Raw genomic sequence first — 85,608 nt, 5'->3', positions numbered from 1 at the left:
GAACCCCTCGAACCCCTCGAACCCCTCGAACCCCTCGAACCCCTCTGCCCATCCAACCGATCGCTTTCTGAGCGAAGGGGATAGTGGAGATAAGGAAGCCAACATGCATAACCTTCCTCTCCCTAGCGCAAGATAACGAAATGAACGCCGATCGGCAGAAGGAGGATGTGGATGGCAGGCAAACAAGGAAAGAATCCGCAGGGTACGCAAACGAGCGGTTCTTTGCCCATGGCATCGGCTGAGGACGTCGAATTCTCGGAAGCGCTCGCCGACGAGGACGACCTGGAAGCCCGGCAACGGGCGGAGGAAGCGGACCGGAGAGCGGCCTCCTACGAGGGGGACTGAAACATGGAAATGCAGTCGATCCAAGCGAGATTTTCCAGCCAGGAGCAGGCGGAATCGGCCGTGCGCAAGCTGGCTTCCCTCCGCGGGGATTGCTTCCGGCTGGAGCGTGAGGGCGGATTTGCGCAAGCCGACGCTTCGGCTGGATCGTTCGACGCCGAAATGGCCGAGATGGACGCCCCCGTCGAGTCGTTCGGTTGGGCGAACGAGCCCGCCTCGGCCGGCGGGACCTCGTTCAGCCTGACGGCCCAAATCCCCGCCGAGGCCGCGGAGCAAGCCCGCAGCGTAATCTCCGCCGCCGGCGGAAAGATGCTGGGCTAGCCTCCGGAAGACAGGAGCGAAGCCGCGCGTCGCTCGGTTTTACCGGTCTGGAGGGTCAATGCGAGCGGGATGGGGCTTGAAAGGAACTCCGCCTGCGAAATCGGAATAGAAGGCCAAGGAAAGGCGTCAGCCCGCGGGGCTAACGCCTTTCTTCGTTTCGCCGCGAACGGCGACCCGAAAAATTGCAACCCGATACGAAATTTCGAACCTTACGGCCCGGCCTCCGGAAGGGATACAATCGCTTTAACGATTTGGAAGCACTTTCACCTTCACGCGCCAACCCGAAGAGGAGGTCCCGCCACCGTATGCCTGTATCCATGGACACCGACACCCGAGGACATCCGAATCCGGAATCGATCGCGTACGGCCGTCCGGACGCGGCGAAGCGCCGTCCGTTCCTTGCCAGGCTTTGGAATCAGCGCTACTTGCAAGCCATGGCGCTGCTCGGTCTCGTTTGGATGATCCTGTTCAATTACATCCCGATGTACGGATTGATCCTGGGGTTTAAGGATTACATCGGCATCGGCAGTCCGCTAGGCGCCCCTTGGGCAGGCTGGTCCCATTTTCGCGCGATCTTCGAAGACGACCAGATGAGCCAAGTGATCAAAAACACGCTGGGCATCAGTTTGATCAAACTGATCGTCGGCTTTCCGATTCCCATCCTATTCGCGTTGTTCCTGAACGAACTCCGTTCGATCCGGTTCAACCGGGTCGTCCAGACGATTTCCTATTTGCCGCACTTCCTCTCCTGGGTCATCCTCGGGGGGATCCTGACGGCCTGGCTGTCCGACGTCGGCATCGTGAACGACATCCTCATGGGCCTGCACTTGGTGAAGGAGCCGATTTTCTATCTGGGCGAGCCCCAATATTTTTGGACGATCGCCGTCGTCTCCGACGTCTGGAAGGAGTTCGGATGGGGCGCCATCATTTATATCGCCGCCATCGCCGGCATATCGCCGGAGCTGTACGAGGCCGCGACGATCGACGGTGCGGGCCGGTTCCAGAAAATGCGTTTCGTAACGCTGCCCGGCATCCGGGGCACCATTTCGATTCTGTTCATCCTGGCGGTCAGCGGGATCCTGAATTCGAACTTCGACCAGATCCTGGTCCTCAAAAACCAGGTGAACGAAAGCGCCAGCAACGTGATCGACGTCTACGTCTATCAAGTCGGCATTTCGCAAGGCCGGTTCTCGTATTCGACGGCGGTCGGCCTGGTCAAATCGGTCATCGCGCTGTTCCTGCTGCTCTTCGCGAATTCCGTGACGAAGCGCATCAACCAATCTTCCTTATTCTGAGCAAGGCGGTGATCCTTCTGTTAACCCGAAAACGCAGAACGCTGGGAGACGTCGCGTTCGACAACCTGAACGTGATCGGGATGCTCGTCATTTGCTTCGTTACGTTGTACCCGATTTGGTATGTCCTGGTCAACTCGTTCAACGACGGCCAGGACGCGATGAGCGGCGGCATCATTTACTGGGTTCCGAGAACGTTCAGCATCGAGAACTACACGACGGTGTTCCAAAACGCCGGGATCATGACCGCGATGGGCATCACGATCGCCAAAACCGTGCTCGGCACCGTCATCCACGTCTTTTTCACCGCCATGGTCGCCTACGCCTTTTCCCGCCGGGAACTGATCGGCCGCAACTTTTACATGATCGTCGGCACGGTCACCATGTTCTTCAACGGCGGCCTGATTCCCAATTTTCTGTGGATTCGGGATCTGGGCTTGCTCGACAGCTTCGGGGTCTATATTTATCCGGCCATGTTCAGCTTCTTCGATCTCGTCATCTTCCTGGCTTTCTTCCGGGAAATCCCGGATGGACTGGAGGAGGCGGCCAAAATCGACGGGGCCAACGATTTCTCGATTTTCGCGCGGATCGTCCTGCCGGTGTCCATGCCCGTCGTCGCGACCATCGCGCTGTTTCACGGCGTCTGGCAATGGAACGACTACTTCACCGGGCTTCTCTATACCAACAAAGAGGTGCTGCAGCCGATCCAGACGTTCTTATACCGCGTGATCGCCCAGTCCAGCTCGAACCAGATGGTGCAAGCCGTCGGAGGGGCGATCAACCGCCGGGTGACCGGGCAATCGCTCAAAATGGCTACGATGGTCATCACGACGTTCCCGATCGTCATCGCTTATCCCTTCTTGCAGAAATATTTCGTCAAAGGCCTCATGATCGGGTCGCTGAAGGGTTGATCCGCGAAAAAGGAAACGGTTTCACTTTTCCCGAGAGGGAGAATCTTATACAATTCTTGTCAAAGGGGTATGACCATGAGAAAATGGCTTTCCATCGCACTCGTCTTATCTCTCATGCTGGCCATCGCGGCTTGCTCCGGTTCCAAGAAGGAGCCCGCGGCCTCGGGCGGCAGCCCGGCGTCCAGCGAGCCTCCCGCATCCAGCGCCGGCGCCGACGCCAGCCTAAGCGCGTCGCCGGCGGCGGATGAGCCCGGTTGGAAATCGGACACGTCGCCGATCACGTTCGACTGGTACCTGAACTTCGCCTGGTTCCCGAACAAATGGGGCGTCGATCCGACCTCGCAATACGTCACCAAGAAAACCGGCGTCAACATCAACTTCATCGTCCCGGCCGGCAACGAGAACGAGAAGCTGAACGCCATGATCGCGGCGAACGACCTGCCGGACTTCATCACCCTCGGCTGGTGGGAAGAAGGCGTGAAGAAAATGGTCGAGGGCGGATTGGTGGAGTCGCTCACCGATCTCGCCAAAGAATACGACCCGTACTTCTTCAAAGTGGCCGACCCGGCCAAGCTGTCCTGGTACGCCGAGCCGGACGGCAAGACGTACATGTATCCGAACTCTTCCTCGTCGCCGAAAGATTACGAGAAATACGGTTCCAAGTTCCTCTCCAACCAGACGTTCGAAGTGCGCAAGGATATGTACGAAGCGCTGGGCAAACCGGACATGCGCACGCCGGAAGGGTTCCTGAACGCGCTGCGGATGGCCAAGGAGAAGTTCCCGCAGGTGAACGGCCAGCCGCTCATCCCGATCGGATTCCATGAATTCGGCGACGTCGGCAACTATTCCTTCATCGATATGTCGCAGGATTCCTCCTACCTGTCGAGTTTTCTCGCGCTTCCCCGCGAGAAGGACGGCAAGCTGTACGACCGCCTGACGGATCCCGAATTCGTCAGATGGCTGAAGGTGTTCCGCCAAGCGAACCAGGAAGGCTTGATCTCCAAAGACGTCTTCGTCGACAAGCGGGCCCAGATGGAGGAGAAAATCGCGCAAGGCCGCTACTTCGCGATGCTGTACCAGCGCACCGATTTCGCGGCGCAGCAGAACGTATTGTACGCCAACGATCCGAACTCGGTCTACATCGCGGTAGACGGCCCGGCGAACGCCAATTTGGATCCGCCGACGCTGACGGGACCGGCGATCTCCGGCTGGACGGTCACGCTGATCTCCAAGAAAGTCAAAGACAAGGAGCGGGCGATCAAGTTCCTGTCTTACCTGATCAGCGAAGAAGGCCAGAAAGACCTGTACTTGGGCGAGAAGGGCGTGTCCTACGACACGATCGACGGCAAGGATCAATTCCTGCCGGAAGTGCTGAAGCTGCGGGACACGGACCGTTCCGCGTTCGACAAGAAATACGGCTCCTCCCTGACGTTCTGGATGCAGCAGGATACGAACATGATCCTGCAATGGCAGCCGCCTTCGGTCGAACCGTTCAAGCAATTGGAGGACTGGACCCTCGGCAAGACGAAGAGCTATTCCGAATTCGACTTGATCAATCCGCCGGCGAACTCCAAGGAAGGCATCGCCTTGACGAAGATCGCGAACGAGTGGGGCAAGGCGCTGCCGAAGCTGCTGCTCGCCAAGTCGGACGCGGACTTCGACCAGATCATGGCCGATTTCATCGCCAAACGCGACAAGCTCGGCTACGCCGACGTCCAGGCGTTCCGCCAGAAGAAGTACGAGGAAAACATCAAAAAGCTGGCCGAATTCATGAAATAACCGCCGCCCGCGCGGCATTCGCGAAAAAACCCAGGTCAACTGGGTTTTTTCGGGCGTTTTCGGGGACCTGTTCCGGCGGCCTGCGGCAGGATGCATTCACAGTTTACTCGGAGAAACGGATGTGACGAAACATGCGGAGATTCCGGATCGGCGCCTTCGAACGATGGGGTTACCGGCTCGAGCAGCTGACGCTGCAGCAAAGGCTGGTCACGGCCTACATCTTGATCCTGCTCATTCCGAGCGTTCTGATCTCCCTGTACATTTTCCGCGGGCTCACCGGCAACACGATCGAGGAGCTGAAGAAGAACAGCCTGAATTCGCTCGAGATCGAACAGATCCATATCAAAAACAACATGGAAACGATGAAACGGGCCGCCCAGTTGGCCACGATCCAGGAGATCAAGGACTATCTGTCCCAGCCCGACGAACCGACGGTGCCGGAGTTGATCGACATCGATACGATCCGGATGCAGGACATCCTGCGCCTGCAGTATAACAATCCGAGCCTCGAGCTGATCCGGCTGTACATGAGCAACCCGAACACGTACGAGATATGGCCGGTGTTCCTTTATGAGAGGCGGATCCGGCAAGATCCTTGGTATGGGCCCGTCATGGAGGCGGCGGGCATGGACGTCTGGGCGTTCAGCCGCGAAAAACGGGACGTGATGCAGAACCGGCTCAGCGTGGAAGAGGACCGAAGGCCCCGGATTTCGTTGTACCGGGAAGTACAGAATCCGCAGAGCACCCACGTCGGGGTGCTTGAAGTCGACATGCTGCTGGACCAGTTTTTCCCGAATACGTTTAACCCCCTGGAGGAAGAACAAGCCCAGATGGTCGTGCTGGACCGGGAGGGGAATTTATTCCGCCACCCCGGCAGCGGATTTCTCGATCGCGCCGGGCTGACCGACGAGGTGCTGCAGCAGCAATTTACCGCGATTTCGGCTTCGGCGGAGGGCACGGGCAGCTTCGATTTCCGGCTGGGGGGCAGCCAGTTTCTGGCCGTGTACGAATCGATCGATCCGCTGCAAGCTTACATGGTCAAAGTGGTATCGCTCGACCATGTATACTCCGACATCAACCGGACCCGCAACCGGATTCTGCTGGCCTTCGTCATCCTGCTCGCCATCTTGACGCTGGCGACGTATTTCATCAACGCGATCATCCTGAAAAAGCTGCATGCGCTGACCGATTCCGTGAAGAAAGTGCGGCAGGGGGATTTCGATATCGACCTGGACATCCGCGGAGGAGGCGAGGTCGGGGAGCTGGCCCACCATTTCCGCAAAATGCTGCGGAAAATGAACGAACTGATCGCCGAAGCGGTCGGCAAGCAGGCGGCGGCCAAGGAAACCGAGCTGGCGGCGCTGAAAAACCAGATCGACTCCCATTTTCTCTATAACACGCTGGAGAACATCAAAATGATGGCCGAAGTGCACGATCACAGGGACATTTCCGACGCTTTGACTTCCCTGGGAGGCATGCTGCGCTACAATATGCGCTGGAACGGCGATTACGTCCGCTTGTGCGACGAGCTCAGCCACATCGCTAATTACGTCAACATCGCGAACATCCGCTTCGACCGTCAGGTGACGCTCGTGACGGAGATCCCCGAAGCTTTGATGGAGCAGGAGCTGCTCAAGATGTCGCTGCAGCCGATCGTGGAAAATTCCGTGAAGCACGGGATGGGGAACCGGGACCTCACCATCGAGATCCGGGCCGAAGTGTCGGGAAGCGAACTGGTGCTGTCCATTACCGACGACGGAGTGGGCATGGCGGACGGGCAAACGGAAGCGCTGAACCGCCGTTTTCAGCCGGACGGCCGGCCGGAAGCGGGGGAGAGCGCGACTCCGAAAGGAAGCGGCATCGGGCTCGCGAACGTGCAGCACCGCGTCCGGATGCATTACGGCAAGGAATACGGCTTGTCGGTCAGCAGCGAGGAAGGCCTGTTTACCCGGGTAACGCTGCGGCTGCCGTATCTCACCATGGAAGGGAGGGCGATCGCGCATGCGAACGCTGCTCGTCGCGGATGACGAAAAGAATATCCGGCTGGGACTGAAAGCCATGATCGAACGGGAATTTCCCGGGCGATACCGCGTCCTGCTCGCGGGCGACGGCAAACAGGCGCTCTCGCTGTGCGGGGAGGAGCACCCGGAAGTCGTCATCACGGATATCCGCATGCCGGAAATGGACGGGATCGAGCTGATCCGGGAGCTGAGCGCGAAGCCGGACGTTCCTGCCTTGCTGATCTTGAGCGGGTACGACGATTTCGCGTACGCGAAGGAAGCGATCCGGCACAAGGTGCGGGAATACTTGCTCAAGCCGATCGTACGGGAGGATCTGTTCGCGGCGCTGAACCGGATCGAAGCCGACCTCGAGCGGGAAGAGGCCGTCCACAGCCGGCTGGAAGCGACCGAACGTTATCGCGAGGGCATGCAGCTCAGCACGCTCCGTTATGTGTGGACCAGTCCCGGCGTTTCCCCCGGGGAAGCCGAAGCCAAGTGCCGCGACGCCGGATTGGACCGGTTCGGCTCCTCTTATTACGTGGGCATTTTGGACGCGCCGGGGCATCAGCGGAATTTGATCCGGGGAAAGCAGTATTTGCGGGGGAAAAGGCGGGACGGCGACTGGCTCGCGTTCGAGAGCGAGGACGGCCGGCTGTGCGTGTTGACCGCCGACCCGGAGCTGTTCGAAGAAATGACGGCGGATTTGTCCTCAACGAACGGAGCGGCCGGCACGTACGCGGCCGGACTCAGCGGGGAAGGCCGCTCGCTGGCCGAGATAAGGGCCAAGTACGAGGAAGCGTGCCATGCGCTCAAATACCGCGTGCTGCTCGGCCCTCCGGAATCCGCGCTGATCCGGTACGATGCCGTGCGGGACCGCGGCCGCTCCCGCCGGGTGCCGGAAGAGACGGTCCGCAAGCTGGCCAACATGCTGGGAACCGGACGGGACAAAGAGATGAAGGCGCTGCTGCTGGAGCTGCTGGGGCCGGAGGCCGCGGCGGAGGCGGATATCGGATACTTGGAAGAAGCGTGCCGTCTGCTTAACGAATGGGTGTTCGACCAGGCTTTCCGCACCTATGGCGAGGCTTCGGTCGAAGTGCTCAAAACGTACCGTTTGGCCGGCAGCCTCTACCATTTTCCGCACGTCCGGGATTATCTCCATGCCGTGGAAGGGCTGCTGTACGCCTTGGACGAGTACGTCCGGGATTTGAAGTCGGTCCATGACGACCAGAACGAAATGGCCCGCGCGCTCGCCTACATCCACGCCAACTTCGACAAAGATCTGACCATGGCGGTGGTGTCGAACCACGTCTCCTTGAACTATTCCTATTTCAGCGAGCGGTTCAAGGAATACACCGGCGAGAGCTTCACGAACTATTTGAAGAAAGTCCGGATCGGCAAGGCGAAAGAGCTGCTGGCGCAGACGAACGACCGGGTATACGAGATCAGCCGCAAGGTCGGTTTCGACAATCCGAAGCAGTTCAACCGGGTGTTCCGGGAAAGCGAAGGCATCACGGCGATGGAATTCCGGCAGAAGCAGCCGGCCGCCCGTTTTTTGCCTAGCGGAAACGATAACGTGTATAATGGAGGCTGATGAACGGGCCGGAGAAGGCGCGGCCGGGCGGAAGGGGTTCGCAAACTTTGCGGTGGCATGAAATCACGGTAACGGCGCTGGAGCCGTCCCAGGAAATGGTCTCGCACTACTTATACGAATACGGCGCGGCCGGCGTGTCGGTGGAAGAATCGTGGACGGAGGACAAACCGAGGGATACGTCGCTCGGACAATGGTACGACAAGCCGCTCAACGATATCCGTCCCGGCTATGCGGAAATCAAAGGCTATTTCACCGAGGATACGGAAATCGAAGCGGTGCTGACGCTGCTGAAGAAGGCGGTCGCCGAGCTCCCGCAGTACGGATATGACGCGGGGGAAGCGACGTTCTCTATGGCGGAAGTCCAGGATGAGGATTGGGCGGACGCCTGGAAAAAATATTTCAAACCTCTTCGCGTGTCGGAGCGGCTGACGATCAAGCCGACGTGGGAGGAGTATACGCCCCGCGAAGGGGAAGTGATCATCGAGCTCGACCCGGGCATGGCGTTCGGCACCGGCACCCACCCGACGACGGCGCTCTGCCTGCGGACGCTGGAAGGCGCGATCCGCGGCGGCGAGACGGCGATCGACGTCGGCACGGGCTCCGGCATTCTCGCGATCGGCGCCGTGAAGCTCGGCGCGTCCCGCGTGCTGGCGCTCGACCTGGACCCGATCGCCGTGACGAGCGCGACGGAGAACATCAAGCTGAACGGCCTGTCGGACGCGATCGAAGTCCGCCGCAGCGACCTGCTCGGCGTGCTGAACGACGAAGCGGGAGCTCCCGCGACCGCGGTGAAGCCGCCCGTCGATCTCGTCGTGGCGAACATTTTGGCGGAGATCATCCTGCTCTTCATCGCGGACGTGATGGAAGTGCTCAAGCCGGGCGGCATCTATATCGCATCCGGCATTTACAAGAACAAGGAAGAGGATGTCGAGGCTGGCCTCCTGGCGGCCGGGTTCGAGATCATCGACCGCGTCCGCCAGGAAGATTGGGTCGCCTTCGTGGCGGGCAAGCCGAAGGAGGATGAAGAAGGCGCATGAGCCATCTGCTCGGAATCCCGCTGGAGGAACTGCCCTTCTTCGTCCTGGCGTTCGTCGCCGGCCTGACCGTTCACGAATTCGCTCACGCCTGGACGGCGTGGAAGCTCGGCGACGACACCGCGTACCGGGAAGGACGGGTGACGCTCAACCCGTTCGCCCATCTGAGCTGGCTGGGCATCCTCTTTTTCCTGATCGCCCACTTCGGATGGGCCAAACCGGTGCCCGTCCGGCGCAGCAATTTCCGCCGTCCGCGTCTCATGACGATGCTGGTGACGGCGGCGGGACCGGTGAGCAATTTGCTGCTGGCTTTCCTGGGCGTATTGACGGTTCATATCTTGATCGCGGCCGACGTTCACATGTCCCAGGCGGGCATCGATACCTTCAATACTTTCATGGAGTATTGGCTTCGATACAACATGGTCTTATTCTTATTCAATCTCATTCCTCTTCCGCCTCTGGACGGATACCGCATCGTGGAAGAGTTCATGCCGCTGCACGTCCGCATCAAGGCGATGCAGTACGAGCAGTGGAGCACGTTCATTTTCCTGCTCATCGTCTTCATCCCGCCGTTGTCGGCGGTGACGATCGGTCCGCTGTTTTCGCTCGCGAGCCCGATCGTGCACGGCATGGATACGCTGCTTTCGCACCTGTTCGGGGCACGGCCGTCGCCGACGCTGGCGTGACGCCGTTCGGTCCGCCGCCGGGAAACGCTGGCAAGCGGTGGCGAAACCGCGCGGAACGAGGTATGATGATGGTTGGACAACGTTCGGGAGGCTTGGCGCGTCATGCAGCGATATTTCATACCGGCGGAGCAGATGACGGAGACGGCCGTTACGCTGACGGGCGAGGATGCCCGGCATTTGGGCTCCGTCATGCGGGCGAAGCCCGGCGACACGTTCATCGCCTGCGACGGACGCGGGCGGGACGTGCTGGCGAAGGTCACGGCCGTCGGTCGGGATGCAATCGAGGCTGACGTCGTGCAAGTGCTGGATTCGTCTGCCGAGATGGCCTGGAAGGTCACGGTGGCCCAAAGCCTGCCGAAAGGCGACAAGCTGGAAACGGTGATCCAAAAAGGCACGGAAGCGGGGGCGTACGCGTTTCAACCGTACCTGTCCCGGCGCACCGTGGTGCAATACGACGAACGCAAGGAAGCGAAGCGGCTGGACCGTTGGCGCAAAATCGCCAAGGAAGCCGCCGAGCAGAGCCATCGCAGCGCCGTTCCGGACGTGCGTCCGGTCTGCGGATGGAAAGAGCTGATCCGGTCGATGGCCGGATACGATCTGGTCCTGCTGTGTTACGAAGAAGAAGGCCGGGCCGGAACCGGGCTGCGGGGAACGCTGTCCGGGTTCCGGAACGAATGGGATCCGGCGCGGGGACAGCCGAACGTGCTGCTCGCCGTCGGTCCCGAAGGCGGCTTCGCCCCGGAAGAGGCCGAGGAAGCCGCCGCCTCGGGCGCCGTGCCCGCGGGGCTCGGCAAGCGCATTTTCAGAACGGAAACGGCAGCGTTGTACGCGCTCGCGTGCCTCGCGTACGAATCCGGAGAGCTGGGAGGAGAAGCACGTGCCTAGCGTGGCATTTTACACTTTGGGCTGCAAAGTCAACTTCTACGATACGGAAGCGATGTGGCAGCTGTTCAAAAACGAAGGCTACGAGCAGGTCGATTTCGAAACGACGACCGCCGATGTGTATATTATCAATACTTGCACCGTGACCAACACGGGCGACAAGAAAAGCCGGCAGATCATCCGCCGCGCCGTCCGCCGCAACCCGGACGCGGTCATCGCCGTCACGGGCTGCTACGCCCAGACGTCGCCCGCCGAAATCATGGCGATTCCGGGCGTCGATCTGGTCGTGGGCACGCAGGACCGGGACAAGCTGATGTCGTTCGTCCGCCAAATCCAGGACGAGCGCAAGCCGGTGAACGCCGTGCGCAACATCATGAAAACCCGCGAGTTCGAGGAGCTGGACGTGCCGAATTTCGCGGACCATACGCGGGCGTTCCTGAAAATCCAGGAAGGCTGCAACAATTTCTGCACGTTCTGCATCATCCCCTGGTCGCGCGGACTGTCCCGCAGCCGCAAGCCGGAAAGCGTGCTGAACCAAGCCCGCCAGCTGGTCCGGTCCGGCTACAAGGAAATCGTGCTGACCGGCATCCATACGGGCGGTTACGGAGACGATCTCGAGAACTACCGGCTGGCGAACCTGCTGGAGGACTTGGACAAAATCGAAGGCCTGGAGCGCATCCGGATCAGCTCCATCGAAGCGAGCCAGATCGACGACGCGATGATCCGCGTGCTGAACTCGTCGCCGAAAATGTGCCGCCATCTGCACATTCCGCTGCAAGCCGGGGACGACGAGATTTTGAAGCGGATGCGCCGCAAGTACACGACGGCCGAATTCGCGGAGAAAATCGCGAAAATCCGCGAAGCGATGCCCGGCGTGGCGATCACGACGGATGTTATCGTCGGCTTTCCGGGCGAGACGGAAGCGCATTTCGAAAACGGCTTCCGGTTCATGCAGCGGGTCGGATTTTCGGAAATGCACGTGTTCCCGTATTCCAAGCGGACCGGCACGCCCGCCGCGCGCATGGAGGACCAGGTGGACGAGGAGGTCAAGCACGAGCGCGTGCATAAACTGATCGACTTGTCCGAGAAGATGCAGCTCTCCTATGCCAAGGAATGGGTCGGCCGCGAGCTCGTCGTCATTCCCGAGGGAGACCCGAAGGGCACGAAGGGAGCCGGATGGGTGTCGGGCCATGCCGACAACTACCTGAACGTCGTGTTCCGCGGCGACGAATCGCTGCGAGGCAAGCTGTGCCGCGTCCGGATCACCGAGCCCGGCGTGAACGATTGCCGGGGAGAACTGCTGGGCGTGGAGGAAGATAGCCCGGCCGTGGCGCTGCGGGCTTGAAGATTCATCGGTTCGAAAAAGATTTCATCCGCCGGACGGGTGGAATCTTTTTTTAGAAGCCCTACCATAAAAGGAGAGAGAAGCCATGAAGGAAGTCGCCGCGGGAGGCGTCGTGTACCGGAAGAAGGACGGCGCCGTCGAGATTCAGCTGATCGAGGACCGATTCGGCAAAATCACGCTGGCCAAAGGCAGGATGGAAGCCGGCGAAACGACGGAACAGACCGCGCTGCGGGAAATCGCCGAGGAAACGGGCATCGAGGGCCGGATCGTGGAGCCGCTGGCTTTGATCCGGTATACATACGAATCGGCGGACCGGGGCGCGATCGACAAAGAGGTGCACTATTACCTCGTGGAAGCGGACGGCGGCTCGCTGAAGGCGCAAGTCGAGGAAATATCCGGCGTGGCATGGCATCCGCCCTTGGAGGCGTGGAGGCTGCAGCTCGCCTCCGGCTACGACAATAACCGCGAGGTGCTGGCCAAAGCGCTCGCCGCGCTCGGGATCGCGACGGATCCCGCGCTTTGATGTCCGGCCGCCGAGGCGGCAGAGAACCCGAAAGGTGTGAACGACGCATGTCGAACCAACCCCGCGCGGTGCTGACCCGCACCCGCCGTCCCCGGCTGGAGCAGGGGCATCCTTGGGTATACGCCAACGAAATCGAGCGTTGGGAAGGCGAGCCCGAACCGGGCGGATTGGCCCAGCTCGTCGACGCCAAGGGGAAATTCCTGGCGGTCGGGTACGTGAACCCGTTCTCGCAAATCGCGGTCCGGGTCGTCTCCTATACGCCGCTGGAGGCGATGGACGCGGCTTTTTTCCGGAGCCGCTTCGAGCGTTGCGCGGCGTTCCGCAGCCGGTTCGTCGGGGACGCGGTGTCGTGCCGTCTCGTCTACGGGGAAGCGGATTTCTTGCCGGGCCTCATCGTGGACCGCTTCAGCGACGTGCTGGTCGTGCAGGTGCTGACGCTGGGCATGGAGAAAACCCGGGACGTCTGGCTTCCCGCGCTGATCGAGGTATTCCGCCCCGCAGGCGTCTATGAGCGGAGCGACGTCGGCGTCCGGACGCTGGAAGGGCTGGAGGAACGGAAGGGCGTCCTGTACGGGGAATGCCCGCGTTACGTCGAAATCGAAGAGAACGGGCTGAGCCTCGAGGTGGATATCGAAGGCGGGCAGAAAACCGGTTACTTCCATGATCAGAGGGAAAACCGCGCCTCGATCGCGCCTTTGATGAAAGGCTGGGGGGCGAGAAGCGGCATCCGCCTGGAGGAGCGGGAGACGGAGCGGGGACGGGAGACCGTGCCGGTGAACCCCAACGGGAAGGTCGTGACGTTCCCCTACTGGGACGGGGCGACCGTGCTGGAGTGCTTCGCGCATACCGGCAGCTTTACGCTGCATGCTTGCCGATACGGCGCCAAGAAAGTAACCTGCCTGGACGTATCGGCGCACGCCATCGAGACGGCGAGGCGGAACGTGGAGCGCAACGGGTTCTCGGACCGCGTCGAGTTCGTCGTCCAAGACGCGTTCGAGTACTTGCGGAGCCAGGTGGCGGGCCGGGAAGAGCGGGCCGCGCGGGCCGGGGGCAAAGAAGCGGCGGGCGCGCAGGGCAAGGGGAAGGTCGACACCTCGAAGCCGTTGACGTCGGAGGGACGGACCTGGGACGTCATCATCCTGGACCCGCCGGCGTTCGCCAAGACGAAGAAAGCGGTAGCCGGCGCCTGCCGGGGGTACAAGGACATCAACCTGCACGCCATGAAGCTGCTCAATGAAGGCGGCTATCTGGTGACCGCCAGCTGCTCGTTCCACGTCCGGCCGGACCTGTTCCTGGAGACGATCCAGGAAGCGGCCCGCGACGCGGGCAAGACGCTGCGCCTGATCGAGTGGCGGGGAGCCGGCCGCGACCATCCGCGCCTGGCGGGCGTGGAGGAAGGCCACTATTTGAAGTTCGGCGTTTTCGAGGTCCGCAGCCGGACGGAGTTGTGAGCTTTCGACCACCCCCTTATTTCGACCACCCCCTTATTTCGACCACCCCCTAAGTCCCCCTCCTCCAGGAGGGGGATTCCGAGGCGCTGCGCCCTCTGGACACCCGCATGACGTCAAAGGCGCGTTTCAGGCACGTTGGCGGGTATGCGGACGGGCGATAATCTAAACGGTGTCCGCTGTTGCGGCGGTGCAAAAAACCAGGCCTCCCGTAATGGCGGTCTGGTTTTTTCAATCGAGGTTGTTCCTCTTGTGCACCATTCCTTTGGCGTATGTTACGGTGCCAGGGTTTTTCGCTTTACCGCTTGTTCGATTCGTTTAAGTAGAATACACTCCGGGCCCCCGCTTGCTTCGCCACGGCCAATACGCGAGCGGCAGCGCCGCGATCGAGCACGCGGCGTTGAAGATCGTCTGGGCGTGGGCGATCTGGGCGGACGGGTCTCCGGGGGACAACATCGCCGCGGCGCCTTGCAGCAGCGGCATCAGCGGCAGGAAGAGGAGCGCGCCGGCCACGTTGAGCGCCAGCTGGGTGAGCGCCACGAACCGGCCGCCCGGACCGCCGCCGAGGGAGGCCACAAGGCCGGTGAAGCAAGTGCCGACGTTGGCGCCGAGCACGACGGCGATGCCGGCCTCCGGAGACATCGCGCCGGTGCCGGCGGCCGCCATGCCCATGCCGATGACGGCGGAGCTGGAGTGGACGATCGCGGTAAGCGCGGCGCCGCCCAGCAAGCCGACGAGCGGATGGTCCGCCGCCGTATCCATCAGCGACACGAAAAGGTCGCTTTGCTGCAGCACGCTCCCCATCCCGAGCAGGATTTCGAATCCGATCAGCAAAAAGCCGAATCCCGCGAGCGCGACGGATCCGTAGCGGAGCGGCACCAAGGATCCCCTCGGCGCCGCTCCGTTTGTCCCCATTTCCGCTTTCACCGCCGTCCATAGCCATCCGGTGAAGGCTGCCGCCAGCAAGGCCCAGCCGTATCGGTGCAGCTGCAGGCTCATGATCTCCGTCGTCAGGGTCGTCCCGACGTTCGTCCCCAGGATGATGCCGAAGCTGCGGGAAAAATCGATCCACCCCGCGTTGACGAAGCCGATGGTCAGCACGGTGACCGCGGTGCTGCTTTGCAGGGAAGCCGACGCGGCCGTGCCGAACAGAAAACCGCGGAGCGGCGTAGACGTCGCGGTCTGCAGCCACGAAGCCAGCCGGTTGCCCGCCCATCTCGTGAGCGCGGCTTCCGTCAGCTTCATGCCGCCGATCAGCAGGGCGAATCCGACGACCGAAAACAACACCAGTTTGAGCGCCATTCGGCATATCCCGCCTTTCCTTGTCCTATCCAAGCCTATGACCGGCATGGACAAGACATGAATGCCGACCGGGATTCCCGGTAACCGCGAACGTCTGTGCGCATGGACGCGGGTATGGTACAATGGCAGGGACGAGTTTAACGGGGAGGGACACGGATGTCGCTGAGGCTCGTAACCGGCCGCTCCGGCAGCGGCAAAACCCGGTTTTGCCTGGATGAGATCCGGGACCGGCTGCGCGGGGATCCGCTCGGTCCGCCGCTTTTGCTCATCGTGCCGGAGCAAGCCACGTTCCAGGCGGAGCGGGCGATGGCGGGGACGCCCGGCATTCCGGGATTCCTGCGCGCGCAGGTGCTCAGCTTCCGCCGGTTGGCGTTCCGGATTTTGCAGGAAACGGGCGGACTCGCCGTCGTTCCGATCCATGAGAACGGCAAAGCGATGCTGTTACATAAAATTTTGGAAAACCGCCGGGGCGAGCTTCGCCTATTCCGGGGAGGCCCCTCGGAAAACGGGCTGATCGCCCGGATCAACGAACTGTTGACGGAGTGGAAGCGCTACGCGCTCCCTCCGGGCCGGATGGCGGAAACCGCGGGAAGTCCGGATGTGCGCGGGCAGAAACAGCTGCCGCTTCTGGCCGACAAGCTGCACGATCTGGCTTTGGTGTATGGGGACATGGAGCAGGAGCTGGCCGGCCGATGGATGGACGGGGAAGACATGCTGGCCCGGCTCGCCGAAGGCGCCGCGGCTTCGGCGTGGCTGGCCGAGGCGGAAATATGGCTGGACGGGTTTCACGGCTTCACCCCGGGGGAGCTTGCCGTCGTGGAAGCGCTGATGCGGCGGTCCGTCCGGGTGACGGCGGCGCTTTGCGTCGACCGGCCTTACGGCGCCGGCGAGAAGCCGGACGAGCTGCTGACGTTCCATCCCGCGGCGGAAACCTCGGCCAAGCTCTGCGAATTGGCTCAATCGGCCGGCATTCCGATCGAGCCGGCGGTCGTATTGACCCCGGAAACGAACCCCCGTTTTTCCGGCAATCCCGTTTTGGCGTTTCTGGAGAGCCGGTGGGAATCGAGGTCCGCGGTTTGGCCGGGAGACCCGGCGGCATTGCGGCCGGATGCGCCCGGATGCGGCTTGTCCCTGCACGCCGCGTCGAATCGGCGGGCCGAAGCGGAAGCGGCCGCCCGCGACATGCTGCGGCAAGTGCGCGAAGAAGGACGGCGCTGGCGGGATCTCGCCGTGTTCGTCCGGGGCGTGGACGATTATGCCGATCTGCTGTCCGCGGTGTTGAACGATTACGGGATTCCCTTTTATTTGGACGGCAAAGCCGCCGTCTCCCATCATCCGCTCGTCGAACTCGTCCGTTCCGCGCTCGAGTGTGTAACGGGCGGCTGGAAAGCCGATGCCGTGTTCCGCTGCGCCAAGACGGATCTCTTGGGCGTACCCGGGCAGCGTCCGAGCCGCGACGACGTCGACCGCCTGGAAAATTACGCGCTGGCCGCGGGTATCGAGGGCTGGCGTTGGCATGACGACCGGATGTGGCGTCCGCTCTCCCGGGGAGACCTGGAGGACGAGGAACCGGCTCCGGAGGAGACCGAAACCCGGATGAACCGCCTGCTTTCGGTGCGGGACGCGCTGCTGGGCCCCCTCCGGGCGCTGGAAGAACGGCTCAAAAAGGCCGGTTCCGTCCGCGGCATGTGCGAAGCGGTATACCGGTTCCTGGAGGAGACGGGCGCCGCCGACCGGCTGGAGCGGTTCGCGGCGGCGGATGCCGCCGCGGGCCGGCCCGGACGGGCCGCCATGCATCGGCCGCTGTGGGACGGGGTCATGAATTTGCTCGATCAGCTGGTCGAATTGACGGGCAGCTTGACGATGGACGCCGCCCTGTTCGCCGGCATGATCGATGCCGGCCTGGAAGAGCTGAAGCTCGGAGCGGTGCCGCCTTCCTTGGACGCGGTTTTGGTCGGCAGTCCGGAACGGACGAGGTCGGACCGGCTCAAAATCGTCTATTTTCTCGGAGTCAACGACGGCGTGCTGCCGAAACGGATCCCGGAAAACGGTTTGTTATCGGAGCAGGAACGGGAATGGCTGGCGGACGCCGGTCTGGCGATGGCCCCCGGGGCAAGACGGAGGTTGTTGGACGAAAATTTCCTGGCCTATCTCGCGTTCACGACGCCGTCCGATCATTTATGGATTTCGTGGCCGCTCGCGGACGACGAAGGTTCGGGCTTGCTTCCATCCGAATGGATCGGGCGGTTGAAGCGCCGGTTTCCGGGTATCCCGGTGCGGTCCGAGGCGCTGGAACCGGCCGCGGGGGAATCCGAGGAAGCCCAGCTCGCATACGCGGTCCATCCGGGCCGGGCGCTGACGCATCTCCTCGGCCGGCTGCGGATGCTGCGTCTGGGGGAGCGCCCGGCGGCGGGCTGGTGGTCGGTCCATAACTGGCTGTCCGAACGGGCGGAGTGGCGGGACAAGCACCGCCGCTTGCTTGCTTCCTTGACCTATACGAACGAGGAAAGGCCGCTTTCCCCCGAAACGAGCCTCCTGCTGTACGGGGACCGGCTGCGGGCCAGCGTGTCGCGGATCGAACGTTTCGTGGCCTGCCCGTTCCGGCATTTCGCCTCGCACGGCCTGCGCTTGAGGGAACGGCAGCTGTACCGGGTCGACGCGCCGGACATCGGGCAGCTGTTCCACGCCGCGCTTCGCCAGACGACGGAGAAGCTGCTGGCGCCCGGCATTTTGGCGGCGGACTCGTCCGACTGGCAGCGGGAAGCCGCCGCCGCGGTCGAACGGCTGCTGCCCCGCGTCCAATCGCGGATTTTGCTGTCCTCCCGCCGCCACGAGGTGATGGCGCGCAAGCTCCGCGACATCGTGGCGCAAGCTTCCGCCATGCTCGGCGAACAAGCGCGGGTGTCGGATTTCCGGCCGGTCGGCCTCGAGCTCGGCTTCGGCCCGGACGCGCCGCTTCCGCCGCTGACCCTGGATCTCGGCGGCGGGCGGGCGATGGAAATCGCGGGCCGAATCGACCGCGTCGACGCGGCCGAGACGCCGGAGGGGCTGCTGCTGCGGATCATGGATTACAAATCCGGCGCCGTGAAGCTGAAGCTGGACGAAGTGGCGCACGGCTTGTCGCTCCAAATGCTCGCTTACCTGGACGTCGTCGTGACGAGCGCCCCGCATTGGCTGGGCAGGCCGGCCAAACCCGCCGGCGTGCTGTATTTCCATGTGCGCAACCCTTTGATTCCGACGACGAACGGCATGTCGAAGGAGGAGGCGCAAGCGGCCATGCTGCGGCAGTTCCGGATGCAGGGGCTGCTGCTCGCCGACGGCGACGCGGTGAAGCGGATGGACGTGACGCTGGAGCGGAATCCCAAATCCGCGGTCGTGCCCGTCGAATTCAAGAAAGACGGCACGTTCTCGGCGCGTTCGCAAGTGGCCGACAAGGACCAGTGGGACGTGCTCCGCTCGTCCGTGCGGGGCCAAATCCGCAAAATCGGCAAGCGGATCGTGTCCGGCGACGTGGCGATCGCCCCGTACCGGATGGAGCGGCGCAGTCCGTGCCAGTTTTGCGAATACCGGCCGGTCTGCCAATTCGATCCGCAGCTGGACGGCAACGCCTATCAAGTGCTGGCCAAGCCGGGCAGCCGCGAAGAAGTGTGGCATAAGCTCGCCCGCGCGGCGGAAGGGAGGGAGCCGGAATGACCCGGCAATCGGAACATTGGCCCGCGAAGCCGGCCGGCAGCCGGTGGACGGACGAGCAGTGGGCCGCGATCGCGGCGGACGGCTCCCATCTGCTCGTGGCCGCCGCGGCCGGCTCCGGCAAAACGGCGGTGCTCGTCGAGCGGATCATCCGGCGGATCGCCGATCCGGAGCGGCCTTTGAGCGTGGATTCGCTGCTTGTCGCCACTTTCACCAAGGCCGCCGCGGCCGAAATGAAGGAGCGGATCCGCCACGCGCTGGAAGAAGCGCTGGAGCGTTCGCCGGAGTCCCGCCATCTGGCGCGGCAGCTGGCGTTGCTGCCGAGGGCGGCGATCACGACGCTGCACTCCTTCTGCTTGGAGGTGGTGGAACGGTATGCGCCGCTTATCGGCCTGGACCCGGGCTTCCGCATCGCGAACGAAACGGAAGCCGAACTGCTCCGCATGGACACGTTGGACGAGCTTTTCGAAGAGACGTACGGACGGGAAGGCGAGAACGGGCCGCTCGCGCGGCTGGCCGACCGTTTCGGGGGAGAACGGAGCGACGAGCCGCTGCACCGTTTGGTGTTGGAACTGCACGAATTCGCGAGCAGCCATCCGTGGCCGGAATTTTGGCTGAAGGAGATGGCCGGCCGATTCCGGGTGTCGGACGCTTCGGAGTTGCTGCGCTCCCTCTGGGTCCGAAGCTTGCTCGGAGACGCCAGGCTGCAGCTGCAGGGCGCGTCGTATATGCTGCAAGCGGGCGTTCGCCTATGCGGGGATCCGGGCGGACCGTCGCCCTACGAAGAGACGCTCCGGGAAGACCTCCAGACGGTCGGCGGACTGCTGGCGGCGCTCGAATCCGACTCCTGGTCGGCCTGGAAGGAAGCGTTCGCTGCCTGTTCTTTCGGACGATTAAAGCCTTGCCGCGGCGAGGATTACGATCCTGACATGCAGGAGCGGGTCAAAGGATACCGCGACGCCGCCAAGAAAATCGTGGCCAAGCTGTCCGAAGAATGGCTGGTCCGATCGCCCGAGCGCTATGCCGAGGAGATGCGCGGGCTGGCGCCGGACATGGAGACGCTGGCGGACCTCGCGATCTCGTTCGGCGAACGGTACGAAACCGCCAAGCGGGCGAAAGGGCTGCTCGATTTCGGGGACCTGGAGCATTACGCGCTCCGTATCCTGAGGGCGCCGGAGTCGACGCCGGAACGCAGCGTTCCTTCCGCGGCGGCCGAAGATTTCCGCAACCGATTTTCCGAAATCTACTTGGACGAATACCAGGATACGAACGAAGTCCAGGAAGCGATCGTCTCGCTGATCGCCCGCGGCGATCCCGGCAACGTGTTCATGGTCGGCGACGTGAAACAGAGCATTTACCGGTTCCGTCTGGCGGAGCCCGGGCTTTTCATGCGGAAGTACCGAACCTACGACGTGTGGGGGGAAGGAACGTCCGGGGACGGCGGGCCCGCGGAGGGGCTCCGCATCGACCTGGCGCGCAATTTCCGCAGCCGCCGCGAAATTCTCCAGGCGGTCAACCACGTGTTTCGCCTGATCATGCACGAACCCGTCGGGGAAATGGATTACGACGCGCGGGCGGAACTGGTCTACGGAGAAGGTTATCCGGAAGGCGCGGATGTCCAGGGTTCCCCTGCGGCTTCGGCAAACGGACCGGGCTCGGCCGAAGGTCCGTTATCCGGCGGAGGCGGCGTGGAGTTGATCGTGCTGGAATCGACTCCTTCTCCGGAAATTGCCTCAGACGTGCCGAAGGAGGAGGAAGACGCCGGCGTCGAATCGGCCTCGGAGGAAACGGAGGAGCTGGAATCGGCTCAGCTTGAGGCGCGATGCGCGGCGGCGGAAATCCGCAGGCTGGTAGAGGGCGAAGAAGGCCGTCCGCCTTTCGCCGTGTACGACGGCAAAAGCGGCCTATACCGTCCGGTCCAGTACCGGGATATCGTCATCTTGCTTCGCGCGGCCGGGGCGCTTGCGCCCGCCTGGCTGGAAGAGCTGAAGGCGGCGGGCATTCCCGCCTACGCGGAACTCGCATCCGGCTATTTCGCCGCGACCGAGGTGGATGTCATGCTGTCCCTGCTCTCGGTCATCGACAATCCGCGGCAAGACATCCCGCTGGCCGGCGTCCTTCGCTCCCCGATCGTGGGCTTAAGCGCGGACGATCTGGCCGCGATCCGGCTGTGCGACCGCCGGGGCGAATTTTGGGACGCCGTCCGGGCGGCGGCGAAAAGCGAAGACGTGCCGGAGCGTCTGCGGAGCATCGCGGCCGCTTTCACGGCCAAGCTCGCGGAATGGCGGGAGTTCGCCAGGAGGGAGCCGCTCGGCGATCTGCTGTGGACGTTGTACCGCGATACGGGCTATTACGATTTCGTCGGCGGGATGCCTGGAGGCACGCAGCGCCAGGCGAATTTGCGGGCGCTGGTGGACCGGGCGCTGGCTTTCGAACGTTCGTCCCGGTTCCGGGGGCTGTTCCGTTTTCTGCGCTTTCTGGGCCGGATGCGGGACACCGGAGCCGATCTCGGCGCGGCTCGCGCGCTGGGCGAAGGGGAGAACGTCGTCCGGATCCTATCCATCCATAAGAGCAAGGGGCTGGAGTTCCCGGTCGTGTTCGTGGCCGGAATCGGCCGCGGCTTCAACATGCGGGATTTGAACGGCCCGTTTCTCAAGCACAAGACGCTCGGCTTCGGCCCCCGCATGGTGGAAACGGAAACCCGCGTGACGTATCCGACGCTTCCGCAGCTGGCTATCCGCAGGCGGCTGGCAGCCGAAATGCTGGCAGAGGAAATGCGGGTGCTATACGTCGCGCTGACGCGCCCCAAGGAAAGGCTGATTCTGATCGGCACCGTCAAGGATGCCGCCAAAGCATGGGACCGCTGGCGCGAAACGGCGTCGCTGTCGGACGGCCGGCTGCCCGATTTCGCCGCTGCATCGGCTTCCTGTTATTTGGACTGGCTCGGCCCCGCGGCCGTGCTGACCGGTACGAGAGGGAACGGATCGGCATCGGCGGATCCGATTCGACCGGGTGTGCCAAACGGGGACCCGGCGGCATGGCAGCTCCGCGTCGTTTCGGCCGCGGCATTCACCCGGCAAGCGGCGGCAGCCCGGGAGACGTTGGCGGAGGAAGACGCCGTCTGGAACGCGGTCGTGAGCGGGGAACGGGTCGATCTCCCGGAAAGTCCGGCAGGCGAATGGGTCCGTTCCGTGCTCTCCTGGCGGTATCCGCATGAACAAGCCGCGCGTTCGGCGGCCAAAACGTCGATCACCGCCTGGAAAACGCGACTGGCCGAAGCGGAATGGCTCGCTGCGGCGCCTTCCGCGCCGACGGGATGGGACGAAGAATCGGACGGCCGGGCGGATGCGGAAGGCTGGGAAGCCGATGCGGAGCGGGCTTCCGGGAACTCGGCGGATGCGGCGGCGCCGACTCCGCCGGCTGAAGCCGGAAGCGGCGCAGCGGGCGAAGCCGTCGCCGATTCGGCTTCTCCGGTGCTCACGTTCCGCCTGAGGCGGCCTCGTTTTCTGGCTGAACACCAGCTGACGCCGGCCGAGCGCGGCACCGCCTTCCATATGGTGATGCAACATCTTCCCCTGCGGATCGGTTTAGAAGCGGACGGCATAACGGAGCTCTTGGACGGAATGGTGGAAAAACGGCTCTTGACCCCGCAGCAGCGTGCCGCCGTCGATCCGGGGGAAATCGCCGCGTTTTGCCGGACCCCGCTTTTCGCGAGAATGTGCGGCGCGGACCGGGTATGGCGGGAGGTTCCTTTTACGTACGGCATTCCGGCGGGAGACGTGTACGGCGGGCTTGCGGGAGAGGACGCCGGGGACCTGGTGATCATCCAGGGCGTCGTGGACTGCCTTTTCTCCGAGAACGGGGGGCTGGTGCTGGTGGATTACAAGACGGACCGGCTGCGGGGCGGCCGTCCGGAGGAAGCGGCGGAGAAGCATCGCTTCCAAGTCGGGAAGTACGCGGAAGCCGTGGGAACCATCTTGGGACTGCCGGTGAGGGAAGCCTACGTGTTTTTCTTCGAAGGCGGTCATGCGGTAAAGCTGCTTTAGGCGGCGTTTCGGCAGCGCGGATGCGGAGGATTGCAGGTGCGCCCTGCGTTCGTACTCCTCTTGGTTGTCGAAGCCGTTTTTGCTTTGGTTTTGGGGGCGCCCCTTACGCATTCGCCGAAAAGTGAAGATGGCCTGCGAAGCGATTTCCGATTGCTTTTCGGGGACCCCGGATCATTCGGAATCGGCTGCTGAGGTTCGCGTCGCTTTTGGGGGATTTGTCAGAACGGGAGGATTTGTAATCGTGGAAAGCAAACGTTCCTATACGGTTCCGATCTTATTGCTGATCATCACCGGAATCGCGATTCTGTTCGTGTTGGTCTATTCCAAGCTTCTGCTCGCGCAACAAGCGGAAAAGGCCGAGGATGGAAGCCGGTTGGCTCGGCAGTACGGGCAGGCCGTTCTTTTCGCCGAGAAGCTGAACGCGGGGGCCGTGCTGATGCTCCAAAACGACGACATGCCGTCGCGGCTGCAGGCGAAAACCTTGTTCGGGCAAGCCGCGAATGCGGCGGGTGATACGGAGCAGCTATTAGCCGACGCCTCCAAACGGACTTCTCAAATGTCCGACGAAGCGGCTCTGCGACCGTTCGCGGACGCGGGGGACTTGATCGTCGGCGAGCCGAAGGGCCTCCTCTACACGATCGGAGAACACGAAGGCCCGCTTACGGCAGAGGAGAAGAAGGCGCTCGAGCGGGTCCGGACGGAGACGGACCGGATGCGCAAAGCGCTCGCGGACTTTCACGTGCCGAGCGGAGACGCCGGTTACCGCAGCATGGCGGCGGGCGACGGGTGGATCGACCCTGCCCTGAATGCCGCGGAAGCGTTGACGGACTTGGCGGCCGAGTTAAGGAAGTAAATCGGAAAGTGAATCGGAAAGTAAATTGTTACCCGGGAAATCGCAGGATTCCCGGGTTTTTGACATTCGTGGGGAAAAATCGCGAAAACGCACAATGCATGAAAGGATACGGAACTCGTTTTTTACAGGGTAATTGCGTAAGTTCGAGTTAAAAATAGGCACCATGTGCGCTATATCGGGGTAAACAATGGAGTTCAAGGAGAATTGATCACGAGGTGGCTAAATTTCGGGAAATGGACTTCGAGGGAAATAGAGCACCACGCGCGCTAAATCTCTACGTGTGCTCGATTGCAACATTACCAATGTATGTTAAGTGAATAGGTGTAGCGTCCGCGAGGGATTTAGCCTGCGAGACCGACTTAACGGTCCGACCATGCCCCGTCCGCGAGGAGTTAAGTCGGTGAGATCGACTTAATGGTCCCGCCATGCACTATTCACGAGAGATTAAGTCGGTGAGACCAACTTAATGGTCCCGCCATGCCCCGTCCGTGAGGCATTAAGTCGGTGAGACCGACTTAATGGTCTCGCCATACCCCGTCCGCTGGGGATTAAGCCGGTGTCACCGGCTTAATCCCCCAGCACCGCCAAATCCAGCTTGCGGACTCTGTCCGGATCCGAAATCAGCTCGACTTCGGCGATTTTTCCATGTTGGATCGTGAATTGGAGCACGTAGAGCAACCTTCCCATCGGAGCCGCAACGACGCCGACGGAGCCGTTCACGAGAACGGGCTGCGCCGCTTTCGCGCGGCCCGAAACCTGCAGGGCCAGCGATTTCGCGCCTCGCGTAACCAGGGGAACGCCGACTGCCTCGCGATCGTCCCGGAGCACGACGTCCGGATCGAGCACGGCCAGCAGCGCCTCGAAATCGCCGGCGTACGCCGCCGCCAGGAAGGCGTCCACGAGTTCGCGCTGGCGGGCGACATCGGCGTTTTCCGTCGTGCCTGCTCCCCGTACCCGGCGACGGGCCCGGCTCGCGAGCTGTCGGGCGGCAGCCTCCGATTTGCCCACGATCGGCGCGATGTCGGAGAAGGGAAGGTCGAAAATGTCGTGCAGCACATAGGCGACCCTCTCCACCGGGCTCAGACGGTTAAGCACGACCAGAAGCGCCAAGCCGACGGATTCCGCGAGCAGCGCTTCTTTTTCGGGATCGATGCTGTCGTCGCGGCTCTCCATCGAATCGTTCAAGCGCGTCTCCAACGATTCCTCCCGCCTGGACTTGCGCGATCGCAGCATGTCCAGACAGATCCGGGAGATCACCGTGGTCAGCCATCCTCCCAAGTTCTCGATGGCCTCCGCGTCCGAACGGCCGAGACGCAGCCATGTTTCCTGCACCGCGTCTTCCGCCTCGCATAAGGAGCCCAGCATACGGTACGCGACCGCCAAAAGGTGGTTCCGGTGCGCCTCGAACTGCTCCGCCAGTCTTTTTTGTCCGCTCATGTTCCCGTTTCCTTCTTCCGGTCTTATTGGAATCACTCCCTCTACTATCTGACGAATTCCGCGGGGCCGATGTGACAGCGGGGGGCGCCGCTCCTGCGTCGGATTCCGGATTCGTCACATTCCCGGCAAGCGATTCGTCATCCTCGTGAAGGGCCGAAAAACCCGGCTCCGAATTTCAACTTCCGAAGGAGTGGTTGCCCATGAAACCCAGAATGAACAGTCCCGTCATGATCGTACCCGAAGCGTCCCAAGCGCTGCAAGCGTTGGGAAAAGCGCTGTTCGCCTCGGCGGAGAGTTCCTCCGTTCCGAAACGGACGCTTTTCCTTTGTTACCTTCGTGCCAGCCAAATCAATGGGGACAGCGTGTGCGTCGACCTGCATTCGCGCAACGCCATGGCGGCAGGCGAAACGACGGAGCGGCTCCTGGCCGCGGCGGCTTGGCGCGAAACGCCGCACTTCACCGACGCCGAGCGGGCCGCTCTGGCGCTCAGCGAAGCGGTGACCCGCTTGAGCGACCGGACGGACCCCGTGCCGGACGAGATTTTCCGCGAAGCGGCCCGGCATTACGATGAGCAAGCGCTGGCGACGTTGGTCGCGGGAATCGCCACGGTCAACCTCTGGAATCGGCTGAACGTCGCCACGAAACAGACGGTCGCGCCAACCGCCGGCTGACGGTGATACGGAGGGCCTACGCCTGACGAACGCAGAGTAAGCCTGAATCAGAAGGCTAGCAGGCGAAGACGCTGCAAGGAGGCGCCGCTCCAAGCATCGACGATGCAAAAAAGGCCTTTGTCCTCGGCTGAACAGCCGGCCGACAAAGGCCTTTTCCTATTTCTTCTATTACCTGACCGAAGCCAGCGTTTCCTGCAGCACCAGCTGCGCGGCCGCGCGGGCGCTGGAGAAGGCGCGTTCGGCGAGTTCGCCTTTGCCCTGGCAGCCGTCGCCGCAGAAGTAGAAGGGCACGCTCTCCATGCGGTTCGGCAGCAGCAGGTTCCCCGCGACGTGCTTGACGCTTTGGACCATCGCCTTTTTGCTCATCCGCTTCACGACGACGGCGTCCCGCCAGCCCGGATAATGGCGGTCGAACAAAGCCTCCATCTGCGCCTGGCGCTCATCCAGATAGGTTTTGCGCTCGGTTTCCCCGCCGAACGAATCGTCGGACAGGTATGCGATCCCTTGAAGCAGTTGTCCGTCTTCCGGGGTCAACGTATGGTCGGTCGCGGAGACGTCGGTGATGAACATTTTGTTGTTCATGTCGCTGATGTAGGAGAACGGCCGGTTCACGACATGGCTGAGCCCGACGTCGTAGACCAGCACTTCGGTCGCCGTGTTCGACTCGTAAGGCGCGAGGAACGGCTCCCAAGGCGTGCCCGAAAGCAGCTTGACGACCTGCTGGACCGGCATGGCGAACACGACGCGGTCGAAAGCGAGCTCCCGGGTCTTCGTCGCGATGACGTATTTCCCGTTCTCGTAGCGGATCGAATCGGCGCCTTCCTTCAGCGCCAGCTCCCAACGGCCGGATCCCGCGATTTTCTCCTGAAGCTGTCCGGTAATGACCGCCCAGCTGCCGAGGATATAATTGACCGGCTTCTGGGACAGGAAAAGGTTATGGTAATACTCGGCGATGACCGGTCCGGGAACGCGACGCGCGTCCTCCGGGGAGATGAAGAAGTTGGAGCAGACGAGATGTTCCCAAAGCTCCTTCAAGTCTTCTCCCGCGTTCGATTCGGCCAAATAATCGCCAAGCGTCGCATAATGGCGAAGCTGGTGGATGCCGCCCATCATCGCCGCGATCTCCGCGACGAACCTTACTTTCTGGCCGGTCCGCAGCACGTCCGTTTTCATCAGGTTGACGAAATCGAGAGGCGCCGGCGTGACGTCGGTCCCTTTTTCGTACATGACTTTGCGCTTGTCGACCTGCCGGCTGGAAAACGTAAGCCCCAGCTCCTTCTCCAGCTGGCCGATCGTATGCCGGTCGATGCCGTAAATCGCGTGGGCGCCATAGTTCAGCGTGAATCCGCTCTTCTCATATGTAAACGCCCGTCCCCCCCATTGAGGACTCCGTTCGAAGAGCACGCCGCGGACTCCCGGCGACTGACTCAGATACGCGGCGGCCGTAAGCCCCGCCAAACCACCGCCGATGACGGCGACTTCCATGTTCGGTTCCTCCTCCAACATGGCCGAGCGTCCCGTTAACGGCCATTCTCCGCCGTCCGAGAGCCCGCGCCAAGCCCATGACAAATTTTCCCGTAGCGCCGATTCCAGATCGGACCGGCTTCCCGTCGCCCATGTCCACAGCGTTCCGGTGTAGAGATCGTAGAGCAGGTTCGCCTTCCGGCGATCCCCGAGCCAACCCGCGAGCAGGTCCGTCAGCTGACGGGCCAACTCATCCTGCGCCTTGGCGAGCAGCGGCTCTTCCCGGGTCAGGGAGTAGACGCTTCGCACCAACAAAGGGGTGTCCCGCACCTCTGCGGCCAATTCCAGCAGCAGGCTGCATACGCGTCCTTGCACGGACGGCCCCGGACCGTACCCGCGCTCTGCCCATAGCCGAACCCGCTCGCGCTGCCGGGAGGGCAGCTCGCAGAGCAGCTCTTCTTTGCTGCGGAAGTAGTGATAGAACGTCCCTTTGGACGTGCCGGTGGCCGCGATGATGTCGTCGACCGAGACGTGATCGTAACCCCGTTCGGCGAACAGCCTCAGGGCGGTTTCCGCCACGAGCGCCTTTTTCCGGTGGGTGGCCGGCCGAAAACCGGGAATTTTCATGCCGCACACGCTCCTTCGATTGCATTATACGACGCGGGCAACAGGAAAACCAGAGGAAAATAGACCGACAGTCTATTTTCGGAGCGGAATTTTCCGTTTCGCCGATTGGACGAGACCCTCGCGCATACGGTAAAATGGAAGGGAAAAGGGAAAGTAAAGGAGCCCGAAGCGCTATGGATTGCATCTTCTGCAAAATCGCCGAAGGGACGGTTCCGTCCCGCAAGGCATTCGAAGACGAGCACGTGGTGGTTTTCCATGACATCCAGCCTCAGGCACCGGTGCATTTGCTCGTCATTCCCCGCAAGCATGTCGCTTCGTTGGACGATGCTTCGGAGGAGGATGCGATGCTGCTCGGACGCGCCATGCTGGCGGCGCGGAAGGCGGCGCGGGAAGCGGGGCTCGAACATAACGGATACCGCGTGGTGACGAACGTCGGCCGCGATGCGGGACAAGTCGTGTTCCATTTGCATCTGCACGTGCTCGGCGGGGAAAAATTGGCGGGCCTGAATCCCCGAGAAGCCTCGGAACCTGGCGCGGCGTCAAGTTGACACCCCCTTTCCCCATCACCTATAATGAAGTTTGATAACCGTGTCTTGTGGTCTGTTGCGGAGGGAGGGAAAACAGGTGTCCGAAACGAAAGTACGCAAAAACGAAACAATCGACGCTGCACTCCGCCGCTTTAAGCGTTCCATCGCAAAAGACGGCGTTCTCGCTGAAGTCAAAAAGCGGAAACACTACGAGAAACCGAGCGTCAAGCGGAAAAAGAAATCCGAAGCCGCTCGTAAACGGAAGTACTAGGAGGCAGTTGCACCATGAACCTCGCGGATCGATTGAACGAAGACATGAAGCAAGCGATGAAGACCGGGGACAAATTCCGGCTTTCCACCATCCGCCTGGTTCGCGCTTCGATCAAGAACCAAGAGATCGAGCTGCGCCGTCCGCTTCAGGATGACGAGCTGGTTCAGGTCGTCAGTCGGGAGCTCAAGCAGCGCAGGGATTCCCTCCAGGATTTCCAGCAAGCGGGTCGCGACGACCTTGTTGCCCAAGTCTCCGCCGAGATCGAGATCATCAGCCAGTACCTTCCAAAGCAGCTAACCGAAGAAGAAATCAAAGAAATCGTGTTGCAGACCATACAGGAAACCGGTGCTTCTTCCAAAGCCGATATGGGAAAGTTGATGGGCGCCCTGATGCCTAAGGTCAAAGGACGTGCCGACGGCAAGCTTGTCAACCAGTTGGTTCAACAATATCTGTCATGATTCCGTCGAAAGCAGGCACTCTCCGCAAGGGGAGTGCTTTTTGCATAGGCGGGACTTTGCCGCGGCCGGAACCTTTCCGAAACCATGCCGGACGGCCTGCGTAATACAGGGTAATCAAGCGAACTCTTAAAGCGGGGGGAAAGTTTGGCTTCGTCAAACTCCTATAGCGAAGGAGAGTTTGGACTCCTTCAATCTCCCTATTAGAGGAGGAATCCAATGTCTAACGGCAGAAGAGTGAGAGGGATTCGGCTGCTTATTCTGCTGTTCTGGGGTTTGGTTTTCGCGGGATACGGTTCGGCAGGACCGGGCGCGGCCGCAGCCGCGGAAGCCGAAACGGAAGCCGCTTCGGGCGCCGTTTACGTCATCCCGGTGAACATGACCGTGCAAAGCGGACTGGCCTCCTTCTTGGACCGGGCGCTGTCCGAGGCCGAGGAAGCCGGCGCTTCGCTCGTCGTGCTGGACGTCGATACGCCGGGGGGAAGGCTGGACGCGGCCGAGGAGATCGGCGGCCGGATTCGGGGCGCCAAAGTGCCGACGGTCGCGTTCGTAAGCGGCAAAGCGGCTTCCGCCGGAGCGTACTTGGCGCTGAATGCCGGAGGGATCGCGATGTCGCCCGGCTCGACGATCGGCGCCGCGATGATCGTGGACGGCAGCGGGAACGCGGTGGACAACCCGAAACTCGTCGCCCACTGGACGTCAGAGATGGTGGCGGCGGCGGAACTGAACGGCCGGAATCCCGAGATCGCGGCGGCGATGGTGGACCCGTCGCGAACGGTCGAGATGAAAACGATCGGCCGGACGAAGGAACGGGGACAAATTTTGTCGCTTTCCGCGGAGGAAGCCTTCAAAGTCGGGTACGCCGATACGATGGCCAAATCGACGGATGAGGTGATCGCCTGGAAAGGGTTGGCCGACCGGGGCGTGGTGGAGCTTCAGCCTTCGTTCGCGGAGCGGGTGTCCCAGTGGTTGACGTCTCCCGGCGTATCCACGCTGCTGCTCATCATCGGGATCGCCGGCATCGCGATCGAGCTAATCGTGCCCGGCTTCGGCGTTCCCGGCATCGTCGGCTTGCTGGGATTCGGGTTGTATTTCTTCGGCCAATCGGTGGCGGGGTTCGCGGAGCTGAGTTCCATGGTCGTTTTCATTGCCGGCATCGTGCTGCTCGTGCTGGAAATGTTCGTGCCGAGCTTCGGGATCCTGGGCATACTCGGCGTGTCCGCTCTGATTTACGGCATCGCCAGCGCGGCTTACGATACCGGACATGCGCTCCGGTCGTTGGGCATGGCGGCCGCCGTCGCCGTCGTGATCGTGGCGGTATTCGCCTACGTCTTCCGACGCCGGGGCATTTGGAACCGGTTCATTTTGCGGGATCAACTGACCAAGGAGCAAGGTTATGTTCCGAACGAGTCGCGCGAGGAGCTGGTCGGTCTGGAAGGAGTCGCGAAATCGGCCCTTCGGCCGGCAGGCGTGGCGGAAATCGGCGGTCGGCGGGTGGATGTCGTGACTTCGGGCGATTTCATCGCTGCGGGGAGTCCGGTCCGGGTCACCGCCGTCGACGGAACCCGCGTGTTGGTCGAGAAAGTCGAGCAGCCGCTGTAACCGGATTTAGCTGATTTCGATTCGGAAAGAAAAAATTCGTTAATCGGAGGGTTTCCATGGACGCAGGCATTCAAATTTTGGTCATCGTGGCGATCGTCGTGATCGCGCTGTCGGTTTTCTTGAGCTTTTTCCCGTTCATGCTCTGGATTTCGGCGCTCGCTTCGGGGGTTCGCATCGGCATCATCACGCTGGTGGCCATGCGGCTGCGGCGGGTAACGCCCAGCCGGATCGTCAATCCGATGATCAAAGCGACCAAAGCGGGGCTGGGGCTGACGATCAATCAACTGGAAAGCCACTTCCTGGCAGGGGGCAACGTGGATCGCGTCGTGAACTCGTTGATCGCCGCCCAGCGCGCGAACATCCCGCTCGTGTTCGAACGGGCGGCCGCGATCGATCTGGCGGGCCGCGACGTGCTGCAAGCCGTTCAGATGAGCGTCAATCCGCGCGTCATCGAGACGCCGATCGTCTCCGCCGTCGCGAAGGACGGGATCGAAGTCAAAGTCAAGGCGCGCGTCACGGTCCGGGCCAACATCGACCGACTTGTCGGCGGCGCCGGGGAAGAGACGATCATCGCGCGCGTCGGCGAAGGCATCGTCACGACGGTAGGCTCGTCCAACTCGCATAAGGACGTGCTGGAGAATCCCGACATGATTTCGCGGACGGTGCTGAACAAAGGCCTGGACGCCGGCACGGCGTTCGAAATCCTGTCCATCGACATCGCGGACGTAGACATCGGCAAGAACATCGGCGCGCATCTGCAGACGGAGCAAGCGGAAGCCGACAAGCGGATCGCCCAGGCAAAAGCGGAGGAGCGCCGCGCGATGGCGGTCGCGCAGGAGCAGGAGATGAAAGCGCGCGTCGTCGAGATGAGGGCCAAAGTCGTCGAAGCCGAATCCGAGGTGCCGCTCGCCATGGCAGACGCGCTCAAGGGCGGGAAACTGGGCGTCATGGATTACATGAACCTCAAAAACATCGAAGCGGACACGCAAATGCGCGGGTCGATTGGCCGTTCGGGAGACATGCTGCGCGGTGAAGGCGAAGACAAGAAATGATTTGCCGCGTAATTGAGGCGCGAAGCCGGTGCCGGGCGGCATCGGGAGCGGGAGAGGAGGGGGACGCATGCAGGCGGTCATCGACTTCGTCATGGGCCATCTGTACTTGGTTATCGTCGTGATCGGTTTGATCTACACGATGTTCTTCCGCAAGTCCCCGCTGGAAAAGCCGCCGCAGAACCGTCCGCCGAATCGGCCGGCGAACCGGATGCCGGACTTCGGCGGCTCCCCGGTGTTTCCCGTGCCGAGGCAGCCTCGGCAAACGGCCGCTCCTCCGGCCGACAGGATTCCCGAGGGGAGCGCGGGGCAGCCGATGCCGCCGGTCGAGCGCAGGGAGCCGCAGCCGGAGTATGCGAGGCCGGTTCCGTCCAGTGAAAGAACACCTCGTCCGGCATGGGCGGAGTCGGCAGAGGAGAGAACGCCGCGCCCGGCGTGGGCGGAACCGTCGGAGGAAGGATCGTCCCGCCCGGCGTGGGCCTCTCCGACCCTGCCAAGCGCACCTGGTCCGGCATGGGCGAGCCATCCGTACGACCGTTCGGCGGAACCGGGGTCGGAGAACCCGTATCGATCCGGGACCGGCATTCAGCCGCACGCGGAGCCGGAAACCGTGCAGGTGACCGCGCCCGTTCGCCCTGTTTCGTCTGCCCGAGCGACACCGGTTCCGGCAACGGCCGTTCCTTCAGCCGAAGAGACGCACGGCGCGCTTACCCGTGACGACTTAACCCGGGCGATCGTCTGGACCGAAATTCTCGGCCCTCCTCGCGCCCGCAAGCCGTTTCGCAGGTGAATCCTGCCACAGTCGCAAAAGCCTGCCGCCTACCGCGGCAGGCTTTTTACGTTTAGACAGCCAATATTGCCCCCATCGTTGCAGGCTTGAACTTTGCAACTCAACTACCTTTGTCACCCCTCTCCTGAGATAAAATTAAGCAATTTTCTTACTCAACTGCCCCTCTATCCACGCAACAGAGACGGAGTTACGAAACTTTCTTTCTCAACTGCCCCCCAATCCTCGGAGCAGAGACGAAGTTGCGAAACTTTCTTTCTCAACTGCCCCCCAATCCTCGGAGCAGAGACGGAGTTGCGAAACTTTCTTTCTCAACTCCCCCTCTATCCCCGCAACAGAGACGGAGTTACGAAACTTTCTTTCTCAACTGCCCCCCAATCCTCGGAGCAGAGACGAAGTTGCGAAACTTTCTTTCTCAACTGCCCCCCAATCCACGCATCAGAGGCGAAGTCCATCCCCCTTAGGCGGTTCCGCGAAAAATGCGGAGCGTTTCGTGCTGCTGCAACTTCCGTCGGCTGCCGAAGAGAGCCGCACGCCGGCGAGCGGCCCAAACCGCCGTGCGCACGAGCGCCCAAACCTCGCGTGTCCGCGCTGCCGCTTCATAAACGCGGATTCCCGCGCATATGTTGTACCGTACGGGAGGAGGACCGCCTGATGCCGCGAGTCAGCCGCAAGCTGCGCAAATGGACAGCCGCCATCCTCGATCTGCCCCAGGATGTGGCGCTCGACCTTCCTCGCGTCACGATGATCGGCGGCATCCAGCTCACGGTGGAAAACCATCGAGGGGTGATCCATTTTTCCCCCGAGTCGCTTCGGCTCGCGATGGAGCGCGGGGAGATGGAAGTGTCCGGGGAAGGGTTGGTCATCCGCAATATCGGGGCGGAAGAAGTATTCGTGGAGGGCCGGATATTGGGCGTGACGCTGCACCCGAAGGGCAAGCCTGCCGGGTAAAGGCAAACGATGACGGGGCGTGCCCCCGGGCGGGGCGGCGGCTTGCTCCGGTCCGGCTTCGCGCTCCGGCGGCGGACAAGCCGCTCTTATCGGCTTGCGAAGCGGCATACGTGGCAGGCTCAGCCGCCGTAAGCGGTGTACGGAACGGAACCGGAGCCGCCTCGTAAGAAACCGGCACCCGAGTCGGGACGGGACATGCAGGCGATTGATCCCGACGGAGAGGGTCCGGAAGAAAGCGGGAAAGGGCGGTTGCGATGAAAGGAACATGGATGGCGACGGTTCGCGGGTACGTATGGGTCAAGCTGGTCGGCGGGGATCCGCAGGCTTTTCTGAACCTGGCGGTAGCCGAGCGGATCGCGTTATGGAATATCGCGTACGCGAAATCGGGCGAGCTGACGTTCGGGGTGACGATCCCGGACTTTTTCCGATTGCCTCCCCTGCTCAAAAAATGCGGCGCCAGAACGAGGATTCTCCAGAAGCGCGGACTCCCCTTCCAACTGGCGCGGCTGTCGAGGCGCAAGACGTTCGCGGCAGGCCTGCTGGCGTTCGCCGCGCTGCTGTTCGTGTTGTCCACGTTCGTCTGGCAGGTCAAGGTCGAAGGCGAATCTTTGATTCCGCCCGAAAGGATCCTGCAGGCGGCCCAAGAGGAAGGACTGCATCGCTACCAATGGTTTCCGCGGCTGCCGGATGCGGAGTCGCTGGCCCGGAAGCTGGCCGCGAAGCTGCCGGATGCGGCCTGGGTCGGCGTGGAAAAGAAGGGGACAAGCGTCATCATCACCGTCGTGGACGCGACCAAGCCCGACCCCAAATCCGCGGCGGGTCCGCGCGATCTGGTCGCGAAAGAAGACGCCGTCGTCACGCGCGTCGTGGCGGAGAACGGCAAGCCGCTCGTGGAGCGCAACGACCGCGTCCGCAAAGGACAGGTGCTCGTCTCGGGCTGGCTGGGCGACGGCGAGCTTCGCAAAGCCGTCGTCTCCGAAGGCAAAGTCATGGGCCTCGTCTGGCATGAAATGCGGATCGTTTCCCCGCAGACCCGTCAACAGAAAATGCTCACCGGAGAGTCGAAGGAGCGCACTTATCTGGTGATCGGAAGCCGTGCGGTGCAAATTTCCGGTTACGGCGGCGCTCCGTATGCGGAATCGCGGACGGGCACGACCGTGCACCCGTGGCGCATTTTTTCCTGGCAGCTGCCGTTCGGCATCTTGAAGGAGAAAGAAATGGAAGTGCTGACGGTGCGCGACTCGCTGACCTCCGGGGAGGCGAAAGAAGCCGGTCTGCGGCAGGCTCGGCAGGAATTGCTCTCCCGGTGCGGGCCCGATGCCCGGATCACGTCGGAAAACATTTTGCATGAACAAAAGGAGAATGGTAAAGTTGTGTTGACCGTACTTTTCGAGGTCGAGCAATCGATCGCCGTCGAACGGCCGATCGTCCAAGCACCCGCAGGGTAGGGGGAATGAGGCTTTTTGGCAGAACCGAAATCGACCGTGACGATCCCGCTGCAGAATGCGGCTGAAGGTCTGGCGTTGTTTGGGCCTCAGGATAAATATTTGCGTTTGATCCAGGGCGAGACGGAATCGGCGATCCATTCCCGCGAAGCGGAAATCGTCGTCGAAGGCCCGCCGGAGGAAGTCCGCTCCCTGGAACAGCTGTTCGATACGCTGCTGCAGCTCATCCGCGGGGGCCTCATGCCCGGCGAACGGGACGTGCGCTATGCATGGGAGCTGGCGCGCGAGATGAAAGCGGATCAATTGCTGTCGCTTTTCAAAGGGGAAATCACGACCACCTACCGCGGAAAACCGATCGTGCCCAAAACGCTCGGCCAGCGCCACTACGTGACGACGATCCGCAAAAAAGACATCGTGTTCGGCATCGGGCCGGCCGGAACCGGCAAAACTTACTTGGCGGTCGTCTGCGCGGTTACCGCCCTGAAAGAGGGCAAAATCAAGCGCATCCTGCTGACCCGTCCCGCCGTGGAAGCGGGCGAAAGCCTCGGCTTCCTGCCGGGCGACCTTCAGGAGAAGGTCGATCCGTACCTGCGTCCGCTTTATGACGCCCTGAACGACGTGATGGGCCCGGACGGCGTGAACAAAGCGATGGAGCGCGGCATGATCGAGATCGCTCCGCTCGCGTACATGCGGGGCCGGACGCTCGACGATTCGTTCATCATCCTGGACGAAGCCCAGAACACGACGCCCGAACAAATGAAAATGTTCCTGACCCGCCTTGGGTTCGGTTCCCATATGGTCATCACGGGAGACGTGACCCAGATCGACCTGCCGAAAGGAAAGAAGTCGGGTCTGATCGAAGCGGAGCGTATCCTGAGCCCGATCGATGAGATCGGTTTCGTCCATTTCTCGGAGCAGGACGTCGTCCGCCACGCGCTCGTTCAGAAAATCATCATGGCTTACGATCAGGATCTGGATCAGCGATCATAAGGAAGGAGATGTGCCGGATGCGTCCGAAGAACAACGGCTCGCCGGGCTCCCCTCTATCCCTGAAACGAGCAGGGTGGGAAGTCAGCTTGTGGATCCGCTGGCTTCTGCTCCTGCTTTTCGTGCTTCTATTCTATGCCAGCCTGTCCTCCCGTTTCGTGCCGGAGACCTACAACATCACGCTGGGGGAGAAGAGCGAGCGGGACATCAAGGCTCCGCACCAGTACACGGACGAGAACGCCACGCTGGAGGCTCAGGAGAAAGCGGCGGAGAGCGTGGGGCCGATTTATCCGATCGTGCCGCTGCGCAACGAGGCGCTGTTGGATCAAATTTTCAGCCGCATCGAGCAATTGAACCAGGACGATTCGATCACGGAAGCCGACAAGGTGGATATATACCGCCGCGACATTCCGGGCCTCGTGGACCGGTACATCGAGGGTTTCATTTCCTCGGCCTCGGGTTCGGAAACGTATTCGGACGAACTGCTTGCGGAAATGCGCAAAGTGACGGACGAGCAGATGTACAAGGTGCCGGAGGAAACGTATTACAAGCTGCCGCGCCTGACGTCCGACCAGATCGCCGACATGAAAACCGTCGGCCGCGACGTGGTGCGCCAATTGACCCGGGATCCGCTGATGGAAGCGGACTCGGCCCGGACCAAAGTGTCCGAGCTCGTCAACGCCAGCACCCTGTCCCTGAAAACCCAGCGGGAAATCGTGCAGGAACTCGCCCGTCTCGTCATCCTCCCGAACAAGTTCTACGACAAGAAGGCGACGGAGGACGCCAAGGTCGAAGCGAAGAAAAACACGCCTCCGGTGCTGATCAAGCAAGGCGACGTCATCGTCCGCAAAGGCGAGCTCATCACGCAGGACATTTATGATCTTCTCACCGATTTGGAGCTGTTGAAAGAGCACCGCAGCTATTGGCCTCAGCTCGGCGTCCTGCTGCTCTCCCTTCTCTTCATGCTGGCGATTTACGGTTATGGGGAACTGGCCGCTCCGGCCGGGGCGGCGCAGCAACGGACGAACGTCCAATGGCTCATGCTGTTTCTTATTTATACGCTGAACATCTTGATCATGCATTTGATCGCCTTCATGCATAACGATAAGTGGCCCGGGATCGGCTATTTGGCGCCCGTGGCGCTCGGCAGCATGATGGTGACGCTGCTCATCGACGTCAATTTCGGCCTGCTGAGCGCGTTCCTGTTCAGCTTGCTGGCCAGCGTGATTTTGAACGTGAACCAGGACAATCTGTTCGATTTCCATTACGGCGCGATCGCCGGGGTCGTTTCTTTCACGGCCGTAATGGCGATTCACCGGGCCAGCCGCCGATCGTCCATCTTGAAGGCGGGCATCATGGTCAGCTTGTTCGGTTCCATCGCCGTGCTGGCCTTGGGCTTGATCGAACCGGCGCCGGACCGGATGCAGCTCGTGCAGTCGGTCGCCTTCGTTTTCGCGGGGGGGCTGTTGACGGCGGTGCTGGTGATCGGGCTGATGCCGTTTTTCGAAGTGACGTTCGGCATTCTGTCCGATCTCAAGCTGGTGGAGCTGTCCAATCCGAACCATCCGCTGCTGCGCAAGCTGCTGACCGAGACGCCGGGCACCTACCATCACAGCTTGATGGTGGGCAACCTGTCGGAAGCCGCGGCGGAAGCGGTGGGGGCCAACGGCCTCCTGTGCCGGGTCGGCTCCTTCTACCACGACGTGGGCAAGACGAAGCGTCCGCTCTATTTCATCGAGAACCAGAACGGCGGGGACAATCCCCACGACAAGCTGGATCCGAAAGTCAGCGCCTCCATCATCATCGCCCACGCCCAGGACGGGGCCAACATGCTGAAGGCGTACAAGCTGCCCAAGCAAATCCGCGACATCGCGGAGCAGCATCACGGCACGACGTTCCTGAAATTTTTCTACTACAAAGCGGTCAAGCAGGCGAAGGATAATGGGGAGGAATGCCCGTATACGGAGGATGATTTCCGTTATCCCGGACCGAAGGCGCAGTCCAAAGAGGCGGCGATCATCGGCATCGCCGACGCGGTGGAGGCGGCCGTCCGTTCGCTGAACCATCCGACCGTGGAGCAGATCGAAGAGCTGATCGCGAAAATCATCAAAGGCCGCCTGGACGACGGCCAGTTGGGCGAATGCGACCTGACGATGCGGGAGCTGGACCGGGTCGCCGTATCGCTGAAAGAAACGGTCATCGGCACCTTCCATCAGCGCATCGAATATCCCGACGAGAAAGAGTTCAAGCCAAAGGAGAAGCTGTCATGACGCTGCATTTGGAATGGATCGACGAACGCGAAGGCGGCGCGGGCCCCCGGGAAGAAGCCTGGATGGCGCTGCTCGAAGAGCTGCTTCGGCTCGCCGGGGAAGCCGAGAACGTGGAGGACGGGGTCGTGACGCTGACCTTGACCGACGACGAAGGCATCCGCGAGATGAACCGCGAGTACCGCGGGCTGGACAAACCGACGGACGTGCTCAGCTTCCCCCTCCGCGAGACGGCCGGGGAGGAGCCGCCGGTGGTCTACTCGGACGAGTACGAAGTCATCGAGGACGAAGAAGGCGACGAAGAACCGGCCGCGGGCGAGGATTACGATCCGTTCGCCGAGATGCTGGGCGACATCGTCATCTCCGTTCCCCGCGCGGAGGCGCAAGCGGAGGAATACGGCCACAGCTTCGAGCGGGAGCTCGGCTTTCTGTTCGTGCACGGGTTCCTGCATTTGCTCGGTTACGATCACGGCGGGGAAGAAGAGGAGCGGATCATGTTCGGCAAGCAGGAGGCCATTCTCGCCAAGGCGGGGCTGACCCGTTGAACCGCCGTCGTTCCAGTTGGAGCGCGGCGTTCGGGCACGCGCTTAGGGGTATCCGGGAAGCGGTCCGCTCCGAACGCAACATGCGATTCCACTTGACGGCGGCCGCTGCGGCCGCCGTCCTCGGCATATGGCAGCGCGTCGGACCCGCGGACTGGCTGTGGCTCGGCGCGGCCGCGGCGATCGTGCTGACGGCCGAGATGATCAATACGGCGGTCGAGCGGGTCGTCGATCTGGCTTCGCCGCAGGATCACCCTTTGGCCAAGGCGGCCAAAGACGCGGCGGCGGGGGCCGTGCTGATCGCGGCGGTTTTCGCGGCTGCCGTCGGACTCATCGTATTGGGTCCGCCGATTTGGCGGACGATATTCGGATAGGGAATCGGGAGGAATCGGACATGGAAACGGGCAATCGGAACGAATGGGATGCCGAAGCGCTGTTGGAAGCAGCCAAAGCGGCTCGGGAGAAAGCGTACGTGCCGTATTCCGGCTTCGGCGTCGGAGCGGTGTTCATGGACGCCGACGGACATCTGCACGCGGGCTGCAACGTGGAGAACGCCGCGTACGGCCCGACCAACTGCGCGGAGCGCACGGCGCTGTTCCGGGCGATCGCCGACGGAAGGAAGCCGGGCGAATTTCAAGTGGCCGCCGTGATCGGCGATACGGATACGCCCATTACCCCCTGCGGGATTTGCCGCCAGGTAATGGTCGAGCTTTGCAAGCCGGACATGCCGGTCGTGCTCGGGAACCTTCGGGGCGACTATCGGTGGACGACGGTGGCGGAGCTGCTTCCCGGCGCTTTTACGGTGACGGATTTGCAGTCTCAAGGGAGTGTTTAGGATGAAAGAAGGATTCAAGTCGGGGTTCGTGGCCATCGTGGGCCGCCCGAACGTCGGCAAATCGACGCTGCTGAACCAGGTGGTCGGCCAGAAGGTGGCGATTATGTCCGACAAGCCGCAGACGACCCGGAACAAAATCCACGGGGTGTACACGACCGACGAGATGCAGATCGTGTTCCTCGATACGCCCGGCATCCACAAGCCGTTTTCCAAGCTGGGAGACTACATGGTCCAGGCGGCCGTCGGAGCGCTGGAAGAAGTCGACGCGGTGCTCTTCCTCATCGACGTGACGGAAGAACTCGGCGGCGGAGACCGCTTCATCATCGAGCGGCTCAAAACCGTCAGCACCCCGGTGTTCCTCGTCCTGAATAAAATCGACAAGGTGCATCCGGAGGCGTTGCTGCCGGTCATCGAAACCTATCGCAAGCTGCACGACTTCGCGGAGATCGTGCCGGTATCGGCGCTGCAGGGAAATAACGTGGGCGCGCTGCTGGAGCAGATCGCCAAATACCTCGACGAAGGCCCGATGTATTACCCCGCCGACCAGGTGACGGACCATCCGGAACAGTTCGTCTGCGCGGAATTGATCCGCGAGAAAATCCTCCAGCTGACCCGGGAAGAGATTCCGCATTCGGTCGCCGTCGAAATCGAAAGCATGGGGACGGGCGAGAACGGCGTCGTTCAGATCGGGGCCGTCATTTACGTGGAACGGGATTCCCAGAAAGGGATCGTCATCGGCAAGCAGGGCGCTATGCTGCGGGAAATCGGCAAGCTGGCCCGCCTCGACATGGAGAAGCTGCTGGGGTCCAAAATTTTTCTGGAGCTATGGGTCAAGGTGAAGAAAGATTGGCGCAATCGGGAATCCGTGCTGAAATCGCTCGGTTTCCGGCAGGAGTGAATCTCATTCGCCTCAAATGTTGTCAGGGATACCGGGGGCGTTGCCGGATATCCTAACCGGGTAGGAGCAACTCATTTCCGACCGGAGAGGATGAAGCGGCGTGCGGGATTTCTCATGGCACGTGTTTACGCAAACCGGTGACATTGAAGCCTATTTGCTTTATAAGGAAATGGATGCGCTGGGAATGGCCGGCCCGCCGGCCGAAGACGGTCCCGACGAAGAGGACGGTTCCGCCGCGGGAGAAGCGTTGCCGTCCTGACATGGCGGCCGCTCGGCGGATGTCCGGGCGGCCGCGAGAATCCGCGCCGGCGCGGATGGGGGGAGACGCCTTATGCTGTATCGGGTGGAAGGGATCGTCATCCGCAGTACGGATTACGGGGAAGGCAACAAAATCGTCAATCTCCTGACGGAATCCGCGGGCAAACAAGGCGTCGTCATCCGGGGAGCCCGCAAGCCCAAAAGCCGTTATGGCGCGCTTGCTCAGCTGTTTACATACGGGGAGTATTCGTACTACAAATCGGGATCGCTCGGCACGCTGAACAGCGGCGAAGTGATCGAGCCGTTCCGGGCTTTGCGGGAAGGCTTGGAGTTGCCGGCTTACGCTTCCTACGCGGCCGAATTGACGGATCGGGCCGTCGGCGAAGAAGAGGCCGGCGCTTTTCTGTTCCGTCAGCTGAAAGGCTGTCTCGCCGCGCTGGCGGAAGGCAAAGATCCGTCCGTCATTCTGCGAATCTATGAAATGAAAATCGTAGGCGCCGCCGGGTACTTGCCCGTGCTGGACGAATGCGCGAACTGCGGAAGGACGGAAGGCGAGTTCCGGTTCGGCGCTTTGGCCGGCGGAGCGCTTTGCCCGAATTGCCGCCATCGCGATCCGGCCGCGTTGGAGCTGGAAGAAGCGGTATGGAAGCTGCTTCGGCTGTTCGTGCGGCTGGATCTGTCCCGCTTGGGCAGCATTTCGGTGAAGGAGAGTTCCAAACGGCAGCTGCAGCTGGCGATGCGCCGATGGATCGACACCCATTTGGGGTTGCAGCTGAAGTCCCGGCATTTCCTCGATCAGCTCGAACGTTACGGGGAGCTGCTCGGCCGGCCGCAGGAATCCGGCGAACGGGAAGGCGGATCGTTTGACAATCCCGACCCGGTTGGATAGAATACATCACATAGGATTCCGTTGAAGGAGAAGAAGTAGCCGGATACCGTCGGCAGCGAAGCGAGCCGGGGAGGGTGCAAGCCCGGACGGACGGTCTGTGCGAAAGGCGCCTCCCGAGGGATCGGCCGAGAACGAAAGCGGGTTTCCTCCGCGTCCGAACGGGCGCCGGAAGCCAAGTAGGGTGGAACCGCGGGAATCGATCCCGTCCCTACGTCTGCGCATCGCCGCAGCCGTAAGGACGGGTTTTTTATTAGGTCCCCCAAAAGTGAAGAAGGCCTTCGAAGCGAATTCCGATTACTTTTGGGGGAGCCCCCTCTGAACATCCCCCAAAAGTGAAGAAGGCGTGCGAAGCGAATTCCGATTACTGTTGGGGGAGCCCCCTCTGAAATTCCCCCAAAAGTGAAGAAGGCCTTCGAAGCGAATTCCGATTACTTTTGGGGGAGCCCCCTCTGAAATTCCCCCAAAAGTGAAGAAGGCCTTCGAAGCGAATTCCGATTACTTTTGGGGGAGCCCCCGAGAACCATGCCCAAAAAAATGGAGAGTGAACGAGATGAACTTTCAGCAAATGACGCTGACGCTGCAGCAGTTCTGGGCGGAGCAGAACTGCATCGTCGTGCAGCCGTACGACGTGGAGAAGGGCGCGGGCACGATGAACCCGATGACGTTCCTGCGCACGATCGGGCCGGAGCCGTGGAACGTGGCCTATGTGGAGCCTTCCCGCCGCCCGGCCGACGGCCGCTACGGGGAAAACCCGAACCGGCTGTACCAGCACCACCAGTTCCAGGTGATCATGAAGCCGTCCCCGGACAACATCCAGGAGCTGTATCTGGAGAGCCTCAAACGGCTCGGCATCGATCCCCTGCACCATGACATCCGTTTCGTCGAAGACAACTGGGAATCGCCGACGCTCGGCGCCTGGGGCCTGGGCTGGGAAGTATGGCTGGACGGCATGGAAGTGACGCAGTTCACCTATTTCCAGCAGGTCGGCGGCATCGATTGCCATCCGGTCGCGGTGGAGATCACGTACGGCATGGAGCGCCTCGCATCCTACATCCAGGAAAAAGAGAACGTGTTCGAGCTGGAATGGGTGGACGGCGTCACGTACGGGGACGTCTTCAAGCAGCCGGAGTACGAGCATTCGAAATACACGTTCGAAGTGTCGGACGCCGCCATGCTGTTCCAACTGTTCTCGACTTATGAAGCCGAAGCGAAACGCGCGATGGAGCAAAATCTCGTGTTCCCCGCGTACGATTACGTGCTCAAATGCTCCCACACGTTCAACCTGCTGGACGCGCGGGGCGCGATCAGCGTCACCGAACGGACGGGTTATATCGCCCGGGTGCGCAACCTGGCCCGCCAGGTGGCGGCGACGTTCCTGCAGGAGCGGGAACGCCTCGGATTCCCTCTGCTGAAAGGAGCGGCCGAACATGCCTAAAGATCTGCTGCTGGAAATCGGGCTCGAAGAAGTGCCCGCCCGATTCGTCCGCGGAGCGATGGACCAGCTGAAAGACAAAACCGAGAAGTGGCTGCAAGCCAGCCGGCTTGATTATGAAGAAATCCGCGCCTTCGCCACCCCGCGCCGGCTCGCCGTGGCCGTCTACGGACTGGCCGACCGTCAGGAGGACGTGAACGAAGAGGTCAAAGGACCGTCCCGCAAAATCGCGCTGGACGAGAACGGCGGCTGGAGCAAGGCGGCGCTCGGATTCTCGAAAAGCAACGGGGTAACGCCGGAGGATCTGTATTTCAAAGAGCTCGGCGGCGTCGAATACGTCTACGCCAACAAGAGCAGCCAAGGCGCGGATACGGCGTCTTTGCTTCCCGAAGCGCTCGCGTCCCTCATCACGTCGCTCACGTTTCCGAAAAACATGCGCTGGGGAAGCCGCGAACTGCGGTATGTGCGCCCGATCCGCTGGCTGGTCGCCCTGCATGGCGCCGAGATCGTGCAGTTCGAGATTACGGGCGTCGCCTCGGGCCGCACGACCCGCGGCCACCGTTTCCTCGGGAGCGAAGCGGACATCCGGGAGCCGAAAGATTACGTGGAGACGCTTCGCGCGCAGAGCGTGATCGCGGACGCGGAAGAGCGCCAGGCCGCCATCGAAGCGGGCATCCGGGAATTGGCCGAACAGCGCGGCTGGCATATCGCCGTGAAAGAAGATTTGCTGGAGGAAGTGCTGTTCCTCGTCGAAACCCCGACCGTGCTGACCGGGTCGTTCGATCCGGCGTTCCTGGACATTCCGCAGGAGGTGCTGATTACCTCCATGCGCGAGCATCAGCGGTATTTCCCGGTGCTGGACGCGGCGGGCAAGCTGCTTCCGCATTTCGTCACCGTCCGCAACGGGGACCGGACGTCTCTCGACGTCGTCGCCAAAGGGAACGAGAAGGTGCTGCGCGCGCGTTTGTCCGACGCCAAGTTCTTCTATGAAGAAGACAAGAAGCTCGTGATTTCCGACGCGCTGGCGAAGCTGGAGAACATCGTGTACCACGAGGAGCTCGGCACCGTGGCCGACAAGGTGCGCCGGGTGCGCGCCGTGTCCGACCGCCTGGCGGATCGTCTCGGAGCGGATGCGGCCGTGAAAGCCGACGTCAGCCGGACCGCGGACATTTGCAAATTCGACCTCGTCTCCCAGATGGTGTACGAGTTTCCGGAACTGCAAGGCATCATGGGCGAGGATTACGCCCGGATGGCGGGGGAACGGGAAGCCGTGGCCCGTGCCGTCAACGAGCATTATTCCCCGCGCAACGCGGGCGACGTGCCTCCGGCCTCGCTCGTCGGCGCGATCGTCGGCATCGCCGACAAGCTGGACACGATCGTCGGCTGCTTCTCGATCGGCATCGTGCCGACGGGCTCGCAAGACCCTTACGCCCTTCGCCGCCAGGCGGCCGGCATCGTCTCCACGCTGCTCGCGCACGAAATGGACATCGAGCTCGGCGCGCTGTTCGGCATCGCGCTGGACGTCCATGCGGCACGCGGGCTGAAGCGCGACGCCGCTGAAATCCGCCGCGATTTGGAAGAGTTTTTCGGACTGCGGGTGCGTAACGTGCTGTCCGAGCAAGGCATCCGGTACGACGTCGCCGACGCCGTGCTCGGCGCCGGATTCGGCGATGTCCGCCGGACGGTGCGCCGCGCCGGGGCGCTGCAAAGCCGGGTGTCGGACGAGGCGAAGGAAGCGTTCCGGCCGGCGGTCGAAGCGTTCAACCGGGTGTGCAACCTAGCGGCCAAGGCGGAATCCCGCGAGGTGAATCCGGGCCTGTTCGCCGAGCCGGCGGAAGGGGCCTTGCACGAAGCTTGGCAAGGCGCGCACGGCCGATTCGCCGCCGCGATGGCGGAAGCGCGCGCGGACGAGGCGCTGGCGGCGTTGTCGTCGCTGAGCGAACCGGTGGCCGCCTTCTTCGAGGCCGTTATGGTCATGGCCGAAGACCCGGCCGTCCGCGCCAACCGCCTGGCGGTACTGGCCCGGATCGCGGACGACATCCTGTCGTTCGCTGACTTCTCGAAGCTGGCGGGCTGAAGCCTTGCCGGCGAGCGGGGAGGGATCCGGATGTCGCAATCGAGCGTAACGGTATACGTCGTATCCGATTCGGCCGGGGACACCGGCGAACTCGCGGTCCGGGCGGCCGCGGCGCAGTTTCATCCCTTGACGGTGCAGATCCGGCGGGCCGGCTTCATCCAGTCGCCGGAAGGCATTGACGCCGTTCTGACGGCGGCGGGAGCGGAGCGGGGGATCGTCCTCTATACGCTGGTCATCCCGGAGCTTCGCAACTATATCGTCCAGCGGGCGGCGCAGCTCCAGATCACCGCCATCGACCTGCTCGGTTCGCTGATCGGGAAGCTGGAGGAACGGTTCGGCACCGAGTCCCGCCATGAGCCCGGCCTGAACCACGTGCTGGACGCGGATTATTTCCGCAAGGTGGAGGCGGTGGAATTCGCGGTTCGTTACGACGACGCCCGCGACGTGACCGGCATCCACAAAGCGGACATCGTGCTGGTCGGCGTCTCCCGGACCTCCAAGACGCCTTTGTCCATGGTTCTCGCGCACAAAATGTACAAAGTGGCCAACGTGCCGCTGGTGCCGGAGCTCGTCCCCCCGAAGGAGCTGTTCACGGTTTCCCGGGACAAGGTGGTCGGCCTCACGATCCGGACGGACGCCTTGAACGTGATCCGCAAAGAACGGCTCAAGGCGCTCGGACTGCCGGATACCGCTCCTTATGCCACGGCGGAGAGGATCGAAAAAGAGCTGCGCCACGCGCGCGAAATCATGGACAAGATCGGATGCGTCGTCATCGATGTCTCCAACAAAGCGGTAGAGGAAACCGCAAGCCTGATCATGGAGCTTATTCAACGATAATACCGTTTCAATCCTGCAGAAGTCGCCGCGCTCCAGCGGCGATGTTTTTGCCCTTGGGACAACCTCCGCAACAAAGTTGTCACAAAATCGGCGAAATCGGCGAAGCCGCGGTACGATGGGCCGAACAGGCGATCGGCATTTGACGAACTCCCTTTCGCTTCGTGCCGGAATCAAAAACGCGAAACCGGGACGAGAAGGATTTTACGTCCGTTTGCCGTATATAATAGTACGGCAAACTTTGGGTCGGCAGGTGAAAACGCAAGTGGAACCGCTCCGAAACCGAGTCGTCGTGGACGGGGACGCGTGTCCGGTCAAGCCCGAAATCGCTCGTACGGTCCGGGCTTGCGGCGCGACGGCCCTTCTCGTTTCCAGCCACGACCACGTCCTGGCGCCGGAAGAAAGCGTGCGGGTCGTCACCGTCGACGCGGGCAGCCAATCGGCCGACCTCTATATCGCGAACGTGCTTTCGCCTCGGGATATCCTGGTGACCGGGGACTATGGGCTGGCCGCTCTGGGCTTGTCCCGGGGCGCGGCGGTTCTGACGTTCAGAGGCCGGGAAATCCGGGACTCGGACATCGGAGGTTTGCTCGAACAACGTCACGCGTCGGCGAAAATGAGGAGAGGCGGAGCCAGGACCAAAGGCCCTCCCGCATTCACGGACGAAGATCGGCGCCGGTTTCAACAAAAACTGACAACACTTTTGCGGGGGATGCAGGAGAATCTCAACCTTTAGCGAATTGTATTACGTGCGTTAAAGATAAGGTGGGTTTTTCATGAATTACGGCATGATCCCTCAGACGGTGATTGACGAAGTGCTGCGGCGCCATGACATCGCCGAGACGGTGGGCCGATACGTTCACCTGTCGAAGCACGGCAAGTACCTCAAGGGTTTGTGTCCTTTCCATTCGGAGAAGACGCCGTCATTCACCGTGACCCCCGAGAAGCAGATCTTTCATTGCTACGGCTGCGGCAAAGGCGGCAACGTGATCAAGTTCGTGATGGAGATGGAAGGGGAATCGTTCCCTGAAGCGGTGAAGCGGCTGGCGGAAGACGCCGGCATCCCGGTGAACTGGGAGACCGCCCGCCCGGACGAGCCCAGCCCGCGGACGAAAGAACGCCAGTCGCTCTACGAAGCGCATGCCTATACCGCCAAGCTGTACCATTATCTGCTCCGCAACACCGAAGCCGGAAAACCGGCCATGGACTACTTGAAGTCCCGGGGGTTTACCGACCGGTTGATCGAGGAGTTCGGCATCGGCTTCGCCCCGGCGCGTTGGGACACGCTCACGCAAGCGCTGCAGCGGCAAGGCTTCGAGCCGGCCGAAATGGAGCGCGGCGGATTGCTCTCGAAGCGGCAGGAGGGCGACGGGTTCGTGGACCGGTTCCGCGACCGGGTCATGTTCCCGATCCACGACGGGGACGGCAAAGTCGCCGCGTTCGCGGGCAGGCTGATGGGCGAGGGGCAGCCGAAGTACTTGAACTCCCCGGAGTCCCCGCTGTTCAACAAAAGCCGGACGTTGTACCGCCTGCACGAGGCTCGCCCGGCGATCCGCCGGTCGCGGCAGGTGGTGCTGTTCGAAGGGTACGTCGATTGCATCAAGGCGTGGGCGGCCGGCGTGCACAACGGCGTCGCCACGATGGGAACGGCGCTGACGGCCGAACACGCCGCGCTGCTGCGAAGGTTCGCCGAGGAAGCGATCGTCTGCTACGACGGGGACGACGCGGGGCAGGCCGCTTCGCACAAAAGCATCCCGATTCTCGAATCCGCGGGCTTCCGGGTCCGGATCGGCCTCTTGCCGGGACGGATGGATCCGGACGAGTACATCTCGGCCTACGGTCCCGAGACTTTCGTTCGGGAATGCGTCGACGGAGCCGTTTCCGCCATCAAATTTCAGCTTATATATTTAAGGAAATCCCATATACTCCTAGAAGATGATGGCAAAATCCGGTATTTGCGCGACGCGGTCCGCCTGGTGGCTTTCCGGGATTCCCCGACGGAGCGGGAAGTGCTGCTCAAGGAGCTGGCCCAGGAATTCGGGGTTTCGCTCGATACGCTGAAGCAGGAAGTTTCGGAGATCCGCCGGCAGGAGAAATTGGGAAACGCAGGGGATATTCCGGCGGGATCGTGGAATAATGTATGGAATGAAAAGAGATCTTCCTCCAGACTACCGAACATTCCCCCTACCTATGTCACAGCGGAAAGGCAGCTGTTGTCTTGGATGATGCAGGATGCGGAGGTCGCGTCTTCGGTTCGGGATCGGCTGGGAGAACAATTTCTCGTCCAAGATCATGCGGCGCTTGCCGCTTATCTATATGCATACTATGCGGAAGGCCATGAACCGGACGTCGGACGATATATCGCCTCCCTGCAGGATGACCGCCTGGAGCGGGCCGCCAGCGCGATCGCGCTGCTGGAAGAACCGTTCAACGACCGCGCCCTGGAGGACAGCATCCGCTCGATCGAGCGTTACGCCCTGGTGCAGGACAAAGAACGGCTGCAACAAGAGATGCTGGCGGCGGAGAAAGCCGGAGACCACGACCGGTTGATTCAGATATTGGCAGACATTATGGCCCTAGACAAAAAGCTCAGAGAACTGTGACTCTTGGCGCTTTCTAGGTAGGAGGGAGTCGGAAATGGCGAACGATCAAAACACGGGGCTGGAGACGGAATCTACGCTGGAGCAAGTGAAGGCCCAATTGCTGGAACAAGGCAAGAAGAAGTCTTCCTTGACCTATAAAGACATCATGGAAAAGCTTTCTCCCTTCGATCAGGATCCGGACCAGATCGACGAATTTTTCGAACAGCTGGCGGATCAGGGCATCGAGGTCGTCAACGACCATGACGACAGGGGGGCGCACGGCGAAGACGACGAGCACGACGACTTCGCGTTCGACGACGATCTGTCCCTGCCGCCCGGCATCAAGATCAACGATCCGGTGCGGATGTATTTGAAGGAGATCGGGCGGGTGCCCCTGCTTGGAGCGGACGACGAAATCGAGCTCGCCAAGAAGATCGAGATCGGCGGCGCCGAAGCCGAGGAAGCCAAAAAAAGACTGGCGGAAGCCAATCTTCGTCTGGTCGTCAGCATCGCCAAGCGTTACGTCGGCCGCGGCATGCTGTTTCTCGACCTCATTCAGGAAGGCAATATGGGCCTCCTGAAAGCCGTCGAGAAGTTCGATTACGAAAAAGGATTCAAGTTCAGCACGTACGCCACGTGGTGGATCCGCCAGGCCATCACCCGCGCGATCGCCGACCAGGCGCGGACGATCCGGATTCCGGTGCACATGGTCGAGACGATCAACAAGCTGATCCGCGTATCCCGCCAGCTGCTGCAGGAGCTCGGGCGCGAGCCTACGCCGGAGGAAATCGCCGAGCAGATGGAGCTCAGCGTCGACAAAGTGCGCGAAATCATGAAAATCGCGCAAGAGCCCGTATCGCTGGAAACGCCGATCGGCGAAGAGGACGACTCCCACCTGGGAGATTTCATCGAGGATCAGGAAGCGCTGGCGCCTGCGGACGCCGCCGCGTACGAATTGCTTAAGGAACAATTGGAGGACGTGCTCGACACGTTGACCGAGCGGGAAGAGAACGTGCTGCGGCTCCGGTTCGGCTTGGACGACGGCCGTACGCGCACTTTGGAAGAAGTCGGCAAAGTGTTCGGCGTCACCCGCGAACGCATCCGGCAGATCGAAGCCAAAGCGCTTCGCAAGCTTCGCCATCCGAGCCGGAGCAAAAGACTGAAAGATTTCCTCGAATAAGTCGATAAAGGGAATATCGAGGCCTTCCGCCCTTGAGGGTTGAGGGCTTTTTTGTTCCAGGCGATCTCATTCGGGAGGAATCGACGTGCCGGCTGTGGACATAGGAGATAAACGGAAATTTATCGTGAATGAAATCGAGGCGTGGCGGCGAAGCAAGCTGCTTCCCGAGCACTATTGCGATTTTCTGCAGAACCTGTATTTGGATGATTTGAATGATCGTCCGAAGGGCGCGGTGGAAACGGCGGTCCGCAAAATCGGCCAAGCGCCGCGCAAACGGTGGGTGCTTGTTTTTGGCGTTTTTGCCTTGATTTGTATTGTCGTACTTCATTTTAGCGCGTTTCCTTTGGCATTGCAAATCGGGCTCGCGGGCTTGTGCACCACGGGTTTCGTCCTGCTCGGCGGCCTGTGGCGGGAACCCCGGCCGGGGCGGTCGCTGCTCGCCATGGCGGCCGGGATGCTGATCACGTTCGGAACCGGGGCGGCGATCCTGGAGCTGCACGGGTGGACGGACGGCGGCGGGCCGATCGTGCTGCTGGCGGTTTGCGCGGCGCTCTGCATCGGCTGCGGGCTGATCGTGCGGCAAGCGCTCATCCACGGTTTCGGATGGCTGGCTTTGATCGCGCTGTACGCCCGGCTGCTCTTCCACCACGTGTCCGAGCCGGCATGGGCGGAGACGCAGCTGTTCTGGATTCCCGCCGCGCTGCTGTTCATTTGGCTGTCCTGGTTCGCGCACGTTCGGTTCAAGTCCGTCGGCATCGTGCTTTTCGCCAACGGATTGATCGTCTGGTACATGCCGGAGCTGCAATCGGCGCTCGGCGGCATCGATCCGGCGTGGGTGCAGGCCGGTTTAGTGGGCAAAACTGTATTGGCGGGATGGTTGTTGTACCGTTTCCGAAATCAATGGATGGAATGGGTTGTGCGATAAACGTGGAGAACAGAAGCGTGGAAGGAACCGGAGCGAAGCTCTCGAGGCGGCTGGCGGCTTTGGCCGAATGGGTGCCGCAGGGGGCCCGGTTCGCCGATATCGGGACGGATCATGCGCTGCTGCCCGTCTATTTGGCCGGGACCGGGCGCGTCCGCTCCGCCGTGGCGGGCGACGTGAACGCCGGACCGGTGGAGGCGGCCAGGCGCCAGGTCGAGGAAGCGGGGCTTACCGGCCTCGTGTCCGTGCGCCAGGGGGACGGACTGTCCGTGCTGGAGCCGGGAGACGCGGATGCGGTATGCATTGCGGGAATGGGCGGCAGCTTGATCGTGCGGCTGCTCGAAGAGGCGGGCGGGCGGCTGGAAGGCGTCCGGACGCTGATCTTGTCGCCGCACGTGGCGGAGGATGCCGTCCGGCGCTGGCTGGCGGATCACCGTTACGTGTTGGACCGGGAATTGCTGCTGGAGGAAGACGGAGTGATCTACACGCTGCTGAGAGCGGTGGCGGAGCCGGATCCCGCGCAGGCCGCCCGGAGAAACGGCGAGCTGTACGACGCCGGCGTGCTGGCGCCGTGCGCCGCTTCCGTTTCGTTGGATTTGCTGCTGGAAATGGGGCCGCTGCTGATCCGCCAAGGCGGGAACGCTTTTCGCCGCAAATGGGAGTCGGAAATCGCGAAACGGGAACAGATTATCGGGCAAATGCGGCTGTCGTCGGCGCCGGAAGCTGCGGATAAAATCTCGCGGTGGCAGGCCGCAGTTGCCGACATTCGGGAGGTGCTGGCATGTATGCCCGGGGAGAGACGGTAATTCAATGGATGGAGCGGCTGGCTCCGAAGCATTATGCGGAACCGGACGATAAGATCGGCCTTCAGGTCGGTTCCGTCCGCAAGGAGATCCGGACCGTGCTGGTCGCGCTGGACGTAACGCCGGAGGTGGTCGCGGAAGCGGCGGAGCTCGGGGCCGAGCTCATTATCGCCCATCATGCGGTCATCTACCGTCCGCTCGCCCACCTGCAGACCGACACGCCTTCCGGCGCGCTGGCGGCCGAGCTGCTGCGCCGGGACATCGCCGTATACGTAGCCCATACGAACCTGGATTCGGCGGAAGGCGGCATGAACGATTGGATGGCCGAAGCGCTCGGCCTCTCGAACCTGCAGGTGCTTCGCGAGGCGCATACCGACAAGCTGTATAAGCTCGTCGTCTTCGTCCCGAAAGGGCACGAGCAGGCCGTCCGCGACGCGATGTTCGGAGCGGGCGCCGGCTGGATCGGGAATTACAGCCACTGCAGCTTCAACGTGGAGGGCACCGGGACGTTCCTTCCGCGGGAAGGAAGCGACCCGTTTATCGGCCGCCAGGGCAAGCTCGAGACGGCGGAAGAAGTCCGGATCGAGACGGTCGTGCCCCAGAGCGTCCGCGGCAAGGTCGTATCCGCCATGCTCAAGGCTCATCCGTACGAGGAAGTGGCTTACGACTTGTACGCGATGGATCTGAAAGGCCGCTCGTTCGGCTTGGGGAGGGTCGGCACGCTTCCGTCGCCGGAGCCGCTGGACGTTTTCGCGGAGCGGGTGAAGCAGGCGCTGGACGTGCCCTTCGTGCGCGTAGTCGGAGCGGGCGACAAGCCGATCCGCAAGGTGGCGGTGCTCGGAGGTTCGGGCTCGCGCTTTATCGGCAACGCGCGCTTCGCCGGCGCGGACGTGCTGGTGACGGGCGATATCGATTACCACACCGCCCACGACGCGGCAGCCGCCGGGCTCGCCTTGGTGGATCCGGGCCACAACGCGGAAAAGATCATGAAGGAAAAAGTGGCTTCCTGGCTGCAAGGCCGAGCGGCTGAAGAAGGCTATGACACGGTCGTGCGGGCCTCGAAGGCGAATACGGAACCGTTCCGCCTGCGGTAAAGGACGGCGGCCCCTGAAGATGGATTCGGGGGCCGCCGTTCTTTTTGCGAAGAATCGCTTAGTCCAGGACAGCCGGTTTCAGAACTTTTTCGCACCACGTGCGGAAATCGGTGGGGGCGTTGGAACCTCGCATACGCGTTTCGGAATCGTAAATCCCCCGTTCGGCCGCCGCCGCCATGTCGATCAACCCTTGCGCCCATGCTTCGGTCATCCCGTGCTGCATCATCGCGGTTTTGTATGCGTCGGCGGAGATTTGCTGGAAGCGGATCGGCCTCCCCAGCACCTCGGATAGGATCCGTGCCATGTCGTTGTAGGACAGGGTTTCGGCGGTGCATACGGGCACGTTTTCCTGTCCGCTCCAAGAGGGATCGAGCAACAGGTTGGCCGCGACGGCGGCGATGTCGCGAGTCGCGCACTGCGGGAATTTGATATCCCCGGACGCCGGGTGGAAGAACATGCCCTGGCGTTTGATCGGTTCAACCTGCCAAAGAAAATTTTCCATGAACCCCGGCATGCACAGAGACCGGTAGCTTACGCCCGTGCTTTCGATCAGGTCGTCCATGGCGAAAATCGCCGAGATCTGTCCCGCGTTTTTGGCGATCCCTCGGCCCAAGCTCGAGATGCCGATCACGCGTTTGACGCCTTGGGTACGGATCGCGTCGCACAACGGCTGGATATAGTTCAGCACGTGGCGCTGGATGCTCTCGGCGCGAGGGTCGGGGGGGACCAGCCAAAAGACGGTATGCGCGCCTTCGAACGCTTTGTTCAGCACATTGATGTCGTCATGCGAGCCTTCCACGATTTCCGCGCGTTCCCGCACCCGGGAGGATAGACGGGAGGGTCGCGAGCGATGACGCGGATCGGTTCGGCGCTGTCCATAACCTTGTCGAGAATTTGCCGGCCGATTTGGCCGGTAGGCGTGGTGATGACCAACATGGAATTTCATCTGCTCCTTTTTTCGGAAAATAGACAGTGTTGTTTATGCTGCGGATTCGCGTAAACGATACTGTATAATGAAGATTAAGCGGTTCGGGACATCCGGGCAATCCGCAAAAGGCTTTTATCGTTGGTTAGACAACAAGAAAGCGAGATTGTCGGTTTCGCGTCACGGCGATTGAGCACCCGGGGGATGAACGAAACGCAAAACCTTTCGAAGAGCAGGTGTGAAGAAATATGCCGGTAAACCCGAACGATCCCCGCGTCAAACGTACCCGCCGGTTGCTGCTTCAGTCTTTTATGGAACTGGTTGAACAAAGAAAAAACATTTATTCCATATCGGTTCAGGACATCGCGGATCGGGCGACCGTCAATCGGGCCACTTTTTACGCGCACTTCGAAGACAAATACGCTTTCCTGGAGTGCTGGATGAGGGAGAAATTCCAAAGAAAATTGGAAGAAACGCTGCCTCATGCGTCCTTAACGGACATGAACAGCTTGCGGACCGTCATCCTTACCGTATTTCGTTTTTTGGCTCGCACCCGGCAATACATGGTACCGGCGAACGTCGAATTCGAACCGCTGTTCGAAATCGCGATGCAAAAAGAGCTGTATCGACTCTTGTTCGAGTGGTTGAAGGATCGATCGGATGCTTCCGTACCCCGGACGACCGTAGAGACCACGGCTCTTGTCATGAGCTGGGGCATCTTGGGGTCCGCCGTTCAATGGAGCAGAAGTCCTCAAAACCGTACGGCGGAGGAGATGGCGGGGGAGGTGCTGGCGGTTGCGGCGGCGGGATTGGCGCCCGTAATGGCGTAGCTTGCCGAAGGAGATGCGGCGTGGCAGATCCGCCATTCATTGCCGTTGAATCCCGGGGAGATTCGCGTTATACTAGGTTTTGCGAATCGGAAAGTTTGACAGACAATCGCCGGCGGCGCAGAGCCGCGGGAGGAAAGTCCGGGCTCCGAAGGGCAGGATGCTGGATAACGTCCAGTCGGCGCGAGCCGAAGGATAGTGCCACAGAAACGGACCGCCGATGGCCGGGATCCCCGCAAGGGAATTCCGGCACAGGCAAGGGTGGAACCGTGGTGTAAGAGACCACGAGGAACCTGGGTGACTTGGTTCCTGGTAAACCCCATCCGGAGCAAGACCTAAGAGAACGCATGCGGCAGGTTCTGCCGCAAGCCCTTGCCCGGGGCGCGTTGGGTTGGTCGCTTGAGCCGTTCAGCAATGGACGGCCTAGAAAGATGATTGTCGCTTCGTTCGTGGGAGGCCGGCGCAAAGCCGTCCGTGACGACCACTTGAAGTACAGAACCCGGCTTACGGCAAACTTTCCGAATAGCGCCAAAACCCGCAAAGCGCGATGCTTTGCGGGTTTTGGCGTTTTTACAACGGAAAGACCGTCAGGGATTTCCCGCGGTTTCCTGCTTAGGCTGCTTCTTCCGCATCTTCGTCGGAAGCCGCGCCTTTGCTCATCAGCAGAAACACGGTGATCAGGATAAAAGCGACGAGAGCCATCAGCGGAATCGTAATGACGCCGAACCAGTCCAAATAATCGGTATTGCAGGGGATGCCCGCTTTGCAAGGGGCGATCTCCGCGAGTCCGGGAATTTTCTGCTCCGCGTAATGGTAAGCGGCGATCAAGCCGCCGATGATGCTGAGCGGCAGCGCGTACCCGGCGATGTTCCGGTCGTCGCGCAGCGCGGCCCTGCCGAGCAGGATGACGAGCGGGTACATGCAAATCCGCTGAAACCAGCAAAGCTGGCAAGGGATGTATCCCAGCACTTCGCTGAGGAACAGGCTGCCTCCGGTCGCAACCAGCGAGACGATGAAGGCGAATACGATGCCGTACGAGCGAATCAACGCTTGCATGCCGCGCCCTCCGTCACGATTCGGATTCCTGCAGGGCCTTGTCGATGGCCTTTTTGAAATTGTCGTAGCTCAGCGCCGTATCGTCGTCCAATTTCTCGCCATTGAGGATGACTGTCGGGGTTCCCGTAAAGTTATGTTTGCGTGCGTAGGCATTCTGGCCGTCCAATTCGTCGGCGTACGTCTGCTGGTCGATGTCCTGCCGGAGCTTGTCGTAGTCGACGTTCACCCCTGCCTGCTTCGCAAGGTCGACCAAATAGTCCGTCGTCGCCCAAATGACTTTCTCTTCGGGCTTTTGGTTGAGATACATCACGTCGTAAAATTTCCAAAACTCGTCTTTGTTCTGATGGAAGACGGAAAGGCCGGCCAGCGCCGCCGTGTACGAATCGTCCCAAATGATCGTCCAGTTCTGGAACGAAAGCGAAACTTTGCCGGTATCGATGTATTCCGTTTTGATTTTCGACATGATGTCTTCGCTGAAATACTTGCAGGTCGGGCACTTGAAATCGCCGAATTCCATCAGCTTCACTTTGGCGTCGGCGGAACCGAGCGTCGGATAGCTGCCGTAATCGAAAGTCATCGGTCCCGGCTTGGGCCAGAACACGATCAAGGCCGCGATCAGTACGGCGAACAAGCCGGTCGCGGACCATACCATGACCCGCGAGCGGCGCTTTTTCTTCTCGTTCTTGATTTGCCGCAAAATCCGTTCTTCTTTCTTGAGTTGAGCCTTCGTTTTTTCCACCGGTACACTCCTTCAGGCAAGCGGACTTGTCCCCTATAATGAAAATCCCCTCTCCATTGTACCGGATTAAGCTTAAAAGAACATGAAAAAAAGCGTCCGGCCGCCAGAGGCCGAACGCGAATGACCGGTGCGGGATCACGAGGCTCCGAGGCGCTCCAGCTGCTGACGCACCCGTTCGGGGAACAGCTGCAGCGACTGCGCTCCGCCTCCCGCGGCCCGCAGCGCGCTGACGATGTCGATCTGGCCGTAGCCGAACAGGTTGTCCTTGCCTTTGTCCCCCAGGTCGACGGCGGTTTTGCGCAGCAGGTCCATGACCTCCGTGTTTTTCAGGTTCGGGTTGGCCGCCCGGACGAGGGAGGCGAGCGCCGCCACGTGGGGGCTGGCCATGGACGTTCCGGACAGCGCGGCGTAGCGGCTGCCCGGGTACGTGCTGGCGATGTTCGTGCCGGGCGCGGCCACGTCGATATAGTCTCCGAAGTTGGAGTATTCCGCTTTGGCTCCTCCTTGATCGGTGGCCGCGACGGCCAGCACTTCCGGATACGCCGCCGGGTAGCCGGGCCGATCCGTGTTGTCGTTGCCGCTGGCGGCGACGATCACGGCGCCTTTGCTGTGGGCGTATTGGATCGCGTCGTGGAGAAACTGGGCTTGCGCGTAATTGCCCAGGCTCATGTTGATGACGTCGGCGCCGTGGTCGGCGGCCCAGATGACCCCTTCCGCCACCGAATAGGTCGAGCCGGAGCCGCTGCTGTCCAGCGCTTTGACCGGCATGATTTTCGTATACCAGGTCAGGCCCGCGACGCCTTCGTCGTTATTGACCTGCGCGGCGATGATGCCCGCCACGTGCGTGCCGTGTCCGACGTCGTCCTCCGGCGGACTGGACGGATCGACCACGTTGTAGCCTTTGACCAGCCTGCCCTTCAGGTCCGGATGGTCGGATTGCACGCCGGTATCGACGACGGCAACGACGACATCCTGGCTCCCTTTGTTCAAATTCCAGCCCTGCTCCGTTTCGATCTGGGGCAAGTTCCATTGGTATTGCGAGTATAACGTATCGTTGGGCACGACGACCTGCGCGTCGGTTTCCCCGTCCGTTTCGTTGGTCAGGTACAAATAATGGGGCTCCGCGTAAATCGGATTCCATTTGCGGAAATACGACTGCATGTGCTGCATTTGATGTTTTCTGGAACGGAATACGTAAATTTGGCCGGTCTGGCGGACAATGTTCACGTCCAAGTCCTTGCGGATTTGCAGCAGTTCCTTCGCCGTAAGCGGGCGGCGGAATTTCACCACGGCCTCGTCGATCGCGTAGTGGCTCGCGTTCGCGTTATCGGAGCCTTTGCGCACCGTCACGTCTTGATTCGTGTTCGGTTTGACGGATTCGATACGGTAACGGCCCTCTGCGGGATACGGAATCAGGCGCAGATTACGGCGCTGGTGGCGTTCCACTTCCTGGACGACGGAAGCGGACACGAGCGCGGCGACCCCGCGGGATTTGCCGCCCGGAGCGGGTTCCCCCATGACGAAGTACCGGCGGCCTTGATGGTTGAAGGAGGGCGAGACGTACGATTTGCCGCTTTTCACGGCCGATCCGGCTTTTTTCAAGTAAGGGGCGGCGGCTGCGCGAAGCTGCGTTGTCGTCTTGTTTTCCTTCCAGGCTGCTTGATCGGTCCCGTCGATCCAAGTGACGGAGACGATTTCCGGATGCTGCTTCAAAAAAGCGGACAGCCGCTGGGCCCGGTTCGGACGGTCGGGAATCCCGGCGAGCCCGGCCATCAGGCGATGGGCGTCGAGAACGTTCTGTTGCCGGTTCAGCCGCTCCGTGGCCTCCATGTCGCGTCGAACCGCCGTTTCCTTGTAATTCGTTTCCCGCTTTTCCGCCTGCCGGCTGGCTTGGGGAGAAGGGGAGGAAGAGCGCTGGCCCGGCGAGCAGGACGGCAGAACGAGGGAGACGGCCGCCAGCAGGGAGAGCAAGCGGACCGGGGCGATCCAAGCCTTGTGGCGCACGACGGCACCTTCCTTTCTCAGCCTTAGGATTTACCGTTAGCATGAAAGGGCGGGGGGAAAAATATGCGGGCGTTTCGGAACGATAACCCTACATTTCGATTCGGATTTATGGTACGATGGGGGAGAGTTTCGCGGGCGTCCGGCCGATGGCCGGGGGCGGTTTTGCCGTGAAGAGATCGATGTTTCGCGACAACGAAAGGGGAACCACCATCATGCCAGCCAATGTTAAAGGAATCGCCGAATCCACTCGGGAGAAGCTGAAGACGGCGATCTCGGAGTTGGAGCCATTCCTGAACGGACATGCGCTTCCGCAACTGATCGGAGAAGACAGCGCCGAAGCCAGAAGCTTTTACGGCGGTTTGCTTTCCGACCTGCGCCACTTGCTGGTGTTTTCGGAAGTAGCTTACGAGAAGCTGGGCACCTTGCTGCGCAGGCCGAACTTCGACACCGAACAGGCCGAACGCGTCTTGTACGAGGTTTATCATCATGCCGTCAACAATTTCTTCTACCCCAAGAACGAGTGTTATTCCGAAGACGGCCGCTATGCGTATACCGGCCAGGACGCCATCCGTTTCCGGATGAAGCCGGTCCGGGCGGCCCGCGACGTCGTCCTGAACGTTTCCCGGGTATATGAGGAATTGCGCGACGATTTGGCTTATTACGAAAGCGACTATCTGACCCAGAAACGCATGCAGAGTCAGTCCAAATAATCCGCGGGACGCGCCGAAGCCTGACCCGGCCTCCCTGCATCCTCCACCCCTCGATCCGCATACCCGGTCCCGCCGGGCGAACAATAGGATCGGGGGGTGATTTGCGTGCCGAAAGGCGTCGCGTGCAGCGTCAGCAACTGTGCGTTCTGGAACGAAGGCAACCAGTGCGGAGCCCGCGAAATCGCCATCGAGATCGATGCGCATTCGACGGTGAATTTGAACGAGGAGTTCGGGGAAGAAGGCTTCGATGCCCATCGGGACACGGCGAAAGCATCATCCGTGACCTGCTGCCTGACGTTCCGACCAACGGGTAAACGGTCGTAGTCGACGGATCACCCGAGCGCTTTTGCGGCAGGGGACTGTTCGAACCGCCGGACATGAGGTACAATAAGGAAATCAGAACCTTGTCCGAGAACGGGGAGAACTGGAACTTGAACGTGACGACGGCGACTGACCCGCGTGTCTTGAAGCAGCTGCTCATGGCGCAATGGATCAATAACGCGAACCCGCTCGATCCTTCGGCCGGCACGGCGAACGGCGGTATTTTCGAAACGCTGCTCGGCGGTTTGATGGGAACTTCTTCGACGGATTTATCTTCATCTCCATTGTCATATATGAATTCGGTGAGCGGCGGTTATGGATTGTCGCTGAATTCCCTGGGATCTTTGGGATCTTTGGGATTGTATGGAACATTTGGGTCGTATGGATCGTTGGGATCGCTGGGATCGCTGTTTTCGGGAATGATGACCGGTACGGGGGGATCGGATTCCGACTATGGCGGAAGCTCCGCGGCTTACGAAGGGTTGATCCAAGCCGCCGCGGCCAAGTACGGGTTGGACCCGGCGCTTGTCAAAGGCGTTATCCGCACCGAATCCGGCTTTCAAGCCGGGGCGTTATCCCATGCCGGCGCCAAGGGTTTGATGCAGCTGATGGACGACACGGCCCGGGGCTTGGGCGTTCAAGACGTTTGGGACCCCGCGCAGAACATCGACGGAGGAACGCGGTTCCTTTCCTATCTGCTTCGGAAATACGACGGCAACGTCTCAACGGCGCTTGCCGCTTACAATGCCGGTCCCGGACGGGTAGACAGGCTCGGCTTGGTCAACGATCGGCTGATCGGCGAGCGGTTCGGGGAATTGCCGGAGGAAACGCAGAATTATATCCGCAAAGTCCTGACTGCCGCAAGGCAGTACGGCATGCAAATCTGACGGAAGCCGAACGATCGGCATCATCCGGTGGGCGCACTTTCGTGCGCCCCGTTTTGTTTGAATAAGGCTGGAGGATTCATCATGGAAATGCTGTATTTCGACCATTGCGCGTCCACCCCGGTGCACCCGAAGGTGGCGGATACGGTTTACGAGGTCATGAAGCTGCACTACGCGAACGCGTCCTCGCTGCATCGCGCGGGGACCGAGGCGATGAAACTGGTGGAGCGCGCGCGATCGACGATCGCGGATGGCTTCGGCGCCAAACCCGGCGAAGTGCTGTTCACGTCCGGGGGAACCGAGAGCAACAATCTGGCGCTGAAAGGAATTTGGTCCCGGCTCGGCCGAACGGCCCGCCACATGATCGTAAGCACGGTGGAACACGCCTCCGTGTACCGCGCCGCCAAGCAGCTGGAGGAGTCCGGCGTGGACGTCACCTGGATTCCCGTCGACGAACGGGGGAGGGTGAGCGTCCAAGACGTCGCGTCCGCGGTGCGGGACGATACGGCGCTGGTCAGCGTCATGCACGTGAACAACGAGACCGGAACCGTGCAGCCGATCCGGGAAATCGGCGCGGCGTTGTCCCGTTACCCGCACGTGCGCTTTCACGTGGACGGAGTCCAAGCCATCGGCAAATTGCCGCTCGGCTTCCGCGAATGGGGCGTCGATCTGTACAGCGGGTCCGCCCACAAGTTCCGCGGCCCCAAAGGCGTCGGCTTCCTGCTCGTCCGGGAAGGGCTTGATTTGGCGCCGCTGCTGGCCGGAGGCTCCCAAGAGCAAGGAAGGCGCGGCGGTACGTACAACGTGCCCGGCATCGTCGGCATGGCTCAAGCGTTTCGCCTGGCGACGGAAAGTTTGGCGGAACGCCGGACGCGGATGTTCGGCCTTCGCCGTAAGCTGCTGGCCGAATTGGCGCGGGTGCCGGAGCTGGTACTGAACGGATTCGGACCCGACGAGGAAGAGCGGACGGCGCCCCATGTCGTCAACGTGTCCTACCCGGGCATGCGGCCCGAAGTTCTCGTGCACATGCTGGAGAAACACGGCGTGTTCGTCTCGACCCAATCGGCGTGCTCCTCCAAGAGCCTGCAGCCGAGCCGGGTGCTTTCCGCGATGGGACTCGGAGCGGAACGGGCTTCGGGGAGCATCCGGATCAGCTTCGGGGACGAGCACGGAGAGCGGGACATCGATGCCTTGGCCGAGCGGATTCGATCGGCGGTCGGCGAGCTGAAGCCGCTCGAAAGGAGCCGGGGATGAGAGACGATTGGATTTTGGTCCGTTTCGGGGAATTGACGATCAAGGGCCGCAACCGCGGACGATTCGAAGACTTGATGGTTCGTCAGGTCAAGCAGGCTTTGGCGGCGTATCCGGCCCTCGCCTACCGCAAAACGTTCGGACGTCTGTACGTGGAATTAAACGGCGAGCCGTATGAGGAAATCGCGTTTCGGCTCAAGGACGTGTTCGGCATCGCTTCGTTCAGCCGGGTCATCCGGTGCGGCCACGAGCTGCAGGAGATCCGGGAAACCGCGCTGCAGGCAATCCGGAACATGGATCCGACGCCCCGTACGTTCAAAATGACGGTTCGGCGGGCGTGGAAAGCGTACCCCCACGATTCGCAGGAAATGAACCATCTGGTCGGTGCGCACGTACTGCGTAACACGCCCGAATTGAAAGTCGACGTGCACCATCCGGACGTCGAGCTGAAAGTCGAAATCCAGCCCGAAGGCACGTACGTGTACGCCTCGGCGGAGGAGGGCGCCGGCGGATTTCCGCTGGGGATGAACGGCAAGGCGATGCTGCTGCTCTCCGGAGGCATCGACAGCCCGGTGGCCGGGTGGATGTCGATGCGCAAAGGACTCGAAATCGAGGCCGTCCATTTCCACAGCTATCCGTTCACCAGCGAACAGGCTAAGGAGAAGGTCGTTACGCTGGCCCAGCGGCTGGCGTATTACGGAGGGACGATCCGCCTTCATCTGGTGCCGTTTACGGAGCTGCAGACCAAATTGGCGCAGAGCGGACAGGAGCACTTGATCATTACGCTGATGCGCAGGAGCATGCTGCGCATCGCGGAGAAGCTGGCGGAGCGCCGGGGAGCGCTCGCGATCGTGACCGGGGACAGTCTGGGGCAGGTCGCCAGCCAAACGCTCGGCAGCATGAACGTGATCGGGCGGACGACCGATTTGCCGCTGCTGCGCCCGCTGGTCATGATGGATAAGCTGGAGATCATCCGGATCGCCGAGAGGATCGGCACGTACGGAACTTCGATTCTGCCTTACGAGGATTGCTGCACGCTGTTCGTGCCGAAGTCGCCGGCGACGAACCCGAATCTCCGGATCATCGAGCGGGTGGAGGCGCAGTTCGGGCAAGAGCTTGACCGGCTCGTCGAGGAAGCGGTCCAAGGGACCGAAATGCTGACGCTGACGGAAACGAGCCGTTCGGATGCGCCTGCGGAGAAGGCGAAGGAAGACAGCTGGTTTTAGAAATAGAAAGCGGGAAGCAGGCGTACTAGAGCGCCTGCTTCCCGCTTTTTTCGCGGTCGCGTCCCGCGTATTAGAGCGCCTGCTCCCCGCTTTGCTCGCGGTCGCGTGCCGCTTGCCGGGCTGCTTGGGAGCGGCGCGATTTGACCGCGTTCGTCCAATAGCCAGCCGCGAGCACGATCACCACCATCGCGGCGTAGAAGGTCCAAGTCAGCGCGGGATTGCCGCCGAACCATTCCTCGAACCGTTTTTCGTGCGTGATCATTTTGGCGGCGGTGTATGCCAGCACGCCGGATCCGATATAGATGATCCAGGCGTAACGGTCGATGATCTTAATGAACAATGTGCTGCCCCATACGACGATGGGAATGCTGACCAGCAATCCCAGCACGACGAGTTCGATGCTGCCGTGGGCGGCTCCGGCTACCGCGATGACGTTGTCGAGGCCCATGGCCGCGTCCGCGATGACGATGGTCCGGATGGAGGCCATCAGCGTGGCGGCGGGTTTGACGTCCTCGTGCTTATCCTCTTGGACGAGCAGCTTGTACGCGATCCATAGCAGCACGACGCCGCCGATGGCGAGCAGGAACGGGATTTTGAGCAGCCAGACGACGACCACCGTAGCGATCACCCGGATGCCGACCGCCCCGACGGTGCCCAGCATGATCGCCTTTTTTTGCGATTCTTTCGGTAAGTTCCTTGCCGCGAGGCCGATCACGATGGCGTTGTCGCCTGCCAGCAGCAAGTCGATGAACACGATCGTAAGCAGGGAAGACCAGAAATGAAGCGTCCCCAGCTCGGCAACGAAATCAGTTACCCATTCCACTATCGTTCCCCCTGTAATAGGGAGTTCGGCGGAGCCAAACTCTCCCGTTTCGGGAGTTTGACGGCAGTCAAACTCCCTCTTGCCTGTACGGAAAGTTATACGTCCGGAACGCCGGAAGGATTCAATTTTCTTGCCGAGGGTTCCGCATATCCCATGCGGCTTGTACATACATCTCATGGGAGGGGGTGTCCGCGTGGAGCTTTTGGATCGGCTGTTCGTTTTTCTGGAAATCGCCTTGATCAACCTTCTGCTCAGCGGAGATAACGCCGTCGTCATCGCCATGGCCGCGCGCAAGCTGCCGTATCGGCAGCGTCAGGCGGCGATATGGTGGGGGGCGGCTGCAGCCGTGATTCTGAGGTGCGTGCTGACGGTCGGCGCGGTGGCGCTGCTCGGCATCCCGTTTCTTCAAACGGCGGGAGCGCTGATGCTGTTCGGGATTGCCTATAAGCTGATTCTCGACAAGCACGACGAGGACGAAACTCGGACGCGTTCCGCGGTCAGCTTGGCGGGGGCGGTCTGGACGATCGTGGCGGCCGATTTCGTCATGAGCCTGGATAACGTGCTGGCGGTGGCGGCCGTCGCCGACGGGGACGTCGGCATGCTGGTCGTCGGGATCGTCATGAGCATTCCCATCATCATTTGGGGGAGCTCCTTCATCATGCGGATGCTGGACCGTCTGCCCGGTCTTTCTTACGCGGGCGGGGCTCTGCTGGCCTATACCGCAGGCGAGATGATGCTCCATGACAAAGGATTGCGCAATATGCTGCCGGTTCTCGCGGAAGACGTGGAAAAAGCGCTGCCCTATGCGGCCGCGGCCCTGCTCCTTGCGGCGGCATTATGGACGAGGAAACATATCCGCCCACGCGCGTAACCCGGGCAAAATCGCGGAATCCGGGATTGGGTTGGAAGGATTCGAGGCTCTCTCTGGTTTTTTCCCCGAACTTCCATTACACTAAAGAAAAAAGATGTCATAAACCGACACAGGTTCATGCCGTCAGAGAGTCTGTCCATGGAAGTGGGGGAACCGTCGTGAACAAGCAATCCGCCGCCGTCGGCGTTTTGGTGTTGGCCGCGGGATTGGTCATTCTGCTTGGCAAATTGGGCGTTTTCGCATTTATCGGCAACGTATTTTGGCCCTTGTTCATCCTGATTCCGGGCGTGTTGCTGCATGTGTTGTACTTCGGGCGGATGGTCCCTTCGGTCGCGCTCGTTCCGGCGGGTATTTTGACGGTCGTCTCCGTCATCCTGCTGATCGGCAACTGGTTCGGTTGGAACCTGATGAAATATTTGTGGCCGTTTTTTCTGTTCGCGGTGGCCGTCGGACTGTACGAGTATTACATATTCGGCTATTCCCGCTCGCAGATGGTCTGGACCGCATCGGTCGGGCTGGCCGCGATTTCGATCATTCTGTTCGGGATGACGCTGCTTTGGACCTGGGGCGTGTACCTGCTGGCCGCCGTGCTGATCGCTTTCGGGGCCTGGCTCGTGCTGCGCCGTCCGCGGATTTGGTGAAATCACCCGTTCGGAATCTCTAATCCCATACTGTAGTGGATCGGCCGTGAAGCACACGCCGTCCGTTTCCTTCGGGAAGCGGGCGGCGTTTTTTGCTCCCCCGGCTTTCTCGACATGTACGGACAACAGCCTTAAAGTGCATGGGATTACTTTCTTTCCGGGGACTTCCGATTATTCGGATTTAGCAGCAGCGCCCAGCGTCACTTTTGGGGATTTATCGTTGGCGTGTGCGCGAAGAAAGGAGTGTTGGGATCGGGAAAAGGTCCAGAGGTAGGGGGGGAACATTCGAACATTGAGGTAGCGGGAATGGAGAGAGGGATGGCGCTTATAAGGAACATGGGACATGGGGCATGCGAGATGAAGGAGATGAAGGAGATAAAGGAGATAAAGGAGATGAAGGAGATGAAGGAGATGAAGGAAGTGAAGGAGATGAAGGAGATGAAGGAGATGAAGGAGATAAAGGAGATGAAGGAGATGAAGGAGATGAAGGAGATAAAGTTGCAACGAAGCAGTGACGCGTTTGAACGCGAATTCAATCGTTTGCTTGAAGCTCAAAAGCAGGCGGCAACCGGACAAAGACTGGAAATGCTATGCCGTGACTTGTCCTCGACCAAACAGATGCTGCAAGTCACCGTTTGGCCGGTTTTGAAGTCCCTGGAAAGCATCATCCTGGAGTTCGAATTGGTCAGCAGGTCGGGGATCAAAGTTTATATCGACGGGCTTGAGACGCGTGCCGGGCTGGCCTTGGAATCCGAGGGGTTTGCCGTCCATGCCCAGAACATTTCGAGAGAGCGATTTGCGTTCGAGAAGCGGAAGGTGCGCACGATTGCTTCGTACGGATATATGTATACTCCCTTCAGCCGAGATGAATTGGAGGGAAAACCGGATGAGTGCCAAAGCTCGTTCGCCGAGCTGATCGGCCGTTATGCCGGATATGGCTGGAACCAATTGTATTCCGAGCTGAATGTGTATGAAAGGGAAGTCCTTCGATATGGGAAACGTCTCCTCAGGCCGTTGAAACCTGCGGATGTGCAATTTTGTTTAGGCTGCGGCAGGACGTTTGGAACAAAGGTACTCAGATCTTTACTAGATAAGGAATTATTGCTCCCTGGCGGAGAAGGCGTACATCGTTTTCGCCAGTATCTTTTGGCTGAAAAGGCATTCCGTCTTCCGTTATGAGCAGCGCAGGGTGGGGCAAACGTCAGGTTCGAGAGCATTAAGCCTGTGTGGCAAGCTTAACGGCGGGGCAAATGTCTGATTAGAGAGCATTAAGCCCGCGTGGCAAGCTTAACGGTGGGATAAACGTCTGATTCGAGGGCATTAAGCCTGCGGGGCAAGCTTAACGGTGGGATAAACGTCTGATTCAAGGGCATTAAGCCTGCGGGGCAAGCTTAACGGTGAGATAAACGTCAGGTTCGAGAGCATTAAGCCTGCGGGGCAAGCTTAACGGTGGGATAAACGTCTGTTTCAAGGGCATTAAGCCTGTGGGGCAACCTTAACGGTAGGACAAACGTCTGATTCGAGGGCATTAAGCCTTTGCGGCAAGCTTAACGGTGGACAAACGTCAGGTTCGAGAGCATTAAGCCTGCGGGGCAAGCTTAACAGTAGGATAAGTGCCTGGTTCGAGGGCATTAAGTCGGCGAGACCGACGTAATGGCCGTGCAGGCGCCAGTTTTGAGGGCATTAAGTCAGTGAGACCGATGTATGAGCCGGGCGCCATTTAACGGATAAGGGCTCGCATAAGCATAAATGGTTTGCTTTTGCTGCGCACTAGCGTATAATAGAAGGGATGTCGACCATGATGCGACAACGGTCGCGCTCAGGTGGTCGAATTCGCGAAACGCCTCCAAACGTCGGCCCCGGTCGACGTTTTCCTGTTCAAACGGCGCCGCTCGCGTGCGATCCGACATTGGCCATAACCCGTATGGGATTCACGATATAACCGAAATAGAGACCAGAAACCACAAGGAGAGGAATTCGAAAAACCATGCTGCCAAGAGAGAAAATCCGCAATATCGCCATCATCGCCCACGTCGACCACGGGAAGACGACGCTGGTAGACCAACTGCTGCGCCAATCCGGCGCGTTCCGCGAGAACGAGCAAGTCCAGGAGAGGGCCATGGACTCCAACGACCTGGAGCGGGAGCGCGGCATCACGATTTTGGCGAAGAACACGGCCGTCCACTACAAGGATTATTTGATCAACATCGTCGATACCCCGGGACACGCCGATTTCGGCGGAGAAGTCGAACGCATCATGAAAATGGTCGACGGCGTGCTGCTTGTCGTCGACGCGTTCGAAGGCTGCATGCCGCAGACGAAGTTCGTTTTGCGCAAAGCGCTGCAGCACGGCCTCACGCCGGTCGTCGTGGTCAACAAGATCGACCGTCCGGCCGCCCGTCCCGCGGAAGTGATCGACGAAGTGCTGGAGCTGTTCATCGAACTGGAAGCCAACGACGAGCAGCTCGATTTCCCGGTCGTCTACGCCTCCGGCTTGAACGGCATCGCCAGCACCGACCCGGACGTGCTCGGCACCACGATGGAGCCGCTCTACGAGACGATCATCGAACACATCCCGTCGCCGAAGGAAAATCCCGACGAGCCGCTGCAATTCCTCGTCACGTTGCTCGACTATAACGAATATTTGGGCCGGATCGCGATCGGACGCGTGAACCGCGGCCGCATCCGCCAAGGCCAGACCGTGGCCGTCATGGACCACGAAGGCAAGGTTCGCCAGTCCCGGATCGAGAAGCTGTTCGGTTTCCAAGGGTTGAAGCGGCTGGAGACCGAAGAAGCCGCCGCCGGCGATATCGTCGCGCTGGCAGGCCTTAAAGACATCAACATCGGGGAGACCGTAGCCGACCCGGCGAACCCGGAACAGCTGCCGGTGCTCAAAATCGACGAACCGACGCTGCAGATGACGTTCCTCGTCAACAACAGCCCGTTCGCCGGACGCGAAGGCAAATGGGTCACGTCCCGCAAGCTGCGCGAGCGGTTGTTCAAGGAGCTCGAGACCGACGTCAGCCTGCGCGTGGACGAAACCGACAGCCCCGACGCGTTCGTCGTCAGCGGCCGCGGCGAGCTTCACCTCGGCATCCTGATCGAGAACATGCGCCGCGAAGGCTATGAGCTCCAAGTGTCCAAGCCGGAAGTCATCATCAAGGAAGTGGACGGCGTCAAATGCGAGCCGATCGAACGCTTGTTGATCGACGTGCCGGAGGACAGCATGGGGGCCGTCATGGAAAGCCTCGGCACGCGCAAAGCCGAGATGGTCAACATGTTCAACAACGGCAACGGGCAAGTCCGGCTGGAGTTCCTGATCCCGGCGCGCGGCCTTATCGGCTACCGGACGAATTTCCTTACGCTGACGAGAGGGTACGGCGTCATGAACCACGCGTTCGACAGCTACGGCCCCGTCGTCGGCGGTCAAGTCGGCGGACGCCACCAAGGCGTGCTCATCTCGAGCGAGTCCGGCACGTCGACCTTCTACGGCATGATGTCCGTCGAGGATCGCGGGATCCTGTTCCTCGAGCCGGGCACCGAGGTGTACGAAGGCATGATCGTGGGCGAGCATACGCGCGACAACGACATCATCGTCAACATCTGCAAGGAAAAAGCGCTGACGAACGTGCGCTCCGCCACCAAGGAAGACACGGTCCGGCTGAAAACGCCGCGCCTCATGTCCCTGGAGGAAGCGCTGGAATATTTGAACGACGACGAATACTGCGAAATCACGCCGAAGAGCATCCGCCTGCGCAAAAAGGTGCTGAACAAAGGCGAGCGCGACAAGTACGAGAAGCAGCGCCGCATGGTGGAAGCCGGCGTTTAATCGACTCCTGTCCGCGGCCCGTGACGTCCCTGACCGGCAACAACGAGCTCGGCCGCTAATCGCAGTCCTTAAGGGAGGGTGCTCTCGATGCAACAATGGTTTGCCGACCATATGCTGGTCAGCTACATCCTGATCCTGGCGTTCACGATCTATATTTTCAACGCGGTTTTCCGGCCGGGACGGCTGCCGATCCTGAAAGAGGTACTCGTCTACCTTCTGATGGCGATCGGCTGCTGCGTTCTGCTGGTTCTGCAGGTCGACAAGCTGCCGATCATCCAGTGCATGGGCATCGCGGTGATCATGATGCTCCTGCTGCGATTGCGCCAATTGTACGACAAACGGCGGAACCGCCGCTCCGACGCCGGGAACGCCAGCGGGACGGACGCCTCCGGACGCCCCTAAATCCCTGGGAGAGGGGAAAACCGCACGATGAGCCTGATGGATGCTTTGTTTTATTGGCTGCAAATGAAACTGGTGAGCGACTCCCGCCCCGACGATGAAGCCGCGCGGGACACTGCCGCGTTTTTCGCGCAAATTTTGTCGGAAGACCACGAACTGACGTCGTTCGAAGTCGTCAAGGCGGAAGACGCCAAAATCCATGTCGCCTATCGGAAAGCCGATGGAACCGGGAGAACCGTCTGGTTCGACCGCGAAGCGGCGGAACAGCTGTTCCGCACCCCGGTGCTCAGCCGGGAGGAAAAAGCCTTAAAGGAGCAGGAATCATGAGCCAAGGTACGCCGCTTCCTCCGAGGGCGGCTAAAAATAAACCCGCCCCGCCGCCGAAAGCGAAGCCTCCTCGGAAGCCGCGGCGGGTCGGACGGTATATTTTCGCTTTTCTGGCACTGGTCATCATCTCTCTGGCATCCTACGCGGGTTATTTATACGTGAAAGCCAAAGCGAACATCGATAACATCGCCGCACCCGGCGGTTCCAGTGTCCCTCACGAGCAGCTCGCGGAAGCGAAGCCGATCGGACTGCTCGTGCTCGGACTCGACAACCGCAAAGAAACCGGCAGCATGAACACGGACGTCATGATGGCGGCGGTGTTCAATCCGAAGTCCAAGACCATAACGGTCGTGTCCATTCCGCGCGACTCCGATCTGAACCTGGAGAACTACAAAACCCAGAAAGCCAACGCCTTCTATGCCCGTTTCCTGTCGATCGCCCGGAACACGGAGCATCTGGAGGGGGACGAAGCCCGCAAGTACGCGAGCGACGAAATGAAAACGATGATGTCGAAGTTTTTCGACGTACCTCTCGATTATACGGCCGTCATCGATTTCCAAGGCTTCATCGACGTGGTGGACGCGCTCGGCGGCGTGACCGTGGACGTCGACCAGGACATGCGGTATTGGGATAAAGCGGACGGAACCGACATCGACTTGAAAAAAGGCGTCCAGAAGCTGCACGGCGAAGACGCGCTCGGGTTCGTGCGGTACCGGAAGTCCAAAAACGGGGAAACGAAGGCCTCCAGCGACTTCGAGCGCAATGCCCGCCAAGACCAGGTGCTGGGCGCGATCGTCGACAAGCTCAAGTCCTTCGGCAGCGTAACGAAAATCGGCAACGTCATGGACGCGGTCGGCAACAACATGAAGACCGATATTCCGGAAAACCAAATCAACAACATGATCCGCACCTACTTCGGCATTTCCCGGCAGAACGTTCGGTTCATCGCTTTGACCGGCGAGTGGAAAAGCCCCTACGTGTACCTCGACCAAGACAAACTGGACGAGGCCAAACGGGCCCTGCAAGAGGAAATGCAGCCGGATGGCCGGCCGATCGCGCCTCCTGCCGCGTCGGGTACCGCCGAATCCTCCGAAACGCCGGAGAATCGGTAACCCCGGGTACCAGCCGCCGCTTTTGCGGCCGGCGGGACGTATGGTATAATGGTGCCAACTTAAGCCATAAGGAGGGCTGCGGATGGCCGAGACGACGCTAACGGCTTTGCCCGAAGGGCTGTTCGCCCAGCTGCAACATGAGAACTTCGTGCTCCTGCACACGGTCGACGCCGAAAGCGGCAGCCCCACTGCCAACGCGATTTCCTGGATTTACGCGGTGGACGCCGGCCGGCTGCGCTTCGCGCTCGATGGCCGTTCCCGGCTCATCGGGAACTTGAAAGCCCATCCGGACATCAGCGTGACGCTGTTCGGCGGGGGAAGCGTCCATGCCGTTTACGGCCGGGCGTCCATCGTCGCCGATAAGCTGGAAGGCGTGCCTTTCCCGCTCGCTTGCGTGGACCTCGAAATTTCCGCGGTTCGCGACGCCATGTTCTACGGCGCCCGCCTATCGGTGCTGCCGGAGTATGAGAAGACGTACGACAAAAGAGCCGCCGATCGCTTGGACGGACAAGTGTTCGACGCCATGAAGAAAGCCCAGTGAGCTTGTTTCACTGGGCTTTCTGTCATCTTCCGGTAACGCGGGCATTCGGACCGCCGGTATTCTCCGGCGAAGCGGGAGGGATGACATTCCTCGGAATTTGCGGAACGAGCCGTCCCACGATATCGGCCAACTCTTCCGCAAAACCGGCAGCCGGACGTCCCCGCAGCGTATCCGCCCGGATTTCCCGGATGCGCTGGGCCAGATCGATATCCGCGGTGACCAAGGCGTTGATGCCGTAAGGGTCTTTGCGAAACGCTTCGGCGACGGCGTATTTGACCGTTCCGACGCGCGACCGTTCCATTTTCGGATCCACGTCCAGGCCGACGATGGCGTATTTGCCGAAAACGACGCAGTTGGCGCCGTTCACGCCGTGGATGCCGCGCGCCAGCTGCTCCAGATGGGCGGCGACCGCACCGGGATCGGCGCTGCCGATCGGGGCCAATTGCCCAAGGCTTTGCGTACCGACGTTGTTCGGGGGAGCCGGCGCCGGCGCCGCTTGATTGCGAGCGCAGCCCGCGGTTCCTAACGCCGCGACGGACAACAGCAAAATCCATTTACAAACCGCATTCATTTTCGGATCCACCCCTCAATGTTGAAGGAAGCCTGCGCGACTAGTATTTCCTGAAATCGCGTCCTTATGATCCTTACATCAGACCTGGGAGGGAACCCCGTTGAAAAAAATTTACGTGCTCGATACGAACGTGCTGCTCCATGATCCCCTTGCGATGTTTTCCTTCGAGGAGAACGAAGTGGTCATCCCGTCGGTGGTGCTCGAGGAGATCGACTCCAAAAAAAGGCTGGCGGACGAAATCGGGCGCAACGCCCGCTTCGTGTCGCGCGAGCTGGACCGAATCCGGGAGACGGGGGAATTGCACAACGGGGTTTCGCTGCCGGGCGGCGGCGTGCTCAAGGTGGAGATGAACCATCGGCGGTTCGTCCGCGTTCAGGAAATGTTCGGGGAAATGACGAACGACAACCGCATCCTGGCCGTCGCCCTGAATTACCACATGGAGGAGCAGGAGAAGGAGCAGGCAAAGCCGGTCATCCTCGTCAGCAAAGACGTGCTGGTGCGGGTCAAAGCCGACGTGCTGGGCATCACGGCGCAGGATTATTTGACCGACCGCGTGACGTCCGACACCGACCACTATACCGGGCATGTCACGCTGCACGTCCATCCTTCCGTCATCGACGAATTTTACAACCAGCGGTACTTGACGGTGAAGCACGTCGGGACGAAGCTTTCGCTGCGGCCGAACGAATTCGTCATCCTGAAGGATGAGCTCGGCACCTCCAAATCGGCGCTGCTCAAGGTCACGCCCGACGGAAGCCGCTTGGAGCCGCTTCATCTCAGCAACGAGCCCGTATGGGGCATCACCGCCCGCAACGCGCAGCAGCGCATGGCGCTGGAACTGCTGCTGAACGACGATATCCCGCTGGTGACGCTGTCGGGGCGGGCCGGCACCGGCAAAACGCTCATCACGCTGGCGGCTGGCCTCATGAAGGTCGAAGACGAGCACAAGTACAAGAAGCTGCTGATCGCCAGACCGGTCGTGCCCATGGGGAAGGATATCGGCTATTTGCCGGGGGAGAAGGACGAGAAGCTGCGCCCCTGGATGCAGCCCATTTACGACAACCTCGAGTTCCTGTTCGACACCAAGAAGTCCGGGGATTTGGACAAAATCCTGATGGGGCTCGGCAGCATTCAGGTCGAAGCGCTGACGTACATCCGCGGCCGTTCGATCCCGGGGCAATTCATCATCATCGACGAAGCCCAGAACCTGAGCAAGCATGAAGTGAAAACGATCGTGTCCCGGGTGGGGGAAAACAGCAAAATCGTGCTGCTCGGCGATCCGGAGCAAATCGACCACCCGTACCTCGACGCGCAGAGCAACGGCCTCACCTATTTGGTGGAACGTTTCAAAGAGGAAGGGGTCAGCGGCCACGTCACCTTGGAGAAGGGCGAACGTTCGCGGCTGGCGCAGCTGGCGGCGGAACGGCTATAGCGGATCGGTTTCGAACCACCGGGCTTCGCAGCCGTAAGCGCGGGCGACCCGTTCGGCCAACTCGCGCAGCTGTCGTTCGATCACGTGCCAGACCTCGCCGTCTTTACGGATTTCCGCGATCACGTGTTCCGCGAGTTGCATCAAGGCCGGAGCGGATTCCGCTTCCGGCCTTTCTTCCGTGAGCCGAAAGGCCGCAACGTAAGCGAGGTCGAAAAGCACGTGGCCCTCCCGGGCCGCCACGGCGAAATCCTCCAGCCGGCCGGATCCGCTCACGGATGCTGCCGGAGCGGCCAGCAGGGCGCAAGCTTCCGCTTCCACGCCGTAGCGCCGCAAAAATTCCTCGACGGCATCCGCGTCCTCCCCGGAGTTCAGAACCAACAGTTCCTTGTGCCGGTCGAACAGCTCGGCGCGTTCGGCGATCCCTTTCACGATTTGGGCATAGAAGCCCGGCAGCTTCCCCTGCGGCAGCCGCATCTCCAGCCCGTATTTCCGCCACATTCGCTCATCGCCTCCGCTCTCGTTTTTTCCATTATTATAACCGCAAAAAACAAGACATCGCGAGGCGGTTCGGGTATCATGAAAGAAGAAAAAGGGAGAAACGAAGCTTGGGGGAGCGATCGTGAATCGCCGCAAAATCGCCTTGATTTTCCTGCCGATGTTCCTGTTGATCCTCATTCTTTCCCCATGGGCGACGGCGCCGGCCCCTTCCGTCGAGTCCATCGCCCGGCCGGTGCGAACCGAACCGGAGCCTTCCCGTCCGCCGGCAGCCGTGGAGAAAGAGCCCGTCCGGCTGACGGTCGCGGCCGCCTTGGACGAGCCTGAATTCGAGGAGCTGCAACGGATGGCCGAATCGCTGGCGCTCGAACTGCCGGATATCCGCGCGGATCTCGTACGGACGGATCCCGCGTCCGCCGCCGGCGAGTTCAGCCGCGCCGCCAAGCTCGGCGAACCGGCGGATATCCTGCTGATGGACAGCGCCCGGGTCAAATCGTTCGCCGTCTCGGGCTATTTGGCCCCCGCGGACGGCGTATTTACGGGCGATGTTTTAGCCGAGCCCTTGGAAGCGGTCTCGGCGCCTTTAAAATGGAACGGCTATTTGTGGGGGGCTCCCCGGGATTTCGATCCTTACGTGCTGGTCTGGAATCCGGACGTTCTGAAAGCGCTGTTAGGGGAAAACGCGTCTCCGCCCCAAACGCTGGCCGAATGGACGGATTTGGCGGTCAAAAGCCGGACGTCGCCTCAACCGGCGCATTGGCTGGCGATCGACGGCCGGGATCCCCTTGCGCTGCTGTTCTGGGTGGAGGCGGCGGCCGGGCAGCGGACGGATACGCTGTGGAACGGGAAAGGAGCCAACCCTTGGTCCGGAACGGCTTTCGGCGAGGCGCTCGCTTTGCTGGAACGCGAGAGAGCCGGCGCGGCGTTTCCGCAGGAATCCGGCGGAATCGAAGACCGGCTGCTGACCGGAGAGGCGGCGGGCGTGGTGCTGCCATATTCGGAAGCCAGGAAGCTCGCCTCCCATGCCGGCACGGCCCTTACGATTGACCGCTCCGCGTGGAAACTCCCGTACGTCTGGTCCCGCGGAACGAGTTTCGCGATTTCTTCCCGCACGAAGGAGGTCGACGCGGCGCGGAAATGGATCGCGGCGATGGCCGGCGAGGAGCCGCAGGAAGCCAATTGGGAAACGTTCGGCAAGCTGCCGGTATCCCGGTCGTTCTATCAGAGCGGCGGCCTATCGTCCCTGTTTCCCGGCGGCGGCTCCGCGTCCTTTCCGTTCCAGCCGCCCGCGGAATTCGATCCCGGGCTTCCGGAGCGCTTGGACCGGCTGCGGGGGTTATGGCAGGAATTCGCGGACGGCGCCATCGGAACGGACGAGTGGGTCCGCCGCTGGTCCGGGTTGTCAGCCGACCTTCAGTTCCACGGTTAGCGTTCCCGGCTCCAGCTTCACGCTTTTGGCTTTGACGAATTTGACGAGCTTCTGCGGATAGAAGCCCAGGTCGAACTGCCGCTCGAGGTCCGCCCGGGTCGTGTCCGGCAGCTCGAGCCCGTTGAATTTCAAGGAATCGACATGGAACAGAATCGCGTTTTCGGGCTCCTCTTCGATCGAATAATGGCCGGCGATCTCCACCTGCATGCTGCCGTTGTCCCCCGACAGCTTCATGCGGTCCCGTTCGAAGCGGATTTCGAATTGATTGAACTCGCCGCTTCGGCTGCGGAGAAAATCGTTCAGCTGGGCGTCGGTAATCGTCAGCTTGGTCTGCAGGCCTTTCGTTTCCATGATTTCGGGATGCTCGCGAATCCAGTCGGGCAAATCTTGCATGGCGTCCGCCAGCAGGCGGAACTGGCGTTTGACCTCGAATAAGCCGACGTTCTTCCAATAAGATTGCAGTTCATCCATCATCTGCCGCAAATGCGCTTCATCGCCGCTGGACGCCAGGGCACGGCCGATTTCGTCCTGCAGGTCGATCAGCCGGTTCCGCTGGGCTTGCAATTCGCTCTCGACCGCCGTGAGATCGGCGAGATCTTGCCGCAGCGCCGCATAGCCTTCCTTCAGTTGGGCGGTTTGCGCGGCGTATCGGTCCATTTCGGCCCGGTCGGATTGGATGAGCAGGTCCATCGATTCCCACGTGCGGAGCAAATCCGGGAGCGAACGGGCGTTCAGCAGGGCGGCCAGGATGAAATCTTTCCGCCCCATATAATAGGCACGGAGCACGCGGTCCGTTTTTTCCCGCTGCGCGGCCGCTATCGTTTCCAGCGCGGCGATCTGCTGCCGGCTGGCCGCGATTTTCCGCTCGGCCTCTTGGCGCAACTCCGAGATGCGCGCGACTTCGCGGTCGATCTCGACGACGGACAGGCTTTTTTCGAGCAGTTTTTTCGTGTCTTCCGGCAACGGTTCGACGGCAAACGCGGGGAGAGGAGCGTTCGCGCGGGTCAAGCCGAGAACGAGCAGCATCAGCGACAGGAGTCCGGCCCAGGCGAATCGGCGCATCGGGAACCTCCTTACATCGGGATCTCCGAGCGAGCTCGAAGTCTCCGTTCTAGGACGCCGCATGCCGGCGCGGGTAGTCCAACATATGTACCCGTCTATTATAATATGACGGCAGGACAGGAGGAAGGAAACATGGTAGACGGGTCGCGGAAAAACGAAACGGCGGGGATTCAGCCATCGTTGGCGGAAGAGATTCGGAGCGCGATCGCCCGCAGCGCATGGGCCGGCCGCACGCCTGACGGGGCGAATGTCACATGCATCCCGTTTCGCGACTATATGGAGATGTGTTTGTACCACCCTGCATACGGATACTACCGAACCGGACCGACCCGGGTCGGCCGGGAGGGCGATTTTTATACGAGCGCATTCGTCGGCGACATCATGGGGGAGCAGCTCGCGGAATACATGATCGAGCTGGCCGGGCGAAATTTTCCGGACGGGGCAGCCGTCGAAGCGGTCGATTGGGGCGGCGGAACCGGCCGTCTCGGCCGTCAGCTGCTGGATGCCTGGCGCCGGAAGGACGGGGGCGAGCGCTTCTTCCTGACGATCGTTGAAGGCAATCCCGCGCATCGGGGGGAAGCGGAAGCGGCGCTGCAAGCCGAAATTCTCGCCTCTCGCGCCAGGGTCATCTCTCCGGAGGATGCCGGCCGGGAAGTATGGAAAGACCGCCGGACGATCGTCGTGGCCAACGAGCTGCTCGACGCGTTTCCCGTCCGCCGGGTCGCGCGGGAAGGCGGCCGGCTCCGGGAAGAAGGCGTCTATTGGGACGAGCGGCGCGGCCGGCCGGCCGCCTGCCGGATGGAATTGATCGATTCGGAGCCCGAAACGTGGCTGAACCGCCAAAACGTACGGCTTCGGGAAGGTCAGGTGACGGAGTTCGGCGCCGAAGGCGCGGAATGGACCGCTTGGCTGTATCGACTGATGGGGCCGGCCTTGCTGATCTTGATCGATTACGGGGACGCGACCCGGGAACTCGCCGGTCCCCACCGGATGGACGGCACGCTGCTTTGCTACGAGAACCACCTGGCCCATGCCGATCCGTTCCGGAATCCCGGCGGGTCGGATTTGACCGCCCACGTGGATTTCGACCTCGTCCGCTGCCGGGCGGAGGCGGCGGGCTGGCGGGAAATATGGTACGGCAGCCAAAAACGGTTCCTCGTCGAAACGGGCGTTTTGTCGAAGCTGTCCGCGCATGCCATTTCGGATCCGTTCGACCCGCTCGTACGCCGCAACCGCTCGATCCGCCAGCTCTTGCTTTCGGACGGGATGAGCGAGCTGTTCAAGGTGCAGGTATGGGAGCGCGTATAGCCGGATCTTGAGCCGGCTTCGCCCGCGAAAAAACGAAAACCCTCCGGTCCGAAAGCGGACGGAGGGTTTTCGTTTTATGTAGGCCCGAGGCGGAATGTTAGAGCGGAATGCCCATTTCGAATACGGACCAATACGTGAATCCGACGAACGCCACGACCATGTAGCCCCAAAACATGAGCAGGTAGGCGCGCTCGGAGAAGTTCAAATATCCGACCAGGAAGAACACGGCCGTCTGGATGAAGAACAGCAGCGCCATTTCGTACATGTCGCCCGCGAAGGCCATGAGGGCGATTGCGAGCGTGAAGAAGCCCAGAACCCGGAACATGCGTGCCACGAAGTATCCCCCTCTCTTGCCATACACCCGATTTACTAAACCATATTATACCGTCAGCGGCTTGCGGGTGTAAACCGCAAGAAGTGACGAAGCGTCGAACTTTTTCGTCCCGCATTTCATTTTTTCCCTTCCCTTGCCGGCTTATGCAGGGATCCCGTTTCCGCCCAATCCGCCTCTCTGAGGTATAGCAGAACGAAATTTGGATATACCTAGGAGTATCCGATAGATTCTATGAATTCTACCACGGGCATAGAAATGAATGAAGAAGCAGACGACAATCAAGCGAAGCGAGGAGGATTCGAACCCATGACGGCTGTCAGGCAAGATGCATGGAGTCCGGATGACGATTTGATTTTGGCGGAGGTTACGCTGCGGCATATCCGGGACGGCAGCACGCAGCTGGCCGCATTCGAGGAAGTCGGGCAGCGCATCGGACGGACGTCCGCCGCGTGCGGATTCCGTTGGAACAGCTGCGTCCGGAAACGATATGACGAAGCCATCGCCATGGCGAAGCAGCAGAGGCAGAAACGCAGCTATTTGAAGAAACAAGGGATCGCGACTTTGGGAAGCGCGGGCGAAAGCCTCGGACAGGAGGAGGGCGATACGGCCCGCGGAGAGGCGTTGTCCGCCGAATCGCTTTCCTTGGAAGCGATTATCCGTTATTTGCGCCAGTGGAAAGGGACCGTTCAGGAGATGAGCCGGCAAATCCGGCAGCTCGAGAAAGAGTTGAAAGAGAAAGACGAGCTCCTGAAAGAGTTGAAAGAGGAGAACGACCGCCTGTCCAGAGAAGTCGGGGAAGTCCAAAACGACTACCAGGTCGTCAACGACGACTATAAAGCGCTGATCCGGATCATGGACCGCGCGCGGCGCCTTGCGTTCTTGGCGGAAGATCAGGAAGAGGAACGGACGCGGTTCAAAATGGACGCGAACGGAAACCTCGAGCGCATCGAATAGGACCGCGATGACTCGTACGGCAAGTTAGCCTGCTTGGGCATGGAACCCGGGCAGGCTTTTTGTTATCTTCGTTAAAGAAGGGCGAAGTCCGCAATCGGCAAAAGGCGGAAATCCGAGGAAAAGGAAGCGGGTAGGATGGACCGGACGGTTGTGATGGGAGGCGGCGCGCTCGGCATGCTGCTGGCGGGGAAGCTGGCGGCCGCGGGAATCCCGGTTCGGATGTGGACGAGGACGAGGGAGCAGGCGCTCGTCGTCGGCGAACGCGGAATCGAGTTGGAAGAAGGGGCCGAGCGCGTCAAGCGGGTCGTCCGTTTGGAGGCGGCTGCGTTCGAAGAAGCCGCCCCGGCGGAAACGGATCTTGTACTGGTCGCGATCAAACAGACCGCCGCGTCGGATCGGACGCTTCGGGAGTTGGACCTGAAAACGGGCGCCGGATCGGCGATCGTGCTGTTCCAGAACGGCATCGGACACGCGGAACGTTTCGCGGAGGCGCTGCCGGGCAGGCGCATCCTCGTCGCCGTCACGACGGAAGGCGCGCTGCGGACGGGGGTCGCTTCCGTTCGCCATACCGGCAGCGGAACCACGTGGATCGGGGAGTGGGGGGACGGATCGGATGAAGAGGCGGTTGCGCGGTCGGCCGCGGAGCCGCGCCGAGCGGCGGATTTGCTGGAAAAGGCAGGATTTTCCGCTTTCGTGTCGAATTCCATCCGGGAGAGAATGCTGCGGAAATTGTTGATCAACGCGGTCATCAATCCGCTGACGGCGCTATGGAGGGTTCCGAACGGCGAATTGCCGGCCACGCCCGATCGGATGGCGGTGATGGAGGCGCTGTTCCGGGAAACGCTCGGGATTTTGCGAAAGCACGGCCTGAAGGACGGCGGCGAGCGGGAATTATGGGCGTCCGTCCTGGAGGTATGCCGGGCGACGGCGGCCAACCGGTCGTCCATGCTGCAGGACGTGCTGGCCGGGCGGGACACGGAAATCGGCGCCCTGAACGGCGCCTTGTGCGAACTCGCGGCGTCCGTCGGGATGAAAGCGCCCTGGAACGCGGCGGTGGCGGCGCTGGTGAAAGCCATTTGAGTTGCGAAGGAGCGGCGTGGCATGTCGGTGTGGAAAGTGTTGAAGGAAACGTATATGGTGCTTGCGGGTCTGCCGTTTATCCCTTTCCTGGCGGTATACCTGATCGGGAAGCTTCGGGGACTGGAACGCAAGAAGGCGATCCGGCTGGCCATGGACGTCACCACCGCCTTCCTCGTCGGGATCGTCGCGGCGCTGCTCAGCAAACTGTCCGGCTCCGGTTTCGGATTTTACCTGATCCTGCTGCTGATGCTGATCGGGGCGGGCTTAATCGGCAACGCCCAGAACCGGGTTCGCGGCAAAATCGATCCTTCGCGCATCGTCAAGGCGATCTGGCGCCTTTCCTTTTTCGCGATGGCCGTCCTGTACGTCTTGTTGATGGCGATTCAGTTGATTTTGCCCTCTTCGAACTGACGGTTGCCGCTTTGACGGCGTACCCCCCGAGGTGTAAAATCGTAAATGGCATCTTATCACTGTTGATACGATCGGGGGAAACGGCCCGTTGAAAGTTACGACGCTGCAAGAGCCGATTCTCCGTACCCTGTCGGACCGTTATCGGCGGCAAGAAGAACCCGTCATTTCCTTGTTCGGCGCTCACCCTCTGCGGGACGGCGATTGGAAACGCAGGGCGGAGTGGCTGGATCGCGGGGAAGCCGCCCGCGCCGGCCGGAGCGAGGTCGTGAAGGCACTGCGGAGATATCATGGGGAAGCCGGCATGCACCCCGAAGTCCAGCGCTCTTTGGAGCGGCTGGAGCGTCCGGACGGCCTGGTCGTCGTCGGCGGCCAACAAGCCGGGTTGTTCGGAGGCGCGCTGCTGATCTACTATAAAGCCTTGACCGTCATCCAGACGGCGAGGATGGCGGAACAACGTTTGGGCAGACCGGTCGTGCCCGTCTTCTGGATCGCCGGAGAAGACCACGATTTCGATGAAGCCAATCATGTCTACGTACAGACGACGGACGGAGCCCCGAGGCGCGTCCGCATCGAGCGGCCGGCTGGCCCGCGGCTCGCGGTGAGCCGGACCCGGCTGACGTCCGCGGATTGGGATAAGGCGCTCGCGGAGCTGGCAGACACGCTGCCGGATACGGAGTTCAAAGCCGATCTGCTGGGGCGCCTGAGAAGCCATCTGGCGGATTCTCCTTCGCTCAGCTTGGCTTTCGCGCGTTTGCTGGCCGACTGGTTCGGCCCCGACGGCCTCGTGTTGATGGACGCGGACGACCCGGAGCTCCGTCGGCTTGAAGGGCCGATGTTCCGCCAATTGATCGAGCGCAACGCCGAACTCGAACGGGCTTTGGCCGCGGGCGAGAAAGCGGTCGAATCGCTCGGACTTCCGCTTCAGGCGGAGACCGCGCCGGGAAGCGCGAATTTGTTTCTGCACGATGCATCGGGAAGGCTGCTGCTGTCACGGGAGGAAGACCGGTTCTTCGACCGCAAAGGCTCGGTATCCCTTTCCCGGCAAGAACTGCTGCGCATGACGGAGGAACAGCCGGACCGGCTCAGCACGAACGCGTTGACCCGGCCGCTGATGCAGGACTTCCTGCTGCCGGTGCTGGCCGCCGTGCTCGGTCCGTCGGAGCTCGCGTATTGGGGCATTTTGGGTCCGGCCTTCGAAACGTTCGGTTTCCGGATCCCCGTGCTCGTGCCTCGGTCGTCCTATACGTACTTGGAGCCTTCCATCCTCAAGCTGCTGGGCAAGTACGCCCTGACGCCGGAGCAGGCGATGGCGGAATGGGAGGAGAGGCGGGCGGCATGGCTGGCGGCGCAGGACCAGTGGGATTTGGAGGCGACTTTCCGCAAGGCGAAGGAACAGTTTCTCAGCCTGTATGCGCCGGTCATCGAGACGGTGTCGTCCCTGCAGCCGGGGTTGGCGAAGCTTTCCGAAAGCAATCGGGACCGGATCCTGGAGCAGATATCGTACCTCGAGAACCGCTCCAGAGACGCGCTCTCCAGCCGGCACGAGGCGTCGCTCAGGCAATGGGACCGGATCCGTTCTTCCCTGTCTCCCGGCGGCAAACCGCAGGAACGCGTGTACGGAACGATCCATTTTTGGAACCGGTACGGTCCGGAGTGGCTCGCGCTGTGGCGGGAGGTGCAGGGAGAAGTCGCCGGAAGCCATCGCCTGGTAGAAGGATTCGCGGTCCAGAGTTAAGTTCGTTCCGATTACTTATTCATGGGAGGATTCTCATTTGAAAACGACGCTTACGAGCATTATCCGGGATCCGTCGCTGGCGCCCGAAGGCAAGCTGAAAATCGACTGGGCTTCGGCGCATATGCCGGTGCTGAACAAAATCCGCGAGCAGTTCGAGAAGGACCAGCCCTTTAAAGGGCTACGCGTCGCGATTTCCCTTCACTTGGAGGCCAAAACGGCATACCTCGCGAAGGTCGTGCAAGCCGGCGGGGCGGAGGTCGCCATCACGGGCAGCAATCCGCTGTCCACCCAAGACGACGTCTGCGCCGCGCTCGTGGAGGACGGCATCGCCGTATTCGCCAAATACAATCCGGATCCGCAGGAATATAAGGATTTGCTCGTGAAGACGCTCGAAACGAAGCCGGATTTGATCATCGACGACGGCGGCGACCTCGTGACCATCCTGCACGCCGAGCGCCAGGATCTGCTGGCCGGCGTCCGCGGGGGCGCGGAGGAGACGACGACGGGCATTCTCCGCCTGAAAGCGATGGAGAAGGACGGTTCGCTGAAGTTCCCGATGGTCGCCGTGAACGACGCGTATTGCAAATACTTGTTCGACAACCGCTACGGCACCGGCCAATCGGTGTGGGACGGCATCAATCGGACGACGAACCTCGTCGTGGCCGGCAAAACCGTCGTGGTCAACGGCTACGGCTGGTGCGGCAAAGGCGTGGCCATGCGGGCCAAAGGGCTCGGCGCCAACGTCGTCGTCACCGAAATCGACGCGATCCGAGCGGTTGAAGCGTACATGGACGGATTCACGGTGCTGCCGATGGCCGAGGCCGCCAAAGTCGGCGATTTCTTCGTCACCGTGACCGGCAACAAGGACGTCATCCGCGGGGAGCACATCGCGAACATGAAGGACGGCGCGATCCTGAGCAACGCGGGGCATTTCGACGTGGAAGTGAACTTGGTGGAACTGTCCGCCCTGGCCGTCTCCAAACGCGTCGTGCGCCGCAACATCGAAGAGTACACCTTGAAGGACGGCCGCAAGATCTACGTGCTGGCTGAAGGCCGTTTGGTCAACCTTGCGGCGGGCGACGGCCACCCCGCGGAAATCATGGACATGACGTTCGCCCTCCAGGCGCTCTCGCTCCGGTACGTGAACGAGAACTACCAGAGCATCGGGAACCGCGTCGTGAACGTGCCGTACGCGCTGGACGAACAAGTGGCCCGCACGAAGCTGCAGGCGCTCGGCATCGGCATCGATACCTTGTCCGCCGAGCAGAAGGCCTATCTGGACAGCTGGGCCGCCCATTGAGTTTGATTGTTCCTTCCGTTTCGCACAGCCCCCGTTTCCGCCAACCTGGCGGAGCGGGGGCTTTTTCTCTGACTTCCTCGGACGGAGATTGCCGTATCCCTATCAAACTCGACTACAGCCCCCTCGAACGGACCAACCGGACGCTGACCCTCGTTTCGACGATCGATAGGTAAACCCCTGGATGGTCTGACATGGCGGAGTCGCCGCGGATCCGATCGGACAGCCTCTGGCGAGGGCTATTCGCGCAGCGGAAGTGGATATGTGCGAAAACGCGCTCTAGGTGGGTTTGTGCAGAGAGGAGGCGAACAGACCAATTCGTTCCCTGCGCCTTCCATATTCCGGCAACCTTTGGATTCCTTGCTTCGTCTACGAGGAGGAAGACGAAAAAAGGGGGATCCGACGATGTTGAGCGGAAAGGCGCCAATGAAACGCGGAAGGTTCGGTCAAGTTTCATGGGAACGCGGAAGGTTCGGTCAAGTCTCGCGGGAACGCGAAAGCTCCGGTAATTTTTCATGGAATCTCGGTCGGCTGGGCAAGGCCGGACTGGCGGCGCTGCTGGCCGCAATCTTGCTCGCCCTCAGCGCCTGCAGCGCGGCCCAAAGCGACAAAGCTTCGGAAGCCGCGCAGGACGTAATGGCGGTTGACCAATACGGCGGCGCGCTGGAAGCCCCGAAAGCGGAAGCGATGGCGGATACGGCCTTTACCTCCGCGAAAACGGCGACGACGGCAGCCAATTCCGCAGCCCAGCCCTCCGCTTCCGCCGTGGAGGCAGGCGCCGCAAGCGGCGGCATCGGGCCGATCGCCGATCCGCAAAGCATGGGCCGCAAAGTCATTTACAAGGCCAACGTGTCCATGAACGTCCCCGACTTCGACCAAGCGGAATCGCAGCTGCGGGATGCGATCCACCTGAGCGGATCCTACATTTTGCAATTCAACAACAGCATGGACGCGTCCGGCAAAGGGGCGACTTACGTCATCAAAGTGCCGGCCGACGGATTTTCTTCCTTTATCGAACGGCTCCGCCGAATCGAGAAAGATTTGCAGCTTCAAATGGAAGGGAGCGACGTGACCGAAGAGTACGTGGATCTGAGCGCGCGCCTTCAGGCCAAGCAAACGGTGGAAACGCGGCTGCTGTCGTTTATGGACAAAGCGACGGGATCCGACGACCTGGTCAAATTCTCCAACGAGCTGGCGGCCGTGCAGGAACAGATCGAACAGATCAAAGGCCGCATGCGTTACCTCGACCAAAATGTCGCCTATTCGACGGTTAACGTCAGACTGTACGAGGGAAAAGCGGCGGCAAAGACGGAAGAGAAAGAGAAGGAAGGGTTCGGCGAGCGGCTGGCGGGCGCCTTGACGGGCAGCGCCAAAGCGCTGGGCCAGTTCGGCCAGGCGCTGCTCGTTTTCCTGGCGGCGCTGCTGCCCGTCGCTGCCGTGGCGGCGGTGATCGGCATCCCCGCGTATCTGTTGATCCGCGCACGCAGCCGGTCGCGGCGGGAAGAAGCGGAGCTGCGGAGGAAAGCATGGAACGAAGCCGTTCCACAAGCGGTACCGGCGCTGCCATTAGCGGACGAAGGGGCAGCAACGGCGCCTAAGGTCGACGAACACCCGGCCGATCCTTCACGCTCCGGTAAACCGAACGATCCCGCAACATCCGGCAAACCGAACGATCCCCCGGAATAACCGGGAACGGCTATGCTTAATCGTCTAAAATATTTTTTTCTCCAATCCTGCTCTCGAAGCAGGATTTTTATTTTATGGGGAGAATTATTCAAACGAAGTGGCTCAAAGTGGTGGAAAGTGGTGAAGAATGGGGGTAGGGGCGGTTGTTCCTGGGGGAATACCAACACAGCATCGACGACAAAGGCCGGATCATCATCCCGGCCAAGTTCCGCGACGCCCTCGGCCCCGACTTCATCGTGACCCGCGGTCTGGACCACTGTTTGTTCGTTTATCCGCGTTCCGAGTGGAATCAGCTGGAACAGCGGATGAAGTCGCTGCCTTCCATGGCGGCCAATGCCCGCGCGTTCACCCGCCTTCTGTTCTCCGGCGCATCCGAATGCGAGTGGGACAAGCAAGG

General features: G+C 61.2%; 78 protein-coding genes and 1 other RNA gene (1 of these 79 running past the window's edge). 67 read left to right on the top strand and 12 right to left on the bottom strand.

Annotated features, from left to right (window positions below; translation table 11 throughout):
• The first annotated feature begins 171 nt into the window (after nucleotides 1-171).
• The 13 genes from PTZ19_RS15680 to PTZ19_RS15620 all read left to right on the top strand — a co-directional run bounded on the left by PTZ19_RS15680 (nucleotide 172) and on the right by PTZ19_RS15620 (nucleotide 14,157).
• Nucleotides 172-345 carry a YfhD family protein gene (locus PTZ19_RS15680; protein ID WP_276356009.1) on the top strand — a complete coding sequence of 58 codons (174 nt, stop codon included), beginning with the start codon at nucleotides 172-174 and terminating at the stop codon, nucleotides 343-345.
• Between the two features lie 3 nt (nucleotides 346-348).
• A complete protein-coding gene (locus tag PTZ19_RS15675; RefSeq protein WP_276356008.1) occupies nucleotides 349-663 on the top strand; it encodes a hypothetical protein in 315 nt (104 codons plus the stop codon).
• A gap of 305 nt (nucleotides 664-968) precedes the next feature.
• Nucleotides 969-1,958: an ABC transporter permease gene (locus PTZ19_RS15670; RefSeq protein WP_276356007.1), complete on the top strand. Its 990-nt coding sequence runs from the start codon at nucleotides 969-971 to the stop codon at nucleotides 1,956-1,958.
• Between the two features lie 17 nt (nucleotides 1,959-1,975).
• Nucleotides 1,976-2,866, top strand: coding sequence for a carbohydrate ABC transporter permease (locus PTZ19_RS15665; protein ID WP_276356017.1), 891 nt, complete (start codon nucleotides 1,976-1,978; stop codon nucleotides 2,864-2,866).
• A gap of 75 nt (nucleotides 2,867-2,941) precedes the next feature.
• On the top strand, nucleotides 2,942-4,645 hold the full coding sequence (locus tag PTZ19_RS15660; protein ID WP_276356006.1) for an extracellular solute-binding protein: 1,704 nt from the start codon (nucleotides 2,942-2,944) through the stop codon (nucleotides 4,643-4,645).
• A 131-nt stretch (nucleotides 4,646-4,776) separates the two neighbouring features.
• Nucleotides 4,777-6,672 (top strand): cache domain-containing sensor histidine kinase, encoded by a 1,896-nt coding sequence (locus tag PTZ19_RS15655; RefSeq protein ID WP_276356005.1) that lies wholly within the window; start codon nucleotides 4,777-4,779, stop codon nucleotides 6,670-6,672.
• Nucleotides 6,647-8,236 (top strand): response regulator, encoded by a 1,590-nt coding sequence (locus PTZ19_RS15650; protein WP_276356004.1) that lies wholly within the window; start codon nucleotides 6,647-6,649, stop codon nucleotides 8,234-8,236. Before PTZ19_RS15655 ends, PTZ19_RS15650 begins: the two co-directional genes overlap by 26 nt.
• 47 nt (nucleotides 8,237-8,283) lie before the next feature.
• Complete coding sequence (prmA, locus tag PTZ19_RS15645; RefSeq protein WP_276356003.1) at nucleotides 8,284-9,273, top strand: 50S ribosomal protein L11 methyltransferase; 990 nt, start codon at nucleotides 8,284-8,286, stop codon at nucleotides 9,271-9,273.
• Complete coding sequence (locus tag PTZ19_RS15640; protein WP_276356002.1) at nucleotides 9,270-9,956, top strand: site-2 protease family protein; 687 nt, start codon at nucleotides 9,270-9,272, stop codon at nucleotides 9,954-9,956. Before prmA ends, PTZ19_RS15640 begins: the two co-directional genes overlap by 4 nt.
• Nucleotides 9,957-10,058: 102 nt before the next feature.
• A complete protein-coding gene (locus PTZ19_RS15635; protein WP_276356016.1) occupies nucleotides 10,059-10,841 on the top strand; it encodes an RsmE family RNA methyltransferase in 783 nt (260 codons plus the stop codon).
• Nucleotides 10,834-12,183 carry a tRNA (N(6)-L-threonylcarbamoyladenosine(37)-C(2))-methylthiotransferase MtaB gene (gene mtaB, locus PTZ19_RS15630; protein ID WP_276356001.1) on the top strand — a complete coding sequence of 450 codons (1,350 nt, stop codon included), beginning with the start codon at nucleotides 10,834-10,836 and terminating at the stop codon, nucleotides 12,181-12,183. Before PTZ19_RS15635 ends, mtaB begins: the two co-directional genes overlap by 8 nt.
• 85 nt (nucleotides 12,184-12,268) lie before the next feature.
• Nucleotides 12,269-12,706 carry an NUDIX hydrolase gene (locus PTZ19_RS15625; RefSeq protein WP_276356000.1) on the top strand — a complete coding sequence of 146 codons (438 nt, stop codon included), beginning with the start codon at nucleotides 12,269-12,271 and terminating at the stop codon, nucleotides 12,704-12,706.
• A 47-nt stretch (nucleotides 12,707-12,753) separates the two neighbouring features.
• Nucleotides 12,754-14,157, top strand: a complete 1,404-nt coding sequence (locus PTZ19_RS15620; protein ID WP_276355999.1) for a class I SAM-dependent rRNA methyltransferase — start codon at nucleotides 12,754-12,756, stop codon at nucleotides 14,155-14,157.
• Nucleotides 14,158-14,472: 315 nt separating this feature from the next.
• Here the strand turns inward: PTZ19_RS15620 and PTZ19_RS15615 are convergent, their stop codons facing one another.
• Nucleotides 14,473-15,456 (bottom strand): Na/Pi cotransporter family protein, encoded by a 984-nt coding sequence (locus PTZ19_RS15615; protein WP_276355998.1) that lies wholly within the window; start codon nucleotides 15,454-15,456, stop codon nucleotides 14,473-14,475.
• Nucleotides 15,457-15,612: 156 nt separating this feature from the next.
• Between PTZ19_RS15615 and addB the strand changes: the two genes are divergently transcribed.
• From addB to PTZ19_RS15600, 3 genes are all read left to right on the top strand, one after another.
• Nucleotides 15,613-19,149 carry a helicase-exonuclease AddAB subunit AddB gene (gene addB, locus PTZ19_RS15610; RefSeq protein ID WP_276355997.1) on the top strand — a complete coding sequence of 1,179 codons (3,537 nt, stop codon included), beginning with the start codon at nucleotides 15,613-15,615 and terminating at the stop codon, nucleotides 19,147-19,149.
• Nucleotides 19,146-23,192 carry a UvrD-helicase domain-containing protein gene (locus PTZ19_RS15605; RefSeq protein WP_276355996.1) on the top strand — a complete coding sequence of 1,349 codons (4,047 nt, stop codon included), beginning with the start codon at nucleotides 19,146-19,148 and terminating at the stop codon, nucleotides 23,190-23,192. The genes addB and PTZ19_RS15605 overlap by 4 nt, the downstream gene beginning before the upstream one ends.
• Before the next feature lie 241 nt (nucleotides 23,193-23,433).
• Nucleotides 23,434-24,045 carry a hypothetical protein gene (locus PTZ19_RS15600; protein WP_276355995.1) on the top strand — a complete coding sequence of 204 codons (612 nt, stop codon included), beginning with the start codon at nucleotides 23,434-23,436 and terminating at the stop codon, nucleotides 24,043-24,045.
• Nucleotides 24,046-24,612: 567 nt separating this feature from the next.
• Here PTZ19_RS15600 and PTZ19_RS15595 read toward each other — a convergent pair.
• Nucleotides 24,613-25,482 carry a sigma-70 family RNA polymerase sigma factor gene (locus PTZ19_RS15595; RefSeq protein WP_276355994.1) on the bottom strand — a complete coding sequence of 290 codons (870 nt, stop codon included), beginning with the start codon at nucleotides 25,480-25,482 and terminating at the stop codon, nucleotides 24,613-24,615.
• A gap of 200 nt (nucleotides 25,483-25,682) precedes the next feature.
• Between PTZ19_RS15595 and PTZ19_RS15590 the strand changes: the two genes are divergently transcribed.
• Nucleotides 25,683-26,153, top strand: coding sequence for a carboxymuconolactone decarboxylase family protein (locus PTZ19_RS15590; RefSeq protein WP_276355993.1), 471 nt, complete (start codon nucleotides 25,683-25,685; stop codon nucleotides 26,151-26,153).
• A gap of 168 nt (nucleotides 26,154-26,321) precedes the next feature.
• On the opposite strand, the gene PTZ19_RS15585 is transcribed toward PTZ19_RS15590, so the two are convergent.
• Nucleotides 26,322-28,244 (bottom strand): FAD-dependent oxidoreductase, encoded by a 1,923-nt coding sequence (locus PTZ19_RS15585; RefSeq protein ID WP_276355992.1) that lies wholly within the window; start codon nucleotides 28,242-28,244, stop codon nucleotides 26,322-26,324.
• Nucleotides 28,245-28,417: 173 nt separating this feature from the next.
• Here PTZ19_RS15585 and PTZ19_RS15580 point away from each other — a divergent pair, with 173 nt between their 5' ends.
• The 25 genes from PTZ19_RS15580 to PTZ19_RS15460 all read left to right on the top strand — a co-directional run bounded on the left by PTZ19_RS15580 (nucleotide 28,418) and on the right by PTZ19_RS15460 (nucleotide 52,931).
• Nucleotides 28,418-28,792, top strand: coding sequence for a histidine triad nucleotide-binding protein (locus tag PTZ19_RS15580; protein ID WP_276355991.1), 375 nt, complete (start codon nucleotides 28,418-28,420; stop codon nucleotides 28,790-28,792).
• A 76-nt stretch (nucleotides 28,793-28,868) separates the two neighbouring features.
• Complete coding sequence (rpsU, locus tag PTZ19_RS15575; RefSeq protein WP_062492346.1) at nucleotides 28,869-29,042, top strand: 30S ribosomal protein S21; 174 nt, start codon at nucleotides 28,869-28,871, stop codon at nucleotides 29,040-29,042.
• A gap of 14 nt (nucleotides 29,043-29,056) precedes the next feature.
• On the top strand, nucleotides 29,057-29,500 hold the full coding sequence (locus PTZ19_RS15570; RefSeq protein ID WP_276355990.1) for a GatB/YqeY domain-containing protein: 444 nt from the start codon (nucleotides 29,057-29,059) through the stop codon (nucleotides 29,498-29,500).
• A gap of 216 nt (nucleotides 29,501-29,716) precedes the next feature.
• A complete protein-coding gene (locus PTZ19_RS15565; protein WP_276355989.1) occupies nucleotides 29,717-31,099 on the top strand; it encodes an NfeD family protein in 1,383 nt (460 codons plus the stop codon).
• 56 nt (nucleotides 31,100-31,155) lie between these two features.
• Nucleotides 31,156-32,151: a flotillin-like protein FloA gene (floA, locus tag PTZ19_RS15560; protein ID WP_276355988.1), complete on the top strand. Its 996-nt coding sequence runs from the start codon at nucleotides 31,156-31,158 to the stop codon at nucleotides 32,149-32,151.
• A gap of 67 nt (nucleotides 32,152-32,218) precedes the next feature.
• Nucleotides 32,219-32,938: a hypothetical protein gene (locus tag PTZ19_RS15555; RefSeq protein WP_276355987.1), complete on the top strand. Its 720-nt coding sequence runs from the start codon at nucleotides 32,219-32,221 to the stop codon at nucleotides 32,936-32,938.
• A 651-nt stretch (nucleotides 32,939-33,589) separates the two neighbouring features.
• Nucleotides 33,590-33,886, top strand: a complete 297-nt coding sequence (gene yqfC / locus PTZ19_RS15550) for a sporulation protein YqfC (RefSeq protein WP_276355986.1) — start codon at nucleotides 33,590-33,592, stop codon at nucleotides 33,884-33,886.
• 254 nt (nucleotides 33,887-34,140) lie between these two features.
• A complete protein-coding gene (gene yqfD, locus PTZ19_RS15545) occupies nucleotides 34,141-35,334 on the top strand; it encodes a sporulation protein YqfD (RefSeq protein WP_276355985.1) in 1,194 nt (397 codons plus the stop codon).
• A gap of 15 nt (nucleotides 35,335-35,349) precedes the next feature.
• Entirely contained in the window at nucleotides 35,350-36,321 is a 972-nt protein-coding gene (locus PTZ19_RS15540) for a PhoH family protein (protein WP_276355984.1), read from the top strand.
• A 17-nt stretch (nucleotides 36,322-36,338) separates the two neighbouring features.
• On the top strand, nucleotides 36,339-38,588 hold the full coding sequence (locus PTZ19_RS15535) for an HD family phosphohydrolase (protein WP_276355983.1): 2,250 nt from the start codon (nucleotides 36,339-36,341) through the stop codon (nucleotides 38,586-38,588).
• Nucleotides 38,585-39,130, top strand: a complete 546-nt coding sequence (gene ybeY / locus PTZ19_RS15530; RefSeq protein WP_276355982.1) for an rRNA maturation RNase YbeY — start codon at nucleotides 38,585-38,587, stop codon at nucleotides 39,128-39,130. Before PTZ19_RS15535 ends, ybeY begins: the two co-directional genes overlap by 4 nt.
• Nucleotides 39,127-39,501 (top strand): diacylglycerol kinase family protein, encoded by a 375-nt coding sequence (locus PTZ19_RS15525; protein WP_276355981.1) that lies wholly within the window; start codon nucleotides 39,127-39,129, stop codon nucleotides 39,499-39,501. Before ybeY ends, PTZ19_RS15525 begins: the two co-directional genes overlap by 4 nt.
• A gap of 20 nt (nucleotides 39,502-39,521) precedes the next feature.
• Nucleotides 39,522-39,962: a cytidine deaminase gene (locus PTZ19_RS15520; RefSeq protein ID WP_276355980.1), complete on the top strand. Its 441-nt coding sequence runs from the start codon at nucleotides 39,522-39,524 to the stop codon at nucleotides 39,960-39,962.
• A gap of 1 nt (nucleotide 39,963) precedes the next feature.
• The gene (era, locus tag PTZ19_RS15515; RefSeq protein WP_276355979.1) at nucleotides 39,964-40,860 is read left to right on the top strand and encodes a GTPase Era; all 897 of its coding nucleotides are present in this window, start codon (nucleotides 39,964-39,966) and stop codon (nucleotides 40,858-40,860) included.
• Between the two features lie 100 nt (nucleotides 40,861-40,960).
• Nucleotides 40,961-41,119 (top strand): YqzL family protein, encoded by a 159-nt coding sequence (locus tag PTZ19_RS15510; RefSeq protein WP_276355978.1) that lies wholly within the window; start codon nucleotides 40,961-40,963, stop codon nucleotides 41,117-41,119.
• Nucleotides 41,120-41,191: 72 nt separating this feature from the next.
• Nucleotides 41,192-42,007: a DNA repair protein RecO gene (gene recO / locus PTZ19_RS15505; protein WP_276355977.1), complete on the top strand. Its 816-nt coding sequence runs from the start codon at nucleotides 41,192-41,194 to the stop codon at nucleotides 42,005-42,007.
• Nucleotides 42,008-42,557: 550 nt separating this feature from the next.
• On the top strand, nucleotides 42,558-43,442 hold the full coding sequence (gene glyQ, locus PTZ19_RS15500) for a glycine--tRNA ligase subunit alpha (RefSeq protein WP_276355976.1): 885 nt from the start codon (nucleotides 42,558-42,560) through the stop codon (nucleotides 43,440-43,442).
• Nucleotides 43,435-45,516, top strand: coding sequence for a glycine--tRNA ligase subunit beta (gene glyS, locus PTZ19_RS15495; protein ID WP_276355975.1), 2,082 nt, complete (start codon nucleotides 43,435-43,437; stop codon nucleotides 45,514-45,516). Before glyQ ends, glyS begins: the two co-directional genes overlap by 8 nt.
• A gap of 30 nt (nucleotides 45,517-45,546) precedes the next feature.
• Nucleotides 45,547-46,353, top strand: a complete 807-nt coding sequence (locus tag PTZ19_RS15490) for a pyruvate, water dikinase regulatory protein (RefSeq protein ID WP_276355974.1) — start codon at nucleotides 45,547-45,549, stop codon at nucleotides 46,351-46,353.
• 262 nt (nucleotides 46,354-46,615) lie between these two features.
• Nucleotides 46,616-47,086 carry a YaiI/YqxD family protein gene (locus PTZ19_RS15485; protein WP_276355973.1) on the top strand — a complete coding sequence of 157 codons (471 nt, stop codon included), beginning with the start codon at nucleotides 46,616-46,618 and terminating at the stop codon, nucleotides 47,084-47,086.
• Nucleotides 47,087-47,126: 40 nt separating this feature from the next.
• Nucleotides 47,127-48,953, top strand: coding sequence for a DNA primase (gene dnaG / locus PTZ19_RS15480; protein WP_276355972.1), 1,827 nt, complete (start codon nucleotides 47,127-47,129; stop codon nucleotides 48,951-48,953).
• Nucleotides 48,954-48,987: 34 nt separating this feature from the next.
• Nucleotides 48,988-50,112: an RNA polymerase sigma factor RpoD gene (gene rpoD / locus PTZ19_RS15475; RefSeq protein WP_276355971.1), complete on the top strand. Its 1,125-nt coding sequence runs from the start codon at nucleotides 48,988-48,990 to the stop codon at nucleotides 50,110-50,112.
• 124 nt (nucleotides 50,113-50,236) lie between these two features.
• The gene (locus PTZ19_RS15470; protein ID WP_276355970.1) at nucleotides 50,237-51,037 is read left to right on the top strand and encodes a hypothetical protein; all 801 of its coding nucleotides are present in this window, start codon (nucleotides 50,237-50,239) and stop codon (nucleotides 51,035-51,037) included.
• A 17-nt stretch (nucleotides 51,038-51,054) separates the two neighbouring features.
• Nucleotides 51,055-51,840 (top strand): tRNA (adenine(22)-N(1))-methyltransferase, encoded by a 786-nt coding sequence (locus PTZ19_RS15465; RefSeq protein WP_276355969.1) that lies wholly within the window; start codon nucleotides 51,055-51,057, stop codon nucleotides 51,838-51,840.
• Complete coding sequence (locus PTZ19_RS15460; RefSeq protein WP_276355968.1) at nucleotides 51,816-52,931, top strand: Nif3-like dinuclear metal center hexameric protein; 1,116 nt, start codon at nucleotides 51,816-51,818, stop codon at nucleotides 52,929-52,931. The genes PTZ19_RS15465 and PTZ19_RS15460 overlap by 25 nt, the downstream gene beginning before the upstream one ends.
• A gap of 58 nt (nucleotides 52,932-52,989) precedes the next feature.
• Here PTZ19_RS15460 and PTZ19_RS15455 read toward each other — a convergent pair whose 3' ends face one another.
• On the bottom strand, nucleotides 52,990-53,877 hold the full coding sequence (locus PTZ19_RS15455) for an NmrA family NAD(P)-binding protein (protein ID WP_276355967.1): 888 nt from the start codon (nucleotides 53,875-53,877) through the stop codon (nucleotides 52,990-52,992).
• 227 nt (nucleotides 53,878-54,104) lie between these two features.
• Here PTZ19_RS15455 and PTZ19_RS15450 point away from each other — a divergent pair, with 227 nt between their 5' ends.
• Both PTZ19_RS15450 and rnpB read left to right on the top strand, forming a co-directional pair.
• Entirely contained in the window at nucleotides 54,105-54,686 is a 582-nt protein-coding gene (locus tag PTZ19_RS15450) for a TetR family transcriptional regulator (RefSeq protein WP_276355966.1), read from the top strand.
• A 90-nt stretch (nucleotides 54,687-54,776) separates the two neighbouring features.
• Nucleotides 54,777-55,205: RNase P RNA component class A (gene rnpB / locus PTZ19_RS15445), an RNA gene on the top strand.
• Between the two features lie 90 nt (nucleotides 55,206-55,295).
• On the opposite strand, the gene PTZ19_RS15440 is transcribed toward rnpB, so the two are convergent.
• The 3 genes from PTZ19_RS15440 to PTZ19_RS15430 all read right to left on the bottom strand — a co-directional run bounded on the left by PTZ19_RS15440 (nucleotide 55,296) and on the right by PTZ19_RS15430 (nucleotide 58,482).
• Nucleotides 55,296-55,739 (bottom strand): disulfide oxidoreductase, encoded by a 444-nt coding sequence (locus tag PTZ19_RS15440; protein WP_276355965.1) that lies wholly within the window; start codon nucleotides 55,737-55,739, stop codon nucleotides 55,296-55,298.
• Between the two features lie 13 nt (nucleotides 55,740-55,752).
• A complete protein-coding gene (locus PTZ19_RS15435; RefSeq protein WP_276355964.1) occupies nucleotides 55,753-56,478 on the bottom strand; it encodes a DsbA family protein in 726 nt (241 codons plus the stop codon).
• A 135-nt stretch (nucleotides 56,479-56,613) separates the two neighbouring features.
• Nucleotides 56,614-58,482, bottom strand: coding sequence for a S8 family peptidase (locus PTZ19_RS15430; RefSeq protein ID WP_276355963.1), 1,869 nt, complete (start codon nucleotides 58,480-58,482; stop codon nucleotides 56,614-56,616).
• A 212-nt stretch (nucleotides 58,483-58,694) separates the two neighbouring features.
• Between PTZ19_RS15430 and PTZ19_RS15425 the strand changes: the two genes are divergently transcribed.
• The 5 genes from PTZ19_RS15425 to thiI all read left to right on the top strand — a co-directional run bounded on the left by PTZ19_RS15425 (nucleotide 58,695) and on the right by thiI (nucleotide 62,874).
• Entirely contained in the window at nucleotides 58,695-59,192 is a 498-nt protein-coding gene (locus PTZ19_RS15425) for a YpuI family protein (RefSeq protein ID WP_276355962.1), read from the top strand.
• A 105-nt stretch (nucleotides 59,193-59,297) separates the two neighbouring features.
• The gene (locus tag PTZ19_RS15420; protein ID WP_276355961.1) at nucleotides 59,298-59,516 is read left to right on the top strand and encodes a DUF1540 domain-containing protein; all 219 of its coding nucleotides are present in this window, start codon (nucleotides 59,298-59,300) and stop codon (nucleotides 59,514-59,516) included.
• 80 nt (nucleotides 59,517-59,596) lie between these two features.
• The gene (locus PTZ19_RS15415) at nucleotides 59,597-60,400 is read left to right on the top strand and encodes a lytic transglycosylase domain-containing protein (protein ID WP_276355960.1); all 804 of its coding nucleotides are present in this window, start codon (nucleotides 59,597-59,599) and stop codon (nucleotides 60,398-60,400) included.
• 87 nt (nucleotides 60,401-60,487) lie between these two features.
• Nucleotides 60,488-61,651 carry a cysteine desulfurase family protein gene (locus PTZ19_RS15410; protein WP_276356015.1) on the top strand — a complete coding sequence of 388 codons (1,164 nt, stop codon included), beginning with the start codon at nucleotides 60,488-60,490 and terminating at the stop codon, nucleotides 61,649-61,651.
• The gene (gene thiI / locus PTZ19_RS15405) at nucleotides 61,648-62,874 is read left to right on the top strand and encodes a tRNA uracil 4-sulfurtransferase ThiI (RefSeq protein ID WP_276355959.1); all 1,227 of its coding nucleotides are present in this window, start codon (nucleotides 61,648-61,650) and stop codon (nucleotides 62,872-62,874) included. The genes PTZ19_RS15410 and thiI overlap by 4 nt, the downstream gene beginning before the upstream one ends.
• A gap of 70 nt (nucleotides 62,875-62,944) precedes the next feature.
• Here the strand turns inward: thiI and PTZ19_RS15400 are convergent, their stop codons facing one another.
• A complete protein-coding gene (locus PTZ19_RS15400) occupies nucleotides 62,945-63,697 on the bottom strand; it encodes a TerC family protein (RefSeq protein ID WP_276355958.1) in 753 nt (250 codons plus the stop codon).
• Between the two features lie 193 nt (nucleotides 63,698-63,890).
• Here PTZ19_RS15400 and PTZ19_RS15395 point away from each other — a divergent pair, with 193 nt between their 5' ends.
• The 8 genes from PTZ19_RS15395 to PTZ19_RS15360 all read left to right on the top strand — a co-directional run bounded on the left by PTZ19_RS15395 (nucleotide 63,891) and on the right by PTZ19_RS15360 (nucleotide 71,417).
• Nucleotides 63,891-64,568, top strand: a complete 678-nt coding sequence (locus PTZ19_RS15395) for a TerC family protein (RefSeq protein WP_276355957.1) — start codon at nucleotides 63,891-63,893, stop codon at nucleotides 64,566-64,568.
• Nucleotides 64,569-64,726: 158 nt separating this feature from the next.
• Nucleotides 64,727-65,209 carry a hypothetical protein gene (locus PTZ19_RS15390; RefSeq protein ID WP_276355956.1) on the top strand — a complete coding sequence of 161 codons (483 nt, stop codon included), beginning with the start codon at nucleotides 64,727-64,729 and terminating at the stop codon, nucleotides 65,207-65,209.
• A 393-nt stretch (nucleotides 65,210-65,602) separates the two neighbouring features.
• Complete coding sequence (locus PTZ19_RS15385; protein WP_276355955.1) at nucleotides 65,603-66,388, top strand: hypothetical protein; 786 nt, start codon at nucleotides 65,603-65,605, stop codon at nucleotides 66,386-66,388.
• Between the two features lie 808 nt (nucleotides 66,389-67,196).
• Nucleotides 67,197-69,038, top strand: coding sequence for a translational GTPase TypA (gene typA / locus PTZ19_RS15380; RefSeq protein ID WP_276355954.1), 1,842 nt, complete (start codon nucleotides 67,197-67,199; stop codon nucleotides 69,036-69,038).
• Between the two features lie 87 nt (nucleotides 69,039-69,125).
• Entirely contained in the window at nucleotides 69,126-69,440 is a 315-nt protein-coding gene (locus tag PTZ19_RS15375) for a YlaH-like family protein (RefSeq protein ID WP_276355953.1), read from the top strand.
• 27 nt (nucleotides 69,441-69,467) lie between these two features.
• The gene (locus tag PTZ19_RS15370; protein ID WP_276355952.1) at nucleotides 69,468-69,764 is read left to right on the top strand and encodes a hypothetical protein; all 297 of its coding nucleotides are present in this window, start codon (nucleotides 69,468-69,470) and stop codon (nucleotides 69,762-69,764) included.
• The gene (locus tag PTZ19_RS15365; RefSeq protein WP_276355951.1) at nucleotides 69,761-70,876 is read left to right on the top strand and encodes an LCP family protein; all 1,116 of its coding nucleotides are present in this window, start codon (nucleotides 69,761-69,763) and stop codon (nucleotides 70,874-70,876) included. Before PTZ19_RS15370 ends, PTZ19_RS15365 begins: the two co-directional genes overlap by 4 nt.
• Before the next feature lie 82 nt (nucleotides 70,877-70,958).
• Nucleotides 70,959-71,417, top strand: a complete 459-nt coding sequence (locus tag PTZ19_RS15360) for a pyridoxamine 5'-phosphate oxidase family protein (protein WP_276355950.1) — start codon at nucleotides 70,959-70,961, stop codon at nucleotides 71,415-71,417.
• A 22-nt stretch (nucleotides 71,418-71,439) separates the two neighbouring features.
• On the opposite strand, the gene PTZ19_RS15355 is transcribed toward PTZ19_RS15360, so the two are convergent.
• Entirely contained in the window at nucleotides 71,440-71,988 is a 549-nt protein-coding gene (locus PTZ19_RS15355) for a YhcN/YlaJ family sporulation lipoprotein (protein WP_276355949.1), read from the bottom strand.
• Nucleotides 71,989-72,088: 100 nt separating this feature from the next.
• Between PTZ19_RS15355 and PTZ19_RS15350 the strand changes: the two genes are divergently transcribed.
• Nucleotides 72,089-73,420, top strand: a complete 1,332-nt coding sequence (locus PTZ19_RS15350) for a PhoH family protein (protein WP_276355948.1) — start codon at nucleotides 72,089-72,091, stop codon at nucleotides 73,418-73,420.
• Here the strand turns inward: PTZ19_RS15350 and PTZ19_RS15345 are convergent.
• Nucleotides 73,415-73,918, bottom strand: a complete 504-nt coding sequence (locus PTZ19_RS15345) for a hypothetical protein (protein WP_276355947.1) — start codon at nucleotides 73,916-73,918, stop codon at nucleotides 73,415-73,417. The genes PTZ19_RS15350 and PTZ19_RS15345 overlap by 6 nt on opposite strands.
• 121 nt (nucleotides 73,919-74,039) lie before the next feature.
• On the opposite strand from PTZ19_RS15345, the gene PTZ19_RS15340 reads away from it, so the two are divergent.
• Nucleotides 74,040-75,344: an extracellular solute-binding protein gene (locus tag PTZ19_RS15340; protein WP_276355946.1), complete on the top strand. Its 1,305-nt coding sequence runs from the start codon at nucleotides 74,040-74,042 to the stop codon at nucleotides 75,342-75,344.
• On the opposite strand, the gene PTZ19_RS15335 is transcribed toward PTZ19_RS15340, so the two are convergent.
• Nucleotides 75,318-76,406, bottom strand: coding sequence for a hypothetical protein (locus tag PTZ19_RS15335; protein WP_276355945.1), 1,089 nt, complete (start codon nucleotides 76,404-76,406; stop codon nucleotides 75,318-75,320). The genes PTZ19_RS15340 and PTZ19_RS15335 overlap by 27 nt on opposite strands.
• Before the next feature lie 132 nt (nucleotides 76,407-76,538).
• Between PTZ19_RS15335 and PTZ19_RS15330 the strand changes: the two genes are divergently transcribed.
• Nucleotides 76,539-77,714 carry a class I SAM-dependent methyltransferase gene (locus PTZ19_RS15330; RefSeq protein ID WP_276355944.1) on the top strand — a complete coding sequence of 392 codons (1,176 nt, stop codon included), beginning with the start codon at nucleotides 76,539-76,541 and terminating at the stop codon, nucleotides 77,712-77,714.
• A 97-nt stretch (nucleotides 77,715-77,811) separates the two neighbouring features.
• Here PTZ19_RS15330 and PTZ19_RS15325 read toward each other — a convergent pair whose 3' ends face one another.
• Nucleotides 77,812-78,048, bottom strand: coding sequence for a DUF2626 family protein (locus PTZ19_RS15325; RefSeq protein WP_276355943.1), 237 nt, complete (start codon nucleotides 78,046-78,048; stop codon nucleotides 77,812-77,814).
• Between the two features lie 306 nt (nucleotides 78,049-78,354).
• On the opposite strand from PTZ19_RS15325, the gene PTZ19_RS15320 reads away from it, so the two are divergent.
• The 7 genes from PTZ19_RS15320 to mraZ form a co-directional block, all read left to right on the top strand.
• Nucleotides 78,355-79,002, top strand: a complete 648-nt coding sequence (locus PTZ19_RS15320; RefSeq protein ID WP_276355942.1) for an RsfA family transcriptional regulator — start codon at nucleotides 78,355-78,357, stop codon at nucleotides 79,000-79,002.
• A 135-nt stretch (nucleotides 79,003-79,137) separates the two neighbouring features.
• A complete protein-coding gene (locus PTZ19_RS15315) occupies nucleotides 79,138-80,082 on the top strand; it encodes a ketopantoate reductase family protein (protein ID WP_276355941.1) in 945 nt (314 codons plus the stop codon).
• A 21-nt stretch (nucleotides 80,083-80,103) separates the two neighbouring features.
• Nucleotides 80,104-80,493, top strand: coding sequence for a DUF3397 domain-containing protein (locus tag PTZ19_RS15310; protein ID WP_276355940.1), 390 nt, complete (start codon nucleotides 80,104-80,106; stop codon nucleotides 80,491-80,493).
• Between the two features lie 88 nt (nucleotides 80,494-80,581).
• Nucleotides 80,582-82,228 (top strand): bacillithiol biosynthesis cysteine-adding enzyme BshC, encoded by a 1,647-nt coding sequence (gene bshC, locus PTZ19_RS15305; RefSeq protein WP_276355939.1) that lies wholly within the window; start codon nucleotides 80,582-80,584, stop codon nucleotides 82,226-82,228.
• Between the two features lie 37 nt (nucleotides 82,229-82,265).
• Nucleotides 82,266-83,528 carry an adenosylhomocysteinase gene (locus PTZ19_RS15300; protein ID WP_276355938.1) on the top strand — a complete coding sequence of 421 codons (1,263 nt, stop codon included), beginning with the start codon at nucleotides 82,266-82,268 and terminating at the stop codon, nucleotides 83,526-83,528.
• A gap of 423 nt (nucleotides 83,529-83,951) precedes the next feature.
• The gene (locus PTZ19_RS15295) at nucleotides 83,952-85,211 is read left to right on the top strand and encodes a DUF4349 domain-containing protein (protein ID WP_276355937.1); all 1,260 of its coding nucleotides are present in this window, start codon (nucleotides 83,952-83,954) and stop codon (nucleotides 85,209-85,211) included.
• A gap of 143 nt (nucleotides 85,212-85,354) precedes the next feature.
• A protein-coding gene (gene mraZ / locus PTZ19_RS15290) for a division/cell wall cluster transcriptional repressor MraZ (protein ID WP_276355936.1) crosses the window boundary here: on the top strand, nucleotides 85,355-85,608 show its 5' portion. Its footprint extends 184 nt past the window's final position; the window shows 254 of its 438 coding nt (coding positions 1-254); its start codon is at nucleotides 85,355-85,357; the stop codon falls past the right edge of the window.

Source organism: Cohnella caldifontis, from assembly GCF_029360585.1.
GTDB lineage: Bacteria > Bacillota > Bacilli > Paenibacillales > Paenibacillaceae > Cohnella > Cohnella caldifontis.
This window is presented reverse-complemented; position numbering and strand designations above follow the sequence as displayed.

Bases quoted from the DNA above. Each gene is read 5' to 3' on its own strand.
- PTZ19_RS15680 (WP_276356009.1), top strand. From the start codon at position 172: ATGGCAGGCAAACAAGGAAAGAATCCGCAGGGTACGCAAACGAGCGGT.
- PTZ19_RS15675 (WP_276356008.1), top strand. From the start codon at position 349: ATGGAAATGCAGTCGATCCAAGCGAGATTTTCCAGCCAGGAGCAGGCG.
- PTZ19_RS15670 (WP_276356007.1), top strand. From the start codon at position 969: ATGCCTGTATCCATGGACACCGACACCCGAGGACATCCGAATCCGGAA.
- PTZ19_RS15660 (WP_276356006.1), top strand. From the start codon at position 2,942: ATGAGAAAATGGCTTTCCATCGCACTCGTCTTATCTCTCATGCTGGCC.
- PTZ19_RS15655 (WP_276356005.1), top strand. From the start codon at position 4,777: ATGCGGAGATTCCGGATCGGCGCCTTCGAACGATGGGGTTACCGGCTC.
- PTZ19_RS15650 (WP_276356004.1), top strand. From the start codon at position 6,647: ATGCGAACGCTGCTCGTCGCGGATGACGAAAAGAATATCCGGCTGGGA.
- PTZ19_RS15640 (WP_276356002.1), top strand. From the start codon at position 9,270: ATGAGCCATCTGCTCGGAATCCCGCTGGAGGAACTGCCCTTCTTCGTC.
- PTZ19_RS15635 (WP_276356016.1), top strand. From the start codon at position 10,059: ATGCAGCGATATTTCATACCGGCGGAGCAGATGACGGAGACGGCCGTT.
- PTZ19_RS15625 (WP_276356000.1), top strand. From the start codon at position 12,269: ATGAAGGAAGTCGCCGCGGGAGGCGTCGTGTACCGGAAGAAGGACGGC.
- PTZ19_RS15620 (WP_276355999.1), top strand. From the start codon at position 12,754: ATGTCGAACCAACCCCGCGCGGTGCTGACCCGCACCCGCCGTCCCCGG.
- PTZ19_RS15615 (WP_276355998.1), bottom strand. From the start codon at position 15,456: ATGGCGCTCAAACTGGTGTTGTTTTCGGTCGTCGGATTCGCCCTGCTG.
- addB (WP_276355997.1), top strand. From the start codon at position 15,613: ATGTCGCTGAGGCTCGTAACCGGCCGCTCCGGCAGCGGCAAAACCCGG.
- PTZ19_RS15605 (WP_276355996.1), top strand. From the start codon at position 19,146: ATGACCCGGCAATCGGAACATTGGCCCGCGAAGCCGGCCGGCAGCCGG.
- PTZ19_RS15595 (WP_276355994.1), bottom strand. From the start codon at position 25,482: ATGAGCGGACAAAAAAGACTGGCGGAGCAGTTCGAGGCGCACCGGAAC.
- PTZ19_RS15590 (WP_276355993.1), top strand. From the start codon at position 25,683: ATGAAACCCAGAATGAACAGTCCCGTCATGATCGTACCCGAAGCGTCC.
- PTZ19_RS15585 (WP_276355992.1), bottom strand. From the start codon at position 28,244: ATGAAAATTCCCGGTTTTCGGCCGGCCACCCACCGGAAAAAGGCGCTC.
- PTZ19_RS15580 (WP_276355991.1), top strand. From the start codon at position 28,418: ATGGATTGCATCTTCTGCAAAATCGCCGAAGGGACGGTTCCGTCCCGC.
- PTZ19_RS15570 (WP_276355990.1), top strand. From the start codon at position 29,057: ATGAACCTCGCGGATCGATTGAACGAAGACATGAAGCAAGCGATGAAG.
- PTZ19_RS15565 (WP_276355989.1), top strand. From the start codon at position 29,717: ATGTCTAACGGCAGAAGAGTGAGAGGGATTCGGCTGCTTATTCTGCTG.
- floA (WP_276355988.1), top strand. From the start codon at position 31,156: ATGGACGCAGGCATTCAAATTTTGGTCATCGTGGCGATCGTCGTGATC.
- PTZ19_RS15555 (WP_276355987.1), top strand. From the start codon at position 32,219: ATGCAGGCGGTCATCGACTTCGTCATGGGCCATCTGTACTTGGTTATC.
- yqfC (WP_276355986.1), top strand. From the start codon at position 33,590: ATGCCGCGAGTCAGCCGCAAGCTGCGCAAATGGACAGCCGCCATCCTC.
- yqfD (WP_276355985.1), top strand. From the start codon at position 34,141: ATGAAAGGAACATGGATGGCGACGGTTCGCGGGTACGTATGGGTCAAG.
- PTZ19_RS15535 (WP_276355983.1), top strand. From the start codon at position 36,339: ATGCGTCCGAAGAACAACGGCTCGCCGGGCTCCCCTCTATCCCTGAAA.
- ybeY (WP_276355982.1), top strand. From the start codon at position 38,585: ATGACGCTGCATTTGGAATGGATCGACGAACGCGAAGGCGGCGCGGGC.
- PTZ19_RS15520 (WP_276355980.1), top strand. From the start codon at position 39,522: ATGGAAACGGGCAATCGGAACGAATGGGATGCCGAAGCGCTGTTGGAA.
- era (WP_276355979.1), top strand. From the start codon at position 39,964: ATGAAAGAAGGATTCAAGTCGGGGTTCGTGGCCATCGTGGGCCGCCCG.
- recO (WP_276355977.1), top strand. From the start codon at position 41,192: ATGCTGTATCGGGTGGAAGGGATCGTCATCCGCAGTACGGATTACGGG.
- glyQ (WP_276355976.1), top strand. From the start codon at position 42,558: ATGAACTTTCAGCAAATGACGCTGACGCTGCAGCAGTTCTGGGCGGAG.
- glyS (WP_276355975.1), top strand. From the start codon at position 43,435: ATGCCTAAAGATCTGCTGCTGGAAATCGGGCTCGAAGAAGTGCCCGCC.
- PTZ19_RS15490 (WP_276355974.1), top strand. From the start codon at position 45,547: ATGTCGCAATCGAGCGTAACGGTATACGTCGTATCCGATTCGGCCGGG.
- dnaG (WP_276355972.1), top strand. From the start codon at position 47,127: ATGAATTACGGCATGATCCCTCAGACGGTGATTGACGAAGTGCTGCGG.
- rpoD (WP_276355971.1), top strand. From the start codon at position 48,988: ATGGCGAACGATCAAAACACGGGGCTGGAGACGGAATCTACGCTGGAG.
- PTZ19_RS15460 (WP_276355968.1), top strand. From the start codon at position 51,816: ATGTATGCCCGGGGAGAGACGGTAATTCAATGGATGGAGCGGCTGGCT.
- PTZ19_RS15455 (WP_276355967.1), bottom strand. From the start codon at position 53,877: ATGAAATTCCATGTTGGTCATCACCACGCCTACCGGCCAAATCGGCCG.
- PTZ19_RS15450 (WP_276355966.1), top strand. From the start codon at position 54,105: ATGCCGGTAAACCCGAACGATCCCCGCGTCAAACGTACCCGCCGGTTG.
- PTZ19_RS15440 (WP_276355965.1), bottom strand. From the start codon at position 55,739: ATGCAAGCGTTGATTCGCTCGTACGGCATCGTATTCGCCTTCATCGTC.
- PTZ19_RS15425 (WP_276355962.1), top strand. From the start codon at position 58,695: ATGCCAGCCAATGTTAAAGGAATCGCCGAATCCACTCGGGAGAAGCTG.
- PTZ19_RS15410 (WP_276356015.1), top strand. From the start codon at position 60,488: ATGCTGTATTTCGACCATTGCGCGTCCACCCCGGTGCACCCGAAGGTG.
- thiI (WP_276355959.1), top strand. From the start codon at position 61,648: ATGAGAGACGATTGGATTTTGGTCCGTTTCGGGGAATTGACGATCAAG.
- PTZ19_RS15385 (WP_276355955.1), top strand. From the start codon at position 65,603: ATGAAGGAGATGAAGGAGATGAAGGAAGTGAAGGAGATGAAGGAGATG.
- typA (WP_276355954.1), top strand. From the start codon at position 67,197: ATGCTGCCAAGAGAGAAAATCCGCAATATCGCCATCATCGCCCACGTC.
- PTZ19_RS15375 (WP_276355953.1), top strand. From the start codon at position 69,126: ATGCAACAATGGTTTGCCGACCATATGCTGGTCAGCTACATCCTGATC.
- PTZ19_RS15370 (WP_276355952.1), top strand. From the start codon at position 69,468: ATGAGCCTGATGGATGCTTTGTTTTATTGGCTGCAAATGAAACTGGTG.
- PTZ19_RS15365 (WP_276355951.1), top strand. From the start codon at position 69,761: ATGAGCCAAGGTACGCCGCTTCCTCCGAGGGCGGCTAAAAATAAACCC.
- PTZ19_RS15360 (WP_276355950.1), top strand. From the start codon at position 70,959: ATGGCCGAGACGACGCTAACGGCTTTGCCCGAAGGGCTGTTCGCCCAG.
- PTZ19_RS15355 (WP_276355949.1), bottom strand. From the start codon at position 71,988: ATGAATGCGGTTTGTAAATGGATTTTGCTGTTGTCCGTCGCGGCGTTA.
- PTZ19_RS15345 (WP_276355947.1), bottom strand. From the start codon at position 73,918: ATGTGGCGGAAATACGGGCTGGAGATGCGGCTGCCGCAGGGGAAGCTG.
- PTZ19_RS15335 (WP_276355945.1), bottom strand. From the start codon at position 76,406: ATGCGCCGATTCGCCTGGGCCGGACTCCTGTCGCTGATGCTGCTCGTT.
- PTZ19_RS15330 (WP_276355944.1), top strand. From the start codon at position 76,539: ATGGTAGACGGGTCGCGGAAAAACGAAACGGCGGGGATTCAGCCATCG.
- PTZ19_RS15320 (WP_276355942.1), top strand. From the start codon at position 78,355: ATGACGGCTGTCAGGCAAGATGCATGGAGTCCGGATGACGATTTGATT.
- PTZ19_RS15315 (WP_276355941.1), top strand. From the start codon at position 79,138: ATGGACCGGACGGTTGTGATGGGAGGCGGCGCGCTCGGCATGCTGCTG.
- PTZ19_RS15310 (WP_276355940.1), top strand. From the start codon at position 80,104: ATGTCGGTGTGGAAAGTGTTGAAGGAAACGTATATGGTGCTTGCGGGT.
- PTZ19_RS15295 (WP_276355937.1), top strand. From the start codon at position 83,952: ATGAAACGCGGAAGGTTCGGTCAAGTTTCATGGGAACGCGGAAGGTTC.